The 111,962-nt window shown below is 63.2% G+C and carries 113 protein-coding genes, 2 pseudogenes and 1 riboswitch (1 of these 116 running past the window's edge); of the genes and pseudogenes, 67 read left to right on the top strand and 48 right to left on the bottom strand.

Features of this window, described 5'->3' with window-relative positions; genetic code table 11:
* Together FJ941_RS18990 and FJ941_RS18985 are read right to left on the bottom strand one after the other, a co-directional pair.
* A protein-coding gene (locus tag FJ941_RS18990; RefSeq protein WP_023794606.1) for a substrate-binding domain-containing protein crosses the window boundary here: on the bottom strand, positions 1–247 show its 5' end (the start). The gene continues 689 nt to the left of window position 1, outside the view; only the first 247 of its 936 coding nucleotides appear in the window; it begins with the start codon at positions 245–247; the stop codon falls past the left edge of the window.
* Positions 248–539: 292 nt separating this feature from the next.
* The gene (locus tag FJ941_RS18985) at positions 540–1,697 is read right to left on the bottom strand and encodes a fumarylacetoacetate hydrolase family protein (protein ID WP_140507907.1); all 1,158 of its coding nucleotides are present in this window, start codon (positions 1,695–1,697) and stop codon (positions 540–542) included.
* Between the two features lie 403 nt (positions 1,698–2,100).
* Between FJ941_RS18985 and FJ941_RS18980 the strand changes: the two genes are divergently transcribed.
* Both FJ941_RS18980 and FJ941_RS18975 read left to right on the top strand, forming a co-directional pair.
* The gene (locus FJ941_RS18980; RefSeq protein WP_140507905.1) at positions 2,101–2,454 is read left to right on the top strand and encodes a nuclear transport factor 2 family protein; all 354 of its coding nucleotides are present in this window, start codon (positions 2,101–2,103) and stop codon (positions 2,452–2,454) included.
* A gap of 116 nt (positions 2,455–2,570) precedes the next feature.
* The gene (locus tag FJ941_RS18975; RefSeq protein WP_140507903.1) at positions 2,571–2,924 is read left to right on the top strand and encodes an ArsC family reductase; all 354 of its coding nucleotides are present in this window, start codon (positions 2,571–2,573) and stop codon (positions 2,922–2,924) included.
* A gap of 62 nt (positions 2,925–2,986) precedes the next feature.
* Here the strand turns inward: FJ941_RS18975 and FJ941_RS18970 are convergent, their stop codons facing one another.
* Genes FJ941_RS18970 through FJ941_RS18960 form a run of 3 tightly spaced genes read right to left on the bottom strand, consistent with a single transcriptional unit; the run spans position 2,987 to position 5,612 of the window.
* Positions 2,987–3,343: a DUF488 domain-containing protein gene (locus FJ941_RS18970; RefSeq protein WP_140507901.1), complete on the bottom strand. Its 357-nt coding sequence runs from the start codon at positions 3,341–3,343 to the stop codon at positions 2,987–2,989.
* 14 nt (positions 3,344–3,357) lie between these two features.
* Positions 3,358–4,623 (bottom strand): aminopeptidase, encoded by a 1,266-nt coding sequence (locus tag FJ941_RS18965; protein WP_140507899.1) that lies wholly within the window; start codon positions 4,621–4,623, stop codon positions 3,358–3,360.
* Entirely contained in the window at positions 4,620–5,612 is a 993-nt protein-coding gene (locus FJ941_RS18960; protein WP_140507897.1) for a LysR substrate-binding domain-containing protein, read from the bottom strand. Before FJ941_RS18960 ends, FJ941_RS18965 begins: the two co-directional genes overlap by 4 nt.
* A gap of 95 nt (positions 5,613–5,707) precedes the next feature.
* Between FJ941_RS18960 and FJ941_RS18955 the strand changes: the two genes are divergently transcribed.
* From FJ941_RS18955 to sbmA, 3 genes are all read left to right on the top strand, one after another.
* The gene (locus FJ941_RS18955) at positions 5,708–5,932 is read left to right on the top strand and encodes a propionyl-CoA synthetase (RefSeq protein ID WP_140507895.1); all 225 of its coding nucleotides are present in this window, start codon (positions 5,708–5,710) and stop codon (positions 5,930–5,932) included.
* Between the two features lie 75 nt (positions 5,933–6,007).
* Positions 6,008–7,168 carry a YbfB/YjiJ family MFS transporter gene (locus tag FJ941_RS18950; RefSeq protein ID WP_140507893.1) on the top strand — a complete coding sequence of 387 codons (1,161 nt, stop codon included), beginning with the start codon at positions 6,008–6,010 and terminating at the stop codon, positions 7,166–7,168.
* Positions 7,169–7,282: 114 nt separating this feature from the next.
* Complete coding sequence (gene sbmA, locus FJ941_RS18945; RefSeq protein ID WP_140507891.1) at positions 7,283–8,542, top strand: peptide antibiotic transporter SbmA; 1,260 nt, start codon at positions 7,283–7,285, stop codon at positions 8,540–8,542.
* A gap of 30 nt (positions 8,543–8,572) precedes the next feature.
* Here sbmA and FJ941_RS18940 read toward each other — a convergent pair whose 3' ends face one another.
* The gene (locus FJ941_RS18940; protein WP_140507981.1) at positions 8,573–9,580 is read right to left on the bottom strand and encodes a polysaccharide deacetylase; all 1,008 of its coding nucleotides are present in this window, start codon (positions 9,578–9,580) and stop codon (positions 8,573–8,575) included.
* A 215-nt stretch (positions 9,581–9,795) separates the two neighbouring features.
* Here FJ941_RS18940 and FJ941_RS18935 point away from each other — a divergent pair, with 215 nt between their 5' ends.
* Both FJ941_RS18935 and der read left to right on the top strand, forming a co-directional pair.
* Positions 9,796–10,461: a tetratricopeptide repeat protein gene (locus FJ941_RS18935; RefSeq protein ID WP_140507889.1), complete on the top strand. Its 666-nt coding sequence runs from the start codon at positions 9,796–9,798 to the stop codon at positions 10,459–10,461.
* A gap of 60 nt (positions 10,462–10,521) precedes the next feature.
* Entirely contained in the window at positions 10,522–11,952 is a 1,431-nt protein-coding gene (der, locus tag FJ941_RS18930; protein WP_140507888.1) for a ribosome biogenesis GTPase Der, read from the top strand.
* 18 nt (positions 11,953–11,970) lie between these two features.
* Here the strand turns inward: der and FJ941_RS18925 are convergent, their stop codons facing one another.
* Positions 11,971–12,891 carry a LysR substrate-binding domain-containing protein gene (locus tag FJ941_RS18925; RefSeq protein ID WP_140507886.1) on the bottom strand — a complete coding sequence of 307 codons (921 nt, stop codon included), beginning with the start codon at positions 12,889–12,891 and terminating at the stop codon, positions 11,971–11,973.
* A gap of 116 nt (positions 12,892–13,007) precedes the next feature.
* Between FJ941_RS18925 and FJ941_RS18920 the strand changes: the two genes are divergently transcribed.
* From FJ941_RS18920 to FJ941_RS18890, 7 genes are all read left to right on the top strand, one after another.
* Positions 13,008–14,300, top strand: coding sequence for an MFS transporter (locus FJ941_RS18920; RefSeq protein WP_140507884.1), 1,293 nt, complete (start codon positions 13,008–13,010; stop codon positions 14,298–14,300).
* A 143-nt stretch (positions 14,301–14,443) separates the two neighbouring features.
* Complete coding sequence (locus FJ941_RS18915; protein WP_140507882.1) at positions 14,444–15,625, top strand: cell wall hydrolase; 1,182 nt, start codon at positions 14,444–14,446, stop codon at positions 15,623–15,625.
* 257 nt (positions 15,626–15,882) lie between these two features.
* Complete coding sequence (locus tag FJ941_RS18910; protein ID WP_027142300.1) at positions 15,883–16,284, top strand: AtpZ/AtpI family protein; 402 nt, start codon at positions 15,883–15,885, stop codon at positions 16,282–16,284.
* Positions 16,285–16,341: 57 nt separating this feature from the next.
* On the top strand, positions 16,342–17,100 hold the full coding sequence (locus tag FJ941_RS18905; protein ID WP_027142301.1) for a F0F1 ATP synthase subunit A: 759 nt from the start codon (positions 16,342–16,344) through the stop codon (positions 17,098–17,100).
* 85 nt (positions 17,101–17,185) lie between these two features.
* Complete coding sequence (locus FJ941_RS18900) at positions 17,186–17,410, top strand: F0F1 ATP synthase subunit C (RefSeq protein ID WP_013896722.1); 225 nt, start codon at positions 17,186–17,188, stop codon at positions 17,408–17,410.
* A gap of 62 nt (positions 17,411–17,472) precedes the next feature.
* A complete protein-coding gene (locus FJ941_RS18895; RefSeq protein WP_140507881.1) occupies positions 17,473–18,072 on the top strand; it encodes a F0F1 ATP synthase subunit B in 600 nt (199 codons plus the stop codon).
* 10 nt (positions 18,073–18,082) lie between these two features.
* Positions 18,083–18,574, top strand: coding sequence for a F0F1 ATP synthase subunit B (locus tag FJ941_RS18890; protein WP_140507879.1), 492 nt, complete (start codon positions 18,083–18,085; stop codon positions 18,572–18,574).
* Between the two features lie 118 nt (positions 18,575–18,692).
* Here the strand turns inward: FJ941_RS18890 and FJ941_RS18885 are convergent, their stop codons facing one another.
* Positions 18,693–19,394 (bottom strand): ribonuclease HII, encoded by a 702-nt coding sequence (locus tag FJ941_RS18885; RefSeq protein WP_140507877.1) that lies wholly within the window; start codon positions 19,392–19,394, stop codon positions 18,693–18,695.
* 152 nt (positions 19,395–19,546) lie between these two features.
* Complete coding sequence (locus FJ941_RS18880) at positions 19,547–20,701, bottom strand: PA0069 family radical SAM protein (RefSeq protein WP_140507979.1); 1,155 nt, start codon at positions 20,699–20,701, stop codon at positions 19,547–19,549.
* A 151-nt stretch (positions 20,702–20,852) separates the two neighbouring features.
* Between FJ941_RS18880 and FJ941_RS18875 the strand changes: the two genes are divergently transcribed.
* Entirely contained in the window at positions 20,853–21,380 is a 528-nt protein-coding gene (locus FJ941_RS18875; RefSeq protein WP_140507875.1) for a glycosyltransferase, read from the top strand.
* 31 nt (positions 21,381–21,411) lie between these two features.
* Here the strand turns inward: FJ941_RS18875 and moaB are convergent, their stop codons facing one another.
* The 6 genes from moaB to FJ941_RS18845 all read right to left on the bottom strand — a co-directional run bounded on the left by moaB (position 21,412) and on the right by FJ941_RS18845 (position 25,116).
* Entirely contained in the window at positions 21,412–21,966 is a 555-nt protein-coding gene (moaB, locus tag FJ941_RS18870) for a molybdenum cofactor biosynthesis protein B (RefSeq protein WP_027142307.1), read from the bottom strand.
* Between the two features lies 1 nt (position 21,967).
* On the bottom strand, positions 21,968–22,855 hold the full coding sequence (locus tag FJ941_RS18865) for a 4-(cytidine 5'-diphospho)-2-C-methyl-D-erythritol kinase (protein WP_140507873.1): 888 nt from the start codon (positions 22,853–22,855) through the stop codon (positions 21,968–21,970).
* A 26-nt stretch (positions 22,856–22,881) separates the two neighbouring features.
* The gene (locus FJ941_RS18860) at positions 22,882–23,067 is read right to left on the bottom strand and encodes a membrane protein (RefSeq protein WP_027142309.1); all 186 of its coding nucleotides are present in this window, start codon (positions 23,065–23,067) and stop codon (positions 22,882–22,884) included.
* A gap of 83 nt (positions 23,068–23,150) precedes the next feature.
* Positions 23,151–24,014 (bottom strand): S49 family peptidase, encoded by an 864-nt coding sequence (locus FJ941_RS18855; protein ID WP_140507976.1) that lies wholly within the window; start codon positions 24,012–24,014, stop codon positions 23,151–23,153.
* A gap of 77 nt (positions 24,015–24,091) precedes the next feature.
* Positions 24,092–24,892 (bottom strand): methyltransferase, encoded by an 801-nt coding sequence (locus tag FJ941_RS18850; RefSeq protein ID WP_140507872.1) that lies wholly within the window; start codon positions 24,890–24,892, stop codon positions 24,092–24,094.
* The gene (locus tag FJ941_RS18845; protein ID WP_027142312.1) at positions 24,892–25,116 is read right to left on the bottom strand and encodes a DUF2007 domain-containing protein; all 225 of its coding nucleotides are present in this window, start codon (positions 25,114–25,116) and stop codon (positions 24,892–24,894) included. Before FJ941_RS18845 ends, FJ941_RS18850 begins: the two co-directional genes overlap by 1 nt.
* Positions 25,117–25,304: 188 nt before the next feature.
* Here FJ941_RS18845 and FJ941_RS18840 point away from each other — a divergent pair, with 188 nt between their 5' ends.
* From FJ941_RS18840 to FJ941_RS18820, 5 genes are all read left to right on the top strand, one after another.
* On the top strand, positions 25,305–26,321 hold the full coding sequence (locus tag FJ941_RS18840; protein WP_140507870.1) for a polyprenyl synthetase family protein: 1,017 nt from the start codon (positions 25,305–25,307) through the stop codon (positions 26,319–26,321).
* Between the two features lie 107 nt (positions 26,322–26,428).
* Complete coding sequence (locus FJ941_RS18835) at positions 26,429–27,097, top strand: GntR family transcriptional regulator (RefSeq protein ID WP_140507868.1); 669 nt, start codon at positions 26,429–26,431, stop codon at positions 27,095–27,097.
* A gap of 106 nt (positions 27,098–27,203) precedes the next feature.
* A complete protein-coding gene (locus tag FJ941_RS18830; RefSeq protein WP_140507867.1) occupies positions 27,204–27,797 on the top strand; it encodes a biotin transporter BioY in 594 nt (197 codons plus the stop codon).
* On the top strand, positions 27,794–28,243 hold the full coding sequence (locus FJ941_RS18825) for a DUF1284 domain-containing protein (RefSeq protein ID WP_140507865.1): 450 nt from the start codon (positions 27,794–27,796) through the stop codon (positions 28,241–28,243). Before FJ941_RS18830 ends, FJ941_RS18825 begins: the two co-directional genes overlap by 4 nt.
* Positions 28,244–28,385: 142 nt before the next feature.
* Positions 28,386–30,161, top strand: coding sequence for a tetratricopeptide repeat protein (locus tag FJ941_RS18820; protein WP_140507973.1), 1,776 nt, complete (start codon positions 28,386–28,388; stop codon positions 30,159–30,161).
* A 98-nt stretch (positions 30,162–30,259) separates the two neighbouring features.
* Here the strand turns inward: FJ941_RS18820 and FJ941_RS18815 are convergent, their stop codons facing one another.
* Positions 30,260–30,721, bottom strand: coding sequence for a GNAT family N-acetyltransferase (locus FJ941_RS18815; RefSeq protein ID WP_140507863.1), 462 nt, complete (start codon positions 30,719–30,721; stop codon positions 30,260–30,262).
* A 210-nt stretch (positions 30,722–30,931) separates the two neighbouring features.
* Between FJ941_RS18815 and FJ941_RS18810 the strand changes: the two genes are divergently transcribed.
* The gene (locus FJ941_RS18810; RefSeq protein ID WP_181169875.1) at positions 30,932–31,864 is read left to right on the top strand and encodes a glycine--tRNA ligase subunit alpha; all 933 of its coding nucleotides are present in this window, start codon (positions 30,932–30,934) and stop codon (positions 31,862–31,864) included.
* Positions 31,865–31,867: 3 nt separating this feature from the next.
* Here FJ941_RS18810 and FJ941_RS29030 read toward each other — a convergent pair whose 3' ends face one another.
* Complete coding sequence (locus FJ941_RS29030; protein ID WP_181165842.1) at positions 31,868–32,044, bottom strand: hypothetical protein; 177 nt, start codon at positions 32,042–32,044, stop codon at positions 31,868–31,870.
* Positions 32,045–32,238: 194 nt separating this feature from the next.
* Between FJ941_RS29030 and glyS the strand changes: the two genes are divergently transcribed.
* Entirely contained in the window at positions 32,239–34,635 is a 2,397-nt protein-coding gene (gene glyS, locus FJ941_RS18805) for a glycine--tRNA ligase subunit beta (protein ID WP_140507859.1), read from the top strand.
* Between the two features lie 176 nt (positions 34,636–34,811).
* Positions 34,812–35,096, top strand: coding sequence for an ATPase (locus FJ941_RS18800; RefSeq protein WP_140507857.1), 285 nt, complete (start codon positions 34,812–34,814; stop codon positions 35,094–35,096).
* Between the two features lie 78 nt (positions 35,097–35,174).
* On the opposite strand, the gene FJ941_RS18795 is transcribed toward FJ941_RS18800, so the two are convergent.
* On the bottom strand, positions 35,175–35,561 hold the full coding sequence (locus tag FJ941_RS18795; RefSeq protein ID WP_140507855.1) for a hypothetical protein: 387 nt from the start codon (positions 35,559–35,561) through the stop codon (positions 35,175–35,177).
* Positions 35,562–35,700: 139 nt separating this feature from the next.
* The gene (locus FJ941_RS18790) at positions 35,701–36,147 is read right to left on the bottom strand and encodes a hypothetical protein (RefSeq protein ID WP_246673879.1); all 447 of its coding nucleotides are present in this window, start codon (positions 36,145–36,147) and stop codon (positions 35,701–35,703) included.
* A 166-nt stretch (positions 36,148–36,313) separates the two neighbouring features.
* Here FJ941_RS18790 and FJ941_RS18785 point away from each other — a divergent pair, with 166 nt between their 5' ends.
* The 3 genes from FJ941_RS18785 to FJ941_RS18775 all read left to right on the top strand — a co-directional run bounded on the left by FJ941_RS18785 (position 36,314) and on the right by FJ941_RS18775 (position 39,485).
* Complete coding sequence (locus FJ941_RS18785) at positions 36,314–37,276, top strand: L-threonylcarbamoyladenylate synthase (protein ID WP_181169868.1); 963 nt, start codon at positions 36,314–36,316, stop codon at positions 37,274–37,276.
* Positions 37,277–37,297: 21 nt separating this feature from the next.
* Positions 37,298–38,728 (top strand): FAD-binding oxidoreductase, encoded by a 1,431-nt coding sequence (locus tag FJ941_RS18780; RefSeq protein ID WP_140507850.1) that lies wholly within the window; start codon positions 37,298–37,300, stop codon positions 38,726–38,728.
* Positions 38,729–38,918: 190 nt separating this feature from the next.
* Entirely contained in the window at positions 38,919–39,485 is a 567-nt protein-coding gene (locus FJ941_RS18775) for a DUF6101 family protein (RefSeq protein WP_140507971.1), read from the top strand.
* A 37-nt stretch (positions 39,486–39,522) separates the two neighbouring features.
* Here the strand turns inward: FJ941_RS18775 and ubiA are convergent, their stop codons facing one another.
* Positions 39,523–40,506, bottom strand: coding sequence for a 4-hydroxybenzoate octaprenyltransferase (gene ubiA / locus FJ941_RS18770; protein ID WP_181169872.1), 984 nt, complete (start codon positions 40,504–40,506; stop codon positions 39,523–39,525).
* A 68-nt stretch (positions 40,507–40,574) separates the two neighbouring features.
* A complete protein-coding gene (locus FJ941_RS18765) occupies positions 40,575–41,486 on the bottom strand; it encodes a LysR family transcriptional regulator (RefSeq protein WP_140507846.1) in 912 nt (303 codons plus the stop codon).
* 90 nt (positions 41,487–41,576) lie between these two features.
* Here FJ941_RS18765 and FJ941_RS18760 point away from each other — a divergent pair, with 90 nt between their 5' ends.
* Positions 41,577–42,398, top strand: a complete 822-nt coding sequence (locus tag FJ941_RS18760) for a phytanoyl-CoA dioxygenase family protein (protein WP_140507845.1) — start codon at positions 41,577–41,579, stop codon at positions 42,396–42,398.
* A 164-nt stretch (positions 42,399–42,562) separates the two neighbouring features.
* Entirely contained in the window at positions 42,563–43,840 is a 1,278-nt protein-coding gene (gene purD / locus FJ941_RS18755; protein ID WP_140507843.1) for a phosphoribosylamine--glycine ligase, read from the top strand.
* A gap of 19 nt (positions 43,841–43,859) precedes the next feature.
* On the opposite strand, the gene FJ941_RS18750 is transcribed toward purD, so the two are convergent.
* Both FJ941_RS18750 and FJ941_RS29470 read right to left on the bottom strand, forming a co-directional pair.
* Positions 43,860–44,972: a glycoside hydrolase family 25 protein gene (locus FJ941_RS18750; protein WP_140507841.1), complete on the bottom strand. Its 1,113-nt coding sequence runs from the start codon at positions 44,970–44,972 to the stop codon at positions 43,860–43,862.
* A 384-nt stretch (positions 44,973–45,356) separates the two neighbouring features.
* On the bottom strand, positions 45,357–45,602 hold the full coding sequence (locus tag FJ941_RS29470) for a hypothetical protein (RefSeq protein ID WP_140507840.1): 246 nt from the start codon (positions 45,600–45,602) through the stop codon (positions 45,357–45,359).
* Positions 45,603–45,812: 210 nt separating this feature from the next.
* Between FJ941_RS29470 and FJ941_RS18735 the strand changes: the two genes are divergently transcribed.
* Positions 45,813–47,582: an acyl-CoA dehydrogenase gene (locus FJ941_RS18735; RefSeq protein WP_140507838.1), complete on the top strand. Its 1,770-nt coding sequence runs from the start codon at positions 45,813–45,815 to the stop codon at positions 47,580–47,582.
* 19 nt (positions 47,583–47,601) lie between these two features.
* Positions 47,602–48,354: a crotonase/enoyl-CoA hydratase family protein gene (locus FJ941_RS18730; RefSeq protein WP_140507836.1), complete on the top strand. Its 753-nt coding sequence runs from the start codon at positions 47,602–47,604 to the stop codon at positions 48,352–48,354.
* Between the two features lie 11 nt (positions 48,355–48,365).
* Here FJ941_RS18730 and pdxH read toward each other — a convergent pair whose 3' ends face one another.
* Positions 48,366–48,983, bottom strand: coding sequence for a pyridoxamine 5'-phosphate oxidase (gene pdxH, locus FJ941_RS18725; RefSeq protein WP_140507834.1), 618 nt, complete (start codon positions 48,981–48,983; stop codon positions 48,366–48,368).
* Positions 48,984–49,023: 40 nt separating this feature from the next.
* Between pdxH and FJ941_RS18720 the strand changes: the two genes are divergently transcribed.
* The 4 genes from FJ941_RS18720 (at position 49,024) to FJ941_RS18705 (ending at position 52,081) form a co-directional block, all read left to right on the top strand.
* Complete coding sequence (locus FJ941_RS18720) at positions 49,024–49,485, top strand: RT0821/Lpp0805 family surface protein (protein ID WP_140507832.1); 462 nt, start codon at positions 49,024–49,026, stop codon at positions 49,483–49,485.
* Between the two features lie 100 nt (positions 49,486–49,585).
* Positions 49,586–50,518, top strand: coding sequence for a J domain-containing protein (locus FJ941_RS18715; protein WP_140507830.1), 933 nt, complete (start codon positions 49,586–49,588; stop codon positions 50,516–50,518).
* 104 nt (positions 50,519–50,622) lie between these two features.
* Positions 50,623–51,441, top strand: coding sequence for an enoyl-ACP reductase FabI (gene fabI / locus FJ941_RS18710; RefSeq protein ID WP_140507828.1), 819 nt, complete (start codon positions 50,623–50,625; stop codon positions 51,439–51,441).
* A 52-nt stretch (positions 51,442–51,493) separates the two neighbouring features.
* Entirely contained in the window at positions 51,494–52,081 is a 588-nt protein-coding gene (locus tag FJ941_RS18705; RefSeq protein WP_140507827.1) for a histidine phosphatase family protein, read from the top strand.
* Positions 52,082–52,205: 124 nt separating this feature from the next.
* Here the strand turns inward: FJ941_RS18705 and FJ941_RS18700 are convergent, their stop codons facing one another.
* On the bottom strand, positions 52,206–52,469 hold the full coding sequence (locus FJ941_RS18700; protein ID WP_023783490.1) for a DUF1344 domain-containing protein: 264 nt from the start codon (positions 52,467–52,469) through the stop codon (positions 52,206–52,208).
* Positions 52,470–52,652: 183 nt separating this feature from the next.
* Here FJ941_RS18700 and aroC point away from each other — a divergent pair, with 183 nt between their 5' ends.
* On the top strand, positions 52,653–53,753 hold the full coding sequence (gene aroC, locus FJ941_RS18695; RefSeq protein ID WP_140507825.1) for a chorismate synthase: 1,101 nt from the start codon (positions 52,653–52,655) through the stop codon (positions 53,751–53,753).
* 108 nt (positions 53,754–53,861) lie between these two features.
* Positions 53,862–54,962: a 3,4-dihydroxy-2-butanone-4-phosphate synthase gene (ribB, locus tag FJ941_RS18690; protein WP_140507823.1), complete on the top strand. Its 1,101-nt coding sequence runs from the start codon at positions 53,862–53,864 to the stop codon at positions 54,960–54,962.
* A 19-nt stretch (positions 54,963–54,981) separates the two neighbouring features.
* Here the strand turns inward: ribB and FJ941_RS18685 are convergent, their stop codons facing one another.
* A complete protein-coding gene (locus FJ941_RS18685; protein WP_140507822.1) occupies positions 54,982–56,202 on the bottom strand; it encodes an MFS transporter in 1,221 nt (406 codons plus the stop codon).
* Between the two features lie 119 nt (positions 56,203–56,321).
* Here FJ941_RS18685 and FJ941_RS18680 point away from each other — a divergent pair, with 119 nt between their 5' ends.
* On the top strand, positions 56,322–56,930 hold the full coding sequence (locus tag FJ941_RS18680; protein WP_140507820.1) for a TetR/AcrR family transcriptional regulator: 609 nt from the start codon (positions 56,322–56,324) through the stop codon (positions 56,928–56,930).
* An 87-nt stretch (positions 56,931–57,017) separates the two neighbouring features.
* Positions 57,018–58,001 (top strand): hypothetical protein, encoded by a 984-nt coding sequence (locus FJ941_RS18675; protein WP_246673875.1) that lies wholly within the window; start codon positions 57,018–57,020, stop codon positions 57,999–58,001.
* Positions 58,002–58,165: 164 nt separating this feature from the next.
* On the opposite strand, the pseudogene bluB reads toward FJ941_RS18675, so the two are convergent.
* A pseudogene (gene bluB, locus FJ941_RS29465) lies at positions 58,166–58,675 on the bottom strand (5,6-dimethylbenzimidazole synthase); the annotation flags it as partial.
* Between the two features lie 171 nt (positions 58,676–58,846).
* Positions 58,847–59,029: riboswitch (cobalamin riboswitch) on the bottom strand.
* A 179-nt stretch (positions 59,030–59,208) separates the two neighbouring features.
* Between bluB and FJ941_RS18665 the strand changes: the two are divergent.
* The 6 genes from FJ941_RS18665 (at position 59,209) to FJ941_RS29025 (ending at position 64,165) form a co-directional block, all read left to right on the top strand.
* A complete protein-coding gene (locus FJ941_RS18665) occupies positions 59,209–60,135 on the top strand; it encodes a histone deacetylase family protein (protein ID WP_140507816.1) in 927 nt (308 codons plus the stop codon).
* 3 nt (positions 60,136–60,138) lie between these two features.
* Complete coding sequence (locus FJ941_RS18660) at positions 60,139–60,390, top strand: exodeoxyribonuclease VII small subunit (protein ID WP_015318808.1); 252 nt, start codon at positions 60,139–60,141, stop codon at positions 60,388–60,390.
* 92 nt (positions 60,391–60,482) lie between these two features.
* Positions 60,483–60,749: a DUF2277 domain-containing protein gene (locus tag FJ941_RS18655; RefSeq protein ID WP_140507814.1), complete on the top strand. Its 267-nt coding sequence runs from the start codon at positions 60,483–60,485 to the stop codon at positions 60,747–60,749.
* Positions 60,750–60,789: 40 nt separating this feature from the next.
* Positions 60,790–61,710, top strand: coding sequence for a pirin family protein (locus tag FJ941_RS18650; RefSeq protein WP_140507812.1), 921 nt, complete (start codon positions 60,790–60,792; stop codon positions 61,708–61,710).
* 75 nt (positions 61,711–61,785) lie between these two features.
* The gene (dxs, locus tag FJ941_RS18645; RefSeq protein WP_181169866.1) at positions 61,786–63,723 is read left to right on the top strand and encodes a 1-deoxy-D-xylulose-5-phosphate synthase; all 1,938 of its coding nucleotides are present in this window, start codon (positions 61,786–61,788) and stop codon (positions 63,721–63,723) included.
* Between the two features lie 148 nt (positions 63,724–63,871).
* Complete coding sequence (locus tag FJ941_RS29025; RefSeq protein ID WP_140882931.1) at positions 63,872–64,165, top strand: hypothetical protein; 294 nt, start codon at positions 63,872–63,874, stop codon at positions 64,163–64,165.
* On the opposite strand, the gene FJ941_RS18635 is transcribed toward FJ941_RS29025, so the two are convergent.
* Positions 64,162–64,563 (bottom strand): GFA family protein, encoded by a 402-nt coding sequence (locus FJ941_RS18635; RefSeq protein WP_140507809.1) that lies wholly within the window; start codon positions 64,561–64,563, stop codon positions 64,162–64,164. The two genes, FJ941_RS29025 and FJ941_RS18635, sit on opposite strands and share 4 nt — an antisense overlap.
* A gap of 171 nt (positions 64,564–64,734) precedes the next feature.
* Between FJ941_RS18635 and FJ941_RS18630 the strand changes: the two genes are divergently transcribed.
* The 3 genes from FJ941_RS18630 to FJ941_RS18620 all read left to right on the top strand — a co-directional run bounded on the left by FJ941_RS18630 (position 64,735) and on the right by FJ941_RS18620 (position 69,579).
* Positions 64,735–65,499, top strand: coding sequence for a TlyA family RNA methyltransferase (locus FJ941_RS18630; protein ID WP_140507807.1), 765 nt, complete (start codon positions 64,735–64,737; stop codon positions 65,497–65,499).
* A complete protein-coding gene (locus tag FJ941_RS18625; RefSeq protein ID WP_140507805.1) occupies positions 65,496–66,737 on the top strand; it encodes a class I SAM-dependent RNA methyltransferase in 1,242 nt (413 codons plus the stop codon). The genes FJ941_RS18630 and FJ941_RS18625 overlap by 4 nt, the downstream gene beginning before the upstream one ends.
* A gap of 157 nt (positions 66,738–66,894) precedes the next feature.
* Positions 66,895–69,579, top strand: coding sequence for a caspase domain-containing protein (locus tag FJ941_RS18620; RefSeq protein ID WP_140507803.1), 2,685 nt, complete (start codon positions 66,895–66,897; stop codon positions 69,577–69,579).
* Between the two features lie 145 nt (positions 69,580–69,724).
* Here FJ941_RS18620 and FJ941_RS18615 read toward each other — a convergent pair whose 3' ends face one another.
* The 3 genes from FJ941_RS18615 to FJ941_RS18605 form a co-directional block, all read right to left on the bottom strand.
* Positions 69,725–70,387, bottom strand: coding sequence for a transglutaminase-like cysteine peptidase (locus tag FJ941_RS18615; protein WP_181169864.1), 663 nt, complete (start codon positions 70,385–70,387; stop codon positions 69,725–69,727).
* A gap of 372 nt (positions 70,388–70,759) precedes the next feature.
* Positions 70,760–72,172 (bottom strand): metalloprotease TldD, encoded by a 1,413-nt coding sequence (gene tldD / locus FJ941_RS18610; protein ID WP_140507800.1) that lies wholly within the window; start codon positions 72,170–72,172, stop codon positions 70,760–70,762.
* A 188-nt stretch (positions 72,173–72,360) separates the two neighbouring features.
* Positions 72,361–72,921 carry an invasion associated locus B family protein gene (locus tag FJ941_RS18605; RefSeq protein ID WP_181165837.1) on the bottom strand — a complete coding sequence of 187 codons (561 nt, stop codon included), beginning with the start codon at positions 72,919–72,921 and terminating at the stop codon, positions 72,361–72,363.
* Positions 72,922–73,180: 259 nt separating this feature from the next.
* Between FJ941_RS18605 and coxB the strand changes: the two genes are divergently transcribed.
* The 13 genes and pseudogenes from coxB (at position 73,181) to FJ941_RS18540 (ending at position 83,301) form a co-directional block, all read left to right on the top strand.
* A complete protein-coding gene (coxB, locus tag FJ941_RS18600; RefSeq protein WP_181165836.1) occupies positions 73,181–74,197 on the top strand; it encodes a cytochrome c oxidase subunit II in 1,017 nt (338 codons plus the stop codon).
* 38 nt (positions 74,198–74,235) lie between these two features.
* Positions 74,236–75,888, top strand: a complete 1,653-nt coding sequence (gene ctaD / locus FJ941_RS18595) for a cytochrome c oxidase subunit I (RefSeq protein ID WP_140507797.1) — start codon at positions 74,236–74,238, stop codon at positions 75,886–75,888.
* A 74-nt stretch (positions 75,889–75,962) separates the two neighbouring features.
* A complete protein-coding gene (locus FJ941_RS18590) occupies positions 75,963–76,907 on the top strand; it encodes a heme o synthase (protein ID WP_140507795.1) in 945 nt (314 codons plus the stop codon).
* A complete protein-coding gene (locus FJ941_RS18585) occupies positions 76,904–77,071 on the top strand; it encodes a hypothetical protein (protein WP_210242224.1) in 168 nt (55 codons plus the stop codon). Before FJ941_RS18590 ends, FJ941_RS18585 begins: the two co-directional genes overlap by 4 nt.
* Positions 77,071–77,703: a cytochrome c oxidase assembly protein gene (locus FJ941_RS18580; protein WP_140507791.1), complete on the top strand. Its 633-nt coding sequence runs from the start codon at positions 77,071–77,073 to the stop codon at positions 77,701–77,703. Before FJ941_RS18585 ends, FJ941_RS18580 begins: the two co-directional genes overlap by 1 nt.
* A 1-nt stretch (position 77,704) precedes the next feature.
* On the top strand, positions 77,705–78,586 hold the full coding sequence (locus tag FJ941_RS18575; protein WP_027142360.1) for a cytochrome c oxidase subunit 3: 882 nt from the start codon (positions 77,705–77,707) through the stop codon (positions 78,584–78,586).
* 166 nt (positions 78,587–78,752) lie between these two features.
* Positions 78,753–78,938: pseudogene (locus FJ941_RS18570) on the top strand (L,D-transpeptidase family protein); the annotation flags it as partial.
* Positions 78,939–78,956: 18 nt separating this feature from the next.
* Entirely contained in the window at positions 78,957–79,343 is a 387-nt protein-coding gene (locus tag FJ941_RS18565; RefSeq protein ID WP_027142361.1) for a DUF983 domain-containing protein, read from the top strand.
* Complete coding sequence (locus tag FJ941_RS18560) at positions 79,340–80,095, top strand: SURF1 family protein (protein WP_140507790.1); 756 nt, start codon at positions 79,340–79,342, stop codon at positions 80,093–80,095. Before FJ941_RS18565 ends, FJ941_RS18560 begins: the two co-directional genes overlap by 4 nt.
* Before the next feature lie 70 nt (positions 80,096–80,165).
* Positions 80,166–81,176: a 4-hydroxy-3-methylbut-2-enyl diphosphate reductase gene (ispH, locus tag FJ941_RS18555; RefSeq protein ID WP_140507789.1), complete on the top strand. Its 1,011-nt coding sequence runs from the start codon at positions 80,166–80,168 to the stop codon at positions 81,174–81,176.
* 6 nt (positions 81,177–81,182) lie between these two features.
* On the top strand, positions 81,183–82,145 hold the full coding sequence (locus FJ941_RS18550; RefSeq protein WP_140507787.1) for a homoserine kinase: 963 nt from the start codon (positions 81,183–81,185) through the stop codon (positions 82,143–82,145).
* The gene (rnhA, locus tag FJ941_RS18545) at positions 82,142–82,675 is read left to right on the top strand and encodes a ribonuclease HI (protein ID WP_140507785.1); all 534 of its coding nucleotides are present in this window, start codon (positions 82,142–82,144) and stop codon (positions 82,673–82,675) included. The genes FJ941_RS18550 and rnhA overlap by 4 nt, the downstream gene beginning before the upstream one ends.
* Positions 82,676–82,716: 41 nt before the next feature.
* Complete coding sequence (locus tag FJ941_RS18540) at positions 82,717–83,301, top strand: histidine phosphatase family protein (RefSeq protein ID WP_140507783.1); 585 nt, start codon at positions 82,717–82,719, stop codon at positions 83,299–83,301.
* A 2-nt stretch (positions 83,302–83,303) separates the two neighbouring features.
* Here FJ941_RS18540 and FJ941_RS18535 read toward each other — a convergent pair whose 3' ends face one another.
* From FJ941_RS18535 to FJ941_RS18525, 3 genes are all read right to left on the bottom strand, one after another.
* Positions 83,304–83,780 carry a DUF2938 domain-containing protein gene (locus FJ941_RS18535; RefSeq protein ID WP_140507781.1) on the bottom strand — a complete coding sequence of 159 codons (477 nt, stop codon included), beginning with the start codon at positions 83,778–83,780 and terminating at the stop codon, positions 83,304–83,306.
* Positions 83,781–83,871: 91 nt separating this feature from the next.
* Positions 83,872–84,354 carry a peroxiredoxin gene (locus FJ941_RS18530; RefSeq protein ID WP_015318782.1) on the bottom strand — a complete coding sequence of 161 codons (483 nt, stop codon included), beginning with the start codon at positions 84,352–84,354 and terminating at the stop codon, positions 83,872–83,874.
* Positions 84,355–84,539: 185 nt separating this feature from the next.
* Complete coding sequence (locus tag FJ941_RS18525; protein WP_140507779.1) at positions 84,540–85,346, bottom strand: protein-disulfide reductase DsbD domain-containing protein; 807 nt, start codon at positions 85,344–85,346, stop codon at positions 84,540–84,542.
* 173 nt (positions 85,347–85,519) lie between these two features.
* Here FJ941_RS18525 and FJ941_RS18520 point away from each other — a divergent pair, with 173 nt between their 5' ends.
* Positions 85,520–86,128, top strand: coding sequence for a YqgE/AlgH family protein (locus FJ941_RS18520; protein ID WP_027142370.1), 609 nt, complete (start codon positions 85,520–85,522; stop codon positions 86,126–86,128).
* A gap of 7 nt (positions 86,129–86,135) precedes the next feature.
* On the opposite strand, the gene FJ941_RS18515 is transcribed toward FJ941_RS18520, so the two are convergent.
* The 4 genes from FJ941_RS18515 to thrC are packed head-to-tail and all read right to left on the bottom strand — an operon-like array spanning position 86,136 to position 92,337.
* Positions 86,136–89,024 carry an EAL domain-containing protein gene (locus FJ941_RS18515; RefSeq protein WP_140507778.1) on the bottom strand — a complete coding sequence of 963 codons (2,889 nt, stop codon included), beginning with the start codon at positions 89,022–89,024 and terminating at the stop codon, positions 86,136–86,138.
* Between the two features lie 2 nt (positions 89,025–89,026).
* The gene (locus FJ941_RS18510; RefSeq protein ID WP_027142372.1) at positions 89,027–89,623 is read right to left on the bottom strand and encodes a GNAT family protein; all 597 of its coding nucleotides are present in this window, start codon (positions 89,621–89,623) and stop codon (positions 89,027–89,029) included.
* Between the two features lie 12 nt (positions 89,624–89,635).
* A complete protein-coding gene (locus FJ941_RS18505; RefSeq protein WP_140507776.1) occupies positions 89,636–90,928 on the bottom strand; it encodes a pitrilysin family protein in 1,293 nt (430 codons plus the stop codon).
* A 14-nt stretch (positions 90,929–90,942) separates the two neighbouring features.
* The gene (gene thrC / locus FJ941_RS18500) at positions 90,943–92,337 is read right to left on the bottom strand and encodes a threonine synthase (RefSeq protein WP_140507774.1); all 1,395 of its coding nucleotides are present in this window, start codon (positions 92,335–92,337) and stop codon (positions 90,943–90,945) included.
* A 130-nt stretch (positions 92,338–92,467) separates the two neighbouring features.
* Between thrC and FJ941_RS18495 the strand changes: the two genes are divergently transcribed.
* A complete protein-coding gene (locus FJ941_RS18495) occupies positions 92,468–93,193 on the top strand; it encodes a hypothetical protein (RefSeq protein WP_140507773.1) in 726 nt (241 codons plus the stop codon).
* Between the two features lie 97 nt (positions 93,194–93,290).
* Here FJ941_RS18495 and FJ941_RS18490 read toward each other — a convergent pair whose 3' ends face one another.
* Complete coding sequence (locus FJ941_RS18490) at positions 93,291–94,853, bottom strand: winged helix-turn-helix domain-containing tetratricopeptide repeat protein (RefSeq protein ID WP_140507771.1); 1,563 nt, start codon at positions 94,851–94,853, stop codon at positions 93,291–93,293.
* Between the two features lie 109 nt (positions 94,854–94,962).
* Between FJ941_RS18490 and FJ941_RS18485 the strand changes: the two genes are divergently transcribed.
* Positions 94,963–95,424 carry a cupin domain-containing protein gene (locus FJ941_RS18485; protein ID WP_140507770.1) on the top strand — a complete coding sequence of 154 codons (462 nt, stop codon included), beginning with the start codon at positions 94,963–94,965 and terminating at the stop codon, positions 95,422–95,424.
* Positions 95,425–95,568: 144 nt separating this feature from the next.
* Here FJ941_RS18485 and FJ941_RS18480 read toward each other — a convergent pair whose 3' ends face one another.
* Entirely contained in the window at positions 95,569–96,258 is a 690-nt protein-coding gene (locus tag FJ941_RS18480; RefSeq protein WP_027142378.1) for an HAD family phosphatase, read from the bottom strand.
* Between the two features lie 176 nt (positions 96,259–96,434).
* Between FJ941_RS18480 and FJ941_RS18475 the strand changes: the two genes are divergently transcribed.
* Positions 96,435–97,568, top strand: coding sequence for a site-specific DNA-methyltransferase (locus FJ941_RS18475; RefSeq protein WP_140507768.1), 1,134 nt, complete (start codon positions 96,435–96,437; stop codon positions 97,566–97,568).
* Between the two features lie 77 nt (positions 97,569–97,645).
* On the opposite strand, the gene FJ941_RS18470 is transcribed toward FJ941_RS18475, so the two are convergent.
* Together FJ941_RS18470 and mutY are read right to left on the bottom strand one after the other, a co-directional pair.
* On the bottom strand, positions 97,646–98,257 hold the full coding sequence (locus FJ941_RS18470; protein ID WP_140507767.1) for an HAD family phosphatase: 612 nt from the start codon (positions 98,255–98,257) through the stop codon (positions 97,646–97,648).
* The gene (mutY, locus tag FJ941_RS18465; RefSeq protein ID WP_140507765.1) at positions 98,250–99,389 is read right to left on the bottom strand and encodes an A/G-specific adenine glycosylase; all 1,140 of its coding nucleotides are present in this window, start codon (positions 99,387–99,389) and stop codon (positions 98,250–98,252) included. The genes FJ941_RS18470 and mutY overlap by 8 nt, the downstream gene beginning before the upstream one ends.
* A 53-nt stretch (positions 99,390–99,442) precedes the next feature.
* On the opposite strand from mutY, the gene FJ941_RS18460 reads away from it, so the two are divergent.
* From FJ941_RS18460 to smc, 3 genes are all read left to right on the top strand, one after another.
* Positions 99,443–99,943, top strand: a complete 501-nt coding sequence (locus tag FJ941_RS18460; RefSeq protein WP_027142382.1) for a DUF721 domain-containing protein — start codon at positions 99,443–99,445, stop codon at positions 99,941–99,943.
* Between the two features lie 165 nt (positions 99,944–100,108).
* Positions 100,109–100,852, top strand: coding sequence for a DsbA family protein (locus tag FJ941_RS18455; RefSeq protein ID WP_140507764.1), 744 nt, complete (start codon positions 100,109–100,111; stop codon positions 100,850–100,852).
* A gap of 123 nt (positions 100,853–100,975) precedes the next feature.
* Entirely contained in the window at positions 100,976–104,434 is a 3,459-nt protein-coding gene (gene smc, locus FJ941_RS18450; protein ID WP_140507762.1) for a chromosome segregation protein SMC, read from the top strand.
* A 136-nt stretch (positions 104,435–104,570) separates the two neighbouring features.
* Here smc and FJ941_RS18445 read toward each other — a convergent pair whose 3' ends face one another.
* The 6 genes from FJ941_RS18445 to FJ941_RS18420 form a co-directional block, all read right to left on the bottom strand.
* Positions 104,571–105,326, bottom strand: coding sequence for a GGDEF domain-containing protein (locus FJ941_RS18445; RefSeq protein WP_140507760.1), 756 nt, complete (start codon positions 105,324–105,326; stop codon positions 104,571–104,573).
* A gap of 137 nt (positions 105,327–105,463) precedes the next feature.
* The gene (locus FJ941_RS18440) at positions 105,464–106,126 is read right to left on the bottom strand and encodes a thermonuclease family protein (RefSeq protein ID WP_140507758.1); all 663 of its coding nucleotides are present in this window, start codon (positions 106,124–106,126) and stop codon (positions 105,464–105,466) included.
* Between the two features lie 45 nt (positions 106,127–106,171).
* Positions 106,172–107,371, bottom strand: a complete 1,200-nt coding sequence (locus tag FJ941_RS18435; protein WP_140507756.1) for a penicillin-binding protein activator — start codon at positions 107,369–107,371, stop codon at positions 106,172–106,174.
* Positions 107,372–107,465: 94 nt separating this feature from the next.
* Entirely contained in the window at positions 107,466–108,209 is a 744-nt protein-coding gene (locus FJ941_RS18430) for a transglycosylase SLT domain-containing protein (RefSeq protein ID WP_140507754.1), read from the bottom strand.
* 28 nt (positions 108,210–108,237) lie between these two features.
* Complete coding sequence (locus FJ941_RS18425) at positions 108,238–108,609, bottom strand: hypothetical protein (protein ID WP_140507753.1); 372 nt, start codon at positions 108,607–108,609, stop codon at positions 108,238–108,240.
* Positions 108,610–108,669: 60 nt separating this feature from the next.
* Positions 108,670–111,962: Ig-like domain-containing protein (locus tag FJ941_RS18420; RefSeq protein WP_140507751.1), on the bottom strand; the 3,293-nt coding region annotated here is incomplete at its 5' end.

The raw sequence follows: 111,962 nt of genomic DNA, 5'->3' as shown, positions 1-111,962 counted from the left end.
CCTTGGCCGAGAGGGCGGCTCGCACCGCTTCCTGCTGCGAGGCGACGTCTCCATTGTGGAACGAGGTGTTGACGGTGTTGCCGGTGTCCTTGGCCCATTGCTTGGCGCCGGCGAGGAAGTAGGTCCAGACCGGGTCGGCCGGTCCGCCATGTGAAATCCAGTAGAACGTCTTGGCCTGCGCGGCTGCCGGAATGACCGTCAGCGCGATTAGCAGGCCGTAGAGCACAAGTCTTAATCTCGTCAGCATTTGATTTCCTCCCGGTTGAAGATGATCCGTCCCTTGTTCCGGTTTCAGCCGGATTGCGTCTTTTGCCAGCGCCGCTCGGATACCTAAGAGCATTCCCTTTTTCGACGGATGGCAAGCCTCCATCTGCAGATGTAGTCGGCGCCTGACGGGGCGCCATCAACGACCCCATCAGATCGCATCAGTTGGGATGATTTTTTCCAGGCAGCCGAATGATTGTCGCCGAGGCTCAGCCGGACGGATTGTCCTGGCCAGTTCGGGCGGTCACCTGGGGCGAAAACCTCCGAAGAGCCGGTTAGAGCAGGCCGGCCTTGGCGAGATCGCGCATCAAATGGCTGGCGCCGTAGGTCCAGTGCGGGCAATCGGGCGACAGCCGCACGCGGTTGACCAGCGCGCCGAATTTTTCCGACGAGATGGTGACGATGTCGCCGACCTTGTGCGTGAACCCCTTGCCCTTTTCGCCGCGATCCTTCGACGGCACGAACATCGTGCCGAGATAGAGCGCCAGCCCGTCCGGATACTGGTGGTGCGGCCCCATGGCCGCCGCAACCAGCTCCTCCGGCGAACGGCTGATCTCGGCCATCGAGCTTGCGCCCTCCAGCGAGAATCCATCGTCGCCTTCGACCTTCAGGCGCACGACGGCCTGCTTCACATCGGCGATGGAGAACGTGTCGTCGAACAACCGGATGAAAGGGCCAAGGGAGGCCGAGGCGTTGTTGTCCTTGGCCTTGCCGAGCAGCAGCGCCGAGCGCCCTTCGACGTCGCGCAGATTGACGTCGTTGCCGATGGTTGCGCCGACGATCCTGCCGCTTGAGGCGGCGATCATGGCGATCTCCGGCTCCGGATTGTTCCAGGTCGACACCGGGTGGAGGCCGACATCGGCGCCGAAGCCGACCGAGGCCATGGGCTGGCACTTGGTGAAGATCTCGGCATCGGGCCCAATGCCCACTTCCAGATATTGCGACCAGGCGCCGCGCGAAATCAGCTTGGCCTTGATCTCCATCGCCTCGGGCGAACCGGGCTTGAGCTTCGACAGGTCGTGGCCGATCAGACCGGCAATGTCGGCGCGGATAGCGTCGGCCTTTTCCGCCGAGCCGCGCGCCTGTTCCTCGATCACTCGTTCGAGCAGGCTGACGACGAAAGTGACACCGGATGCCTTGATCGCCTGCAGGTCGACCGGAGACAGCAGAAAGGGTTTTGCCGGATCGCGCATGGCTTCGAAACTGTTGGCCGCGATGTCGTCGAGCAGGCCGACCGGCCTGCCCCTGGCCGAACGCACATGGCCGGCCGGATCGGCCAATTCGCAAACGTCGCGCACCGTGGGCGCCGCGCTCGACGTGATGTCTAAAACCGTGCCGTCGCGCACGACAACCACCATGGGATGCGAGACATCGCCGCTCCTGGCGCGCCCGACAAACAGGCCTTCTGCGGGCAGATGTGTCGGGTTGGTCATGCGGGCGGTCCTCGGTCATCGCTGCGGTTTGCCGGATTGGCGCGGCACTTTCACCGGATTCCTGCCAAAGGTCTATCCCCCTTGGGGTGGTCCACTTGCCGTGTCACATTGCTTCGCGACGAAGTGCGTGTTCCCAGGATACGCGAACGATCAATTGATCCGGTCGGCTGGACTGTACGGGATTTTGTGCTGGTCCACAGTCTTATTCGGAAGCGTGCCTACAGAGTGCACGGGCGTTGGGAACTGAACGGCCAGGACGATGCCCGGCCCGCGATCTAGAGGTTGGTCCTCGTGCCCGCGCTCACCCATCCTGACAGCGCCATGTCAGCTATCGAACGGCCCGGCAATGGTCGGCCAGCAGGCGGTTCCCTATTTGCAATGGGTCTGAACAGGAGGAACACAAATGACGACAGCGGAAATTGCCAAGGATTTCACCGAGCTTCTCAAGCAGGGTGACAATGAAGGCGCTGCCGAGAAGTACAATGCCGACGATATCGCCAGCTACGAAGCCATGGAGGGGCCGATGGCCGTCAGCCACGGCAAAGCGGCTCTCAAGGAGAAGAGCCGGTGGTGGCAAGAGAACAACGAAGTCCATGGCGGCTCGGTCGAGGGTCCCTATGTCAATGGTGACCAGTTCGCGGTGCGCTTCACGTTTGACATAACGCCCAAGGCCACGGGCCAGCGTGTCACCATGGATGAGGTCGGCCTTTACACGGTCAAGAACGGCAAGATCACCGAAGAGCGATTCTACTATTGAGCTACCGGGCCGGAACGATCGGTTCCGGCCCACTTCGCGCCTACGATTTGCTGGCAAAGCGCGAAGGGCGGTTTTAGGCTGTGGGCGGATTCGACTGTCAGCCAGAGGACCACGCTTTGACGATCACCATGTACGGCATCACCACCTGCGACACGATCAGGAAGGCGCGCGTCTGGCTGGAGAGCCATGACGTTCCCTATCGGTTCCACGATTATCGCGCGGAAGGGATCGAGGCAGACAGGCTGAATGGCTGGGTCGGCAAGGTCGGCTGGGAAAAGCTGCTCAACAAGGGCAGCACGACGTTTCGCGAACTGCCGGAAGCGGACAGGCAAGGCCTCGACGAGAAGAAGGCGAAAGCGCTGATGCTGGCCAGGCCGACAATGATCAAGCGGCCAGTGCTGGAAGTCGGCGACGGTATCCTCGTCGGGTTCAAGCCGGATGTTTATGAGGGGGCGGTGGGCGGGAAGTAGAACCGACTCTCACCCCCGCCGCGATCCTTCGCGCCCCCTTCTGTCCCGCCGGCGCCTCGATGTTATGCGTGGGCTCGCAAATACCCCGCCAGCGCCACGGCGTTGTTATGCGCTTCGTCATGGGCGCCATAGAGCAGCGTCACCTTGCCGTCGCCGAGCAGGGCGCGCAGTTGCGCCACCGCCTTTTCATTCGCATCCAGCTCGCCACGATACCGCTTCTGGAATTCCGCCCAGCGCGCCGGCTCATGCCCGAACCATTTGCGCAGTTCGTCACTCGGCGCGATCTCCTTGAGCCACAGCGCCAGCGCCGCATCCTTCTTGGCGACGCCGCGCGGCCATATCCGATCCACCAGCACCCGCTGGCCATCGTCCTTCCCGGGTGCTTCATAGACGCGCTTGACCGCGATATCGAAGGCCATCACACCTCCGCTGGCTAGAGCCCCTGGGCCCACTCGCCCTTGCGCATCACCGGCACGCGGCTGCCATCCCCGGCGACGCCGTCAATGTCGATCTTGTCCGACCCGATCATCCAGTCGATGTGGATGAAGCTCTTGTTGCCGCCGCGCGCCGTGATTTCATCCTGGCTGAGCGACGCGCCGTCGACGAAGCACTTCGAATAGCACTGGCCGAGCGCGATATGGCAGGCGGCGTTTTCATCGAACAGTGTGTTGAAGAACAACAGGCCGCTGGCCGAGATCGGCGAGGAATGCGGCACCAGCGCCACTTCGCCGAGGCGGCGCGCGCCTTCGTCGGTGTCGAGCACTTTCTTCAGGACGTCCTCGCCTTTCGAAGCCTTGGCGTCGACGATCCTGCCTTCCTCGAAGCGCACCGAGATGTCGTCTATCAGCGTGCCCTGGTAGGACAGCGGCTTGGTCGAAGAGACATGGCCCTCGACCCGCCTCGCATGCGGCGTGGTGAAGACCTCCTCCGTCGGGATATTGGGATTGCAGGTGATGCCGTTCTTGGCGGTCGAGGCGCCACCCATCCACTCATGGCCATCCGCCAGCCCGACCGTCAGGTCGGTGCCCGGTCCGGCAAAATGCAGCGAATGGAAGTTATGTTCGTTCAGCCATTTGGTGCGCTCGGCTAACGCTGCGTTGTGCGCCTTCCAGTTGCCGATCGGATCCTCGACGTCGACGCGCGAAGCGGAAAAGATGGCCTCCGCGAGCTTCGCCACGGCGACATCGTCGGGCTCGCCCGGAAACACCTGTTTTGCCCAGGCCAGATCCGGATAGGCGACGATGTTCCAGTTGATGTCGAAGCCGGTGATCTTCTCCAGCGCCGGCTGGTAGGCCATCGAATTGGCCTTGCTGGCGCGCGCCACCTTCGCCGGGTCCTGCGCCGACAGCAGCGACGGATCCTCGCCGCGCACGGCAAGCCTGGCGGCGTTGTTGGAAAAGGCCTTCGCCATGCCTTCATAGAGCCAGCCGGCGGCGCGGTCGAAGCCGGGGTCGGCGCCAAAACGGTAGCGCGCCAGCGTCATCTCGTCATCGTTGAAGATCGGCGTCACCAGCCCCGCGCCGGCCTTGTAGGCATGCTCGACGATGCGCCTGGACAGCGGCAGCGCCGCGATCGACGATGTCAGCACCAGATCCTGTCCGGGCTGCAATTGCAGCCCGACCTTGATTGCGACCTCCGCCAGCCTGTCGAGCTTCACCGGGTCGATCGTTGCGGAAACGCCGCGCGAATGTGTGGTCATGATCCTGCCTGTCGTAGTGGGATGTCTGATTGAACATAGACCGGTGCCGCGGTGCTTTCCACCGCGATCGCGCCGCTTGGCTCCGCGACCGACGATCCGAACTGCGCCATCGTCGCCGCGATCTCTTCCTTGATCCAGATTTTGAAGTCCCGGACCTTGCGGCTCTCGGCTTTGGTGGTGGAGGTCACCAGCCAGTAGCCGAGTCCGCTCTGGGCGCGGATTCCGAACGGTGCCACCAGCCGCCCGTCGGCCAGCGCATCGGCCGTCAGCAATTGCCAGCCCAGCATCACGCCATGGCCGGCGATTGCTGATTCCAGGCACAGCATCGGGTCGGTGAAGCGCGCGCCTTTCTGGAAGGTGACGGGTTGAACGCCGGCGGCCGCGAACCAGCTTTCCCAGTTGATCATCGCCCGCTCGTCGATAATGGCGCAGGTCTGCGCCAGGTCCCCGATCGACGTCAGCTTTCTGGCAATCCCGGGCGCGCAGACCGGGAAGACTTCCTGCGCCAAAAGCAGCTCCGCCTTTCCGCCCGGCCATTTGCCGTCGCCAAGCCGGATGGCGATGTCGACGTCCGAGCGATCGAGATTGGCCAGCCGCACCGAGGCATCGATGCGCAACAGTACGTTGGGATGCCGGTCGAAGTGCCGAGACAGCCGTGGCAGCAGCCATTTGGAGGCAAGGGCCGGTGCCGCCGAAACAACCAATGTGCACTGGCTGGCTTCGTCGGCCAGCGCCACGGCCTGGGCAAGCTCGCGAAATCCAGCGCCAAGGCGGGCCGCGAAGACGGCGCCGAATTCGGTCAGCACGAGGCCGCTCGTCGTGCGCTCGAACAGTGCTTGGCCGAGCTGTTTTTCGGTGCGGCTGATCTGCTGGCTGACGGCGCTGACGGAAACATTGAGTTCGCCGGCGGCGCTCGCGAGCGAGCCGAGACGGGCGACGGTTTCCACGGCGCGAAGGCCGTTGAGATGAACGCGGTTGAGCATGGCCATTTGAGATTTTCTAAACCGATCCGGCCGAAATCTCAATTGAAAGACTCGCCGAAACGGCTGACTTTATTGATGGGAGAACCTCCCGGGAGCCGGAAATGCTGAGGATATTGTCGTCGCTGAAGGTCCTGTTCGCCGCCAGTTCGTCGGATGACACGCGCTGCGATATCAATACGCTGAGGTGGCTGACCGATCCGCTTGCGCATCCGGCACTTGACGCTATGTCGGAGCGCGAGCTCGGTGATGTGCCGTTCCGGCTGACGGCGCGCCGGACCGTGCATGAGACCGTTTCACTGAGCGCCGGTTTCGGCGGGCGCTGCTGAGCGCGATCAGGGCACTGAACTGGCCCAACATAAGGCGGATTGTTTCACCCGCCCGCACATTTATTGTGCACTGCAATGACTTCGCCCCAATCGACAGCGCTGCGTTACGCCTTCGCCGGAATGATCGCCATGGCCGTCGCCATGGGCATCGGCCGCTTCGTCTACACGCCGATCCTGCCCGGCATGATGGAGGAACTGCATCTGTCGCCGGCCGATGCCGGCTGGATCGCCTCGGCCAACTATCTCGGCTACCTCGTCGGCGCGTTGGCGGCGGCGGGCAACTGGGCGCATGGACGCGAGCGTTTGCTGATGCTCGTCGCCCTCGGTGCCAGCGCCATGCTGGCCGCCCTGATGGGGTTGACCGACACCATGGCCGCCTTTCTCGCCATCCGTTTTCTGGCCGGTCTGGCGAGCGCCTTCGTCATGGTGTTCATGGCCAGCATCGTTTTCAGCCATATCGCCGCGGCCGGGCGCGGCGACTTGCAGGCCTGGCATTTCGGCGGCGTTGGCCTCGGCATCGCGATATCGGCGGCGATGATGGCCGTACTGGTCACGGGTCACGCCGGGTGGGCGCAGGGCTGGCTGTGGTCAGGTGCGATTTCGGCTTGCGGCTTCGTCGCCGTGGCGCTGCTGGCGAACCAGGGTCCGCTCACCAATGGCGAAGCCCTCCCTGAACCGGCGCTGCCGAAAGACCGGTCGCTGATGAAGGTGATCGTCGCCTATGGCCTGTTCGGTTTCGGCTATGTGGTGACGGCGACCTTCCTCGTCGCCATTGTCCGGCAAGGCGGCGGCAGCCGCGTCTTCGAGGCCGTGGTGTGGATGGTTGCCGGCCTTGCCGGTTTCCCTTCGGTCTGGCTGTGGCAGAAGATAGCGGCGCGGATCGGGCTCTATGCCGCCTATGCCTTGGGATGCTTCATCGAAGTTGTCGGCGTTACCGCGAGCGTCGCCGCCGGCGGGCGCACGGGGCCGCTGCTTGGCGGCGTGCTGCTCGGCGGCACCTTCATTGCCATCACGGCACTTGGCCTGCAGGCGGCGCGGCAGCAGGCGCCAGGGTCGCCCCGGCGCGTCTTTGCCCTGATGACCGCCTCCTTCGGTCTTGGCCAGATCATCGGCCCGATCGCGGCCGGGCTTCTGGCGCAAGCGTCGGGCGATTTCTTCCTCGCCTCCATCGTCGCCGCGGCTGTCCTGGTCGTCTCCGGCGCCGTCACATGGTCGGCTGCGCCAAAATCGCCATGATTTGCCGTCTTGCTCCGCGCCTGAGATCGGGCAGGCATTTTCTTTCCCCCTAATGTGTGACTTTATGCCCGCCGAACCCACCTGATTTGCGCATAGATCGAGGAATTCGCCACAGTGTTCGTATCCTTCTTCCCGCAGCCGAAGCTCTTCTTCTCTTCGGCCGCCATCTGGAGCCTTGCGGCGATCCTGTTCTGGTTTTTCGGCGGGGAGCAGTTGGGAGGCCTTGTGGGCCTTCCGCCGGCAGCCGCCGATGCGGCGCCCATCATCGGTATCGCCGTGCTGGCGTCGAAACCGTTCATCTGGTTTTATATCTATTTCGCGCTGTGCGTGGCCATCTTCTATGCGTTCTGGAGTTGGTATTCGCCGCATCCATGGCAGCGCTGGTCGATCCTGATGACGGCGGTCATCCTGTTCTTCATCTATTTCAATGTGCAGGTCAGCGTGGCCGTCAACGCCTGGTACGGTCCGTTCTTTGACTATGTACAGGGGTTGATGTCGGGGACCGGAAAGTCGACGAACGCGGAGTTCTATATCGGATTGGCCGACTTCTCATGGTTGGCGCTGGTCGGCATGAACGTGCAGGTGGTCAACGCCTTCATTGTCAGCCACTGGATCTTCCGCTGGCGCACGGCCATGAACAATTACTTTATCGAGAACTGGAGCAGGCTGCGCCATATCGAGGGCGCCTCGCAGCGTATCCAGGAAGATACGATGCGGTTCTCCCAGATCATGGAGGATCTCGGTTCCAGCTTCGTTCAGTCGATCATGACCCTGATCGCCTTCCTGCCGGTCATGATCCAGTTGCAGGCCCATATCAGCGAACTGCCGATCGTCGGCGCGATCCCGCAGCCATTGGTGGTCGCGGCACTTGCCTGGTGCCTGTTCGGCACGATTTCGGTGATGATTGCCGGCATGAAGCTTCCGGGGCTGCAGTTCCGCAACCAACGCGTCGAAGCCGCTTACCGCAAGGAACTGGTCTATGGCGAGGATCATGCGGACAGGGCGCAACCCGCCACCACCACCGAGCTGTTCGCCAATGTCCGGCACAATTATTTCAGGCTCTATTTCCACTACATCTATTTCAACGTCGTCCGGTACACCTACCTGCAGGCCGACAATATTTTCTCGCTGTTGATCCTGGGTCCGTCGCTGGTCGCGCACAAGATAACATTCGGTGCGCTGAACCAGATCTCCAACGCCTTCGGCAAGGTGACGGGTTCGCTGCAATTCCTGCTCACCTCCTGGTCGACCATCGTCGAACTTCAGTCCGTGCACAAACGCCTGCGCGCCTTCGAGGCGACGCTGCTGGGTGAGCCGCTGCCGGATATCGATCAGCGTTATCTCGCAAGGCACGGCGCCGAAGATCCGGCTTGAGGAAGCTCTGACGAAAGACGGGTTGGCGGTTTAACCGCCAACCGAGGCCTGCTTTTGGACGCCATCCTGCCGCGAAAGATAATCGCGAAAACTGATGCATTCGACATCTGATTTGACGCAGACCTCGCCGGCAAAGCGTTCCAGCGCGTTCCAGTAGGCGCCGTCATTCATCAGCGTGAAGTGGAAGCCGAGTTCCAGCGGAATGCGCTTGCCCTGATATTGCGCATCGAACGCGGCGCGAAACGCCTGATAGGTCCGGTCGGCGAACTCCCCGGCCTTGCTCGGCCGCTCGAAGCCGCCGGAATGCCGGACATAGAGATTGTAGTCCATGGCGATCGCCGGCCGCGATGTCGGTCCCTCCGGGATTAGCGGTAGGGAAAAACGGGTGATGCCGCCGACAGTCGGCGGCAGGGCAGGGCCCTTTGAAACGCCGCTGGCGTCGAATTTATAGCCGGCCGCCGGCAGTGCCTCGTAAAGCGCTTTGCCTGTCGACAGATACGGTGCCCGGAAACCCACCACCGCATGCCGCGCGAAATCACGCCAGCCCTCGGGTTCGGGCGCAATGCCGTTGATCGCATAGGCGTTCTCGAGAATGTGCTCGAAGGAGCCGAACTCTTTCAGCCAGTCGGCCTTGGTCCAGTCCTTGCCGTCGAAATGGCCGCAGACGTGGCTGGCGATGTCGTGGCCCTCGTGGGCAGCGAGGCCGATCTGTTCCAGCCGCTCGGCCACTTCCTGCCTGGAAATGGCAAAGCCGATGTTGGATTTGCCCGCGCTCTTGCCCGGCGCGGTATATTGGCCGCGTGTCTCGGGCGACAGGAGGAAGACGCAGGACAGGAAATAAGTAAAATGCGCGCCGGTGCGCTGGGCCAGCGCCCTGCTGCGCTTCCACTGCGAGATGTCGCGCGCGCTGTCGAAGGAGATGATGACGACCTGCTTCGGCCTTGCCGGTTCTGGTGGCGCGGGCGGATCGGCCAGGGCCGCGCCGGCGGTGGCGAACGAGGCAAGCGAGAATGCGACAGCGCGGGACAAACAAGGGATCGGCAAATTTACGGGCTCCGGGTGGTCGGCAAGCCGGCTATCGCGCAAATGTGGCGCCGGTGCGATTGGGGTTTTCGTGGGTTTGCCCCGGGGACAAACATTCGTTTGCCCCGGCAATAGCCGATTTTCCGCTCGAACCCCTTCCATGCCGACAAAATTTCGCTAAAACGCGGGCTCATGAACCGCCCCGGCCCGGGGCAGGAATGGTTTGATTGATGTCCGACGACAGTTTTATCCGCGAAGTCAATGACGAGATGCGTCGCGAACAGGCGCAGAAGCTGTGGGACCGTTTCGGCCCGGCCTTGCTTGTGATTGCCATCCTGGTGGTGCTCGGTACCGCCGCCTTCGTCGGCTATCGCTATTGGGACGAGACACGTGCCAACCGCTCCGGCGACGCCTTCTCGCAGGCGCTGAAGCTCGCCAATGACGGCAAGAACGATGACGCGCTGGCCGCGCTCATTCAGCTGGAGAAGGATGGCTACGGCGCCTATCCGCTGCTCGCCCGCATGCGCGCCGCGACCGTCAAGGCCAACAAGGGCGACGTCGATGCCGCCGTCAAGGATTTCGACGATGTCGCCGCCGACACCGCTATTCCCCAGGGCCTGCGCGACATGGCGCGGCTGAGGGCGGCGCTCCTGCTCGTCGATCACGGCTCCTTCGCCGACGTGTCGAGCCGCGTCGAGGCGCTGAGATCGGACACCAACACGCTGCGCCACAGCGCACGCGAGGCGCTTGGGCTTGCCGCCTGGAAGGAAGGCAAGACCCAGGACGCCCTGAAACTGTTCGACCAGATCGCCTCCGATGACGGCGCCCCGCGCAACACGCGAGAGCGGGCGACCTTGATGTCCGAGCTGATCCGCGGGTCGGGCAGTGCATCGTGACCCCTTGCCAAGGCGCGCAGCGGTTTGGGACCACGACATGCATGGAAGATGTAGGGTCGGATGACATTCAAAGTCGCCATCATAGGCAGACCTAACGTCGGCAAATCGACGCTTTTCAATCGGCTGGTCGGAAGGAAGCTGGCGCTTGTCGACGACACGCCGGGCGTTACCCGTGATCGCCGTGTCCATGCCGCCAAGCTTTACGATCTTCATTTCGATGTCATCGACACAGCGGGCTTCGAGGATGCCGGCGCTTCAACCTTGCCGGGACGCATGCGCGCGCAGACCGAAATCGCCATCCGCGAGGCGGATCTGATCTTCTTCACCATCGACGCCAAGTCCGGCCTGTTGCCGGATGACAGGACCTTTGCCGAGATCGTGCGCAAATCCGGCAAACCGGTTGTGCTGGTCGCCAACAAGGCCGAGGCGCGCGGCGCGCAAGGCGGCATGCTGGAAGCCTGGGAACTCGGGCTTGGCGAGCCGATCCCGGTTTCGGCCGAGCACGGCCAGGGCATGCCCGACCTGCGCGACGCCGTGATCGAAGCGCTTGGCCAGGCGCGCGCCTTCGGTGAAGACGAGGACGGCGAAGACGAAGAAGCCGCCGCCAACGAAGTGCTGATCGGCGAGGACATCGCCGATCCGGATGCAGAGCCGGCCTATGACGACACCAAGCCGATGCGCATCGCCGTCGTTGGCCGTCCTAACGCCGGAAAGTCGACGCTGATCAATGCACTGATCGGCGAGGAGCGGCTGCTGACCGGACCGGAAGCCGGCATCACCCGCGATTCCATCTCCGTCGACTGGGACTGGCGCGGCCGCCGCATAAAACTGTTCGACACGGCCGGCATGCGCCGCAAGGCCAGGATCCACGAGAAGCTGGAAGTGATGTCGGTGCAGGATGGCTTGCGCGCCATCCGCTTCGCCGAGATCGTCATCATCGTGCTCGACGCCACCATTCCCTTCGAGAAGCAGGATCTGCAGATCGCCGACCTGATCATCCGCGAGGGCCGGGCACCGGTGATCGCCTTCAACAAATGGGACCTCATCGACAACCCGCAGGAGCTGTTGGCCGAACTGCGCGAGAAGACCGAGCGGCTGTTGCCGCAGGCGCGCGGCATCCAGGCCGTGCCGGTCTCGGCCGAGACCGGACGCGGTCTCGACAAGCTGATGGATGCGGTGCTGAAGACGCACAAGGTCTGGAACAGCCGTGTTTCGACCGGCAAGCTCAACCGCTGGCTCGAAGCCATCCTGACGCATCATCCGCCGCCCGCCGTTGCCGGGCGCCGGCTGAAGGTCAAATACGTCACCCAGGCCAAGACGCGGCCGCCGGGCTTCGTGGTCCAGTGCTCGCGGCCGGACGCGATGCCGCAAAGCTATGTCCGCTATCTGTCCAACAGCCTGCGCGAAGCCTTCGACATGCCGGGCGTGCCGATCCGCGTCGCGCTGCGCACTTCGGACAACCCCTTCGCTGGCAGGGCGAAGAAGCGCTGAGGCTCGGCTCGGCAACGCTTAAGCTACTTTCAGCAGGTTCTCTTTCGTCTCGGCGCCCTCAGGCAACGCCTCGAACGCCGATTGCAGCAGGATGTCGGCCAGCCGCGCCGCGACCGGATCGAGCTCGGCCTCCTTCTGCTGCAGGTGCAGCGCCATCTTCGGCAGCGGCGGCAGCCCGAGCACTCCGGGCGCGAGCGCCCTGACATTTGCGGGCAGGCCGATATCGGTGCGGATCGTCAGCCCGAGGCCTGCTGCCACCGCCGCCCATATGCCGCCAAGGCTAGGGCTGGAGAACGCCATGCGCCAGGGCCGCCCGGCACGATCCAGCGTCTCGGTCGCCACGGTGCGCAGCAGGCAAGGCGCCTCGAACACAACCAGTTGCAGCGTCTCGTCAGTGTGTGGGCCTGCCTCCATCGGTTTTGCCGGGCCGATCCAGCGCGCCTGCACGTCGGCGACATGCCGGCTGTATGGCAGCTTCGTGCCGTCATGCCAGGCGAGTGCGATGTCGAGATTGCCGGAGAGGATACGCTCGGCCAATTCGTGGCTGCGCCCGATCCGTGCTTCGATCCGAACCTTGGGATGGGCACGGGCGAAGCGACCGAGCACTTCCGGCAACACGCCTTCGCCGAAATCCTCCTGCAGGCCGAGCCGCACCCAGCCCTCCAATTCGACGTCACGGATGGCCAATGCTGCCTCGTCATTGAGCTCGATCAGGCGCCGCGCATAGCCGAGCATCGTCTCGCCGGCTTCGGTCAGTGACAGGCCGCGCCCCGCCTTGCGGAAGATCGGCGTATCGGCCTGCTCCTCCAGTTTCTTCAACTGTGCGCTGACGGCGGAGGTCGAGCGGCCAAGCCGCTCGGCTGCCCTGGCGAAACTTCCCAGTTCCATCCCGGTGATGAAAGTTCTCAGCACGTCAAGATCAAATGTTACACGTCGCATTGGATCGTCCTTGTTTTCAGGATTGTTAATCAAAAACTTCCTGATTTTATGGATGAAGCTATGGCGCTACATCCATCCAGTCAAGGCCGCTCGACCGGCGTCACGGGAATGGAATCATGTCTGCCACCGTCATTCGCAACGATTACCAGCCATCCGGGCGAGGCGCCGCCACCATCCCGGCCGGCCGGACCTTCGGGCCTAATCATCGCTGGAAGGTCCTGGGTATCGGGGTTGCCGCGAACGCCGGTTTCTCGGCCACTTTTTCGGGCATACCGGCCACGGCGGTCGTGCTTCGCCAAGGCTATCACTTGAACAATGCCGAACTCGGCCTGGCGCTCGGCCTTCTCGGGCTGGGGGTTGCGCTCAGCGAACTGCCATGGGGTCTGCTCACCGACCGCTGGGGGGATCGCCGCGTGCTTCTGATCGGGCTTGGCGCGACGGCGGCGTGGCTGCTTGCGATGGCGATGCTCGTGGTGCCGACAAGGGCGGGCATTCCCGATGTCACGCTGCTGGCGGCAAGCCTGCTCGTCACGGGACTGCTGGGCGGCAGTGTCAACGGTTCGAGCGGTCGCGCCATCATGGCCTGGTTCAGCGAGAATGAGCGCGGTTTTGCCATGAGCATCAGGCAGACGGCGGTGCCGCTTGGCGGCGGCCTCGGCGCGCTCGTCCTGCCTTCGCTTGCCCTGGCCTTCGGTTTTGCCGCGGTATTCGGGCTCCTGGCGGCGGCATCCGCTCTCTCCGCCCTGTTCGCCTGGCGTTGGCTGCACGAACCGCCGGCGGCGGGTGGCGGCCACGCCGTTCCGTCTGGCGTGGCCGGTCCGGCACCGTTGCGCAACACAGAGGTCTGGCGCATCTCGACCGCCATCGGCCTGCTCTGTTTTCCGCAAGTGGCGGTCCTCACTTTCGCATCGGTGTTCCTGCACGACTTTGCCGGACTTGGCATGACGGCGATCAGCACCAGCCTCGCCGCAGTACAGGTCGGTGCCATGGTCATGCGCGTCTGGAGCGGCCGCTTCACCGACCGCCACGGCAACCGCCGTCAGTTTCTTCGCTTGTGTAGTGCGCTGAGCGCCCTGGCCTTCGTGATGCTCTGGGTGCTGGTTCTGGCCGTACCCGCAATGCCTGGCAGCCAATCCTTCCTGATCGCTGTCCTGCCCTTGGTGCTCGTCGTCGCCGGCATCTCGGTCTCCGCCTGGCACGGCGTTGCCTATACCGAGCTTGCCACGCTGGCCGGTGCCGGCCATGTCGGAACCGCGCTCAGCCTCGCCAACAGCTTTGTCTTCGTCGGCTTCTTCCTAGTGCCGGTAGCCATTCCGGGGCTGCTGCACCTCTGGTCCTGGCCCGGCGTCTGGCTGTCGGCCGCGGTTTGCGCGCTGATCGCCTGGCCGATCTTGCTGCCGCGGGCCTGAGTTCCCGCCGCAAAACCGCCCGACTTCGAAGCCACGACCTTGAACCGACCGGGAAAACCCGACCGATCCCGTTAACGTCCCATCAAGGTTAATGCATCATTTTGCTCTCCAGTGGGGTCAGTTGCGTTCCTGGAGAGAGTTCCGTGCATCGACGTGTGTTGAAGCGGCTGATGGCCGCCGCCGGTGAGAAACGCAGCCTTGTGTCTCCGTTCATCATCGGTCTCGGTATCTGGATCGGCTTTCCGACCGTCGCCGCCTACCAGGACATGACCAGCCTCGTTTCCGGCCTTGAATCGCCGACCGCGCGCTGGAACTCCTATGTCGAGAAATCCGTCGCCGGTTCGGTCCACGCGGCCGAGATGCCGTTCGCCGAGTCCGACATCACCGGCTCGATCTCGGGTTCCGGCGTTCGCCTTCCCGGAATCGGCTCCGTTTCGTTCCGCGGCAAGGGCGGCAAGGTCAGCGGGTCGCCCGACGAGGATCGCGTCGTGCGCGCCGATAAGAAGGGCCGCATCGTCCAGGTCTCTCCCGTAGCGCCGCCGAAGAACTTCAATGCCGGCTCGATCTTCCAGCGGACCTCCTCGCTGATGCGGCCGAGCATGGACAGCGACCTGAAAATGGCATTCGCCAAGCCTCAGATCAAAGGCAAGGAAATCCAGATCGCCGCGGCCTTCCACGCGCGTGAGGACAGGAAGCCGGATCCCGGCGTGCCGGCCATGCTTGCCGCCCTCGTCAACAACGACCATCCCGATGTGCTGGCGACCGCCTATGCGCAATCCGCGCCGGACTATGCCAAGGCCTCGCCCTTTGAAGCCCTGCTTCAGGACGAGCAGCCCAACAGCGGCCGCTTCATTCCGCCGATGGCCAAGGGCGACCACGCCTGGATCCAGAATCCGCTTCCTGCCGGCGCCTTCTCCAAGCCGGAGCAGAAATGCCTGGCCAACGGCATCTATTTCGAGGCACGCGGCGAAGCCGTGCGCGGCCAGGCCGCCGTCGCCCAGGTGATCCTCAACCGGGTCCGCAATCCCGCCTATCCCAATTCGATCTGCGGCGTCGTCTACCAGAACGACAACTGGTTCAACCGCTGTCAGTTTTCATTCGCTTGCGACGGTAGGAAGAAGCGCATCGACAATCCTGTCGCCTACCAGACCGCACAGGACATCGGCATGGCCGTCACCGCCGGCAAGATCTTCATTCCGGAAGTAGGATCGTCCACCCACTACTATGCCAATTATGTCCATCCCGGCTGGGCGCGCACAATGCAGAAGATGACCAGGATCGGCCTGCATATCTTTTACCGGACCTATGGTGGCGGCTGGAGTTGAGCGGCCCGCCGCCCGCCGTTCTTTTCGCGCGGTCGCACGGTCGATCGGAGAGCCATTGTCTGGGGGATTCGCGCGGCGCATCCCCCTGATCGCCGCGGGCACGATGTCGCACCTTGCTAGTGCATTGATTTCATTGTCTAAAATACACAGCTCGGAAGTTCCGTCCGTGGCTTGACGGGCGCAAACCCTCTAACTATGTTGCCGGCGACTTTAGAAGCGGACGGACGGTGACGGTCTGCCCGGGCAGGGGGGTTGCGATGGCCGAAAAAAAAGGGCCAGACGGAACCGGAGAAACCGGCCGTGGCAAAGAGCATGATCCCGAAATCCGCGACGACGATCTTGAGCGACGTCGGCGTGAACTTGGAGCATCGCTTGCGACAAGGCTGCCGAACCGGCTCGAGGGGAAAGACGACGCGAAACCAGTGACCGGATACGGTCAGGCGATCAAACTATCCAGCGAGTTTATCGCCGGGGTGGTGGTGGGCGCCGGCATCGGCTGGATCATCGACCGTATGGCGGGGACATCGCCGTGGGGTCTGATCGTTTTCCTGCTGCTTGGTTTTGGCGCCGGCGTGCTCAATGTCATGCGTTCGGCTGGCGTTGTGGCGGAATTCGGACAAGGTGCCAAGCCGCGCCATGACCGGGACGACAGCAAATGACCGCCCTTCAGGCGGCAATGGTAATTTAGCCGTACGCGGCATTGACGGGGTTTGAACGTGGCAGCTGACAAGGTCGATCCGATCCACCAGTTCCATATCAACAAGCTGATACCGATCGAGATCGGCGGCTATGACCTGTCTTTCACCAATTCCGCCCTGTTCATGGTCGCCACCGTCGTCGTTGCCGCGGCGTTCCTGTTCCTGACGACGTCGAGCCGCAGCCTGGTTCCAGGCCGACTGCAGTCGGTCTCCGAAATGGCTTACGAATTCGTCGGCAACATGCTGCGCGACGCCGCCGGCACGCAGGGCATGAAGTTCTTCCCCTTCGTGTTCTCGCTGTTCATGTTCGTGCTGGTCGCCAATCTGCTCGGCCTGTTTCCCTATTTCTTCACTGTCACAAGCCACATCATCGTCACCTTCGGCCTCGCGGCCCTGGTGATCGGAACCGTGGTGGTCTACGGCTTCATGAAGCATGGTCTTGGTTTCCTCAAGCTGTTCGTGCCGCATGGCGTGCCGGTGTTCCTGCTGCCGCTGGTGGTGCTGATCGAGGTCATCTCCTTCGTGTCGCGCCCGGTCAGCCTCTCGGTTCGTCTGTTCGCCAACATGCTTGCCGGCCACATCACGCTCAAAGTGTTCTCTGGGTTCGTCGTCAGCCTCTCCGCGCTGGGCGCGGTCGGTGTGGCGGGTTCGATCCTGCCGTTGGCGATGGCGGTGGCGCTGACGGCGCTTGAACTGCTGGTCGCTTTCTTGCAGGCCTACGTCTTTGCCGTGTTGACCTGCATGTATCTCAACGACGCCCTGCATCCCGGGCACTGAGGCCAAGAGTTCCGGCCCAAGAGTTTCCAACATTGGTGCCGGATGAAATCGCAACGGAATTTTCAGATCCAAAGGAGTTGAACAAATGGACGCAGAAGCAGCAAAGTACATCGGCGCCGGCATCGCTTGCCTGGGCATGGGTGGCGCGGGCATTGGCCTGGGCAACATCTTCGGCAGCTACCTCTCGGGCGCGCTGCGCAACCCGTCGGCTGCCGACGGCCAGTTCGGCCGCCTGATTTTCGGCTTCGCCGTGACCGAAGCTCTGGGCATCTTCTCGCTTCTCATCGCGCTGCTGGCCCTGTTCGGCTGAGTACTGAGAAGATTGGACAGGCCAGCCGCGCTAGCGGCGGGCCTGATATCTGGGGATAGTCCATGTTCGTGACATCTGCCTTCGCGCAAGAGTCCGCGCCATCAGCCGACACCAGCCACGCTGCGACCGGAGGCGACACGCATTCCGGCACCAGCGTGCCTGCCGAAGCGCACGGCACGTTTCCGCCATTCAATCCGGAGACGTTTCCGTCGCAGCTTCTGTGGCTGGCGATCACGTTCGGGCTGTTCTACCTCTTCCTGAAGCGGGTCGTGATGCCGCGCGTCGGGGGCATCATCGACGTCCGCAACGACCGCATCAGCCAGGATCTCGACCAGGCAGCCAAGTTGAAGGGCGAGGCAGACGCCGCCGTTGCCGCTTACGAGCAGGAACTGGCTGAAGCCAAGAAGAACGCCAACTCGATCGGCCAGCAGGCCAACGATGCTGCCAAGGCGGAAGCCGAGACCGCGCGCAAGAAGATCGAGGCCGCGCTCGACGCCAAGCTTGGCGAGGCCGAGGCACGCATTGCTTCCATCAAGGCCAACGCCATGAAGGAAGTCGGCAGCATCGCCGAGGACACCGCTTCGGCGATCGTCGAGGCACTGGTTGGCGGCAAGACCAGCAAGGCCGAGATCGCGGCCGCGGTCAAATCCGTGGCCCGGTGAGGAGCGCATCATGGACGCTACATCTCTCGCAACGCTCTGGGCCACGATTGCCCTGATCATCTTCCTGGGCATCGCCGTCTATATCAAGGTGCCCCGCCTGATCGCCAAGGCGCTCGACGCCCGCGCCGCCAGGATCAGCAGTGAACTCGACGAGGCACGTAAGCTGCGCGAAGAAGCCCAGCAACTGCTCGGTCAGTACAAGAAGAAGCGCAAGGAAGCCGAGCAGGAAGCTGCCGACATTGTCGCGGCCGCAAAGCGCGAGGCAGATCTGCTGGCCGCCGATGCCCACAAGAAGACCGAGGATTACGTTGCCAGGCGCACCGCGCTTGCCGAGCAGAAGATCGGCCAGGCCGAACGCGAAGCGATCGGCGAAGTGCGTGCCAGCGCTGTCGACATCGCTGTCGAGGCGGCACGCGCATTGCTCGCCACCAAGGTCGACTCTAAGGTCGGAGCCGACCTGTTCAGGTCCGCGCTGCAGGATGTGAAGGCGAAGCTGAACTGAGCTGAACGACCAATATTGAAGAGCCGCCCGGGCAACCTGGCGGCTTTTCTATGCGGTGCGCCAACGCTGCCAATCTCCCCCGCAACGGGGGAGATCGACCGACACCGCTGCCGTCGTTTTACTCCAGCCCGGCGAAGCTTTCTTCTTCTTCTTCCGTCACCTCGGCGCCGCCCAACCGGAACGGCGCAAACGAGGTGCGGTGCAGCCGAGCGACGGGGCCATGCGCCTCGATCGCCGTACGGTGCCGGACCGTGGCGTAGCCCATATGGACTTCGAAGCCGTAGCGATCGTGATGATTGCCGCAGCGGCACATCATGCGGTCGCGCATGACCTTGGCCACGATCGAGGCCGCGGCGATCGACTGCGAGCGCTGGTCGCCCTTGATCAGCGCGCGCCCTTCGCAGGGCAGTCCCGGCGGCACGTCGCGCCCATCCGCCAGCGCGAGCTTTGCCTGGATGGGCAGCCCGACAAGTGCGCGGCGCATCGCTTCGAGGCTCGCCTTGAGGATGTTGCTGCCATCGATGCCTTCGGCGCTGACCGACGCCATCGAGACGCCGAGCGCGGAGCCAATGATGCGCAGAAACAGCGCTTCGCGCTGCGAGTGGCTAAGCCGCTTGGAATCGTCGAGCCCTTCGGGAATGTTGGCGGGGTCGAGTACCACTGCCGCCGCGACCACCGGCCCGGCCAACGGGCCACGGCCGGCCTCGTCCATCCCTGCGACCGGCCACATGCCATCGGCCATCGCCTTCGTCTCGAAGGAGAAATCGGGTTTCTCGACGATTTCGAAGAGAAGCGGAGAATCAGAACGCGCGCGAGCCATGTTGCGGCGAGGTTCGCATCGGCTCTGATTCTCCGCAAGTCCCTCCGGGTCGGGTGGGGCGCCGGACCGGGAGGGCACCGTCTGCAGGCCGGGGCAGGCCGGACGGATTTTTTTGCCGCGGCGGTAATGAACAGCCGCGCTGTTTTTCGGCTTCAGAGCAGCATCAACTGCTCCTGGTCCTTACCGGCCGCGACGAACTGGTCGGTCCGCAGCGTACGCCGTTCGGCATTGAGACCGAGCCGCTTGGCGGTGATCTCGAAGCGCCGGCCGATCTGCCAGGCATAAGGTCCGGCGCCCTTCATGCGCTTGCCCCACTCCGAATCGTAGTCCTTGCCGTCGCGCATCGAACGGATCAGCGACATGACGTGGCGATAGCGGTCGGGATAGTGGCGCAGCAGCCAGTCTTTGAAAATCGGGCTGACCTCCAGCGGCAGGCGCAGCACCACATAGCCGGCCTCGCGCGCACCGGCATGGTGTGCCGAGTCGAGAATGCGTTCCATCTCCTGGTCGCTCAGGCCCGGAATGATCGGCGCCACCATCACCGAAGCCGGGATACCGGCATCCGAAAGCTGCCTGATCGCTTCCAACCGCTTGGTCGGGGTCGATGCGCGGGGTTCCATCGTCCTGGCCAGCATGCGGTCAAGCGTCGTCACCGACAGCGCCACCTTGGCGAGCCCGCGCTCGGCCATGCGCGACAGAATGTCGATGTCGCGCACCACCAGGGCTGACTTGGTGACGATGCCGACCGGATGACCGCGTGCCTCCAGCACTTCGAGGATTTCGCGCATGATCCGGTACTGCTTCTCGATCGGCTGGTAGGGATCGGTGTTGGTGCCGATGGCGATGGTGCGCGGCTGGTAGCCATCCTTCGACAACTCCTTGTCGAGCAGGCGTGCCGCATCCGGCTTGGCGAACAGCTTGGATTCGAAATCCAGGCCCGGCGACAGGCCCATGAACGAGTGCGTCGGCCGCGCGAAGCAATAGACGCAACCGTGCTCGCAACCGCGATAGGGATTGATCGACCGGTCGAAGGAGATGTCGGGCGATTCGTTGCGGGTGATGATGGTGCGCGGCTTCTCCACCTGCACCTCGGTCTTGAACGGGGGCAACTCCTCCAGCGAACTCCACCCATCGTCGAAGACATGCCGGCTGACAGGTTCGAACCGGCCAGACGGATTGATGCCCGCCGATCGGCCACGGTTGCGGTCCGGACGGACCCGCATGCCACTCTGCTCGATCATCGCGTTGGCCATCTCGGCTCGTCCTGCTCCGAAGGCCGCAATATCGGCGCGCATGATCGGTTCCATCTTCGCCCGCTCCCAGGGACTGTCCATGTTGTGTCGAATCGCTCTGCTCATGAAATTATTCCTATTTTATTGATGAGAACAAATCAAGAACTTTTCTATGGCGCGATGCAAAAACTGGCGTCGGTCAGTGGTTTCCGCTATTCGGCTCACGATGCTCAGTGTTCTCATCGAAACGCATAATGACGAGGAGGGTCTCGCCCGCACGCTGGCGACGCTGATTGGCGGCGCGGTCGAGGGCGTGGTGCGAGAGGTCGTCGTCTGCGACACCGGCTCCACCGACCACACGCATCGTGTCGCCGAGCATGCCGGCTGCCACTATGTGGGGAGCGGCGGCATCGCCGCCGGCATCCGCCAGGCCAAGGGTGACTGGCTGCTGTTTCTCGAACCGGGTGCGAGGCTGGTAGAGGGCTGGATCGACGCGGTCGTCGCCCATACGGCCAGGCAGACCATGGCCGCCCGGTTCGCGCGGGCGCGGGGCAGCCGTACGCCGTTCCTGGCTAGGGTCTTTTCCGCAAACCGTGCTCTCGCCGACGGACTGGTGATCAGCAAGCGGCAGGCGGCATCTCTGTCCAAGACTGCCGGCAGCGCCGAGGCGTTGGCGCGCGGTCTGGCGACTAAGAAGCTCGACGCCGAGATCTGGGTGGCGCCACCGAGGCAGGCGCAGCGCTCTCCCAGTTGATTTTTGCAGCTGCTCTGCGTGGCGTTGCTTTTTAAGGGGCCGATTTGCCGCGCCGCAGATGTTCGTCCAGGCGCGGCATGATCTCGACGAAGTTGCAGGGCATGTGCCGGTAGTCGAGCTGTGCCTTGAGGATGCCGTCCCAGGCATCCTTGCAGGCGCCGGGCGAGCCCGGCAGCACGAAGACGAAAGTGGCGTTGACGACGCCGCCGGTCGCCCGGCTCTGGATCGTCGAGGTGCCGATCTTGTCGTAGGAGATGCGGTGGAAAACTTCCGAAAAGCCATCCATGCGCTTTTCGAAAATCGGCTCCAGCGCCTCGGGTGTCACATCGCGGCCGGTGAAACCGGTTCCACCGGTGGTGATCACGACGTCGATGGCCTTGTCCCGCGACCACGCCAGAACGGTGTCACGGATTTTTTCGCGGTCGTCGGTGACGATATCCCGGCCGGCCAGGATGTGGCCGGCCTCGGTGATGCGATCGGCCAGCGTCTGGCCGGATTTGTCGTTGGCGAGGCTGCGTGTGTCGGAAACCGTCAGCACCGCGATGCGCACCGGAATGAAGGCACGGCTCTCGTCAATCCTGGCCATCTCACTCAGCCTCCGATGCAATGCTGCGTGTTGCCGCGACGAACCAGTCGGGCTGGCGGCTGCGGATCTCGGCCGCCGCGCGCTTGGCGACATTGCCGGTCTCGAACAGGCCGAAGCATGTCGCGCCAGATCCGGACATTCGTGAAAAACCCGATCCGGCCTTATCAAGCCATGAAAGCGCCCTGCCTATGGCGGGCCGCATCGCAAGGGCCGCAGGTTCGAGATCGTTGCGGGTGATCTCCAGCCAGTTGCGCAGGCTGTGAAACTCGATGCTTCGCGGCAGCGGCGGCAGTGGCTCATTGTCGCGCCGGGACAGTGCTGCGAAGATTTCCGCCGTCGAGACCGGCGTGCCCGGATTGACCAGCACCAGACCCAGCGCCGAAAAATCCGGCAGCATCGACAGCTCCTCACCGATGCCGCGCGCCACCAGCGGCTTTGCCGCCAGGCACATCGGCACATCGGCGCCAAGCGAGAGACCGATCCGCGCCAGCTCGGCGCTATCGATGTCCAGCCCCCAGCTGTCGGCCAGCCCGCGCAGCACGGCCGCCGCGTCGCTCGACCCTCCGCCCACGCCGGACGCGACTGGAAGGTTCTTTTCGAGCCTGATGATCACGGGCGGCGTGCTCCGAAGACCGGTGGCCTGCCGTAGCGCGTCGCGTGCCTTGAGCACCAGATTGTCGCCATCGGGCGGAACGTCCGGCGCGTAGCGGCCGGATACGGCGAAGTCGTCGCCTTCAGCCGGCGCGATCTCGATCCTGTCGCCAAAGCGCGTGAACACAGCCAGGCTTTCGATGAGATGATAGCCGTCGGGGCGCCTGCCGGTGACGTGCAGGGCAAGGTTTATCTTGGCGGGTGCTGCCCATGTCCGGACATGCGGACCGGACTCCACAGTCTCGATTGCGAGTGAAATGAGGGTCAGTCCTTGGCCAGCCGGTATTCGCCGGTCTTCGGATCCTTGACCAGCGTTCCCATCGCGCCGTTGGCTGCCTGCTTTTCGGTCCGCCGTACCTTGGCCGTCACGCGCTCAGCCTCGCGCAGGAAGGTGCGGTAGCCGAAATAGGCGGCAATGCCGACGACGGCGAAGAAAATAAGTTGCGGCATGTCAAAACTCCTACCACGCTGGGCCGGTAAGGGCGGCCGGTCGGGTCTTTCGGGCAACCATGCTAGACGCTTTCACGGCTTTTTCAAAGCCCGAAGCGCGCCCACAATGCGCGCTCTTCCGCCGCATCAATGACGCCGCTGGCCGCTGCCGCGGCGATATCGGGCGCTGAAAAGCCCTTGCTCGAGCCGAACAGGCCGAAGCGGCCGAACAGACCGCGCGGCGCCGTTATCAGCTTGAGCTGGGTCTTCGGCCCGAAGCGGGTCTTCAGTACCGTGCGCATGTCGCCGAGCGCATCGACGAGGCCGAGTTCCAAGCCTCTCTTGCCGGTCCAGAACAGTCCGGTGAACAGCTCCGGATCGTCCGCCAGCTTCGTGCCGCGCCGCTCCTTGACCAGATCGATGAAGGTCTCGTGCACTTCGAGCTGCAGCACCTTCAGCCGCTCGACGTCTTCCTTTTTCTCGGGCTTGAACGGATCGAGCACTGCCTTGTTCTGGCCGGCCGTGTGGACACGGCGCTCGATGCCGATCTTCTTCATCAGTTCCGGAAAACCGAACGAGGCCGACACCACGCCGATCGATCCGACGATGGAGGAGGGGTCGGCGAAGACCTCGTCGCCGGCGACAGCGATCATGTAGCCGCCAGACGCCGCGACATCCTCGACGAAGACAAGCACCTTTTTGTTCTTCTCGACCGCAAGGTCACGAATTCGCTTGAAGATCAGCCGCGACTGCACCGGGGAGCCGCCGGGGGAGTTGATCGAGATCGCGACTGCCGGCGCGTCGAAGGAAAACGCCTTTTCGATCAGCCCAGCGGTGGAGGCAAGCGACAGGCTCGGCCGGAACGGACCGCCGCCGGCCATTATGGTGCCGTGCAGCCGGATGACCGGAATGGTGTCGACGGTGGAGCGCCACGACTTCGGCAGCAGACGGTTGAAAAGACGTTTCACGATGAAGTGGTCTCCGGCGATGGTTGCAGGCATGTAGTGATTTCCCGGCCAACGGCAATGTTCAGGCCGCGAACAGCTCAGTCTCCGAACAGCGAGGCGAGCCCGTTGGTTATCATTTCGCTGCGCTCGTCGGGGCCGTTGCCCGATCGCGCGTGAAGCATCAGGGGCGGACGGATGGCGAGCTTTCCCCGCGCCCCAAGCGCCGCCCGCACGATAATGCGGATCGCCGCCGCGTCGGGGCGAGGGTGCACGGCGAGCATCTCGGCTTCACCGAAGCGGCCTGAAATCGCGTCGAGAATGGAGCCGAGCTGTTCGGGGCGGGCGATCACGGCAAGCCCGCCGCGCGGCCTGACAACCGCTGCCGCACTGCGGATCCAGTTTTCGAACAGGCCATCCTCCATGACATGGGCCTCTTTTCGCAGGCGGTCCGATGTGGCGCGGTCCCGTGCGGCGTTGAAAGGCGGATTCATGATGACGAAGTCGAAATCATTGTCGGCAAGGCCGGCGGCGGCCCGGGCCCGGCCCGAAACGGTGACATCGGCGACAAGCACGGCCGCGCGATCGCTGAGATGCGCATTGCCGGGATGGGCAAGCGTGGCCGCCGCGAAGGCAGCCATCTCAGGCGCGCGTTCGACCAGCACAGCCTGGGCGTCCGGACAGCGCGACAGCACTGCCAGACCGGCAGCACCGACGCCGGCCCCGAAATCGGCGAGCCGCCCGCCAAACGAGGATGGCACCGATGCGGCCAGCATCATCGCATCCATTCCGGCGCGATGGCCGCCATGCTTGGGCTGCACGAGCCAGAACCGGCCGCGGTGGAAGGCATCGACCGTATGGGCCGGCATATCCGTGTCAAGGGTGGCTGGCGCGGCGGACATTATTTCTGGCGGATCTCGTTGGCGATGCCGGCGTCGGTCAGGATGCGTCGCGCTGCGTCGGCCTGGTCGGCGTCGACCATGACGCGCCGCGGCAGGATGCCGAGCGAGCCGTCGAGCACGCTCATATTCTGGTCGGCGACGAAGCAGCCGATGCCGGCGTCGCGCATCAGCGATTCGACAAACGAGATGATGACGGCGTCGTTGGTGCGGATTAGCTCTATCATCGCAAGAAACTCGCAGGTTGCAGCATGCATGTAAACGTGCGGCCGCGCTCCCGCATTGCCGACGTTGACAGGTTGTCGCCGCCGCCGCGCCAATTCGCCACTTGCCGTGGCCGTGCCCGCCGCCCTAGAGTCCGTGCCGGGACTAAGGGTGCCGTCGCACGCGTTATACCAAGACGGGAGTGATTGTCGTGGGTGTCGTTCTCAACATCGAAAACGGGAAGCGGGAGCCCGCCTCCATCCAGGATTTGATCGATCTGACGGCGGCCGATATGGGGCGCGTCAACAAACTGATCCTGTCCAAGGCCGGCTCCGACGTCGAGATGATTCCCGAAGTCGCCAACCATCTGATCTCGTCCGGCGGCAAGCGGCTCAGGCCAATGCTGACGCTGGCTGCGGCGCAGATGTTCGGCTATGCCGGCGAGGGCCACGTCAAGCTCGCCACTTCGGTCGAGTTCATGCATACGGCCACGCTTCTGCATGACGACGTTGTCGATGAAAGCGGCATGCGGCGCGGCAAGAAGACCGCCCGCATGATCTGGGGCAACCAGGCCAGTGTGCTGGTCGGTGACTTCCTGCTCGGCCAGGCCTTCCGCATGATGGTCGATGTCGGCTCGCTCGAAGCGCTCGACATCCTGTCGAGCGCCGCCTCGATCATCGCCGAAGGCGAGGTCATGCAGCTTGCCGCCGCCAAGAACCTCGAAACCACCGAGGACGAGCACTTCGCCGTCATCAAGGCGAAGACCGCAGCGCTGTTTTCGGCCGCCGCCGAGGTTGGCCCGGTTATCGCCCAGGCGACCCGCAACGATCGCGCTGCGCTGCGCTCCTACGGAATGAATCTCGGTCTTGCCTTCCAGCTCATCGACGATGCGCTGGACTATGGCGGCACCAGCAAGGATCTCGGCAAGAATGTCGGCGACGATTTCCGCGAGGGCAAGGTGACCTTGCCGGTCATCCTCGCCTACCGGCGCGGCAGCAAGGCCGAACGCACCTTCTGGAAGCGTGCCATCGAGGACAATGTGGTCGACGACGCCGGGCTGGAAAAGGCGATCGGCCTGATGACCCGCCACGGCGCCATTGCCGACACGATCGGGCGCGCCCGCCATTTCGGCGAGATCGCCCGCGACGCCTTGGCGCCTCTGGAAGAGACGCCGCAGAAATCGGCGCTGATCGACGTCATCGATTTCTGCATCAGCCGGGTGAACTGAGGCGACCGGCTTTCGCTGGGCTTCCCGGGGCTGCGCCAGTGAAAAGACGCCTGTGAATTCGACCTGCCGTCTCGACAAGCCGCCTTGCCGCAAATTATCTATAAATCATGGCAAAGGGCACGGACGACACCATAGCGGTGCGCATCAGCAAGGTATTGGCGGATCGCATCATTTCCGGCGCGATCGAGCCGGGGGCGAGGCTGCGGCAGGATCATGTCGCCGAGGAATTCAACACCAGCCATGTTCCCGTGCGCGAGGCCTTCCGCCGCCTCGAGGCGCAGGGGCTCGCCGTTAGCGAGCCGCGCCGTGGCGTGCGCGTGGCGGCCTTCGATCTGGGTGAGGTCAAGGAGGTCGCCGAAATGCGGGCGGCGCTCGAAGTGCTGGCACTGCGCCACGCCGCGCCGCATCTGACCTCGGCCATTCTCGACCAGGCCGAGGAGGCGACCAAGGCCGGCGACAAATCCCGCGATGTCAGGTCGTGGGAGGAGGCCAATCGCGCCTTTCACCGGCTGATCCTGGCGCCATGCGGCATGCCGCGCCTGCTTGCCACCATCGACGACCTGCACGCGGCAAGCGCGCGCTTCCTGTTCGCGGCATGGCGCTCGGAGTGGGAGACGCGCACCGATCAGGACCACCGGGCGATCCTCAGCGCCTTGCGGCAGGGAAATACCGAATCGGCCGCGGCAACACTGGGACGGCATGTCCAATGGATTGGCCGCAAGCCGGTCAGGACAGCGTCCGGCGCCACGCGCGAAGCCTTCGCGATCGTGGGTTAGGGTCCTTTTCCCGAGCCCGGGCTTGCTATCAGTCCAAAAATGTGGATTCGATAATAGATCGAAAGCATAAATTATCTATAATTTTGGATTGACCAAAGGGAAGCCTATGACCCACCTTGCATTCTCGTCCGCCAGACCGTCCTTCAGCCCGCTGCGCCTCCAGCAGCGATCGCTCGGCTGGCAGGCCGGCGCCGTCGTGCTCGGCACGCTCTTCCTTGCGCTCTCCTCCTACATCGAGGTGCCGATGGTGCCTGTTCCCGTGACCATGCAGACCTTCGCGGCAACGCTGATCGGCGCGCTCTATGGCTGGCGACTTGGCGCGGTGACGATCGCCGCTTGGCTGGTCGAAGGTGCTGTCGGCTTCCCGGTCCTGGCCGGCGGCGCTGCCGGCATACAGCATTTCGTCGGCCCGACGGGCGGCTATCTCTTTGCCTTTCCCATCACCGGCGCGCTGGTCGGCTGGTTGGCCGAACGCGGCTGGAACGGCAACAGGGTTTTGCTTGCCTTCGCCGCCATGCTGCTCGGCAACGTCGCCTGCCTGGCTCTCGGTACGGCCTGGCTTGCCGTCATGATCGGCGCCGAGAAGGCCATCACCTTCGGCTTCGTTCCGTTCATCGTCGGCGGGTTGCTGAAGTCGGCGCTTGGCGCCGCGACACTGATGGCGCTCCCGCGCGGCAAGATGAACTTGCCGAAGCCGTGACGATCAGGCTTCGCGCCCATCATCTCCTTTGCCTGCTCACCTATGTGGGCAAGGGATACAGCCCCGCCTTCACCGCCAATTATGACGGGATCGCGGAGCGCCTGAGCCGGGGCGAGGACATCCTCCTCGTCTCCGGCCCGGACGACATCTGCGCCCCGTTGCTTGGCGAGCCGGAACCGCACTGCTTGCGCGACAGCGCGGCGGGGCGGGACCGGCAGGCCGGCGATGACGTGGAAGCGCTGCTGGCTCGGCCGATCCGGGACGGCGTCCGCCTCGATCTCGATGCCGCGACCCTGATGCGGCTGCGGCTAGCGTTTTCGGCCGGCCACGTGCGCAAGGCATGCGGGGGCTGCGAATGGAGCGGGCTGTGCGGCACGGTGGCAAGTGGCGGCTATCGCGATACGCGGTTGCAACGGCCCGTTAAGACGCAAAACTGTCCCTTTTAGCCATGGTTTGTTAATCGGGTGACCCGATTGTGAATTTCGGGCGGATTGAAGCGCGACCCCAAAAAGGCCATGCTTTGCCTGGAAGATCGAGTCTGGGTCGATCCCGCTGACGCGGAGATGGCGCCTGGCTGAAAGGGATATGATGCAGCAAGGACGTGCGCGCTGGCTGACAAGGCTGGCAATTGTGACGGGCATGGCGATCTCGGCTTTGCCGGCCTATGCCAAGCAATCCACCGAACCGGTCAAGATCTCGTCGTTCTCGGGCGCTTATCTGGCTGCCCGGATCGCCGAGGGCGACAACGACCTCGACAGCGCTATCGCGTACTACAAGCAGGCCTTGGCCTTCAATCCGAGCGACACCGCACTGCAGCAGAGCCTGATGCTGTCGTTGATCGCGCAAGGCCGCTTCGACGAATCGCTGGTCTATGCCGACAAGCTCAAGGAAGTGCCCGATGTGGAGCGCTTCTCGCGCCTGGCGCTGGCCGTCGATTCCTTCCACAAGAAGGATTTCACCAAGGCGCAGTACTGGCTCAAGCTGTCGCTGGAATCCGACCTCGACCGGCTGATTTCCGGCGTCATGTCCGGCTGGGCCGAACAAGGTGCCGGTCAGGCCAGCGAAGCGATGGCTTCGATCGACAAGTTGCAGGGGCCGGACTGGTTCGGCCTGTTCAAATCCTTCCACCGCGCCCTGATCGCCGATGCGTCTGGTATGCCCGAAAAGGCCGAGGCGATCTACGCGGCGACGATGCAGGATACCACGGCCGGCGGTGCGGCGCCTGAAACCTGGATGCGCAACGCGCAGGCCTATGCATCGTTCCTGGCCCGCAAGGGTGACAAGGCCAAGGCGATCTCGGTGCTCGACCAGGCAGAAGCGTTCTCGCCGGGCAAGCTGGAAATCGTCGCCTTGCGTGACAGGATCAGCAAGGGCGAGAAGATTGCGCCCTTCGTTTCCGGTCCGTCCGACGGTGCTTCCGAAATTCTGCTCGATCTTGCCACCGCGCTCAACCGTGGCGGCGGCGAGCCATTCGTGCGCCTCTATCTGCAATATGCCTTAGCCCTGAAGCCCGACAGTGACGCGGCCCTCGTGCAGCTCGCCGCCGTCGCCGAACAGCTGAAGGACGGGGAAGGCGCCATCGCGCTCTATCGGCGCATCCCGGACTCTTCGCCGCTGAAGGAGATTTCGGACCTGCAGCTTGGCCTCAATCTTGCCGACCTCGACCGCCATGACGAGGCGATCACGCATCTGAAGGCCTTCGTCGAAGCCCATCCCAATGACATGCGCGCCTATCTGGCGCTTGGCGGAGTCTACTCCTCGAAGGATGATTTCCGCTCCGCCGCAAATCTCTACGACAAGGCCGTCGAGGCGCTGAAGACGCCAACCGCCGCCAACTGGAACATCTTCTATCAGCGCGGTATCGCCTATGAGCGGCTGAAGGAATGGCCGAAGGCCGAGCCGAATTTCCGCAAGGCGCTGGAATTGCAGCCGGATCAGCCGCAGGTGCTGAACTATCTCGGCTATTCCTGGGTCGACATGAACACCAACCTGAAGGAAGGCCTGGAGATGATCCAGAAGGCCGTCGATCTCAGGCCTAGCGACGGCTACATCGTCGATTCCCTGGGTTGGGCCTATTTCCGCCTCGGCCGCTTCGATGACGCCGTGCGCGAGATGGAACGCGCGGTCGCGCTGAAGCCGGAAGATCCGGTTCTGAACGACCATCTCGGCGACGCCTATTGGCGCGTCGGCCGCAAGCTGGAAGCCACCTTCCAGTGGAACCAGGCCCGCGACCTGAAGCCCGATCCCGATGTGCTGGCCACCCTGCAGCAGAAGCTGATGAAGGGCCTGCCGCCGATCGAATCCAACACGGCGCAGGAGACCCCGAAGGTCAAGCCGGAGCCGGTTCCGGCCCCCAAGGGCTGAAAATCGCCTTTTTTGGAATGCGAACGGGGCTCTCAGGGCCCCGTTTTCGTTGATATCCGTTCCGCTCAAAAATGCCTGCCGGCGCGCCGGAAACGTCCTCAGAACATCTTACGATAGACGACGAAGCCCGAGCGTTCGCCGACCGTGTCATAGAGCTTCATTGCCGTGTGATTGGTTTCATGCGTCAGCCAATATACCCGGCCGGAACCGGCCGCCTGGGCGCGCTCGTAGACGCCTTCGATCAGCGCCCGGCCGATGCCTTTGCCGCGCGAGCCCTCGTTGGTGAAAAGGTCCTGCAGATAGCAGTTCGGCGCGATCGCCGTGGTGCTGCGGTGGAACAGGTAATGGACGAGGCCAAGAAGCTGGCCCCCGCTCTCGGCGACCAGCGCATGGACCGGCTCGTAGGCGTCGAAGAAGCGCGACCATGTCATCGCGGTGACGTCGCTTGCCAGCGCCGTCTCGCCCGAACGGCCATAGAACGCATTGTAGCCGTCCCACAGCGGCATCCATCGGTCGAAATCCTGGCGCGTGACGGGGCGGATGGTGATCGGGTTGGACATGGCTGAACCTGCTGTGCTTGAAGCGGACGCTTTGTTGGATCGCGGAGCGTGGCGGCGAGCAATGGGCCAGTCGCACGCAAAGTTTTCAACATCGCCCGGCATGCTCACGACGGCCGGCATCGGACGCGCCTTGCTTGACGCTTCGCCGCCGTGTCTCTAGGACGTGGCCGCAAGCTAGCCTGTGTCGCCGAGGCCACCGTGACGATTGAAATGTCAGCCCATATGCATCCCAGCCGCTCTTTCCAGGGGCTGATCCTGACCTTGCACAATTACTGGGCGGCTTATGGCTGCGTTATCCTGCAGCCCTATGACATGGAGGTCGGGGCCGGCACGTTTCATCCCGCAACGACGCTGCGCGCGCTCGGGCCCAGGCGCTGGAACGCCGCCTATGTCCAACCATCGCGACGTCCGAAGGACGGCCGCTACGGCGAGAACCCCAACCGGCTGCAGCATTACTATCAGTACCAGGTGATCCTGAAGCCCAACCCGCCGAACCTGCAGGAGCTTTACCTCGGCTCGCTTGCGGCGATCGGCGTCGACCCGTTGCTGCACGACATCCGCTTCGTCGAGGACGACTGGGAAAGCCCGACGTTGGGCGCCTGGGGGCTTGGCTGGGAATGCTGGTGTGACGGCATGGAAGTGTCGCAGTTCACCTACTTCCAGCAGGTCTGCGGCATCGAATGCGCGCCGGTCGCGGGCGAACTCACCTACGGCCTGGAGCGCCTGGCCATGTATGTGCAGGGCGTCGACAATGTCTACGACCTCAACTTCAACGGCCGCGAGGGCGCCGACAAGGTCACCTATGGCGATGTGTTCCTGCAGGCCGAGCAGGAATATTCGCGCCACAATTTCGAATACGCCAACACGGCGATGCTGCTCAGGCATTTCGAAGACGCCGAGGCCGAGTGCAAGGCGCTGCTCGAGGCCGGCGCGCCGGCCTTAAACGACAATCTGCCGATGCACGAGATGGTCTTCCCGGCCTACGACCAGTGCATCAAGGCGAGCCATGTCTTCAACCTGCTCGACGCGCGTGGTGTGATCTCGGTCACCGAACGGCAGAGTTACATCCTGCGGGTGCGCAATCTGGCGAAAGCCTGCGGCGAGGCGTTCTTGAAGACGCAAGCCGGTGGCCTGGCGGCCTGAGTCTCAACCGCCGTTGATCATTTCGAGGGAAGCGTTGATCGGCGGCAGGATCTGGCCGCTCGGACCAGCCATCGTCCGCAGCGCCTGCCGCACGCCCGGCATCGAGAAGGCGCCGTGAGCCTGCGCGGCGAAGCAGGCGCTGAGCGCGAGGATCTGAAGAAGTCTGGATGCCGTTTTCATGATCGTTCAGCCAATAGTTCCCTGCCTGAGCGTGGGTCGCTTCAGCGCTGCGTTGGGTTCATGGAAATCTTTGATCCAAGGACGGGCCGGATCGCCTCATCCCGACAGGAGGGTCAAAATTTCCGGAAAGGGTGACAGCGGCCAGCCGAGTTGCTATGCCCCGCGCGGACCATTTTGCCGCGTGAGCCCCAACCATGCCTGACCTGCTTCTAGAACTTCGCTCGGAAGAGATTCCCGCTCGCATGCAGCGCAAGGCGGCGGGTGATCTGAGGAAGATGCTGGCCGACGGTCTGGTCGAGGCGGGGCTGACCTACGAGGCGGCGCGTGAGTATTGGACGCCGCGGCGCCTCACCCTCGATATCCGTGGCCTCAACGCACGCTCGAAGGATATTCACGAGGATATCAAGGGGCCGTCGACATCGGCGCCTGAACAGGCGGTCCAGGGTTTTCTGCGCAAGGCCGGGTTATCTTCTATCACCGAGGCGCATGTCCATTCCGACCCGAAGAAGGGCGACTTCTATGTCGCGCACATTTCGAAGCCGGGCAGGGCGGCCGAAGAGATCATCGCCGGTCTGGTGCCAGATATCATCCGCACTTTCCCCTGGCCGAAATCGATGCGCTGGGGGCCGGCCTCGGCCAAGCCCGGATCACTGCGCTGGGTGCGGCCGCTGCAATCGATCCTGTGCACCTTCGGCCCCGAGACCGAGGAGCCGGTCGTGGTCGATTTCGAGATCGACGGCATTCGCTCGGGCAACATCACCTATGGCCACCGCTTCCATGCGCCGGGCGAAATCACCGTGCGCCGCTTCGACGACTATGTGTCGAAGCTGGAGGCGGCCAAGGTCGTGCTCGATGCAGACCGGCGCAAGGAGATCATCCTCGCCGACGCCCGCAATCTCGCTTTCGCCAATGGGCTCGACCTGGTCGAGGACGAGGGGCTGCTTGAAGAAGTGTCGGGGCTGGTCGAATGGCCTGTCGTGCTGATGGGCGAGTTCGAAGAGGCTTTCCTGGCCATTCCGGCGGAAGTGATCCGGCTGACCATCCGCGCCAACCAGAAATGCTTTGTGACGCGGCCGCAGGGCGAAGGCGAGGCGCTCTCCAGCCGTTTCATTCTCACCGCCAACATCGAAGCCAGTGACGGCGGCAAGGAAATCGCGCACGGCAACGGCAAGGTGGTGCGCGCCCGCCTGTCCGACGCGCTCTATTTCTGGAAGACGGACCAGGGCGATCTGCCTGATCTCGAGCAACTCCGGGCGTCTGCGGAAAAACTCGGCCTCGACCTGAAGAAGCCGCTCGACCAGCGCATGGCTCGCCTCGACCATCTCAATGTCACCTTCCACGCCAAGCTCGGCACGCAGGGCGAGCGGGTGGAGCGGATTGCCCGGCTGGCGCAAGAATTGGCGCCGATCGTCGGCGCCGATCCCGCGCTGGCGCGTCGTGCGGCTGTCCTGGCTAAGGCTGATCTCACCACGGAAGTGGTCGGCGAGTTTCCCGAATTGCAAGGCGCCATTGGCCGCAAATACGCGCTGCTGCAAGGCGAGGACGCTTCGGTCGCAGCGGCGGCGGAAGAGCACTACAAGCCGCAGGGCCCGTCCGATTATGTGCCGAGCGATCCAGTGTCGGTCGCCGTCGCGCTCGCTGACAAGCTGGACACGCTGGTCGGCTTCTGGGCCATCGACGAAAAGCCGACGGGGTCGAAAGATCCTTTTGCGTTGAGAAGGGCGGCGCTGGGGGTGATCAGGATTCTGGTCGAGAACTCTCTGAACGTTGAGCTTACCGACGTCTTCTATGCACAGCGCGATTTCGAAATATCAAAAGAGGCTGATGCGATACGTGGGCGAATTGTCGCCGACGTGTTGTCTTCCCGCGAAGCTGCTGCGGAACACTTGGCTGAGACCGAAATCTTGGCGCATCTGGGGAAAGACGAATACCTGCATCTCTACACGCTCTTAGAGGCTGCAGAGAAGGCCGACCGGATTTCCCCTCTCCAGCAAGCGGATGCTCTCAAGATCGCGGACGCATGCGTCAGCAAATACACGGCCGTTGAATACCAGGCCAACATGTCTTTGTTTGACGATCTTCGGTCGTTCTTCCACGACCGCCTCAAAGTCTACCTCCGCGACCAGGGCGCACGGCACGATCTCATCGATGCCGTCATCACGCCGCAATCCGACGACCTCCTGCAGATCGTGCGCCGCGTCGAGGCGCTTGGCAAATTCCTCGACACCGAGGACGGCAGGAACCTGCTCGCCGGCACCAAGCGTGCCGCCAATATTCTGGCCGCCGAGGAGAAGAAGAAAACGGCCGTCGCAGAAACCGTTGAGCCGGCGTTGTTCCGGCAAGATGCCGAGAAATCGCTGTTTGCGGCGGTGAATCAAGCCGAGAAGCAAGCCGGCGAAGCGATTCAAAACCAAGACTTTTCCGCTGCCCTGCTGGCGCTTAGCGTGTTGCGTGAACCCGTTGATTCATTCTTCGAGCATGTTCTCGTGAATGATGAGGACTTGTCGGTACGTGCCAACCGTCTTGCGCTGCTCGCCCGCATTCGGACCGCTACCGGCCAGGTCGCCGATTTCTCGAAAATCGCCGGCTGAGAAACATGATCCCGAAAAGTGGGCATCGGTTTTCGGACAAGATCATGCAGGGATAAACCCGGCTGTAGGCCCACGAAAAATATCTTCCAGCCGGTCGTTCGAGCCGGCTTACAGTCATATGACGATGACCTCACCGTGGCAAAAGGCGCATGTTCCCCAACCCAACGGAGGCTTCCATGAATTCCGATCACGAAATCGAAGTGACAGAAGAAATCTCGGCGCCCGCCGAGGCGATTGAATCCGCTTCCGAAACCGCCCTCGACCATGCCGCCGCAGCCATGGTCGAAGCCGCGGATCTGTCTGATGAAGACGAGGATGGCGATGACGAAGATGGCGAAGAGTCTGACGAAGACGACGCCGATGACGCTGTGAAGGCCGAAGGCGACGACGCCGAGGGCGAAGAAGAATCCGACGACGGCGAGTCCGACGAAGAAGACGACGACAAGGAAGAAGCGGCCTGATTTCAGGTGACAGGTTTTCTCGAGGAATGGGCGGTGCTTTGGCGCCGTCCTTTTTGTTGTCTTTTCAAACTGATTTGATCAGTTCTCCAGAATGCTGACGCGCACGCTGTTTTCATAGACGTCGACCTGGATCAGCGGCTCGCCGTTGACGATGGCGCGCTTGGTCGAGGAATTCATCGCGCCGGGGCGCTCCAGCATGCGCTGCAGGTCGGCGCGTTGATCGTTGGTCCTGAACCAGGCATCACCCTCGTCGTCGCTGTCGCGGCGATGGAATTTATGCCAGTTGGCGCGGTCCTGCCGCACCATCTGCGCGGCGCCATCCAGCGCATAGCCGTCGCTTGCCTGGTGATCGCGATCGGAAATGCGCGCGACATAGGACCCCAGCATGTCGTCCGCATGAGCCGCGCCGCCAAGCAATGACGCCAGCAGAAGCCCTGCCACTGTAACGGTCTTCGATTTTTTCATGAGCAACCCCTTGCCTTGAACAATGCAATCCCGTCTGCCGAAGCCGCTACGCCGGACGAAATTTGCCTGACAATGGTGCGCAGCGCGCCAGACCGCCGTCAAGCAGCCGAGCATTTGACTGCCCGGTTTGGCGAGGTCGCTATTTGACCTTGCCGGCTCCCGAAGCGGGCTGTCGGGCTGCCGGCCGTGGTGCGGCTGCCGCCGGTGCCGCAGCTTTCCCTTGCACTGCAGGCGCGGGGGCTGCCGAGGCGGTCGCCGTGGCGGGGGCGGTTGCCGCTGCCGGGGTTTTGGCCTGCACTGGTGTCGAGAAGGCGCCGCCGACGACCCCGCCGCGAATGATCATCGGGCTCTGCGGGAAGGCGTGCCTTGCCTCGGCCTTGTCCGGGATTGCCGCCACCTTTTCATCGGTGACGTCAGGCTCGCCGAGCGCAACGGCGGATATCACGTCGCTCGCCTTGCCGTCGGCGGCCTTCAGCGCAAGGATGGACGGCGTCGAGGCAGGCGCGCTGGGAAAGACCAGCGACGAGGCCTGAGCCCCGCCAGCCGTAGCAGCCAGACTGATAGCAAGCGTTCCCCAGATCCGCATAGACACTGAAATAGCTCCCCATTGCCCAGAAGCCGCACGATAGTGCCCGGCGATTGATACCGGCTTTCATGGAAACATAGCATTTTAGGAATTGATGAATTGCCAATGCCCGCTTGCCCCGGCGGCGCTGTCGTACTACGCAGCCGGCATCCGCGAGGTGACGAGAGTGGCTGAAATACTTGCCGTCGGCGAAGCGATGGAACCGGCGCTGGCGCTGCTTGAGGGCGGCGATGTCGTCGCCATTCCGACCGAGACCGTCTACGGGCTGGCCGGCGACGCCACCAACGGCATTGGCGTGGCGCGCATTTTCGAAGCCAAGGGGCGGCCGCGTTTCAATCCGCTGATCGCCCATGTCGCCGACATGGCGATGGCCGAGCGCATTGCCTCGTTCGATCCGCTTTCGAAGAAGCTCGCGCTTGCCTTCTGGCCGGGTCCGCTGACGCTGGTGCTGCCGCAGCGCTCCGGCAACGGCATTCATCCGCTGGTCACCGCCGGGCTCGACACGATCGCCTTGCGCATGCCGAGGGGTTTTGGCGGTGACCTGATCGCCAGGCTTGGCCGACCGCTTGCGGCACCGAGCGCCAATTCATCCGGCAAGATCAGCGCGACGACGGCGCAAGCCGTTGCGGCGGACCTCGGCGCCCGCATCAAGCTGGTGGTCGATGGCGGCGCAACACCGGTCGGGCTGGAATCGACCATCGTCAAGGCCGAAGGCGAGAGATTGCACCTGCTTCGGCCCGGTGGCATTGCCGCAGGGGAAATCGAGGCGGCCATCGGCATCGACCTGCTGCGCGGCGGCGCTGCCGGCGTCGAAGCGCCGGGCATGCTGGCCTCGCACTACGCGCCGGGTGCCGCGGTGCGGCTCAATGCGCGGGCGGTCGGCGACGGCGAAGCGCTGCTCGGCTTTGGCAGCCAGAGAGCGGAAGGCTGGCGCGGCGCAACCGCTTTCCTCAACCTGTCGGTTTCAGGCGACCTGCGTGAAGCGGCAAGCAATCTCTTCGCCTACATGCAGGATCTCGACCGCAGCGGCGCGCGCGCCATCGCGGTCGAGCCGATTCCCTTTGACGGCCTCGGCGAGGCTATAAACGACCGGCTCTCCCGTGCCGCCGCTCCTCGTGACAATGCATAGCCCTCGACGTAGTTTTGCCAGATGACCGAAACTGCAAAGACACTCGATCCCGCTCTCGTCGATCGTTTCGCGGCGATCGTCGGCGACAAATATGCGCTGCGCGACCAGCAGGACATCGCACCTTATCTGATCGAGCGACGCGGCCTCTGGCATGGCGCGACGTCCCTGGTGCTGCGGCCGGGCAGCGTCGACGAGGTCAGCCGGATCATGCGGCTGGCGACAGAGACCGGAACGCCAATCGTGCCGCAAAGCGGCAACACCGGGCTGGTCGGCGCGCAGGTGCCGGACAAATCCGGCCATGAAATCGTCCTGTCGCTGTCACGGCTGAACCGCATCCGCGAGATCGATGTCTTGTCGAACACGGTCACGGTCGAGGCCGGTGTCATCCTGCAGACCTTGCAGGAAGCGGCCGACGCCGCCGACCGGCTGTTCCCGCTCTCGCTCGCCGCGCAAGGCTCCTGCCAGATCGGCGGCAATCTGTCGTCCAATGCCGGCGGCACCGGCGTGCTTGCCTATGGCAATGCGCGCGAACTCTGCCTCGGCGTCGAGGTGGTGCTGCCGACCGGCGAGGTCTTCGACGATTTGCGCAAGCTGAAGAAGGACAATACCGGCTACGACCTGAAGAACCTGTTCGTCGGCGCCGAAGGCACGCTCGGTATCATCACCGCCGCCGTGCTCAAACTGTTTCCGAAGCCGAAGGGGCGCGACGTCGCCTTCGTCGGCCTGTCGTCGCCCGAGGCCGCTCTTTCCCTGTTCAGCCTGGCCATGGACCGCGCCGGGGCAGCGCTCACCGCCTTCGAACTGATCGGCAAGCGGCCATACGATTTCACGCTGGCGCATGCCCCGGGCGTGACGCGGCCGCTGATGGAGGATTGGCCCTGGTATGTGCTGATGCAGGTATCGTCCGGCCGCTCATCGGAGGATTCTCGGGCGCTGATCGAGGACGTGCTTTCCGCGGGCCTCGAGCAGGAATTCGTCGGCGACGCGGTCATCGCCGCCAGCCTCGGGCAGGGCGACGCCTTCTGGGATTTCCGCGAGCTGTTGCCCGAGGCGCAGAAGCCGGAAGGCGCTTCGATCAAGCACGACATTTCAGTGCCGATCGCATCGATACCGCGCTTCATCGCGGAGGCCGCTGGCGCGGTAGCCTCGGTCAGTGCTGGCGCCAGGGTGGTCTGTTTCGGCCATATGGGAGACGGCAACCTCCACTATAACATCTCGCGGCCCGTCGACGGCGACGACGAGGCATTTCTGGCGCTCTATCATGCCATGAACAAGGCCGTGCATGACGTGGTGCGCAGCCTGCATGGTTCGATCTCGGCAGAGCACGGCATCGGTCAGTTGAAGCGCGATGAACTGATCGCCACCGCGCCGCCGACGGCCATCGATCTGATGCGCCGGGTAAAGGCTGCCTTCGATCCGGCCGGCATCATGAATCCTGGTAAGGTTATCTGATCCTTTCAACATCTTGTGGCTGGTGGCATTCCGATAACCATCCCTGAGATCAGCAAAATTTAACCGACTTTCTTAAGCGCGGCGGTAAGGAGCCGGCGCTACTGTTTCCCCATAACGAGGCCGGGAAAACTGGCCCGGAGAGAACCGGACACCGGCTCTCAGGAGACAGACAGGAAGGCGCTCTATGAACGTGAACACTGGATTGAAGCCAGTCTGGGCGGGACGCAACATGCGTCTCGACCCATTCCGCCTGCCGCAGGTAGTGAGCTACGCGACACGCGACGATTACGGCGACGTGACCTTCACCATCGACCAGCGTGGCGCCGTGATCCGCCGCCTGCTCGAGATGAGCGGCCTGCCGGCGATCATTGTGCTGCCCGCCAATGCATTTCGCGGTGTCGCCGCTCGTGCTATGGAGGATCCGGAAGGCAATGTCACGGTGACCCTTGAACTCCTGCACAACGATCCGATGTTGTCGGTGCCGCTGCTGGTGGCTGACGATCTCGAAGACGTCGCCGCCGACTGGCGCGCCTGGGCCGATGCCTACCGCCTGCCGATGCTGTTGATCGAATCCGACGGCGTCGCCCGCACCCTGGAAGAATCGCTCGGCGCCGCCATCAAGACATTGCCGCCGCGGGAGCGCCGCAAGGGCCGCGTTTCCAATATGCGCCGCCCCCGCTTCCTTGCCCGCCGCAGACCCGGTGACCTCGGCCTCAGGCTGGTCATCGGCGGCCAGGAGATCATTGCGCGGGAATAAGCACCTTTACTGTTCCGGATTGCCGACACTGGGGCCGCTACACCAGCGGCTTCAGCGCCACCCACAGCGCGCCGCCGATCAGGCCGAGGAAGATCAGCCAGCCGACCTGGTTGTTCGACCGAAACAGCCGCAGGCACTGGTCTGGATTGTCGATATCCAGAACCGCGATCTGCCGGGCCATGTGGGCGCCGGCGGCGATCAGTCCCGCCAGTGCCACCACCGGGGCCTGTGCCGAGGCGAAGGCGATGGCGAAGCAGATCAGCGTACCGCCATAGAGCCCCGCGAGCCATGCCTTGGTGTTGTCGCCGAACAGCCGCGCCGTCGAACGCACGCCGACAATGGCGTCGTCTTCCTTGTCCTGGTGCGCATAGATCGTGTCGTAGCCGATCACCCACAGGATCGAACCGATATAGAGCATGATGGCGGGACCATCGAGATCACCGAACTCGACCGCCCATCCCATCAGCGCGCCCCAGGAAAAGGCAAAACCGAGAAACAGTTGCGGCCAGTTGGTTATCCGCTTCATGAATGGGTAGACGGCGACGATCGCGAGCGAGCAGACGCCGAGCAGGATGGCGAAGCTGTTGAACTGCAACAGCACCGCCAGGCCGACCAAGGCCTGCAGCACAAGAAACAGCCAGGCCCGCCGGCGCGTGGTCTGGCCGGATGGCAGCGGGCGTGAGCGGGTGCGTTCGACCTGGTTGTCGATGTGCTCGTCGACAATGTCGTTATAGGTGCAGCCGGCGCCACGCATGGCAATGGCGCCAATCAGGAACAGCACGAGATAGAGTGGCGCCGGCAGCAGCGAAAGCAGCGGGTCGCCAGGCCGGGGATAGGCGCTCGCCGCCAGTGCGGCCGACCACCAGCATGGCCACAAAAGCAACTGCCAGCCGATCGGCCTGTCCCACCGTGCAAGCTGTGCATAGGGCCAGATCGCGCGCGGCAGCACGCGGTAGACCCAATGGCGGTTCGGCGCATCGGAGACGCGGCCCTGGGACGCTTTCGACTGGACAGGTTCCATTGGCATGGAGTGGCAGCAGCGGCGGAAACCGTCAAGCGGCAAGCAGGGCAGGAGCGTCCGTCCACCCGTCACGACGTGAAGATGTCGCGTGTGGAAAACCAGACTTTCGCCACCTCGATGAAAGCCAGCGCCGCATTCGACACGCGCTGATGCGTATCGTGGGTGAGGATGATGCGCTGCATGGGCAGCGGATCCGACAGCGGTTTGCAGACGAGGCGCAAGCCGTCATAGCTGTGGTCGCCATGCGGGCGGGTATAGCTGACCGCGACGCCGAAGCCGTTCGCCACCATGCTGCGCTGGAGTTCGAACGAGCTTGTGCGCATGTCGGCGACGGGTGACAGGCCACGGCTGCGGAACAGGTCAAGCATATGCTGCCAGCTATGCGGCTGGTCGGTCGTGATCAGCGGGTAGGCGGCCAGATCCGCCAGGCTGACCTCGGGGCGGTCCGCCAGCGCATGGCCCGCCGACAACAGCGCATGCGGCCGCAGCTCGTGCAGCAGGATGCGGGCGAAATGCGACGGCAGGCCGAGATCATAGCTGAGGCCGAGATCGACGGCGGCGTCCCCCAGGCGTCGCCCGAGCGTCTCGAACGTCTCGTCGCGGACGATGACGGCGACCGCTGGATGGCGTTCGGAGAAGGCGCGGATGAGACCCGGCGCGAAATAGGGCGCCAGATCCTCGAAGCAGCCGAGCACCAGCTCGCCGCCGATCGCCGAGTTGACCTTTCCCAGGCCCAGGAGTTCGTCTGTCTCGGCAAGAACCTGCTTTGCCTTTGCCACGGCAACACGACCGAAGGAGGTCAGCGAGACACCGCTTCCACGCTGGCGCACGAACAGTTTCTGGCCGAAATCCTTTTCGATGGCGTCGATCGCCACCGAAATAGACGGTTGCGAAATGTTGAGCGCCCGGGCCGCGCCCGTGACGCTGCCATGGCGGGCGACGGCGACGAGATAGCGTAGCTGGGTGAGCGTCAGACTCATAGTTCAAACCTATGTGTCAGATGAGAAGTTATTATTTTACTGAATGAGCCGCCGTTGCGATAGTCGCCTCGATCCTGAAAGGAGGACAACATGGCTTCCCAAACCGCTACACCGGCAATGGACACCGAAATCATCGATGCGCAGACAATCGCCGACTACCAGCGCGACGGGGCGGTCTGTGTCCGCGGCGCCTTCAAGGGCTGGGTCGACACGATCGCCGCCGGCATCGAGCGCAACATGCAGAACCGCAGCGCCACGGCGTCCGACATTGCCAATGGCCGCGGCAGCTTTTTCGACGATTACTGCAATTGGGAGCGCATTCCCGAATTCGTCAAGGTGGTGCGCGAATCGCCCGCGGCGCGACTGGCAGCCGCGGTGATGCAGTCGCGTACCGCGCAGTTCTTCCACGATCATGTTCTGGTCAAGGAACCTGGCACGCAGAAGCCGACGCCGTGGCACCAGGACATTCCCTATTATTTCGTCGACGGCCAGCAGACGGTGAGCTTCTGGATCCCTATCGATCCGGTGAAGGAGGCGACGCTGCGTCTGATCGCCGGCTCGCACAAATGGGACAAGATGATCCTGCCGGTACGCTGGCTGGACGACGGCAATTTCTACGCCGCCGAGGGTGATTATCGTCCGGTGCCCGATCCCGACAACGATCCATCGATGAAAGTTATCGAGTGGGAGATGGAGCCGGGCGACGCCATCCTGTTCGACTTCAGGACGGCGCACGGCGCGCGCGGCAACATGACCGCGGCCCGGCGCCGGGCGCTGTCGCTGCGCTGGGTCGGCGACGATGCCCATTATGTAGAGCGGCCGGGCCGCACCTCGCCGCCCTATCACGGTCATGGCATGCAGCCGGGGCAGAAGCTGCGCGAGGATTGGTTCCCGATGGTCCATCAGGGCTGAACGAGAGCCAGAATAGGGGGCGCCGGTGGCCTGCGCCCCCTATTCGGCAGGCATAACGTTCCCGTGTGCAATTCCGATCAATCCACCCTGATGCCTTGACCCGTCGTCCAGAGAGCAATAGCGGGTTGTTCTCTCTATGGGATAGTCGGCATCATGAGGTGGCCATGAACGTTCTTCTTCTCGGCTCCGGCGGCCGCGAACATGCGCTGGCCTGGAAGATCGCCGCTTCACCGCTGCTGACCAAGCTCTACGCGGCTCCCGGCAATCCGGGCATCGGCGCCGAGGCCGAACTGGTGAAGCTCGATATCGCCGATCATTCCGCCGTAGCCGCCTTCTGCCGCGAGAAGAAAATCGATCTCGTCGTGGTCGGTCCGGAGGGGCCGCTGGTCGCCGGTATCGCCGATGATCTGCGCGCCGAAAACATCCGCGTCTTCGGGCCTTCGAAGGCCGCCGCGCGGTTGGAAGGCTCGAAGGGTTTCACCAAGGATCTCTGCGCCCGCTACAACATCCCGACCGCCGCCTATGGCCGGTTCGGCGATCTGGCCTCCGCCAAGGCCTATGTCGAGAAGATGGGTGCGCCGATCGTCATCAAGGCCGATGGGCTCGCAGCCGGCAAGGGTGTCACCGTCGCCATGACGATGGATGAAGCGCAGGCGGCACTCGCTTCATGCTTCGACGGGTCCTTCGGCGCCGCCGGGGCGGAGGTGGTGATCGAGGAATTCATGACCGGCGAGGAGGCGAGTTTCTTCTGCCTCTGCGACGGCACAACGGCGCTTCCCTTCGGCACCGCGCAGGACCACAAGCGCGTCGGCGACGGCGATGTCGGTCCCAACACCGGCGGCATGGGCGCCTATTCGCCGGCCCCGGTGATGACGCCTGACATGATCGAGCGCACCATGCGCGAGATCATCGAGCCGACCATGCGCGGCATGGCCGATCTCGGTGCGCCTTTCGCCGGCATTCTGTTCGCCGGGCTGATGATCACGGAAAACGGGCCGAAGCTGATCGAATACAACACCCGCTTCGGCGATCCTGAATGCCAGGTGTTGATGATGCGGCTGAAGGACGATCTTCTGGTGCTGCTCAATGCCGCCGTCGACGGCCAGCTTGCGCATACCTCCGTGCGCTGGCGCGACGAGGCGGCGCTGACCGTTGTGATGGCGGCGAGGGGCTATCCCGGCACACCGGAGAAAGGCTCCGTCATCCGCGGCGTCGAGGACGCCGCGGGGGAAGGCGTCCAGATTTTCCATGCCGGTACAGCCATCAATGGCGGCGCGCTGGTCGCCAATGGCGGCCGTGTGCTCAACGTCACGGCGACCGGCGCCACCGTTGGCGAGGCGCAGGCGCGGGCCTATGCCGCGCTCAACCGGATCGACTGGCCGGACGGGTTCTGCCGCCGCGACATCGGCTGGCAGGCCGTGGCGCGCGAGCAGGCAGGCTGAAGCTCCGACCGGGTGGCGGCTACCGCTGGCCGCGGTCGAGAGTTGTCGAGGCCGTGCTCAGCGGGTCGGCGGCCGCTGCGAAGGCGGCGTCGAGTTGCTCGGGTGAACGCTGCCCGGCCCGCTTCCAGGCGACATATTGGACAATACCGAAGCCCGGCCGTCGCGGCACCGTCTTCACGACAGGCATGCGGAACCCGTCGCGGAATTTCGACCAGCGCGAACCGAGCACGGCGGCCATTTCCTCGAATGTCGGCGGCGTCGCCACATCGGCATAGATGATGGTCGCTTTGCCGGCCAGAGCGGCTTCCCGCGAGAGCGGCACCGGCACGCTGGCAAGATAATCGGGAGGCACGTCAATCAGGCCGCCGAAAGGCCATTGCTGGCGTAGCGTGACGGCATCCGTGGGCGCCACGTTGACGTCGATGTTGTCGGGCGTGCCGGCAACCCTGTAGGGGCAACGGAAGCGCCCGCAATTGGCCTGCGCCGAAAACTGCCAGAGCGCGTAGCCTTGCCAGTTGCCCATCGGAAAATGCACGTCAATGTCGGGCTTGTAGCGCGCGTACCACAGAGGCAGGCGCGACAGGAGCCGGTATTTGTAGCGGTTGTCGGCGATATATTGTGCGGTCTTGCCATTGGTGTAGAGCACCGGGAAGCGGCCGACGCGCCGATGCACCTGGCGCGCGAACTCCTCGGCGTCCTCGAGCGACATCCATTGCGAGGGATCGTTGCCCTCGAGGTCGAGAGCCATGAGATCATCCGGCGCGGGGTCGGCGAAATCGAGGAAATTGTTGGCCTGCTCGACCGGATTGCCGGGACGGGCGAGATGATAGGCGCCCCATTTCATGCCGAGCGCCTTGGCCACGACCCTGCGTGTCAGGAACAATTCGCGCGTCACCGCGTGGCGTTTCCACAGCGCCTTGCACAGCTTCACGTCGGTGTCGCTGCCGAAACAGAAGTAGGGCGGCGGCATGCCGTCGGACGCCTTGTTGATGAAAGCGACGATGCGTTTGTCGGTGGCAAGCCGGGCCCAGTCGATGGAATTGTACTCGTAGGCATCGACCACCAGGGCACGGTCGGCGCTCTTCCACGGCTCGGAAAAGTCCGAAGCCTTTGCCGCCATCGACAGCGCCATTGTCGCCGCAAGAGCGAGAAGAGCTGTGCGGCGAAGGAAACACGCCGTCCTTTTCAAACAGGGAATCCCCGTTGATCAAAGGCAAATCCTGGACCGCTATGGTTAAGGAAATGCTTCGGGAATGGCCAGAATCGACGCGGTCCTTGGCAGATAGCTGGCAAGCGCGAAATTTACCGGGAATCCACGACCAGCCGTTTGTAAGCATTGGCGGCTGCGCGTAGCGCTTCATTCGGTTCGGGCGGATTCACAATCGCCTACGCCAAGGCGATCTGATCCTCGATTGAGAGGCGCATGACTGCGGCCTCGTCAGGGGAGGGCAGCGCTGACCGGGTCCGCGCAATAACGGCCTGCTTGTTTGGCATCATGTCTCCTCTGGCCCAGCTTTCACCGCTGGCTGAGCGGCTGAAATTCGAACGGGTCCGGCGCGGGCTCTTGCTGCAATGTCCCTTCGGCGGCGCGTTTGCGGTGGTGGGCAAGCGAGCATCGCGGCGAGCACAATATGCCGCGATCCGACCAGTAGGCGGCACCGTTTGCCACGTCGCCGTGATAGTAGGAAAATCCCGCTGCCCGATAGGATAAGCCGCATTCAATACAGCCAATACAGCGATAGGCGTCAGGTCTAGCAAGCATTGGAATGTTCCGGTCGGCTGGTTTTCTGTCGCCGTTCGATCTGATCCGACATCGGTCGAATTTAATATAGGCCGGCCCGATTGCAAAATCCGCGTGACAAATTTTGACGTTTACGTAAAAAGAAATGGGAGACCGCCCAAAGGCGGATGGTTTTGCGGCGGCACTGGCTCTAGGGTCGGCGAGGCCGGTGCATCAGGAGGATCGAGCGGCATGTATCGGGCACCGGTCGAGGATATTGCGTTCACCCTGAAGCACGTCGCCGGCATGAAATCGGCCATCGATGCCGGTGCGTTCGGCGATCTTGGCGAGGATCTGGTCGATGCCGTCCTTGGCGAAGCTGGCCGCTTCGCCACCGAGGAGATGGCACCCCTTTATAAGATCGGCGACGAACAAGGCGCCCTGTTGAAGGACGCGGTCGTCACCACCCCGCCGGGCTGGAAGGAACTCTATCGCCGCTGGATCGAAGGCGGCTGGAACGCGCTCTCCGGGCCGGAAGAGTATGGCGGTCAGGCATTGCCGACCATGCTCGGCGTCGCCGCGCTCGAAATGTGGAATTCGGCCGCCATGGCGTTCGGCATCGGCCCGACGCTGACGATGGGCGCGGTCGAAGCGCTGGACCAGCACGCCTCTGAAGACCTCAAAGCGAAATATCTGGCAAAGCTCGTCTCCGGCGAGTGGATGGGCACGATGAACCTGACCGAGCCGCAGGCCGGATCGGATCTCGCCGCCCTGCGCAGCCGCGCCGAGCCGGCCGGCGACGGCACCTACCGCATCTTCGGCCAGAAGATATTCATCACCTATGGCGAGCACGATTTCACCGACAACATCATCCATCTGGTGCTGGCGCGGCTGCCCGATGCACCGGCCGGAACGCGCGGCATCTCGCTGTTCCTGGTGCCGAAATTCCTGGTCGACGACGATGGCACGCTGGGTGCGCGCAACGACGTCTTCTGTTCCGGCCTCGAGCACAAGCTCGGCATCCATGCCTCGCCGACCTGCACCATGATTTATGGCGATGGTTTCCAGGGTGCCCAACCCGGCGCCATCGGCTGGCTGATCGGCGAGGAGAACAAGGGCCTCGCCTGCATGTTCACCATGATGAACAATGCGCGGCTTTGCGTCGGCATGCAGGGCGTCGCTGTCGCGGAAGCCGCGACCCAGAAAGCGATCGCCTATGCCAATGACCGGCGTCAGGGCAAGGCGGCAAGTTTTGGTGGCACCGGCTTGGCGCCGATCGTCCATCACCCGGACGTGCAGCGCAATCTCCTCACCATGAAGGCGCTGACACAGATCGCCCGCGCGATCAGCTATTCCTGCGCCCACGCCATCGATCTCGCGCGCGTATCGTATGGTGACGAGGCGGCGCATTGGCGCGACCGTGCCACTCTCTTGACGCCGCTCGCCAAGGCCTTTTCCACTGATGTCGGCGTCGAGGTCGCCTCGCTTGGCGTCCAGGTGCATGGCGGCATGGGCTTCATCGAGGAAACGGGTGCGGCAGCCCTCTACCGCGACGCGCGTATCGCGCCGATCTATGAAGGCACCAACGGCATCCAGGCGATCGATCTGGTGATGCGCAAGCTGCCGCTTGGTGGCGGCGAGCACGTGCATGGCTATATCGACGAACTGGCTGGTATTGCCAATGCGGTGCGAACGTCGAACCTCGAAGGGTTTGGCCGCACCGCTGATGCTCTCGATCAGGCGCTCTTCGATTTGACGCAGGCAACGCGCTTCCTGCAGAAATCGTCGGCCGACGGCCGGACGGAGGAGGCGCTGGCGGGTGCGACGCCTTATCTCAGGCTGATCTCGCTGGCCGCCGGCGGCGCCTATCTGGCGCGGGCCGCTCTCGCCGACCAGGGCCGCATCGCGCTTTGCCGCTTCTTCGCCGAAAACCTGCTTGGCGAAGTCGGCGCTTTGAAGGAGCGCGTGATCGGCGGCGCCGAAAGCCTGGCTGCTGCCGGCAAGGCACTGATTTCTGCCTGACCTTCACAAGGAAAAGACCGTGACAGACCACATCCTCGTCGAGCGCCAGGGCGCCATCCAGATCATCCGCATGAACCGCCCGGACAAGAAGAACGCCCTGACGCGCGCCATGTATGCCAAGATGTCGACGGCCCTTGCCGAAGGCGACGCCGATCCGGCGGTCCGCGTTCATGTCTTTCTCGGTGTGCCCGGGGCCTTCTCATCCGGCAACGACCTTGCCGATTTCATGGTTATGGCTACCGGCGGCGATGGTGGCACGGAAGTCTGGGATTTCCTGCTGGCGTTGGCCCGGGTCGAAAAACCCATCGTCTCTGGCGTCGACGGCATCGCGGTCGGCATCGGCACCACGATCAACCTGCATTGCGATTTGACCTTCGCCACGCCACGCACCGTGTTCCGCACGCCCTTCGTCGATCTCGGCCTCGTGCCGGAGGCTGGATCGAGCCTTTTGGCGCCGCGCATCCTGGGTCAGCAAGCTGCGTTTGCGCTGCTTGCCCTCGGCGAAGGCTTCTCGGCCGAGCGCGCGAAGGCCGCTGGAGTGATCTACGAGGTGGTCGAGGAGGGCGCTCTGGAGGCCTCGGTCCTCTCGGCAGCCGGCCAGATCGCGGCCAAGCCCCCGCAGGCTCTCAAGATCGCGCGCGACCTGATGCGCGGCTCACGCGACGATCTGGTTGCCCGCATCGGAGTGGAGAGCGAGCATTTCCGTGAGCGGCTGAAATCCGATGAGGCGCGCGCGGCCCTCACGGCATTCATGACCAGGAAAAAGGGCTGAATCTTACCCTTTCAGGGATAAAGCCTCGTCTTGCTCCAACCACGATCGGCGTCGCGTGAGAAGACCACTCGGTCATGCAGCCGGAACGGCCTGTCGTGCCAGAATTCGATCGTCTTCGGCACGATGCGGAAGCCCGACCAGTGCTTGGGCCGTGGAATCTCGCCGATAGCGTAGCGCGCTGTGTATTCCGCGACGGCCTTTTCCAGGGCAAAGCGGCTTTCCAGCGGCCGCGACTGCTTCGAGGCCCAGGCGCCGATGCGGCTGCCGCGTGGCCGCGTTGCGTAATAGCTGTCGGCCTCGGCGTCGCTGACGATTTCCACCGGACCGCGAATGCGGACCTGGCGGCGCAGCGATTTCCAGTGGAAACACATCGCCGCCTTCATGCTGCCTAGAATCTCCTGGCCCTTGGCGCTCTCGAAATTCGTGTAGAACACAAAGCCGCTTTCATCGAACCCCTTGAGCAGCACCATCCGTACGTCCGGCATGCCCTCGGCATCGACGGTCGCCAGCGCCACGCCGTTGGCATCGTTGATTTCGCTCTTGGTGGCGTCGTCCAGCCATGCGGCAAAGAGACGAAACGGCTCGGCCGCTTCGGTAAAGTCACTGGTTATTAACGCTGTGTCACTCATAGTTTTTCTCAAATTGTCACGAGATCAGGGAGGTTGCCGATTGTCGCGTATCGCGCAAGCTTTTGACAGCAGGCAATGGGGCGTTATCGCTTCAGCCAGCGCGAAAGCGGCGATCGTGGCAATCGCCCTGCCGCTTGCCGGCTGCGGTGCGGGCGGCTTCAGCCTGGACAAAGCCGAAGTCGACCGCTCGATCCTGACCAGCAGCACATCGGCTTCGGCCAAGCCGGCCGATTCGGATCGCGACTCCGACCAGACGACGATCGGCAATGCGGTATCCTCCGCCGACATCGAGCAACTCAGTGGCCAGGCCGTGCCTTGGGCGAATGCCGGCACCGGCTCGCGCGGCTCCATCACGGAACTGGCGGAATTGAAGGACAGCGGCCAGACCTGCCGCCGCTTCAGGGCTTCGCGCGAGAGCTTTGACGGCGTTGCCATGTTCGAGGGCGAACTCTGTCTTGCCAGCGCCGGCGGCTGGCGCATGCAGGGCTTCAAGGCACTCTGATTTTCCGGCCTTGATATGATGCACCGCTACTGGAATTTCTTCCTATGCGAGCGCATATAGGGGGCAAGTATGGACTCACTCCTTTTCCAGGGCAGGAAGCATGCGCGACCCCTATGAGGTGCTGGGCGTTGCAAAGAACGCATCGGCCAAGGACATAAAATCGGCGTACCGGAAACTCGCAAAGAAACATCATCCGGACCAGAATCCGAATGATCCCAAGGCGAAGGACCGTTTTGCCGCGGCCAATCAGGCCTACGAGGTCATCGGCGACGAGAAGAACCGTGCCGCTTTCGATCGTGGCGAGATCGATGCCGACGGCAAGCCGCGTTTCCAGGGTTTTGAAGGTGCAGCCGGCGGCGGTGACCCCTTTGCCGGGTTTCGCCGCCAGCAACAGGGCGCCGGCGGCTCGCGATTCGAGTTCCGCTCGGGCCGCCCCGGTGGCGATCCGTTCGACGGCAACAGCGACATCTTCAGCCAGATTTTCGGCGATGCCTTTTCAGGCGCACGCGGGCCAGGGGCAGGCGACCGCCGCCAGCCGGCGACATCAGCTGACCTGAACGTCACGCTCGACGTCACCATCGAGGAAGCTGCGAACGCCGAAAAGGTCACGGCGATGTTCCCGGACGGCCGCAAGGTGGCGGTCAAGCTGCCGGCCTATGTCGAGGATGGCCAGACCATCCGGTTGAAAGGCCAGGGCGAGCAGGGACCGGGCCAGCCCGGCGACGCACTGGTCAAGATCCACATCCGCCGCCATCCGCGCTACCGCATCGAGGGTCGCGACCTGCACGCCGATCTGCCGGTTTCGCTGGCCGATGCTGTGCTGGGCGCCAAGGTGCCGGTCGAGACGCCGACCGGCAGGCTCGCTGTCAACGTTCCCGCTTGGTCCAGTTCCGACAAGGTCCTGCGGCTCAAGGGCAGGGGCTTGCCGGAGAAGGCCGGCGGCCATGGCGATCTCTATGCCCATGTGCGCATCATGCTGCCGGAAGGCGGCGACAGCGCGCTGGAAACGCTGTTGCGCGGCCAAAAAGGCTGATCAAGAGCTTTTGTCCCCCGAACTGTCCGGTTTGAACGCTTGAAGGGGCTGTGTGCCTGTGCGATAGGCACTCCACAAAGAGAAACCTTGCGGAGAGCGCTGACATGGCGGGTGGACAGGGCCTAATGGCCGGCAAGCGCGGCCTTATTCTTGGCGTCGCCAATAACAGGTCGATCGCCTATGGCATTGCCAAGGCCTGCGTCGATCACGGCGCCGAGATCGCACTGACCTATCAGGGCGAAGCCTTCAAGAAGCGGGTCGAGCCTCTGGCGGCGGAACTGGGCGCCTTTGTCGCCGGCCATTGCGACGTCACCGATTCCGCGAGCTTGGACGAGGTTTTCGCCAATGTCGCCAAGCATTGGGGCAAGCTCGACTTCCTCGTCCATGCCATCGCTTTTTCCGACAAGGACGAGCTGACCGGCCGTTATGTCGAGACGACGCGCGACAATTTCCTGCGCACCATGGACATTTCGGTCTATTCCTTCACCACCATCGCCAAGCGCGCCGAAGCGCTGATGACCGAGGGCGGTTCGCTGCTGACGCTGACCTATTACGGCGCCGAGAAGGTGATGCCGCACTATAACGTCATGGGCGTCGCCAAGGCGGCACTCGAGGCCAGCGTGCGTTACCTCGCGGTTGATCTTGGCGCCAAGAAGATCCGCGTCAACGCGATTTCCGCCGGCCCGATCAAGACGCTTGCCGCCTCCGGCATTGGCGATTTCCGCTACATCCTGAAGTGGAACGAATACAATTCGCCGCTGAAGCAGACAGTCACGCAGGAAGAAGTCGGCGATTCCGGCGTCTATTTCCTGTCCGACCTGTCGCGTGGCGTCACCGGCGAGGTGCACCATGTCGATTCTGGCTATCATGTCGTCGGCATGAAGGCGGTCGACGCGCCGGATATTTCGACGGTCAAGGATTAGTTCTCTCCGCCTATCCTCCGTCCAGGCCCTGGCCCGATCTCCGGAAGAGCTGATGTACCCGCTGGTTTATATCGCGCGCCACGGCCAGACCGCGTGGAACGCCGAGTTCCGGCTTCAGGGCCAGGCCGATACCGATCTCAATGCCCTCGGCCGCGAGCAGGCGACCAGAAACGGCCATCGGCTGGCCGAACTCATCGGCGATCCCAACGAGTTCGACTTCGTCGCCAGCCCAATGAGGCGGACGCGCGAGACGATGGAGCGCATCCGCGCCGCCATGAAGCTCGATCCGCTCGCCTATCGAACCGATATCAGGCTCATTGAAGTCAATTTCGGCGATTGGCAGGGCTTTACCTTTGCCGAGCTCGATACCCGGTCTCCCGGGGCAAGCAGGACGCGTGCACGCGACAAATGGAATTTTCAGCCGCCGGGCGAATGTGCCGAGAGCTATCAGATGCTGCTTGAGCGGGTGAAGCCATGGTTCGACGAGATCGACCGCAAGACGATCTGTGTCACGCATGGCGGTGTCATGCGCGCCCTGTTTCGCTTCGTGCTTGATAGGCCCGAGGACGAGGCCGCGAACCTGGAGATACCGCACGATCGCGTGCTCAAACTCGAAGGCAACAGCCTGGAATGGCTTTAGGACGCCTGGTAAAGGCCAATTCCTAACGCATGTCGCCCAAAGTGACCTCGGTTTTTGGGAAGACGACATGCACAAAAACACGACCTAAAGCGTGTCGCATGAATCCGTTTCGACGCGACGCGCTTTAGTTCGTGTCGCTGTCTCCCGGCAACTGCATGTCGGTGACGACGTTTTCGCCATCGGTCACATCGTAAGCGATGACGATGTCCATGCCTGGCTTCAGCGCGTCGAGATCGGTCTCGGCGTTCAGCTTGTAGGATTTGCCGTCATCAAGCGTCAGCGTCAACGCGTCCTTGTCGACCTTCTTGATCAGGCCTTCGGTCTGGCCGGCAAAGGCGGCGGTGGAAAGCAGCAGCGTGGCGGCAACAGCGCCAATCAGGGTACGCATCATCGTCCTCTTTGGTCATTGCGCCGGCCTGGGTGGCGGCGGATCCTCAACGGCGAATGGAGCAGAGCAGAAACCAACCGAATGTGTCAAAACTAAATCCGCCAGATCACAGTTTGACCACTGTGGAAAACGCCAATAGAAGGCTGGCTTCAGCCGGTTTCGATGCCGGGCAGGGCACTTTCCATGTCTCACAACACGTTTGGCCATCTTTTCCGCGTCACCACCTGGGGCGAGAGCCATGGCGCGGCGCTCGGCTGCGTGGTCGATGGCTGTCCGCCGGGTATCCGTTTCACGCGCGATGAAATCCAGGCCGAACTCGACAAGCGCCGACCCGGCCAATCGCGCTTCGTCACCCAACGCCGCGAGCCGGACGAGGTGAAGATCCTCTCAGGCTTCGTCCTCGACGAGGACGGCGCGACGATGATCACTACCGGTACGCCAGTCTCGATGCTGATCGAGAATGTCGATCAGCGCTCGAAGGACTATGGTGAGATCGCCCGCCAGTTCCGGCCGGGCCATGCCGACTACACCTACGAGGCCAAATACGGGGTACGGGACTATCGCGGTGGCGGCCGCTCTTCCGCACGCGAGACCGTGGCCAGGGTCGCCGCCGGCGCGCTCGCCCGCAAGGTGGTGCCGGGCATGGTCGTGCGCGGCGCGTTGGTGTCGATGGGCGAAAAGTCGATCGACCGAGCCAACTGGAACTGGAATTTCATCGGCGACGCGGAAAATCCGTTCTTCACCCCCGATCCCGCTTCCGTTCCTGTTTTCACGCAATATCTCGACGCCATTCGCAAGGCCGGCTCCTCGGTCGGCGCGGTGATCGAGATCGTCGCTGACGGCGTGCCTCCCGGCCTCGGCGCGCCGATCTACGCCAAGCTCGACCAGGACATTGCCTCCGGCCTGATGTCGATCAACGCCGTCAAGGGCGTCGAGATCGGCAACGGCTTCGAGGCCGCCCGCATCACCGGTGAGCAGAATGCCGACGAGATGCGCATGGGCAATGACGGCGAGCCGGTGTTCCTGTCTAATAATGCCGGCGGCATCCTCGGCGGCATCTCCACCGGCCAGGCGATCGTCGCGCGCTTTGCCGTGAAGCCGACGTCGTCGATCCTGACGCCGCGCAAATCGATCGACAAGGACGGCAACGACGTGGAGGTGATGACCAAGGGTCGCCACGACCCTTGCGTCGGCATCCGCGCCGTGCCGATCGGCGAGGCCATGGTTGCCTGCGCCATCGCCGACCACTATCTGCGGCACCGAGGACAGACAGGAAGGGGATAGGGACTAGGGGACTAAGCTTGGCTGCCACGCCAAAACGGCCAAATTTTCCTTTTCCCTAATCCCGCACTACCCTATTCCCCTACTCCCTGCGAGTGAAACGAGCGCTTTATGCCTTACGACCAGAAGAAAATCGTCGAAGCAATTCGGGCCTTCGAACGCGGCGAGATCGTCGTCGTCATGGACGATGACGGGCGTGAGAACGAGGGCGACCTGATCGTCGCCGCCGTCCACTGCACGCCGGAGAAGATGGCCTTCATCGTGCGCAACACGTCGGGCATCGTCTGTACGCCGATGCCGCGCGAGGAGGCCAAGCGGCTGAACCTCGCGCCGATGGTGGCCGACAATGATTCGGCCCACACGACCGCCTTCACCGTCAGCGTCGACTTCAAGCATGGCACCACGACAGGCATTTCAGCCGACGACCGCACGCTGACCGTTCGCAATCTTGCCAACGGCAATGTCGGCGCCTCCGATTTCGTCCGCCCCGGCCACATCTTTCCGCTCATCGCGCGCGAAGGCGGCGTGTTGATGCGCTCGGGTCACACCGAGGCCGCGGTCGACCTCTGCAGGCTCGCCGGCCTGCCGCCGATCGGCGTGATCTCGGAACTGGTCAATGATGACGGCACCGTCAAGCGCGGCCCGCAGGTCGCGGCCTTCGCCGAGGAGCACGGTCTCAAGCAGGTATCGGTCGCCGACCTCATCGCTTACCGGCAGCGCAAGGAAACGCTGGTCGAGCGCGTCGCCTGTTCCGACATCGAGACGCTGGGTGGCAAGGCGCAGGTCTTCACCTACACGCTGCCCTGGGACACGATGCATCACGTCGCCATCGTCTTCGGCGATATCCGCGACGGCGAGGACGTCCCGGTGCGACTGCATTCGGAGGACGTCGTAACCGATGTGTTCGGCACCAGCCACCGCCTCGACGGCATCATGAAGGCGATGGGCGAGCGCAAGCGCGGTGTCATCGTCTATCTGCGCGAGGGCTCGGTCGGCGTCGCCCACCAGGAGCGCAACCGGCCGGCGCCGGGCGATCGCGAGGACCATGAAGAGGCGCGCCGGCGCGAGAGCGAATGGCGCGAGATCGGCCTTGGTGCGCAGATCCTGAAGGATCTCGGCATTTCCTCCATCAACCTGATCGCCTCGCGCGAACGCCATTATGTCGGTCTCGAAGGGTTTGGCATCCACATCGCCAAGACCGAGATTATCTGAGCTCAAGAAATCCTGGCTGTCACTCGGCCGGGATTGCCGCCTCGCATCCTTCCAACTCGCATTCATGGGTGGCGAGGCTGCGCTGGCCGAGCAGCACCGTAACCAGTGCGATAACGCCTGATGCCACCGAAACCCAGAACCCGTTCTGGGCGCCGAACGCATCCACCACGGCGCCGGCAGCGAACGAACCGAGCGCCATGCCGATGCCGATGCCGGTGGTCACCCAGGTGATGCCTTCGGTCAGCATCGTCTCAGGCACATGCCGTTCGATCAGGCCGAAGGCGGTGATGAAGGTCGGCGAGATCGCCACGCCGCTGATGAAGACAGTCAGCGCGAGCACGGGCACGGTGCTGGCGGTAAGCGGCAGCAGTGTGCCGAGCGCGACCAACGCGACCGCGATGGCGAGCTGGCGCTGCAGCGGTGCCGTCAGATTGAGCGCGCCGATGATGATGCCGAGCACGAAGGAGCCCAGCGCATAGACGCCGATGACGAGACTTGCGGCGCCTGGCTGGCCGAGTTCCTTGGTGATCGCCACCGTGCTCACCTCCGTCGTCGCGAAAGTCGCGCCGATGAAGATCATGGCGAAGGTGATGATTTGAACCGGCCCCAGGCGGATAGCCGAGCCGGTTGAGCCATGGTCCACCGGTCGCACTTGCGGTTCGGTCGAACGCTGCAGAATGAAGGCTATCGAGCCCAGGGCCAGGAACAGCGTGCTGACGAGCACGCCCGCTTCCGGGAATAGCGCGGCGCTGAGACCAACCGACAGCGATGCGCCGGCGATGTAGACCAGTTCGTCGGCCGCCGACTCGAAGGCGAAGGCGGTGTTCATCTCGGGCCGGCCCCGGAAAATCTCGGTCCAGCGCGCGCGTATCATGGCCGGCATGCTTGGCATCGCCGCGGCCAGCAATGCCGACACGAATAGCGTCCCTATCGGCCAGTCCCGATTGGCCGATGCGATCAGGGCCGTGAATGCGAGCACGGAGATGATGGTGGTGGGGACGACAACCCGCGTCTGGCCGAGGCGGTCGACCAACCTCGATATTTGCGGCGCCAGGAAAGCATTGGCCAAGGCGAATGTCGCCGAAACCGCACCCGCCAGCCAGTATTCGCCACGCGTCTGCGACAGCATCGCCACGATGCCGATCGGCGCCATGGCGATCGGCAGGCGCGCCATGAAGCCGGCGGCGGCAAAGCCCCTGGCGCCAGGAGCGCGAAAGATTTCCGAGTAGGGGTTTTGCATGATCCTGTTCCTCGACAAGGGGCGATTCGACAATTACATACGAGACGTATAAGTCTCAAATAGACCATACGTCGCGTATGTCAATTGGCATACGGAGCGTATGTAGATAAGGCCAGAGCATGCACCGACCCCGCAAGGAGATGATCGCCGAGACGCGTGCCAAGCTGATCGCCGCGGCGCGCCAAGCCTTTGGCACCATCGGTTATGCCGAAGCGTCGATGGACGATTTCACCGCATCGGCCGGACTGACGCGCGGCGCCCTCTATCATCACTTCGGCGATAAGAAGGGACTGCTGCAGGCGGTTATCGCGCAAATCGATGCGGAAATGGCCGCGCGGGTGAATGAGGTCGCGTCGAGGGCGCCGACCCGCTGGCAGCATTTCGTCGACGAATGCACGACCTACATCGAAATGGCGCTGGAGCCGGAAATCCAGCGCATCATGTTCCGGGACGGTCCGGCCGTGCTGGGCGATCCGGCACAGTGGTCGAATGCCAATGCCTGCGTCGGTTCAATGACCGATCATCTGACCGCGCTGCAAGAGGAGGGGGTGGTCGTGCCGGGCCTCGATCCCGAGACCGCGGCGCGGCTGATCAACGGGGCGAGCAGCCAGGCCGCACAGCGGATCGCCAACTCGAACGATCCCGAAGCGACGTCGAGGAAGGTGGTGGCAGCGTTCAAGCAATTGCTCGAAGGCCTGCTCGAAAAGCCGGAAGCGCGGCCAAACTGAGCCACCGTGGCGCTCCCGCCACCGCCTGCAATTGACAATAGACGGTTTGGGCGCATCCTCCACAGCCACCTCTGGGGGATTCGGGGCATGTGGGATTTCGATATCGGCAGGTCGGTGTCCATCATGATGCGGACCTGGCCTTTCATCGTCTTTCGCATGATCGTCTATTTCGGCATCACGCTGGCCTATATCATGGCCACCGGCACGGGCGCCTCCGTCGGCTATGGCGTCGGCCATATCTCCACCGATCCCGATGGGCCGCTGTCCTTTGCCATGTGGGGCGGGATTGTTGGCTTCGGCCTCGTCTCGATCGCCGTCTACTGGATCCGCGAATACATCCTCTACGTCGTCAAGGCAGGCCATATCGCTGTCATGGTGCATCTGATCGACGGCCATGACGTACCCGACGGCCAGAACCAGATCGCCTACGCGAAAGAGGTTGTGACCGAGCGTTTTGCCGAAGCGAACATCCTTTTCGTCGTCGACCAGCTGGTCAAGGGCGCCATCCGCGCCATCACCGGCCTGTTGGGCGGCATTGCGGCTTTCCTGCCCATTCCGGGCCTGAGCGGCCTGGTCTCGTTCCTCAACACGGTGATCCGCCTGTCGCTGACCTATGTCGACGAGATCATTCTCGGCTACAACATCCGCATCAATTCGTCCTCACCCTTCGAGACCGCACGGCAAGGCGTCGTGCTCTACGCCCAGAACGGCAAGATCATGGTCAAGAACGCAGTCTGGCTGGCGTTGATCATGTGGGGGGTCTCCTTCGTCATCTTCCTGCTGATGCTGGCTCCGGCGGCCGCCATTCTTTACGTCATGCCCGGACAGCTCGCCGGCTGGGCCTTCGTTCTGGCCATTGTCTTTGCCTGGGCCTTCAAGGCGGCGTTCATCGAACCTTTCGCCATCGCGTGCCTGATGCAGGTCTATTTCAAGACCATCGAGGGCCAGGTGCCCGATGCCGCCTGGGACGCACGGCTGGCCGATGCCTCGTCGAAGTTCCGGGAACTCAAGCGCAAGGCACTCTCCACCTTCGACGGTTCGCGCTGGGGCACGGCCGGCGCGACGCGCTGATCGGCGGGGTTTGCCGGCGCAGCGGCGACGGTGTTGAGGCGGGCCACCGTAGATTTGAGCGAGGCTTCACCCTGGCCGCAAAAAGTCTCGCTCATGATCAGTTCGGGCAGCGGCAGCCGTCGGCCCCAGCCGTGCGTTTCGAGGTCCGGTTTCGGCGCAAACTCCGAGACACGGCCGACGCAGAGATAGGCGATCGGCGTCACGTGGTCGGGGATAGACAGCAGACTTTTCAGCGCTTGCGCCTCGATGATGCTGACCCAGCCGACGCCAACGCCCTCGGCGCGTGCCGCCAGCCAGAAATTCTGTACCGCGCAGACCGTACTGTAGAGATCCATTTCCGGATTGTGCCAACGTCCCAGCGGCGAGCCTTTCGAGCGCTCGTGGTCGCAGGTGATACAGATGTTGAGCGCGCTTTCGCAAATGCCTTCGAGCTTGAGCTTGCGGTAGAGCGCCCGCCGGTCCGCCTCGATTGCCGGCAGTTCCTGTTCGCGCGCGGCAAGGAACAGGTCGCGCACCTTCGACCGTCGCGCGACATCGCGAATGACGATGAAATTCCAAGGCTGCATGAAGCCGACCGATGGCGCGTGATGGGCGGCAAGCAGCAGCCGCGCCAGCACCTCGTCGTCGATCGCTTCCGATGTAAAATGGCTGCGGACGTCGCGTCGCGTGAACATGGCGCGGTAAACCGCGTCGCGCGCGATCTGATCAAATCCATTGGCCGTTGGAGCGGTCATAGCTTCCGGCATCGCTTGTCCCCTTGCGATTGCAGCAGTTCAAATTCCCAGAGCGTACTTTGTGCGTCCAGGAGGGCGCACGTCGTTCTGATGCCATCCGCCTGACCATGCGGATGACGATGCCTGCCAGGCCGGTCTTCTGGCTCGGGATCAACCCGCGTCCGGTGCCTTCCCGTCATCGACAGTGGCACTTACCGGCGCGGTCCCCCTCACAGCGTTGGGCACGCCACGGTATCAAACCGTGTTCCCGATTCTCCCGCCAGAGCATTTGCAGCCAAGTGGAATCACTTGGCGTCGCAGAATGCGGCTAAAACAAACAGACCGGCGGGCACCAGGCAGTGGCGGCGACCTTACGCCGAAGCGCCGGCGACGCCAATGCCCGCAGCGACATGAATGGACGCAGCCGTGATTTTCCCCAGCGATCAAGCCGCAACGCATGGCCATCACGGCGCCGGGGCACTAGATAGGGGGACATGGCCACTCGTCTCTACACGCACCCGATCTTCCTCGAACACATCACCCCGCCAGGTCACCCCGAGCGGCCCGACCGCTTGCGCGCCATCGAGCGCGTGCTCGACGACGAAGCTTTTGCCGCGCTTGACCGCGCCGAGGCACCGCAAGGCGACGAGGCGACCATCCTCTATGCGCATCCCGCCGATTTCGTCGCGCGCGTGCGCGCCGCCATTCCCGCTGAAGGCCTCGCCCGCATCGACGCCGACACCACCGCCAGCCCGAAGAGCTGGCAGGCGGTGATCACCGCGATCGGCGCCGCCAATGCCGCCGTCGACGACGTCTTTGCGGGCCGCGCCGACAATGTCTTCGTCGCCGCCCGGCCGCCTGGCCATCATGCTGAAAAGAACACGGCCATGGGCTTCTGCTTCTTCAACACTGCGGCTATCGCTGCCCGCTATGCGCAGAAGAAGCATGGCGCGGAGCGTGTCGCCGTCGTCGATTGGGACGTGCACCACGGCAACGGCACGCAGGATATTTTCTGGGACGATCCCTCGGTGCTCTATTGCTCGACGCACCAGATGCCGCTCTATCCCGGCACCGGCGCGAAGAACGAGACCGGCGCCGGCAACATCGTCAACGCGCCGCTGGCGCCGCAGACCGGCAGCGAGGTGTTTCGCGATGCTTTCCTGTCGCGCGTGCTGCCGGCACTCGATAATTTCGCCCCCGACCTGATCATCATTTCGGCCGGCTTCGACGCGCACCATCGCGACCCGCTGGCGGAGATCAATCTTACCGAGGACGATTTCGACTGGGCGACCGGCCAACTGATGCAGCGCGCCGCACGCCATAGCGGCAACCGGCTCGTCAGCGTGCTCGAGGGCGGCTACGATCTGCAGGGATTGGCATTTTCGGTCGGCGCCCATGTCGGGCGACTGATGAAAGGATGAATGATGACTGGTGAGATCAACGAAGACGTCAAGGCGATGAGCTTCGAGCAGGCACTCGACGCGCTGGAGAAGATCGTCGATGATCTGGAGCGTGGCGACGTGCCGCTCGACCAGTCGATCCGGATCTACGAACGCGGCGAGGCGCTGAAGGTGCATTGCGACCGGTTACTGAAGGCCGCCGAGGACAAGGTCGAGAAGATCAGGCTGTCGCGCGACGGCAAGCCGGTTGGAACCGAGCCGCTCGACGCGGACTGAGGTCCGGAGCAGGCTTACCGATTTTTGAACACGATCATGATTGAGGATACAACTCGTCCCGATTGAAACGGACAAGAGGAGATACGGAAGCGATGTGCAGAAACATCAAGACCCTGTTCAATTTTGATCCGCCGGCAACCAATGACGAAGTCCGCGGCGCGGCACTCCAGTTTGTCCGCAAGCTCAGTGGAACGACGCGACCGTCGAAACAGAACCAGCATGCGTTCGATCATGCGGTCGAAGCCATCGCGGCATCCGCACGCGAATTGCTTGATTCCCTCGAAACCCACCAGCAGCCGCGCAATCGCGAAGAGGTGGCAGCCAAACTGAGAGCAAAGGCGGCGATCCGGTTCGCCTGACATGTCCAAAGCGGCCACCGAGCGCTGACCAGGAGAGTTCATGAGCTTCTTCCCGGGGAAAGACCCTGAGGCCGGCGATGCCTTCGCCAGCGACCAGATCGAACTGATGGTCATCCCCAACGCCAAGGATATTGGCGGCTTCGAGGTGCGCCGCGCCTTGCCGACCGCCAAGAGAAGGCTGGTAGGGCCGTTCATTTTCTTCGATCGCATGGGCCCCGCGATCATGCGCACCGGCCAGGCGCTCGATGTCCGTCCCCACCCGCATATCGGCCTGTCGACCGTGACCTATCTGTTCGATGGCAAGATCAGGCATCGCGATTCGCTCGGCACCGAAATGGTGATCGAGCCCGGCGACGTGAACCTGATGACTGCGGGCCGCGGCATCGTCCACTCCGAGCGCACGCCGCAGGAATTGCGCGGCGCGCCGATGTCGATCTCCGGCCTGCAGACCTGGCTGGCTCTGCCGGACGGCAAGGAAGAGGTTGCACCGGTGTTCGAGAACACAGCGGCGCTGCGGCTTCCAGAGATCGATGCCGAAGGCGTCAGCGGCCGCGTCGTCATCGGTGACTTCCAAGGATTGCGGTCCCCGGTGCGGGCAGATTCCGACACGCTCTACGCCGATTTGCGGCTGGGGCCCGGTGCCAGCGTCAAAATCCCGGCCGATGCGGAAGAGCGCGCCATCTACACGCTGGAGGGCGAAGTCTCGATTTCGGGCGACGTCTTTCCGGCCGAACGGCTGCTGGTGTTCCGGCCCGGCGACGAGATCGTCATATCGTCGCAAACCGGTGCGCATTTCATGCTGTTCGGCGGCGCCTCGCTCGGTTCGAAGCGCTACATCTGGTGGAATTTCGTCTCTTCGTCGAAGGAGCGCATCGAGCAGGCCAAGCAGGAATGGAAGACCGGCCGCTTCGATATCGTTCCTGGCGATGAGAAAGAGTTCATTCCGCTGCCGGAAGGCTGAGCGGAGCGGTGAGGGGCTGACCGTCCGCGTCACCGACACGCATTTACTTTCGCCGGCCGGCGGCCTATCCCGCCGATGAAAAGAGAGTCTGGGCCCAACGTGAACGCAACGCCGCATACGCCGCTTCTCGACAAGGTTCGCGTCCCGGCCGAGCTGCGCACGCTGGCCGAGAGCGAATTGCCGCAACTGGCGTCCGAGCTGCGCGCCGAACTGGTCGATGCTGTCTCCCACACCGGCGGCCACCTTGGTGCCGGCCTTGGCGTGGTCGAACTGACGGTGGCGCTGCACTATGTCTTCAACACACCCGATGACCGGCTGATCTGGGATGTCGGCCATCAGGCCTATCCGCACAAGATCCTGACCGGACGCCGGGACCGCATCCGCACCTTGCGCCAGGAAGGCGGCCTGTCGGGCTTCACCCGCCGAGCCGAGAGCGAGTATGACCCGTTCGGCGCCGCCCACTCCTCGACGTCCATATCGGCTGGTCTCGGCATGGCCGCCGCCCGCGACCTTTCAGGCGGCCGCAACAATGTCATTTCAGTCATCGGCGATGGCGCAATGTCGGCCGGCATGGCCTATGAGGCGATGAACAATGCCGGCGCGCTCGATGCCCGCCTCATCGTCATCCTCAACGACAACGACATGTCGATTGCGCCGCCGACCGGCGCCATGAGCGCCTATCTGGCGCGCCTGGCTTCCGGCAAGGCCTATATCGGCTTGCGCGACTTTGGCAAGAAACTGACCTCCTATCTCGGCAAGCGGGCCGATCGAGCCATCACCCGCGCGGTCGAGCATGCGCGCGGCTATGTCACCGGCGGCACTTTGTTCGAGGAACTCGGCTTCTATCACATCGGCCCGATCGACGGTCACAATCTGGAGCATCTGATCCCGGTCCTGAAAAATGTCCGCGACAACGGCAAGGGTCCGGTGCTGATCCATGTCGTCACCCAGAAGGGCAAGGGTTATGCGCCGGCGGAAGCGGCCGCCGACAAATACCATGGCGTCAATAAATTCGACGTCATCACCGGCGCGCAGGCCAAGGCGCCGGCCAACGCGCCGGCCTACACCAAGGTGTTCGCCGAAAGCCTGATCCAGGAGGGCCGCGAGGACGATCGCATCGTCGCCGTCACCGCCGCCATGCCGAGCGGCACCGGCCTCGATCTGTTCGGCGAGGTGTTCCCGTCGAGGACCTTCGATGTCGGCATCGCCGAGCAGCATGCGGTGACCTTCGCCGCCGGCCTGGCGACGGAAGGCTATAAGCCGTTCGCGGCGATCTATTCGACGTTCCTGCAGCGCGCCTACGATCAGGTCGTCCATGACGTCGCGATCCAGAAACTACCGGTGCGTTTCCCCATCGATCGCGCCGGCTTTGTCGGCGCCGATGGCGCCACCCATTGCGGCGCGTTCGACACCACCTTCCTGGCAAGCCTGCCCGGCTTTGTCGTGATGGCTGCCGCCGACGAAGCGGAGTTGCGCCACATGGTGCGCACCGCCGCCAGCTATGACGATGGGCCGATCGCCTTCCGCTATCCGCGCGGCAACGGGGTCGGCGTCGACATGCCCGAGCGCGGCTCGGTTCTCGAGATCGGCAAAGGCCGCATCGTCCGGGAAGGCAGCAAGGTTGCCCTGCTGTCCTTCGGCACGCGCTTGCAGGATTGCCTCATCGCCGCCGAGGAACTCGGTGCGGCCGGGCTTTCCACCACCGTTGCCGACGCCCGCTTCGCCAAGCCGCTCGACCAGGATTTGATCCGCCGGCTAGCCCGCTCGCATGAGGTGCTGGTGACGGTGGAGGAGGGCGCTATTGGAGGCTTCGCCAGCCATGTACTGCAGTTCCTTGCCCATGAAGGACTGCTGGAAAATGGCCTGAAGGTACGCCCGCTGGTACTGCCGGACGCCTTCACCGACCACGCCAAGCCGGAGAAGATGTATGCCGACGCCGGCCTCGACGCCGCCGGGATCGTGCGCACTGTTTTCACGGCCCTCGGCCATACGGTCCGCGCCCAGCGCGCCTGAATCAAAACCTGAACAGCTTGGATCAGTTTGCCGGCTTTATTTTGTAACGCGTTGTTAACGCTTCCGTTTGGCGTTTCGCTTACTGTGTCCCTTGGCCGTTTTTCAACGGCACCCTGCTAGACCGGCGTCAGGCAGGGAGACAACAACAATGAAGACGGTTCTGTGCGGCGCGGCCTTCTTGGCCGTGATGGTCTTGCCGGCCGCGGCCGAAGCACCCTATGACCGCAATCTTGAAAAGGCGGCGCTAGGCATTGTTGCCGGCAAGATTGGCGATATTCGCGGCGGCTTTTCCTACAAGCAGGTGCCGCAGCTTGTGGCGCTGCCGGACCCCGCACCTCCGTCCGCTGTTGTGACCGAACATCCACGTGAACAGGCGCCGGGGAACCGGGACGATGGTCTGTCTCCCGCTGTCGAGCGCCAGGTTTTACGGACCATCTTTTAAAACCACATGTCGCGCACACAGCGGCCATCGCGGGGCAGATCGTCGTAAGTGTCGAGGCCATCGAAATGGTCGATCGGCAAGTCGGCGACGGCTTCGGGTGGTGCCAGCCGCACATTGACTGCGATCCGTATTCGGCCAGAATCGCTGGCGCGCAAGCCGCGCCATGCCAGCACGCAGGCGCATATCGGGCAGAACAGGATTTCAAGTGACGGCGTGTCCTTTCCGGCGCGCGTATAGCTGGCCGTCCGCCCTGAAACGCGAATACGTTCGTTGACATAATCATAGGCCCAGAGCGCGCCATAGCGGCGGCAAAGCGTGCAGTTGCAGGCCGTCACCGGGCCGGGATCGCCTTCCAGGGTCCAGCGGGCCGCGCCACAGTGGCAGGTTCCCATCAGCATTCGTCCTCCGTGTCGCGACAACAGTGGTCCTCCTCGACTAATATTCTGCCGGACCCAATGCGATGCGCGCAAGCCGCGGCTTGGCTCGCCGCACCAGCCGCTCTCGCACGACGTCACCTTGTTCGGTGTAATGTTCTTGCCTTCACCGCGGGCTTTCGTCAGAGAAGGCTGATGAATTCGCCTCTGCCAGCCAGCACACGCCAGCGGCTCGACGACCTGCTCGTCCAGCGCGGGCTGTTCGCCAGCCGCTCGCGTGCCCGCGACGCGGTCGAGCGCGGCACGGTGACAGTTGACGGCGCCATTGCCCGCAAGCCCGGTCAGAACGTTTCGCCGCAATGCCTTGTTGTCATCGATGATCCGGCGCAAGGCTATGTCTCGCGCGCGGCGCTCAAACTTATCGGCGGACTGGACCATTTCGGCCTCGACCCCGCTGGCCGCGAAGCCCTCGACATCGGCGCCTCGACAGGCGGGTTCACCCAGGTGTTGCTCGAACGCGGCGCCTCCCATGTCACGGCAATCGATGTCGGGCACGGCCAGACGCATCCTGATGTCGGCGCTGATCCGCGCGTAACCGTGATCGAAGGCCTGAACGCACGCGATCTCACGGCCGCCGATCTTGCCGGTCGCAGTCCGGATTTCATCGTTTCCGACGTCAGTTTCATCTCGCTGAAACTTGCGCTGCCACCGGCACTTGCTCTCGCCAAGTCCGGTGCCGGCGCGGTCTTTCTGGTCAAACCGCAATTCGAGGCGGGCCGCGAGGCGATCGGCAAAGGGGGGCTGTTGAAGGATCCCTTCGATGCGGCCCGCGTCGCGGGCCTGCTGCAGGATTGGCTGGATGCCGTTCCCGGCTGGCGTTCGCTCGGCCTGCATCTGTCGCCGATCGAAGGTGGCGACGGCAATCGCGAATTCCTGCTCGGTGGGGTCAAGGACCGATGAGCGCACGCTTCACAATACGAAAGCTCGGATCGCAGGGCGACGGTATCGCCGAAACCGAAAGCGGCGATCTGTTCATTCCCTTCACGCTGCCGGGCGAGACAGTCACCGCCGCGCGCGAAAGGGATCGTGCGGCGCTGATGTCGGTGCTGGAGGCCTCGCCGCTGCGCATCGAACCCGCCTGCCGCCACTTCACCGAATGCGGCGGTTGTGCCCTCCAGCATCTGGAAGCCGAAGCCTACCGACAGTGGAAGCGTGAAAAGGTGGTGCACGCATTGAAGGGCAAGGGCATCGAGTGCGAAATCGGAGAGTTGGTCGCCTCCGCGCCGCGGTCGCGCCGCCGTGTGGTGCTTGCCGCCCGGCGCACCGAAACAGGCATGTTGCTCGGCTTCAATCGCCATCTGTCGCCGGAGATCATCTCCATATCCGAATGCCCGATCTCACTGCCCGAGATCGTCGCGGCACTCGGCCAGCTGAGGGCGCTGGCCGAATTGATATGCGCCACCACCAAATCGTTCCGGATGGCGGTCACCGTTACGGGTTCCGGCCTCGACATCGCGGTGCATGAGTCCGGCAAGTTAGGCGAACACCAGCGCCGTATCGCCGCCAATTTTGTCATTGCACAGGGCTTTGCCAGACTGTCCATCGATGACGAGATCGTCATTGAGCCAAGGAAGCCGGTCGTCATGTTCGGCAGCGTCGCGGTGGCGCTACCGCCGGGCGCCTTCCTGCAGGCGACCGAGGCAGCCGAACGGACCATGGCCGAGATCGTCGGCGGACATCTGAAGCGTGCAAAAAGGGTCGCCGACCTTTTTGCCGGTTGCGGCAGCTTCGCCTTGCGGTTGGCCGCGACGTCGGAAGTGCACGCGGTCGAAGGCGATGCGGCCGCACTTTCGGCGCTCGACCGGGGATCCCGCTTCGCGACAGGCATCAAGCGGGTGACGGGCGAGCGTCGCGACCTGTTTCGCCGGCCACTGACGTTCAAGGAGTTGAACGCCTTCGACGGCTTGGTCTTCGATCCGCCGCGCGCCGGTGCCGAGGACCAGTCGAAGCAGATCGCCCGCTCGGATGTTCCATTCATTGCCGCGGTGTCCTGCAACCCGGTAACGCTGGCTCGCGACCTGCGCATCCTCATCGACGGCGGCTACACCTTGAAAAGCGTGACGCCGATCGACCAGTTCCTGTGGTCGCCCCATGTCGAAGCGGTCGCGCTGCTGGGGAAGCCGAAGCGGCGGCGGTAGTTCACGACCGCCGGTTCGCACGAAATTTCTGAAGCCTCTGTTCTTTCGACGGAATTGCGCCCTAAAGCCGCCTTTGTGCGGGCTCCTAATTTCGCATCTTTGGGAAACATTTCGGCCTATTCGTCGTTACTAATATGAATCGATGGCGATAGCGGACATGCAGGCGCTTCAGAAATTCATCGGCCTCATCGTTGTTCTTATCTTTTTCGCGGTCAGCTCCGCGACCGGAGCCCTCGCGCAAGGTGAAAAGCGCCTGGGGTTCGTCATCGGCAATGGCGCGTATCAGTCCGGCGAGCTAGCCACCGCCGCCAATGATGCGGGCCTGATCGCGCAGACCTTGCAGGCGGCGGGGTTCGATGTGGTGGGGGCGCGCGATGTCGATCAGGAATCGCTGCGCGGCGCATTGCGTGATTTCCTCGGCAAGGTCTCCGCCGCCGGTCCCGACGCGATTGTCTTCGTCTATCTCGCCGGCCACGGCGTGCAGTTCGAAGGCGAGAATTACTACTTGCCGATCGATGCCCAGATTGCCAGTCCAGCCGACGTGCCGCTTCAGGCGATGCGGCTCTCCGATGTCACCAAGTCGCTGGCCGGATTGCCGACGAAGGTCAACATCGTCGTGCTCGACGCGGCGCGGCCAAATCCCTTCCCGAAGTGGAAAGAGCCGCTGGCCGGCGGCCTTGCGTTGGTCGATCCCGATCCGAACATGCTGATTGCCTTCAACGCCGCTCCCGGAACGGTCGCGCCCGAAGGCAAAGGCCCCTACGGCGCTTATGCTCAGGCGCTGGCCGAGATGATACGCGAGGGCGGATTGTCGCTTGACGACGTGTTCGACCGCACACGACTGCGCGTCAACGAGGTGACGCAAGGTGCGGAAGTGCCGTGGAACGTCTCGAAAATCACCACGCCGTTCGTCTTCTTCGACCGTGCCGCGGACGCGCCCGCACCCAAGGTTTCGGAGGCCGAATCCCGGTCCAATCGGACCAGGGCGATCCGCGACTTCAACGCTCATGACGCCTATGTCGCGGCTCTCGACCGCGACACGATGCGCGGCTACGAGGATTTCCTCGGCGCTTATCCACACGATCCGATGGCCAAGCGCGTGCGCGCCATCATCGCCGCGCGGCGCGAGGCGATGACGTGGCGCGAGACCTGGCTGCAGGACACGCCGGAAGCCTATTGGTCTTATCTGCGGCGCTATCCGCATGGTCCGCATGCTTGGGACGCGCGCCGGCGGCTCGAACATTTCGATGCGGCCCTGGAGCCGCCGGAGGAATTCACCGTCTATGAATATGATTTGCCGCCGCCGCCGGAGGAGGAAATCGTCTACGTCGACAGGCCGGTGCTCTATTTCGACGATCCCGATTTCGACTTCGAACCGCCGCCGCCGATCGCGGTGATCTTCCTGCCGCCGCCGCCGCCGGATTTCGTCGTGCTGGTGGCGCCGCCGCCGCCGGTAGACGTCTTCGTCCTGCCAACGCCGGTGTTCGTGCCGATACCTGCGTTCATCAACCCGCCGCGTCACATCGTGCCGCCGCCGAACGACATCATCTTCAACAACATCCACAACACGACCGTCATCAACAACATCAACACGACGATCAAAAACGAGACCATCAATCACAATGCCCAAGGTGGCCTCACTACAGGCCAGAACACGGCCGGAGGCACGGTTGGGGCCGGCTCGGCTGCACTGGCGGCCAAGGTCGCGCTGCCGCCGCTGCTGAAAAAGAGAGCGGCCATGTCCGGTCAGGCCCCGTCCAGTCAGCAACAGGGTGGCTTGCCGCAGAAGCCTGGCCAGCGTGTGATACAGGGCCAGCAGCCTGGTGCCGCGACTCCGCTGTCGAAGGACTTGTCGACCGGCAAGCTTGAAACCGACCACGCCCTGCCAGGAGCCAACGGTAAAAAGCTGCCGCTCGTCAACGGTAAGCCGGCGCTGAACGGTGAGAATTTGCCCAGCAACAGGTCCAGGCAGCAGCTTGGCAAGCAAGGCATCGTGGGCGGGAACCAAGAGGCGACCGGAAATGCCGGTGCTGCTGTTGCCGGAGAGCAGGGCACGGCTCAGCAGAAGGGCAAGAAGTTCCGCAAGCTGCCGACCGTCAACGGTGCTCCGGCCGAGAACGGGCTGAGTGCCGAGGAGAGGTTCAGGAAAAACAATCCGAACGCCTTCTCCGACCAGAACACCGGCAAACCGAAAAAGCTGACGCGCAGGGACTTGTCCGCCGGCCAGTCCGCTGTCGAATCGAACGATCAGGGCCTGGCCAGTGGAAAGGACAAGGGCAGGAAGTTGCGCAAGGTGCCGACCGTCAACGGTGCGCCGGCCGAAAATCGGCCTGGCGTGCAGGAGCGGCTCAGGAAGAACAATCCGGAGGTGTTCTCCAACCAGGATCAAGGCCCGGCCAGCGGAAACGACAAGAGCAGGAAGTTCCGCAGACTGCCGACCGTCAACGGTGAGCCAACCGACAACGGATCGGGCGTGCAGAAACGGTTCAGGAGGAACAATCCGGCCGTCTTCTCCGACGAGAATCAGGGCTCCGCCAGCAGGAACGACAGGGGCAGGACGTTGCGCCGGCTGCAGAACAGCGAACAGGGCGCCGCCGGCCCGGAGGTTAACGTCCAGCGCAACCTCAGGATCAGGCCGAATGAGAATGCGCAGCGTCAGTTGAGGCCGGAAAGGCCTAACGAGCAGGTGCTCCGGCCGCAGAGATCGGAGCCGAAGCCGGAATTCCGCGCGCAGCCGAGACAGCAGATGCAAGAGCGGCGTCTCCCGCAGGAGCAGCCGCCACAGCAGCTCAAGAAGAAGCCGTCTTGCGGACAGCAGGGCGAACCGGCCTGCAACCAGTAAGCTGTCGCGGCCGGTCACCTTCCCGTTCGCGGGGCGCACATCCCGCCCATGACCTTGCGAGAGAGGGGATCGCTGGTTTGTGGCGCGTCAGCCTGTCAAAGGCGGTTCGCTCCGGCCGCTCAAACTACGAGCTTGGCGGCATCCGTCAGGTTTTTGGCGTGCCGCCTCGCTGGTTGAGCGAAACCCAGATGTTCGGGTTCTGTTGCGATTGGCGTTTCAGGAAATAATAGCCGGTTGCATTCCAGGGACGGATTTCGTCGACCATATTGTCTAGGATGAGATCGCCCTTGTCGGTCTTCACCGTCAGGATGGTGTGACCCTCATTGTTCAGGTCGCGCACCACCGTCATCAGCAGCGCCTGCCGGGGAAATCCCGCCTCCCGAAGAAGCTTGCGCTTGTAGAGCGCGTAGATCTTGCAGTCGCCCTTGCCGTCCACCGGATAGTCCCAGTGGTCCATCGTCGTGCCCCAGTGATCGTAGTTGCTGACGGGCTTGATGGAGCGGTTCGCCTTTTGGTTTATCCGTTTGAGGATGCTCAGGTTCTGCGCTGTCAGCCTGACGCTCGTGGCGGGCAGGGCCGGCACCTTGCACTCTTTCGGCCGGCGATGGCAGAAATCGACCCAGCCATACGGAACGCTGGTGCGTCCCCCGACCGCGACTGAGTTTGCACCGGCCGCAGGTTGCGTCGATGTTCGCTTGAACCATGTCGACTGCGCCGCCGCCGGACTGACACAGAGCGACGAAACACCAACCAACGAAACGACGCCAAAGAGGAAAGAAGAGGTCAGGACGTGAGGGAAACGCAGCACTGCCAACACCACCACAACGAGAAGACTTGCGACAAGCTAATGCGCAAACGCCAATTCGGGCAATTGAACAATTAATAATATCCTAACACGATTGTGTTTCGCATAAGGCAGAGGTTGCCGCGCCGTAGGTTGGCATCAATCGCGAGCATGGCCCTGATGCGCTTCAGCGCGTACACCCGGGTCCATATCCTTCAATGTTTTTGGCCTGCCGGCGTGCTGCAGGATTCCAAACACGTCCTGCGGCCGCGTCGGAGCAAAGGCCGGCAGCGGTTTCAGATGGACGTCCTCTGGCGCGTTCCCGGATTTGGACACGATGGCTGCACGCCCGGAAAATATCGTTGGCGGGCGATGATTCCAGAACGCCCCGACGCCTCAGACCCTCGTGCCGCCGACTGTCATCTGGTTCATCCTCAGATGCGGCTGGCCGACGCCGACGGGTACGCCCTGGCCGGCCTTGCCGCACATGCCGATGCCATTGTCGAGCTTCATGTCGTTGCCGACCATCGTGACGCGGTGCATGGCGTCAGGCCCGTTGCCGATCAGCATGGCGCCCTTGATCGGCTGCGTCACCCTGCCGTTCTCGATCATGTAGGCCTCGGTGCAGCCGAACACGAATTTGCCCGACGTGATGTCGACCTGGCCGCCGCCGAAGGAGACGGCATAGATGCCGTTCTTGACGGAAGCGATGATCTCGTCCGGCTCCATGTCGCCTGAGGTCATGTAGGTGTTGGTCATGCGCGGCATCGGCTGGTGCGCATAGCCTTCACGCCGGCCATTGCCGGTGGCTTTCATGCCCATCAGCCGCGCGTTCTGCCGATCCTGCATGTAGCCGACCAGCTTGCCGTCCTCGATCAAAACGTTGCGGGCCGAAGGCGTGCCTTCGTCGTCGACGGTGAGCGAGCCGCGCCGTTCGGGGATGGTGCCGTCGTCAACGACAGTGACGCCCTTGGCGGCCACCTGCTGCCCCATCAGGCCGGCGAAGGCCGAGGTCTTCTTGCGGTTGAAGTCGCCTTCCAGTCCGTGCCCGACGGCTTCGTGCAGCATCACGCCCGGCCAGCCGCTGGAAAGTACGATGTCGAAAGTGCCGGCCGGTGCCGGGATCGCCTCCAAATTGACCAGCGCCTGCCGGAGCGCCTCCCTGGCGGCGTGCTTCCAGCTATCCTCGATCAGGAAGTCGCCGAACGCCTTGCGTCCACCCATGCCATAGGAGCCGCTCTCCTGGCGGTCGCCGTCGCCGACGACGACCGAGACGTTGACGCGGACCAGCGGCCTGATATCGCGTACCATCTGGCCGTCGGCGCGCACTATCTCGACATGCTGCCAGGATGCGGCGATCGAGGCCGTCACCTGGCGCACGCGTGGATCCTCGGCGCGCAGCCAGGCGTCGATTTCCTGCAGCAGCTTCCCCTTGGCCTCGAAGGAAGGCGAGGGGATCGGGTTCTCGTCGCCATAGAGATGGCGGTTGGTGCGGGCGGGGGCTGCGGCAAGCGTCCCAGAATAGCCACCCTTGACGGTCGACACGGCTTCGGCCGCGCGCAGCAGCGATGCCTCGGACAGGTCGCTGGAATGGGCGTAGCCGCTGGCTTCGCCCGCGACCGCACGCAGGCCAAAGCCCTGGTCGGTGTTGAAATTGGCGGTCTTGAGCCGGCCGTTGTCGAACATCAGCGCTTCGCTTTCGCTGTATTCGAGGAAAAGCTCGCCGTCGTCTGCACCCTTGATGGTATCGGCGACGATCTGCTTGATGCGGTCGTCTGAAATGTCGAATTGGCCGATCAGGCTGTTCATGGCGCGTCCGTCCGTGGGATGATTGCTTTCCCCCGATGTAGGCGTGAAGCCGCGCCCACACAATCGGCAATGAAGATCAGTGCCGACGAATGACATCGTACGGTTGATGCAAGCCATGCTTCTGGGTCGGCAAAAGCCGCGTCCAGGTCTGATTCAGCGTCCAAGTCTTGTTCAGCGCAGGGCCGCGATCAGGGCAGGGCGGCAAAGCCGTCGGCGAAACCCTTGAGGTCGACCGGGATGCCGATGCCTTCCTCAGGCGTCTGGAAGACGATGAACGTTGCCGACGTGCCGGTCTTCAGCGTGTCGAGCAGCGGCTTTTCGAGAATGACCTCGGCGTAGCAGCCGTCCTGGAAGCAGCGCACGAAATAGGCGCGGCCGATGTCCTTGCCGTCGACGTTGAGGCCGAGCCCGTTCGGCAACAGCACGCCGAGCGGCGCCAGCACGCGCAGGATCTCGGCCTTGTTGTCGGCGGTGCGCAGCACGACGACCGAAAGCCCCATCTCCGGACGGTCCTCGGCGACGACGTTCTGCATCATCACGCATTGTTCCGCGGTGGCGCCGGCCGGCGTGTCGCAGATGATCGACCACGCGCCATGCGTCGAGCGCACCGTGCCGCTCGGCTGGGCGGCATTGGCCTGACCGGCGACGAACAGGCCGACCGCGGACAGGACGGCGAGAAACACGGCGTTCGCCAGGGTTCTCGAAAGTCCCGGTCGCGTATGCCTCAGTCTCGAAAGCCAAGAGTTCATGACGGCTCCATTGCGAATCACGGCACTTTAAGCCGCGCCAATACCAAGTAAAGGACGAGACCGCGGCCGGACTGTCCCGAAACAGGCAATACAGCGCTTTTCCCTGCCAAATTCGCCTGAATTACGACGCTTTGCGGGCGCCGCCAGCATAGGGCGGACAGACCGCCGAACATACTCGATTCGCTACCGTGGCCATTGCCCTGGAAGAGCTATGTCAGCTTGCGCGCAAAAATGCCGCACGGTTTCGACCGCTCCTTTCTTGCGGAGGGAAAAAGAGTATGGTTTGAACCAGCTTGAGACTGTCGGGATTCCCGTCCCGGCATTGTTCGTTATTCTCGTTGGCACCGCCGCGAGGAACTGGGAGACGAAGAGGGCGATGAGAAATTTCCTAGCTAGCGCCAGGTTTCTAGCAAGTGCCAAGTTTCTGAGTGCTTGTGCCGCTGCCACGATTTTTGCAGGCACATCCGCCCATGCCGATCAGCCCGTGGAGTGGGAGACCACCTTCCAGGCGCCGGCGACCGACATGATGCGGCAGATCGAGTGGTTCGGAAACTACACGATGTGGTTCATCGTTCCGATCACCATTCTGGTGCTGCTTCTCCTTGCCTACTGCATCGTGAGGTTCCGCGCGAGCGCCAACCCGGTTCCCTCCAACACCAGCCACAACACGCTGATCGAGGTGATCTGGACCGTCGGCCCGGTCGTCGTCCTGCTCTGTCTCGCCATTCCCTCGTTCCAGCTCTTGACCGCGCAATACACTCCGCCGGAAGAGGCCAAGCTGACGGTCAAGGCGACCGGCAACCAGTGGAACTGGGATTACGAATACCAGACCGACAACACGCTCGCCTTCAACTCCGCTATCCTCCAGGACGGTGACCGCGCCGCCGCCGGCAAGGAGGACCGCAAGGCCTATCCGCGCCTGCTCGCTGTCGACAATGAGCTGGTGGTGCCGGTCAACACAATGACCCGCGTGCTCGTCACCGCGACCGATGTGATCCACTCTTTCGCCATGCCGTCCTTCGGTATCAAAATCGACGCCGTTCCGGGGCGCACCAACGAGACCTGGTTCAAGGCGGAGAAGGAAGGCCTGTATTATGGTCAGTGCTCGCAACTCTGCGGCAAGGATCACGCCTTCATGCCGATCGCCATCCGTGTCGTCTCGGATGCGCAATTCAAGACCTGGCTGGCGGCAGCCAAGACCAATCTGCCGGGCGCCAACAAGACGCTCATGGCCGAGGTCGATGGCCAGAACAAGGTAGCGGCCGCCGGCAATTGATGTCGCGGGTTAGCAAGATTTAGGGAACGGAGCGGAACATGGCAGACGCTGCAGCTCACGACGGGCACGACCATAAGCCGTATCATGGCTGGGTGCGGTGGGTTTATTCGACCAACCACAAGGACATCGGTACGCTCTACCTGATCTTTGCGATCATGGCCGGCATCATCGGCGGCGCGCTTTCGGTCGCCATCCGCATGGAGCTGCAGGAGCCTGGTATCCAGATCTTCAGCGGCCTGGCGCAGATGGTCTATGGCATGAACGGTGACGCCGCGATCGACGGCGGCAAGAGCATGTACAATGCCTTCGCAACCGCGCACGCCCTGATTATGATCTTCTTCATGGTCATGCCGGCGCTTATCGGCGGTTTTGCCAACTGGATGGTGCCGATCATGATTGGCGCTCCCGACATGGCGTTCCCGCGCATGAACAACATTTCGTTCTGGCTGCTGCCGCCGGCGTTCATCCTGCTGCTCACCTCGATGTTCGTTCCGAGTGCGCCTGGCGCCTTTGGCGTGGGCGGCGGCTGGACGCTCTATCCGCCGCTGTCGACTTCGGGCCAGCCCGGACCGGCCATGGATCTGGCGATTCTGTCGATCCACATCGCCGGCGCCTCGTCGATCCTCGGCGCCATCAACTTTATCACCACCATCTTCAATATGCGCGCGCCCGGCATGACCCTGCACAAGATGCCGCTGTTTGCATGGTCGGTGCTGATCACCGCATTCCTGCTGCTGTTGTCCTTGCCGGTTCTGGCCGGTGGCATCACCATGCTGCTCACCGACCGCAACTTCGGCACGACGTTCTTCGCGCCTGATGGCGGTGGTGACCCGATCCTGTTCCAGCATCTGTTCTGGTTCTTCGGTCACCCGGAAGTCTACATCCTGATCCTGCCGGGCTTCGGCATTATCAGCCACGTCATCTCGACCTTTTCGCGCAAGCCGGTGTTCGGTTATCTCGGCATGGCTTACGCGATGGTCGCGATCGGCGCCGTCGGCTTCATCGTCTGGGCGCACCACATGTACACGACCGGCCTGTCGCTCGACACGCAGCGCTATTTCGTCTTCGCCACCATGGTCATCGCGGTGCCGACGGGCGTGAAGATCTTCTCCTGGATCGCAACGATGTGGGGCGGGTCGATCTCATTCAAGACGCCGATGCTGTGGGCGCTGGGCTTCATCTTCCTGTTCACCATCGGCGGTGTCACCGGCGTCCAGCTGGCCAATGCCGGCCTCGACCGGTCGCTGCATGACACCTATTTCGTCATTGCCCACTTTCATTACGTGCTGTCGCTGGGCGCGGTGTTCGCCATCTTCGCGGGCTGGTATTACTGGTTTCCGAAGATGACCGGCTACATGTATTCGCCTGTCATCGCCAACACCCACTTCTGGGTCACCTTCGTCGGCGTCAACCTGATCTTCTTCCCGCAGCATTTCCTCGGCCTCGCCGGCATGCCGCGCCGCACCATCGACTATCCCGACGCGTTTGCGGGCTGGAACTATGTGTCGTCCATCGGTTCTTATATCTCGGCCGTCGGCGTCCTGATCTTCCTCTACTGCGTGTTCGAAGCGTTCCAGAAGAAGCGGGTGGCCGGAGCCAACCCATGGGGCGAGGGCGCAACGACTCTCGAATGGCAGCTGCCTTCGCCGCCGCCCTTCCACCAGTGGGAGCAGCTGCCGAAGATCAGGTAAGGCGGCTCCCCTCGAATGCAAAACCGCCGGTCCGCCGGCGGTTTTGGCCAACGGAATAATGGACTTGAGTACGCATGGCCCTAGTCGACAAGACCAGCATTGACGAAGCGGGCTTCCGCATGTCGGAAGCGACGGCGGGCGATTTCTTCGCCCTCCTGAAGCCGCGCGTCATGTCGCTGGTGGTGTTCACCGCCTTTGTCGGGCTAGTCGCGGCACCGGTGACCATCAACCCGCTGCTGGCGGTGATAGCCATCCTGGCTATTGCGATTGGGGCCGGCGCCTCGGGTGCTCTCAACATGTGGTACGACGCCGACATCGATGCGGTGATGACCAGGACCGCCAGCCGCCCAATCCCGTCCGGTCGTATCCAGCCGCACGAGGCGCTCAGCTTCGGCCTGGTCCTTTCGGTCCTGTCGGTGATGACGCTCGGCGTGCTGGTCAACTGGCTGGCCGCGACGCTGCTGGCCTTCACCATCTTCTTCTATGCCGTCGTGTACACGATGTGGCTGAAACGCTCGACGCCGCAGAACATTGTCATCGGCGGTGCCGCGGGCGCCATCCCGCCGGTTATCGGCTGGGCCGCGGCGACCGGATCGGTCAGCCTGGAAAGCATCATCCTGTTCCTGATCATTTTCCTGTGGACGCCGCCGCATTTCTGGGCGCTCGCGCTGTTCAAGTCCGAGGACTATGGCCGCGCCGGCATCCCGATGATGCCGAACGTTGCCGGCCATGCATCGACCCGCCGTCAGATTTTCGCCTACGCAGTGGTGCTGGCCCCGGTCGGCGTGCTGCCCTGGCTGCTCGGCTACACGACGCCATTCTATGGCGTGGCCGCTCTGCTGCTGGGCGTTGGTTTCGTCTGGTATGCCTGGAAAGTGCTTGGCATGGCCGACGACGACCGCGCCATGAAGCCGGCCAAGGCCCTGTTCGCCTATTCGCTGCTCTATCTCTTCGCCATCTTCGCCGCCTATCTGGCCGACTGTGTCGTCGAACGCGCGCTTGCCATGGGTGGGGCATGACTATGGTCGAGAAAGAACTCGAGATGGTCACCTTGACCGATCGCCAGAAGAAGGCCCAGCGCAGCCGTTCCATTGCGATAGGCTTAGCGCTGGCTCTGCTGGTCGTGATTTTCTACATCGCCACGATCGTGAAGTTCGGCCACAATTTGTCGGGCAAGATGTGATGAGCGTCGAGACGCCCAGAAAGACGGCCGGCAAGACCAGCAACCGCGCCGTCGCGGCCGTCTGCCTCGCCTTCTTCACCGGCATGATCGGCATGGCCTATGCAGCCGTGCCGCTCTACAAGATGTTCTGCCAGGCGACCGGTTACGGTGGTACCACGCAGCGTGTCGAGAGGCAGTATGCCGGCCGCGTGCTTGACCGCGAGGTCACCGTCCGCTTCGACGCCAACATTGCCGGCGTGCCTTGGGAGTTCCAGCCGGTCCAGCGCTCGATGACCATGAAGATCGGGCAGACCGTGCAGGCGCACTATCAGGCGACCAACAAGTTCAATCGCCCCGTCACAGGCCGCGCCACCTTCAACGTGCAGCCGGAACTGGCCGGTCCGTACTTCAACAAGGTCGAATGCTTCTGCTTTACCGACACGACGCTGAAGCCCGGCGAGACGCTGGACATGCCGGTCCTGTTCTATGTGGACCCCGACATCGTGAATGTGCCGGAACTGAAGGACATCAAGACAATCACCCTGTCCTATACGATGTTCCCGGTCGAGAAGAACAAGCCGGTCGCCTCCTCGGAGCCGGCCAAGGGCAATAGCAAGACAGTTTCAGATACCGAAGGAAATCTCGGGGGTTGATATGGCAGACGCTCACGCAAAACCACACCATGACTACCATCTCGTCGACCCTAGCCCGTGGCCCTTCGTGGGATCGGTCGGAGCGCTTGTCACCGCTTTTGGCGGTGTCTGCCTCATGGAATACCTGAAGGGCGGCTCCTTCCCGATCTTCGGCTTCAACATCGCCAATCCGTGGCTGTTCTTCATCGGCATCGTGATCGTCCTGTACACCATGTTCGCCTGGTGGTCTGACACGATCAAGGAAGCGCATGAGGGCCACCACACGCGCGTCGTGTCGCTCCACCTGCGCTACGGCATGATCATGTTCATCGCCTCGGAGGTGATGTTCTTCGTCGCCTGGTTCTGGGCCTATTTCGATGCCAGCCTTTTTGCCGGGGAGGTGCAGAACTACGCGCGCCACACGTTTACCGGTGGTGTCTGGCCGCCGAAGGGCATGGAGGTTCTCGATCCCTTCCATCTGCCGCTTTACAACACCGTCATCCTGCTGCTGTCGGGCACCACGGTCACCTGGGCGCATCACTCGCTCCTCCATGGCGACCGCAAGGGGCTGGTCAACGGCCTGGTGCTGACCGTCGGCCTCGGTATGCTGTTCACCATGGTGCAGGCCTACGAGTACATGCACGCGCCGTTCGGCTTCAAGGATTCCATCTACGGCGCCACCTTTTTCATGGCGACCGGCTTCCATGGCTTCCATGTCATCATCGGCACCATCTTCCTGCTGGTCTGCCTGATCCGCGCGATGAAGGGCGACTTCACCCCCAAGCAGCATTTCGGCTTCGAGGCGGCCGCCTGGTACTGGCACTTCGTCGACGTGGTCTGGCTGTTCCTGTTTGCCTCGATCTACGTCTGGGGATCGGTCGGCGCGGTGATCGAAGGTCACTGATCCCGCCTTTGGGATTCGATTTAGGGAGGCGGCCGCGGCGACGTGGCCGCCTTCTTCTTTTCGGTGCTATGATCGCCGATCGATGGAAGATGCGGCTGATCTCGGTAATTTTCGCGTTTATCGTCTTGGCATTCCCGGCTCTTGCCGGTGACAGGGTCGATCTGAGGAGGCACGCAATGTCGATCCCGGCGGCATGATCATGATCCACGGCCAGCCGAACGGCTTCGGCCGGTGGGGCTGGCTGCTTCAATTGGTCGACTGGACCGATGGCTGCATTGGGGTTACGGACTCCGACATGGACGAAATCTGGGCAATGGTGGCCGATGGGACGCCGATCGATATCGGGCAATGACCGTGAATGAAGACAACCATGAGTGAAGATAGGGCGATCTGGCCTCCGATCGATCCGATCTCGGCCGGCCTGCACGGCCGTTGCCCGCGTTGCGGCGAGGGGCGGCTGTTCTCCGGCTTTCTCACCGTCGGCAAGCGTTGCGTCAATTGCGGCCTCGACTATTCCTACGCCGATGCCGGCGACGGGCCGGCGGTCTTCGTCATCCTGATCATCGGCTTCATCATCGTCGGCCTGGCGCTCTGGGTCGAGGTGACGCTGAGCCCGCCGCTCTGGCTGCATCTGCTGATATGGATCCCACTGGCCCTGGTGCTGTGCCTGACGGCGCTCCGGTTGATCAAGGGCGTGCTGCTCACCCTGCAATACCGTAACAAAGCGGCCGAGGGTCGGCTGGACCGCGGCGAATGAGCGAGGCTTCCGTCAACGTCGGCGGCCGTTCGCGGCCGAGATCTGCACTCTTGTTCGCCCTTGGCCTTGTGCTGTTCTTGGTCTTGCTGGCGCTCGGCACATGGCAGGTCCAGCGCCTGCACTGGAAGGAAGGCCTGCTGCAGACCATCGACCAGCGCACGCATTCGGCGCCGCTGCCGCTGGCCGAGGTCGAGAAGGAATTCGCCTCGACCGGCGACGTCGACTACACGCCGGTCACTGTCACCGGCACTTTCCTGCATTCCGGCGAACGGCATTTCTACGCGACCTGGCAAGGGGATGCCGGGTTCAATGTCTACACGCCGCTGGCCCTTGACGATGGCCGTTTCGTTCTGATCAACCGTGGCTTTGTGCCCTACGACCTCAAGGACGCCGCCAAGCGCGCCAAGGGACAGGTGGCGGGCAAGGTCACGGTCACCGGGCTTGCCCGCAACCCGCTTCCGGCAAAGCCCTCCATGATGCTTCCCGACAATAACGTGGCCAAGAACATCTTCTACTGGAAGGACCGCGACGTCATGGCCGCGAGCGCCGGCCTGTCTGCCGGCTTCACGCTGGTGCCGATCTTCATCGATGCCGACAAGACGCCAAATCCAGGCGGCCTGCCGGTCGGAGGCGTCACCATCATCGATCTGCCGAACAGCCATCTGCAATATGCTTTCACCTGGTACGGGCTTGCCGCGGCGCTTGCCGCCGTACTCATCCTACGGCTTCGCCGGCCGGCGAAAGAGGACTGAATACGAGCGATACCCTTGACAGGGCAGGGGTGGGCACCTCATTTCGGCGCTGACGAACCGGCAGGATTTAATGCTTCACACAATCGCCAAGCCTCCTCTGACGATCCGGCTCTGCCAGCCGCGCGGTTTTTGCGCGGGCGTCGACCGTGCCATCCAGATTGTCGTGCTGGCACTGAAGAAATATGGCGCGCCGGTCTATGTCCGCCACGAGATCGTGCACAACCGCTATGTTGTCGAGGGGCTGCAAAGCCTCGGCGCCGTCTTCATCGAGGAACTTTCCGAAATTCCGGCCGAACACCGGCAGTCGCCGGTCGTCTTTTCGGCGCACGGCGTGCCCAAGTCGGTGCCGGCGGACGCGCAGGCGCGCAACCTGTTCTATCTCGACGCAACCTGTCCGCTGGTCTCCAAGGTCCACAAACAGGCGATGCGTCACCAGCGGCTTGGCCGCCACGTTCTGCTGATCGGCCATGCCGGGCACCCCGAGGTGATCGGCACCATGGGGCAGTTGCCGGAAGGCGCGGTAACGCTGATCGAGACCGAAGCCGATGCCGCCCGGCTTGTGCCGGCCGATCCCAAGGCACTCGGTTTCGTCACCCAGACCACGCTCTCGGTCGAGGATACCGCCGGCATCATCCGCGCACTGCAGGAGCGCTTTCCGGACCTTCAGGCGCCGGCGGCGGAATCGATCTGCTACGCCACCACCAACCGCCAGGAGGCGGTCAAGGACACCGCCCCGGGTGCTGACCTCTATCTGATCGTCGGCGCTCCCAATTCCTCGAATTCGCGCCGCCTCGTCGAAGTTGCGGAACGCGCCGGCGCCGCCATGTCGCTTCTCGTGCAGCGCGCCGCTGAAATTCCGTGGAATGAGATCGGCGGCATTTCGACGCTTGGCCTGTCGGCCGGGGCATCGGCGCCGGAGATCATCGTCGACGAGATCATCGACGCGTTCCGCCAGCGTTTCGATGTGACCATCGACCTGGCCATCACGGCCACCGAAACAGAGGATTTTCCGGTCATGCGGGTATTGCGCGATGTCGAACTGACGCCGGCCGACATGGCTTTCGTCAACGGGGCCGCGTGAACGGCCATGGCGGTCTATACAGACGTTGCGGAGGGCGAACTCGGCGCTTTCCTGAAGCACTACCCGGTCGGCGATCTCCTGTCCTACAAGGGCATCGCCGAGGGCACCGAGAATTCGAACTTCCTGCTGCACACCTCCAGCGGCTCCTACATCCTGACGCTCTATGAAAAGCGGGTCGAGAAGAAGGATCTGCCGTTCTTCCTCGGGTTGATGGGGCACCTCGCAAACAAAGGGGTGTCCTGCCCGCTGCCGGTGACCGCGCATGACGGCAGCGTCATCGGCACGCTGGCCGGCCGGCCGGCGGTCATCATCACCTTTCTCGAAGGGCTTTCGCTGCGGCGACCGGCCGCGACGCATTGCGCCGAGGTTGGCAAGGCGCTGGCCGCGCTGCATCTGGCTGGCGCCGATTTTTCCATGAGGCGCCCGAACGCGCTCGCTCTCGATGGCTGGCGCAAGCTTTGGGATGCGTCTCGCGAGCGCGCCGACGAGGTCGAGCCGGGCCTTGCGGCCGAGGTCGATGCCGACTTCGCCGATTTCGAGCAGAACTGGCCCAAGGGCCTTCCCGAGGGCATCATCCATGCCGATCTTTTCCCGGACAATGTCTTTTTCCTGGGCGAGAAGTTATCGGGGCTGATCGATTTCTATTTCGCCTGTGACGATCTCTACGCCTACGATGTCGCCACCTGCCTCAATGCCTGGTGCTTCGAGAAGGATTTTTCCTTCAATCTCACCAAGGGCAAGGCATTGCTTGCCGGTTATCAGAGCGTGCGCCCCCTGAGCGCGGAGGAGAAGGCGGCGCTGCCGATGCTGGCGCGCGGCTCGGCGCTACGCTTCATGCTGACCCGGCTTTACGATTGGCTGACCGTCCCCGATGGCGGCCTGGTGATGAAACGCGATCCGACCGAATACATCAGAAGAATGCGGTTCCATCGGGCGATCAGGTCTCCTTCGGAATATGGATTGGCATGAGCAAGCAGGTTGAAATCTTTACCGATGGCGCCTGTTCAGGCAATCCCGGCCCCGGCGGCTGGGGCGCCATCCTGCGCTTCAACGGCACCACCAAGGAGCTTTTCGGCGGCGAGGCCGAGACCACCAACAACCGCATGGAATTGCTGGCGGCCATTTCAGCGCTGAACGCCTTGAAGGAGCCTTGCACGGTCGAGCTTCATACCGACAGCAAATACGTCATGGACGGCATTTCCAAATGGATCCATGGCTGGAAGAGGAATGGCTGGAAGACCGCCGACAAGAAGCCGGTCAAGAACGGCGAGCTCTGGCAGGCGCTGGACGAGGCCAACCGGCGCCACAAGGTCACCTGGAACTGGGTGAAGGGCCATGCCGGCCATACCGAGAACGAGCGTGCCGACGAACTGGCAAGGGAAGGCATGGCGCCGTTCAAGAAGGGACCTTTCAGGCCGGCGGTGTCGGCACCGAAGCCCGATACCCAGGCAAAGCAGCCGCTGGTCACGAAAGCACGTCGTTCGACCCAGAGCTATTGAGCTTCTGTTCGCGGCGGCTGACCGGCCGGAGAATTTCTGTCATGCCGATCGCCTACTACATCACCCATCCTCAGGTTCAGATCGACGCCACTATTCCGGTACCGGATTGGGGCCTGTCCGACATCGGCCGGGCCAGGGCGCACGCAATGCTGAACCAGCCGTGGATCGCATCGATCGGACATGTGGTGTCGTCGGCCGAACGCAAGGCCATCGAAACCGCCGAAGTGCTCGGGCGGCATCTAAATCTTGCCGTAGAGGTGAGGCAGCGGATGCATGAGAACGACCGGTCGGCGACGGGTTTCCTGCCGCCTCCGGAGTTCGAGGCGGTCGCCGATCAGTTCTTCGCCAATCCGCACGAAAGCATCCGTGGCTGGGAGCGGGCCATCGACGCGCAGCAGCGCATCGTGAGCGAGGTCGAGGCCGTGCTCGATGCCGGCGGCGCCGGCAACATTGCTTTTGTGGGCCATGGAGGCGTGGGAACACTCCTGCTGTTGTCGCTGAGTGGCAGCCAGATCAGCCGCGAAGCGGATCAGCCGGCGGGCGGCGGCAATTATTTTGCTTACAATATCGGTGCGCGCCACGTTATCCATGGATGGCAGCCGATCGACAGGCTGGAACAGCCCTGATTTTAACGGATCAGCAGCGCCGTAACCCAAAGGCCGAGCGCGAACACCGTGTGCGAGACCAGATTGAGGGCGCGGATCTGCATCGGGTTCGGCCGCTTTGAAGCCGCCCAGCCGGCGCCCATGCCTGGCGCCAGCAGGAACCACCCGGCGCCGACGGTGACGATGCCGAGGATGAAGGCCGGCAGGAAGGTCGGGGAGGCCAGCCAGCCTGCGCCCGCCAGCACCACCAGGATAATGCCGTAGACGATGCCGACGAAGTAATGGAAAGCCCAGCCCAGCGCCTTCTCATGGACGTAGGGCGCCGCATCACCGATATCGTCATGAAACACCTTGTCGCCGAGGTGCCAGACCCAGCGCCCGACCGGCCCCCAGTTCGGCCGTGGCTGGCCAAACGCCTTGTGCAGGAAAAAGGCCCAGACGTCCATCAGAACGGTGGCGCCGACGCCGATCGCGATAGCGCGCCAGAAGATATCAAACATCGTTGATCCCCCGAAAATCGGCAGTTCTGGAGCGCAGCCGCATGTCGGGCGAGGCCAGCCGTTGCGGCCTCGCCTGACCGGCCGTCGAAGCTCAGAGCTGGCCGAGAATATGAGCCGCGCCTGACTCATCGACACCGGGTTTGGTCTCGACATTGAGCGCGGTGACCTTGCCGTCGTCGATAATCATCGAAAAACGCTTCGAGCGCAGGCCCATGCCGCCACCGGAGTAGTCCGCGTCAAGACCGACCGCCTTGGCGAAATCGCCATTGCCGTCGGCGAGGAACAGGATCTTGCCTTCGCCGCCGGTGAAGCGCGCCCAGGCGCCCATGACGTGGACGTCGTTGACTGAAACGACTGCGATAGTGTCGACGCCGCGCGCCAGGATCGCATCATGGTTCTCGAGATAGCCGGGCAGATGGTTATTGCTGCAGGTCGGCGTGAAGGCGCCGGGAACGCCGAACAGCACCACTTTCTTGCCCGGAAAAATCTCGGCCGACGTGATCGGCTTCGCGCCGTCGGCTGTCATGGTCTTGAAGGTCGCCTCGGGCAGCTTGTCGCCAACGGAGATGGTCATGAGTTCCTCGCTTGGGGAATGGGAAGGACGCGTGCTTGCCTAGCGAACTCGGTGGCTTCCTGCAACCATCGCGGCAGTAGCTTCAGTACATGTCGCCCAAAGTGCGCAGCGGTCTTGGGCTGACGACATGTACAAGAAGATGACCTTGGAGCGCATCGTACGGATTCGTTTCAATACGACGCGCTTTAAGGGAAAGGCAGCAGCCCTTCGACCGCGCCCGCCGAACTCGTCAGCGTGTAGTGGAGCCCGCCGTCCGTCGGCGTCGTCGAGGGGCGATCGAGGATCGGCACGGTGAAGATCAACTTGCCGTCTTTTTCCGCGCGGGAGGAGGTGCCGAACATATAATCGCGCTCGCCGGCGACGAAGAAATCCGCTGCCTGCGGATCGCCAGGGAAGCTCGCCTCGACAACCAGCGTTTCGTGATCGCCCGGCAGCACCTTGACGCCAAAATCGGGTTTTGCAGGTGCCGGCAATGCCGTGAAACTCGCCTTTACCAATGCCGCGTCGTCGGCATTGTCGGGATCGGAAGCTGGGTCGACGCTCAGCCGTGTCTGCACCGGGATGCAGATGGTTTCACAAATGCCGAGAAAAATGTCGGCATCGATGACGGCCGGCTGGTCCGGCGTCGCCAGCGTGAACGTCACCGGCAGCGAAACCGGATAGTTGTAGCCGGCCCATTTGCCATAACCATCGTCGTGGCGCTGCGGTGCGGGAAACGACAGTGTCGCATCGGCGATATTGGTGCTGGCCGAAATGTCCAGCTGTGGCGGCACACCTGCGTCACCCGGGTCGCGCCAGTAAGTCTTCCAGCCGGGTTTGAGCGCGATATCGAGAACACCCTGGATGCGGCCGGCGTCGTCCGGCTTGCCGCTGGTCACCAGCCGCACCTTGCCGCCCTCGCTGTTGTACCAGGCTGATGAGGAGGCGGTGGCGGGGAGGGCGACCGCCAATCCGATGGCAGTGCCGAGCAACAGGATTTTCAAGCTTTGCATGGCGATGATTTGAGCGTCCCTTCGTGGCCACGCAATGATTTCATGGCCCTTGCCGATATCATATTTGCGTGACCTGCGCGGACAAGCCAAGGCCGGCCCCGCAATGTGGGCTTTGGTCGAATCCGGTACTGCGCATCTTTTCGGCGCCCGGGAAACGCGTTACGCTCCCTGGCATGGATTTGTTGCGCCACAAGAAGACAGCCGCCGGACGCGGCTTTCTCGACGATCAGTTCCTGATTGCCATGCCCGGCATGAAGGACGACCGTTTCACGCGCTCGGTCATCTACATCTGCGCCCACAGCGATGAAGGCGCGATGGGCCTGATCATCAACCAGACGCAGCAGATGCTGTTTCCGGACCTTTTGGTGCAGCTCGGCATCATGAACGAGCTGGAGGCGATTCGCCTTCCGGCGCAGGCGCGCGATTTCGTCGTGCGCAATGGCGGGCCTGTCGACCGCAGCCGGGGCTTCGTCCTGCATTCGGGCGACTACCGCGTGGACTCCTCGCTCACCGTTTCCGACGACATCTGCCTGACCGCGACCGTCGACATATTGCGGGCGATATCGTCAGGGCGAGGGCCGCGCCGCGCGCTGATGGCGCTCGGCTATTCGGGTTGGGGCGCCGGCCAACTGGAAACCGAGATCGCCGAGAATGGCTGGTTGACCTGCCCGGCGACGCCGGAATTGCTGTTCGACGCCGATATCGAGCGCAAATACGATCGCATACTCGCGTCGATCGGCATCGATCTCGCCCATCTCAGCCTGGCCGCCGGACACGCCTGAGATTCTCTCAGGCCTGGGTCAGCGGATACTGCTCCTTCAGTGTCTTCAGCACCTGGTCGCCCGGCATCGGCGCGCCGAACATGAAGCTCTGCACATATTCGCAGCCCATCTGACGCAGCTCCAACGCATCGCGCTCGTCTGATATGCCTTCGGCGACCACCGACAGGCCGAGCTCATGCGCCATGTTGACCATGGATTTGAGCAGCACCGCGCGTTTTGGCGTGCTGTCGTCGACGAAGCTCTTGTCGATCTTGATGGTGTCGAACGGGAACCGCGTCAGATAGGCGAGTGATGAATAGCCGGTGCCGAAATCGTCCAGCGACAGGCCGATGCCGAGCTGCTTCAGCTTGGTCAGTACGTGGGCCGTCTGCTCGGGATTGTCCATGACCAGGGATTCGGTGAGTTCGAGCCGGAAGCAGCGCGGCTTCAAATTGGCGCGCGCGATCACGGAACGCACATCGCTGACGAGGTCGCGGCGGATGAGCTGGCGGCTGGACAGGTTGACCGAGACCGACAGCGGCGCGTCGCCGATCTGCTTTTGCCATCCTGCGAGATCCTCGGCTGCCTGCTGCATGGCAAACAGCCCAAGCTGCACGATCAGCCCGCAGCTTTCGGCGACCGGGATGAAATCGGCCGGCGGGATCATGCCGCGGCGTGGATGGTCCCAGCGCAGCAACGCTTCGAAGCCGGCGACGCTGCCGTCTTCCAGGCGCACGATCGGCTGATAGGCCAGCGTGAATTCGCGCCGTTCGATGGCGCGACGCAGGTCGGATTCGAACTGCAGACGGTCGGTGCCGACTGTGCGGAAAGCCGGCCGGAACGGCTCGATCCTGTCGCCGCCGAAACGCTTGGCCTGATGCATGGCGAGCTCCGCATCCTTGACCATGTCCTCGGCCGAGGTCTGCGCCGAGGTCCAGGTGATCAGGCCGATCGAGGCGGTCAGCACGATCTCGCGCTTGGCAAAGGTGATCGGATTGTTGATCGCATGCTTGATCGCATCGGCCACGCCGGCGATGCGGGCGGGATCCTGCTCGGACAGCAGCATCAGCGCGAACTGGTCGCCGGCGAAGCGCGACAGCGAATCCTTCGGCTTCAACAGCCGGTGCAGGCGCCGCGCTATGGTGAGCAGGATGGTGTCGCCGGCCGAGATGCCGAGCCCATCATTGACCTGCTTGAAGCGGTCGATGTCGATCACGAAGACGGTCGGCCGCACCTTCTCTTCGGTGCGGGCGATCGAGATGATCGCCTCCAGCCGGTTCATGAACAATTCGCGGTTCGGCAGGCCGGTCAGATTGTCGTGCACGGCGTCGTGCAGCAGCCGCTCCTCGGATTTCTTTTGTTCGGTTACGTCGACCATGGTGCCGACGCAGCGGATCACCTCGCCGTCCGACCCGATCACCGGGCGCGCGCGCAGGGCAAACCAGTGATAGTGCCCGTCGGCGCCGCGCAGGCGGAAATTCTGCGCCACCTTGCCGCGGCGATGCTCCAGAACGACGTCGAGCGTCGTGCGGAACGTGTCGCGGTCATCGGCATGCAGCACCGGCAGCCAGTTGCGCGCGGCACCGCCCAGGCTGTTGGGGGCAAGGCCGAGCTGGATGCTGACATCGGGTTTGGTCACCACGCGGTCGCGCAGCACGTCCCAGTCCCACACCGTATCGCCCGACCCGGCGACGGCCAGCGCCTGTCGCTCGAGATCGGAGAACAGCCCCTGATGCAGCGCACCGCCTGCAAAGGCGTGCTGCATGACGGTGAAGCCGATCAGCAGGATGATCAGGATCAGCCCACCGCCGAGCGCCGGCTGGGCGATGTCGTTGTCGAGCATGCCGGTGATCGCCATCCACGATCCGCATAGCCATAACAGCACCATGACCCAACTGGGCACCAGCATGATCGCTCGGTCATAACCACGAATACCGAGGAAGATGATCAGGCCGAGCCCGGTCAGCGCCGTGGCGGCAAACGAGATGCGGGCGATGCCGGCGGCAACCGCCGGATCGACGATGGCGACGCCGGCGATCAGCAGCAGGCCCAGAATCCAGACCAGGGCGCCATAGCTGAAATGGCCATGCCATCGGTTGAGGTTGAGATAAGCGAACAGGAAGACCACGAAGGTCGCCGCCAGCGCCACCTCCGTTCCGGCCCGCCACATTTGCTCGTTGCCGGGCGAAATCTCGATGACCTTGTTGAGGAAGCCGAAATCGACGCAGATATAGGCAAGCACCGCCCACGCAAGGGCCGCCGTCGCCGGGAACATCGACGTGCCCTTGACGACGAACAATATGGTCAGGAACAGCGCCAGAAGGCCTGCGATGCCGATGACGATGCCACGAAACAGCGTGTAGGAATTGACCGAGTCCTTGTAGGATTCCGGATCCCAGAGGTAGACCTGCGGCAGCTTCGGCGAGGCAAGCTCGGCGATGAAGGTGATCACCGTGCCGGGGTTCAGCGTCACCCGGAACACGTCGGCGTCGGGGCTGGTCTGGCGGTCGAGCGCGAAGCCTTCGCTGGGCGTGATGGCCGCGATGCGCGTCGAGCCCAGATCCGGCCAGAAGATGCCGGAATTGACCAGCCGGAAATGCGGCGCGACAATCAGCCTATCGAGCTGCTGGTCGGTGGTGTTGGCGAGCGCGAAAACCGCCCAGTCACCGGTCGAGCGGGCATCGTTGGCCTCGACCTCGATGCGCCGCACGATGCCGTCCGGCCCGGGCGCGGTCGACACCTGGAAGTTCTCACCCTGGTTGCGGTAGATCTCGACAGCGCGCGAAAGGTCGAGCGCGACATCGTCGCGCGCAATCTTGATGGGTTCGACGGCAAAGGCCGATGAAGCGGCGCACAGCGTCAGCATCGTCGCCAGCAGAACGGCGATCAGCGGCCCGTTTCGCAGGAAATTCGTCAAAATCAGTCCTTCGTTCCAGCGCCCGGCGGATCGTCGGCGATCCGGGCGTAGAGGTAGTGGTCCTGCCAGAGGCCGTTGATCCTGAGATAGGATCGCAGAAGTCCTTCGCGCCGGAATCCGGCTTTTTCAAGCACGCGGATCGACCTGATATTGTCGGGAATACAGGCGGCTTCGATCCGGTGCAACCTCAGCGTATCGAAGGCGAAGCGGGCCACCACCTTGACCGCATCGGTCATCAGGCCGCGGCCGCCGAACCGCTCGCCGATCCAGTAGCCGACATGGCCACTTTGCGAGACGCCGTGGCGTATGTTGCCGAGCGTGATGCCGCCCGCGAGCTTGCCGCTCGACTTCTCGAAGATGAAGAAAGCGATCGCGGTTCCCTGCGCATAGTCCTCGCGATAGCGGCTGATGCGCAGGCGCCATGCCGTGCGATCGAGTTCGTCCGGGGTCCAGCGCGGTTCCCATGGCTCCAGGAACGCCCGGCTTTCGCCGCGCACCGTCGACCACTCGCGGTAGTCGTTGGTGAACGGCACGCGCAGCGTGACCAGGTTGCCCTTCAGTGCCGGCAGGTCACGGCGAAAGAAAGGGAGCGCGAACACGGCGCTGGGGACTTAGACCGCGAGCCTGCGGGCCGTGGTCTGCGTGCCCGGAAGCGAATCAAGGATCGCCTCGTATGGCGCCAGCGTACCCACGGGCCCGACAGCGGTAAGCGTCGGCTTGGTCGAGAACATCCGCGACGACAGATCGGTCAGGCGCTCGACCGTCAGCGCCGCTAGCCGCTCCATCAGCTCTTCCTTTGCGATCGGCCTGCCGAAAAGGAGCAGTTGCCGCGCGATCTGCGAGGCGCGGCTGGCCGGGCTTTCGGCGGACATGATCAGCCCGGCGCGATACTGCGCGCGTGCACGGTCGAGCTCTTCCTGCAGGATGCTGTCGCCGACCTTCTGCAACTCGTCGACGATGACGGGCACCAGTTTGGCGATGTCGCTTTGCCCCGTGGCGGCATGGACGCCGAATATGCCCGTGTCGGAAAAGCCCCAGTGAAAGGCATAGACCGAGTAGCAGAGACCGCGTTTCTCGCGAACTTCCTGGAACAGACGCGATGACATGCCGCCGCCGAGAATCATCGACAATACCTGCGATGCGTAGAAATCGCGCACATGGTAGGCGCGGCCCTCGAAGCCCAGCACGATCTGCGCGTCCATCAGGTCGCGGTCCTCGCGGAAATCCCCGCCCACATATTGCGCGTATTGCGGAATGGTGCTGTCGGCTTTGCTGCGGAAACCGCCGAGCCGGTTTTCGACCTCGCGCACGAACTTGTCGTGCTTGATGTCGCCCGCGGCCACGATCACCATCCGCTCGGCGCCATATTGGCGTTCGATGAAATCGTGCAACTGCTTGGAAGTGAAGGATTTTACGGTTTCGGGCGTGCCCAGGATCGAGCGGCCAATGGTCTGGTGGCGGAAGGCCGTCTCGGTGAAACGGTCAAAGACGATGTCATCTGGCGTGTCGTGCGCGGCGCCGATCTCCTGCAGGATGACATGCTGCTCGCGCTCGAGTTCCTGCGGGTCGAATTCGGACTCCTGCAGGATGTCGGACAGGATGTCGACGGCCAGCGGCACATCGTCGGAGAGCACCCTGGCATAGTAGGATGTGGTCTCGACGCTGGTGGCGGCATTGATCTCGCCGCCCACGTCCTCGATTTCCGAGGCGATCTCGAAGGCGCTCCGCCGCTTCGTCCCCTTGAACGCCATGTGCTCGAGCAGATGGGCCATGCCATGCTCTTCTTCGCGTTCATTGCGGGCGCCCGACTTGACCCAGGCACCCAAGGCAACCGATTCGATACTTGGAAGGGTTTCGGTGGCGACTGTCAGGCCGTTCGACAGACGGCTTACCTCAACACCCATATGGCTCGTACTCCTTAACGCGCCGCCCGCGCGCGGCGGCTGACGTAATCTTCCACCATTTTGAGGTCGGATGGAAGTACCGTGTATTTTTCCTCAAATGTCATCAATCCCCCTAGCCATGCGGGCAGGGCGGGCGAGACGCCGCTGGCGGCCTCGACGGCGGCCGGGAATTTCGCCGGATGGGCGGTGCCCAGCACCACCATCGGCACCGCGCCAGCCTTGTCCGCCGCCACGTGCATGGCTGCCGCCGTATGCGGATCGAGCAGGTAGTTGCTGTTTGCCAGCGTCGAGCGAATGGTGGCGGCGACCTCGTCCATGTCAGCGCGGCCGGCATCGAATTCGGACCGCATCCCAGCGATTTCCGCGGCTTCGATGGTGAAGGCGCCCGACTGTTTGAGGCCTGCCATGTAGCGTCGAACGGTCACCGCGTCGCGGTTCGACGCCTCGAACAGCAGGCGTTCGAAATTCGACGAAACCTGGATGTCCATCGACGGCGAGGTGGTCGCAAAGACCCCCTTGGTCCGGTATTCGCCGGTCGCGAAGGTGCGTGCCAATATGTCGTTGTCGTTGGTGGCGATGACCAGCCGTTCGATCGGCAGGCCCATCTTCTTGGCGGCGTAGCCGGCGAAGATATCGCCGAAATTGCCGGTCGGCACCGTGAACGACACCGGCCTGTCCGGCGCGCCGAGCGACAGCGCCGAGGAGAAATAATAGACGATCTGGGCCATGATGCGCGCCCAGTTGATCGAATTGACCCCCGACAGCGACACCCGGTCGCGGAAGCCGTGATCGTTGAACATATCCTTCAGCAGGCCCTGACAATCGTCGAAATTGCCCTCGATCGCCAGCGCATGGACATTTTCAGCCGTCGACGTTGTCATCTGCCGCTGCTGCACCGGCGAGACGCGGCCATGCGGAAAAAGGATGAAGATGTCGGTGCGGCTGCGCCCGGCAAAGGCATCGATGGCCGCGCCGCCGGTATCGCCCGACGTGGCGCCGACGATGGTCGCATGCTGGCCGCGTTCGGCAAGCACATGGTCCATCAACCGGGCAAGCAACTGCATCGCCACGTCCTTGAACGCCAGTGTCGGCCCATGAAAGAGTTCGAGGACAAAAGTGTTGGCGCCGGTCTGCACCAATGGGCAGACAGCCTCATGGCGGAAGGTGGCATAGGCTTCGCGGACGAGGCGCTCGAAGACCGGCGCGGCGATCTCGCCGCCCAGAAATGGCGTCAACACGCGGATGGCGAGGTCGGGATAGGCAAGGCCGCGCATGGCGCGGATGTCGGCTGCCGAGAAGCGCGGCCATTCGCGCGGCACATAGAGCCCGCCATCGCGCGCCAGCCCAGCCAGGATGGCGTCGGAAAATCCAAGCGCGGGCGCTTCCCCGCGGGTACTCACATAATGCATGTCACAGATCCGTTTGCCGCCTGGTTTTTCCGTTCACCACAAGGTGGTTAATTTCTGCACCGGCTCTAGTCGCATTTTTGCCGCGCGGTTGATATACGTCACCATATTTGCGAGAGGGAAGTGCAGTTTCATGGCGTTTCGTATATCAAGTAGTCGCTTTTTGGCGGGTCTTGCGCTCACGGGCTTTATGCTTGCCGCCGCCGGCTGCCAATCAGGCGACAATGGCATCCTGAACCTCGGTTTCGGCAAGAAGGACCCGACGGCGCCTCCGCCGCCACAGGATCCCAAGGTGCTGGCCAGCCAGCTGAACGCCTATTGCCCGAGGGTGACGGTGCGCGATGGCACGGCGTTCTTCAATACCTATGTCAACGAGGTCCAGAAGCTCAAGCCGAAGCTCAAGAAGACCGGCGACGCGGCTGCGGATGCCGCGGCCCAGGCCGCGGCCGATGCCGCTGCTGCTACGCCGCCCGACGATTCGGCGAGGATCATTTATCAGGCGTCGATCAGCGACGTGACCCGCGATTGCAGCCGTGCCGACGGGCAACTGACGATGAAAATCGCGGTCGCCGGCAAGATCGTACCCGGACCGAAGTTCACGCCGGGCACCATCACCATGCCGATCCGCACGGCGGTCATGCATGGCACCGACGTACTTTATTCGCAGATCCACCAGTATCAGGTTCAGGTGACCGATCCCTCGGTCGCCACCCAGTTTGTCTTCACCGATTCCAATGTCGTCGTACCGGCGCCGACGGCCGCGGACTATCAGGCTTATGCCGGTTATGATGAAACCGCGCCCAAGGCAACGACCGACAAGCCGAAGCGCAAGAGGAAGAAAGCCACGGCAACGAACTGAACGAAGCCCAGGCGCTCGCGGCAAGTTTGCCGAGGCGCATCGTCACATGCAGGGGACAACGGCCGCGTCGCTGGCCAACCCCACGCAGTCCGTCGAGTTACTCGGGCAGTCCTGCGCGCCGTAGTGCGCTTCCGAGAGCCTCCGCGAGTGCCGGCGCGCAGTTCACGCCTGCGAACTGGCGGCTGTAGCGAAAGCCAGGCTGAAGCTCGAGCACGCGAGTGGCGGCCACCTTCGCTTCATCCAACCGGTCCAGGTTGGCCAGCGCGGCGGCCAGTTGCACATAAGTGATACTGTGCGCCGGGTTGGCTTGAACGGACTTGTAGGCCGCACGGCAAGCTTCTTCGTAACGACCGCGCAGCAAATGGCTCATTGCTTGAGCGTCAAATGCCGCCCAAGTCCACGAATCGAACGGACTAAGCCGCATACCCTGCTCGCTCCATTCTATCGCGCGCTCAGCTTCGCCGCTCCATCCGAGGATGACGCTGCCAAGAATGTAGGTCAGCGCCGATGACGGGCTGATGGCGAGGGCGGCTTCCAATGCGGCGAATGCAGCGGCGCGATCGTGCGCATCCATTCCGATGGAAAAGCCGGCCCAGGTCAGCGCGAGCGCATCGTCCTGGCCATGGACAATGGCAGACCGGGCGTGCCGGATCGAAGACGCACGGTGGATCTCCTGCAGCCCGGCGCGAAGAAACAGGCAATGGTGGCACATCGAGGCATTGCCATGTGCCAGCGCATAAGTCGGTTCGAGCGCGATAGCGCGGTCAAGAAGCAGCAGCGCTCTGGTCACTTGCCTCGGCATGCCTGAATCGACGTCGGGCTGGGCTTGCAGCACGAGATCGTAGGCATCGAGACTGTCAGGCCGCTTCCGCCTGACACGTTCGATTTCGGCTTTCCGCACGCTGGGCGCAATTGCGCCCACCGCCGACAGCGCGATCTCGTCTTGAAGCGCAAAGATGTCTTCGGAGCTGCGGTCGTAGCGCTCGGCCCATACATGCGCACCGGTCGATGCATCGATCATCTGCCCGGTAACGCGCACATTACCGCCGGCCTTGCGCACACTGCCTTCGAGGACATAGCGAACGCCAAGCTCGCGACCGACCTGCTTCACGTCCACGACGCGACCCTTGTAGGTGAAGGTCGAATTTCGGGCGATGACGAACAACCACTTGATGCGCGCCAGGCCTGTGATGATGTCGTCCACCATTCCATCGGCAAAGTATTCCTGCTGCGGATCGCCGGTCAAGTTGGAGAACGGCAGGACCGCGATGGAAGGCTTTTCAGGCAAAGTCGGTGCCGACGCGGCACGGACGGCGGCCGAAGTATCAGGAACATTCGTGGTGACAGCCGGGCCGACATAGCGATAGCCGCGGCGCGGCAATGTTTCGATCCAGCTCTCGACATTCGCTGTGTCGGCCAGGACGCGACGCAAGGCTGCGATCTGAACCGTCAAATTGTTATCGGCAACCGCCAATCCGCCCCAGCCGGCCTCGATCAGCGCGTCCTTGGATACGGGAACGCCCGCATTCTGGATCAGCAGGCGCAGCAGCGCGACGGCGCGTTGCCCAAGTATGGTCGGCTCACCCCAGCAAAAAAGAATGCCCACCTCCGGATCGAGGCGGAACGGGCCGAACTGGTAGAGGTCGCCCCTTACGGTCATCAGAGTCTTTTAGCAAATTTTTGGGAACGGATTCATGACTTTCCGCCGCGACCGGCCGATCTTGGCCAAATGCTTGTTAAAAGCATGCGCCCAGCCAAAGGAGGGTCATATGAGCGCCAATGCCTTCATCCGCAGGCCCGATGAGAAGAAGGGCGTCATGCTGCGTGGTCATCCCATGGCTTTCCTCGTAACCGGCGAGAATACCAGGCACACCAGCATGTTCGATTGGACGATCCCGCCGCAGTTCGCCACCGGGCGGCATGTGCACCGGGTGCAGGAGGAGACCTTCTACCTGCTCGACGGCGAGTGTGAATGGCATTTCGGCGACGAGACGATCCGCGCGACGCCTGGAACCTTTCTGTTCATCCCGCCGGGGGTGCCGCACAACATCACCAATATCAGCGAGAAACCGGCTCGCGTGCTGATGACCGTTTCTCCGCCTGGCCATGAGCATTATTTCGAAGAGCTCGCCAGCCTCGCGGCGCGGGGGGCGCCGGATCCAAAAGCGCTCGCCGATCTGCGAAATCGCTATGACACTGACCAACTCTCGACTCTGACGACGCGCGCGTAGGCTCGTCACCAAACTTCGATAGCCACTCCGGGTTTTTCTGAGTTCGGACCTTTCTACCGCGAGCCGCCGGACACGCTTCGCGAACGACACCGGCTAAGCGGATGCGCTGGAAAATCTTCGCGAGCAGAGTTTCCGGCAGCCGCCCTAAGCGTCTTCCGACCATTCCGACAGCGCCGCGATCACGCTTTTCAACTCCGCCCAGCGGCGGATCACCGTTTCGGCACCGGCCTCCGTCAGGGCATCGGCATGGCCGGGATAGCTGTGGCTGGCGCCCGTAAAACCGATCACGCGCATGCCGGCGGCCTTGGCTCCGGTGACGCCGTGCACGGAATCCTCGATGACGAAGGTGTTCGCCGGGTTGGCGGCGAGCTTTTCGGCGGCATGCAGGAACACGTCCGGAGCCGGCTTGGTCTTTCCGGTCGGCGTCTCCATCGCCGAGAAGATGCGCCCGGCGAAGAATGGCAGCAGATGCACCTTCTCCAGCATGAACTCGATCCGCTCCGAACGTGAATTGGAGCAGATGCAGCGCTGCGCCGTGACCGAGGCGACCGCTTCGCGCACACCCTCGATGGCACGCACGTCGCTGCGCAGTTTGCGGTCGACCAGTTCCTCGGCGCGATCGATCAGCGACACCTGAAACGGGATTTTGGACTTCTCCTCGATCCGGATCAGGATGTCCTTGAAGGTCAGGCCCGCATAGGTCTCGGCAATCTCCTCCGCCGAGATTTCATATCCGGCCAAGGTGATCAATTCGGCCTCGACCCGCGCGGCGATGATTTCGGAATCGACGAGCACGCCGTCGCAATCGAAGATGACAAGATCTGGCTGGGGCATGGTGATCCGAACGATGGAGGATGGAGGGATGGCCACTCAGGGCTCAAGCGGCGCGGCATACACCAACGGCCGGACCTTCGCAAATCTGGTGGCCATCCGCGCGCCTTCACCGAATATTTACGCTGATCGATAACCATAACGGGGAGTAAACAGTAACGCGTGCCTTGGGTGTAAAAATGTCAGCCGTGCGTCTTCTCGACGAGCTCTCCCACGCTCCCCAGCAGTCCGAATGGCTGGACACCATCCTGAAAGGCGATTGCGTCGCGGCCCTTGACCGCCTGCCGGAAAAGTCGATCGACGTCATCTTTGCCGATCCGCCCTACAATCTGCAGTTGGACGGCGATCTGCACCGTCCCGACCAGTCCAAGGTCGACGCGGTCGATGACGACTGGGACCAGTTCGAGAGTTTTGAGGCCTATGACGCCTTCACCCGCGCCTGGCTGCTGGCAGCGCGCCGCGTGCTGAAGCCCAACGGCACGATCTGGGTCATCGGCTCCTACCACAACATCTTCCGGGTCGGCGCCAAGATGCAGGATCTCGGCTTTTGGATCCTCAATGACGTGGTCTGGCGCAAGACCAACCCGATGCCGAATTTTCGCGGCCGCCGCTTCCAGAACGCGCATGAGACGATGATCTGGGCCTCCCGCGATCAGAAGGGCAAGGGCTATACCTTCAACTATGAAGCGCTGAAGGCGTCGAACGACGATATCCAGATGCGCTCCGACTGGCTGTTCCCGATCTGCACCGGTGGCGAGCGCCTGAAGAACGATAATGGCGACAAGCTGCATCCGACGCAGAAGCCCGAGGCGCTGCTTGCCCGTATCATGATGGCCTCGACCAAGCCGGGTGACGTCGTGCTCGACCCGTTCTTCGGCTCCGGTACGACGGGTGCCGTGGCCAAGCGCCTCGGACGCCACTTCGTCGGCATCGAGCGCGAGCAGGCCTATATCGACGCCGCCAATGAGCGCATCGATGCCGTGCGGCCATTCGACGAAGCGGATCTTACCGTGCTTACCGGCAAACGCGCCGAGCCGCGCGTCGCCTTCGTCAGCCTGATCGACACTGGGCTGGTGACGCCCGGCGCCACGCTCTACGACGCCAAGAAGCGCTGGGCTGCCAAGGTTCGCGCCGATGGCACGGTGGCGATCGGCGACAGCGCCGGCTCGATCCACAAGATCGGCGCCGAGGTGCAGGGGCTGGACGCCTGCAACGGCTGGACCTTCTGGCATTATGAGCGCAGCGGCGGATTGACCCCGATCGACGAACTGCGTCGCATCGCCCGCCTCGGCATGGAACGGGCAGGGGGCTGACCCCTGGGCTGACCCCCTGCCGCTTGCATCATATTCGTTGATTCAAATTCTCAACGTATCGCCGCAAGCGATAGAGATCACGCCTTGATTCCAAAGCGTTCAAGATCTGCCTGAAGCGTACTGGCATCGGTGAACAGCACCGCTTGCCAGCCGGCGGCCTTGGCGCCGTCGACATTTTTCTGGCTGTCGTCGATGAACAGCGTCGCCGACGGCTCGAGGCCGAACGCAGCCACGTGATGGTCGTAAATGCCGCGGTCCGGCTTGATCTTGCCGATCTCGCCCGAGATGGTGACGCCACGCGGGCGATCGAGGAAATCGAAGCGTTCACGCGCTTCTGCCAGCGTGTCGGAGGCAAAGTTGGTCAGCATCGTCACATCGTGGCCGCTGTCGATCAGCCCGAGCATGATGGCGACGCTGTCGTCATAGGCATGCGGAACCATCTCGTGCCAGTGGCGGCGGAAATTGCGGATGTTTTCGGCGTGCTCGGGATGCTCCGCGATCAGCAGCGCTTCGGCCTCTTCCCACGTCCGCCCGCGATCCTGTTCGATGTTCCAGTCATGCGTGCAGACATTGTCGAAGAACCACTTTCGCTCTTCGACATCGGGAATGAGGCGGCTGAACGGAATGTTCGGATCGTAATGGATCAGCACGCGGCCGATGTCGAAAACGATGTGGCGGATTTCAGTCATGGGGCCTCTTTGCACTCAATGGCGACGGCTTTTTCGTCGCGCCGGGTATCGCAGCCTCGATTGCCTTTTTCATGACAGTGGGCAGCGCCTCGCCTGAAATGTCATGGGCCGGCGACCAGAAATACCCTGCCGGTGCATCACCTTTGATGTGAGCGCAAAAGACTTCGAGTTCGAGCGCGAAATGGGTGAAGACATGCGTGATTTTTCCGGCGCGCAGCCAGTTGCCGGGAAAAGGCGCCGCCGCTTGCGTGGTGGCTCCGTCCGCCCGCGCCGTCCAGGCGGTGGTAGGCACTTCCGTCATGCCGCCAAGCAGACCCTTTTCCGGCCGCTTGCGCAAAAGAATGGCGCCGTCCTCACGTGTGGCCACGAAAGCCGCGCCGCGCCGCAGCGGTTTGTCGGCTTTTGGCAGCCGCACCGGGAAATTCTCGGGGTCGCCTGCAATGACGGCGCTGCAGTCCTCGCGCAGCGGGCACAGCATGCAGCGCGGCCGGCGCGGCGTGCAAATCGTCGCGCCGAGATCCATCGTCGCCTGGGCGAAGTCGCCGGGCCTTGTCGCCGGCACCATGCGCTCGACATGGGCTCGTATCTCGGTCTTGGCTTCGCTCAGCGGCGTCGTGACCGAAAACAGCCTTGAGATGACGCGTTCGACATTGCCGTCGACAACGGCCGCGGGACGGTCGAAGGCGATTGCCGTGACGGCAGCCGACGTATAGGCGCCGATCCCCGGCAATTCTCGAAGTTCGGTCTCGGTATCTGGAAAACGGCCGCCGCGTGCCGCCACCAGATCGGCACAGGCTTTGAGATTGCGGGCGCGGGAGTAATAGCCGAGCCCTGCCCAGGTTTTCATCACATCCTCGGTCGGCGCCGCTGCCAGCGCTTCGACGTCGGGCCATTTCTCGACAAAGGTGCGGAAATAGGATTTCACCGCTTCGACGGTGGTCTGCTGCAGCATCACTTCGGACAGCCAGATGCGGTAGGGGTCGGGCCGCACACCGCGTGCATGCTCGCGCGGCGTCACGCGCCACGGCAATTCGCGATGATGCGCGTCGTACCAGGCGAGCAGGCGCGACGCCCTATCGTCTGAGATGGCCATGCTGGTCAGGGCCTTGCGGGTCTGGTCTGCTGGTGCCATTGATCTTGCGTTGGCCTGGCCGGTATCTGCTGAGTCGTGGCTGGAGAACGCACATGGCAGGGAAAAGGCCCTTCGGCAATCCCGTTCCGGTGAGCGACCTCGCCACCGAGATCCTCGACCCGGTGCTGCGCAAGCGGGCAGGCATATCGATCGGTCTTGTCCAGTCCTGGGAAGAGATTGCCGGACCGCGCCTGGCCATCCACTCGCGGCCCGAAAAGATCCAGTGGCCCCGCCGCCTGCACGAAGACGATCCGTTCGAGCCGGCCGTGCTGGTCATCGCCTGCGAAGGCATGGCCGCGCTTCATCTGCAGCATGAGACCGGCGAGATCATCAACCGGGTGAACGCCTTCCTGGGTTTCAGGGCGATAGGCCGGATCAGGATCGTGCAGAAGCCGGTAAGCTCGGGAAGAGCCCGGCCCAAACCTGCCCTCAGGCCACTGAGCGCGGCGGAAAAGGCGAAATTGGCCGATACTGTCGGCTTGATCGAGGATGACGGGCTGCGCGCCTCGCTGGAACGGCTGGGTGCGACCATTCTGGGCGCAAGGAAAGCCTAGTTATAACTGGCAACGGTCATAGGTTTGTCGTTAATCTCTCGCATTCGTGATCACCCTCGTCAGGTTTCGCGATTGGATTGGGGACAGGGATGCCTTAATTCGCGCCAACTCTCGCTTTTTCGTGCCATTGCATTGCAAAATCCAAACCCTTATCAGGTGATTCGTATGAGCCGTACCCCGTTTGGCCAAAGCTTCTCTCGCAGAAACGTCCTGACTTCGCTGGCCGCCATCCCGGCGGTGGCCCTGCTCGCCGCCTGCAGCGATTCCGGCGAACAGGCCAAGGCTGCGGATGTGAAGCCCGCGGACCCTGCGGCGCCCGCAAAGCCGGCCACGCCCGCCGCGGTCCAGGTGCCGGAAGCGCAGGGCACCGTCGACATGACCGAACTGATGAAGCCGGGTGCGCTGCCCGACAAGCAGCTCGGCAAGGATGACGCCAAGGTCACCATCGTCGAATATGCCTCGATGACCTGCCCGCACTGCGCGCATTTCGCCGAGACCACCTTTCCGGATTTGAAGACCAAGTATATCGATACCGGCAAGGCCCGTTACATCCTGCGCGAATTCCCGTTCGATCCGAGCGCCGAAGCAGGTTTCATGCTGGCGCGCTGCGCCAAGGACAACTATTTCCCGATGGTCGATGTCCTGTTCAGGCAGCAGGCGAACTGGGTCGGCGTGTCCAACACAAAGGATGCGCTGCTGCAAATCTCCAAGCTTGCCGGTTTTACACAGGAGTCCTTCGAGGCCTGCTTGACGGACCAGAAACTTCTGGACGATGTGAGATCGGTCCAGAAGCGTGGCGCCAATGAATTCAAGGTCGACTCGACACCGACCTTCTTCATCAACGGTAAGACCTACAAAGGGGCGATGTCGATTGAGGAAATGTCGGCCATCATCGACCCTCTGCTCTGACATCAGCTCAGCGCCGAAGCGGCAGCGCTCCGGCGCTGCTTGCCTCTCTATCTGTTCGCGCGCTATGCGCCCTGTCGCAAAACCTCGGTACAGTTTTGCGGAACCGGTGTATGAGGCGCGTGAATGAAGTTTTCGCGCCTCCGCCTCCTTGGTTTCAAGTCCTTCGTCGAACCTGGCGAGTTCGTCATCGAACGCGGCCTGACCGGCATTGTCGGGCCGAACGGGTGCGGCAAGTCGAATCTCGTCGAGGCGCTGCGCTGGGTGATGGGCGAAAGCTCCTACAAGAACATGCGCGCGTCCGGCATGGACGACGTGATCTTTTCCGGCTCGGGCACGCGCCCCGCCCGCAACACCGCAGAAGTCACGCTGTTCCTCGACAACAGCGACCGCTCGGCTCCATCAGCCTTCAACGATGCCGACGAACTGCAGGTGTCCCGCCGTATCGAGCGCGAGGCCGGCTCGCTCTACCGCATCAACGGCAAGGAAGCGCGCGCCAAGGACGTGCAGCTTCTGTTCGCCGATCAGTCGACCGGCGCGCGCTCGCCCTCGATGGTCGGGCAGGGCCGTATCGGCGAACTGATCCAGGCCAAGCCGCAGGCGCGCCGCGCGCTGCTCGAAGAGGCGGCCGGCATTTCCGGTCTGCACACCCGCCGCCATGAGGCGGAGCTGCGGCTTAAGGCGGCCGAGCAGAACCTCGAACGCCTGGACGATGTCGTCGGCGAACTGGAAAGCCAGATCGAAAGCCTGAAGCGCCAGGCGCGCCAGGCTTCCCGCTTCAAGAACCTGTCGGCCGACATTCGCAAGGCCGAAGCAACGCTCTTGCATCTGCGCTGGACGTTGGCCAAGACGCAGGAAGGCGAGGCGCGTTCGGCACTGGCGACGGCCACGGCGCTCGTCGGCGACCGCGCCGCCACGCAGATGAACGCGGCCAAGGAGCAGGGCATCTCCGCCCATCGCTTGCCCGACCTGCGCGACGCGGAAGCCGCGGCTGCCGCGGCCTTCCAGCGGCTGTCGATCGCCAGGTCGCAGATCGAGGAAGAAGCCGGCCGCATCCGCACCCGTCAGGCCGAACTCGAGCGCCGGTTGCAGCAACTCGACGGTGACATCGCCCGCGAAGAGCGGATGGTGCGCGACAATGCCGACGTACTCGAGCGCCTGCGCGCGGAAGAGGCCGCGCTGAACTCCGAAAACGCCGGCGCCGCGGAGCGAGAGGCCACTACCCGCGCGGAATTCGAACAGGCCGCCTCGACGCTTGCGCAAAGCGAAGCCAAGCTCGCCGCGCTGACCGCCGAGCGCGCCGAGGCCGCCGCCTCGCGCCATCAGATCGAACGGACTTTGCGCGAAACCGCCGAGCGGCGCGATCGCTTCGCCCGTCAGCTCGCCGATGTCGATCGGGAGTTATCGGACATCCTCGCCAAGGTGGCCGGCCTGCCCGATCCGGCCGAGAAACGGATCCTGGTAGAACAGGCGATGGCATTGCTGGAAGAGTCCGAGGCCTCGGTGGCGCAGGCCGAGCAGTCGGTCATCGACGCTCGTGGCGCCGAAAGTGCCGCTCGGCCCCCGCTTCAGGACGCCAGGGCGGAACTGGCTGGGATCGAGACCGAAGCGCGTACGCTGGCCAAGATCCTGAACGCGGCCAGCGGCGATCTCTTCCCTTCCGTGCTGGAGCAGATCAGCGTCGAGCGCGGCTTCGAGACGGCCCTGGGCGCGGCCTTGGGCGAAGACCTGGACGTGCCGCTCGACCGTAGCGCACCGGCGCATTGGGGCGAAAGCGAAATCCAGCCCGGCGACGCCGCGCTTCCGGAAGGGATCAAGAGCCTTGCCAGCGTGGTTCGCGCGCCGGCACAACTTGCCCGCCGCCTGGCGCAGATCGGCATCGTCGAGGCCGCTGACGGGCGCCGGTTGCAGGGGCTTCTGGCTCCCGGCCAGCGCCTGGTCAGCCGCGAGGGCGCGTTGTGGCGCTGGGACGGTCTGACCGCCAGCGCCGATGCACCGACCGCCGCGGCACAAAGACTGGCGCAGAAGAACCGGCTTGCCGAACTCGATGCCGAAGCGGTGCAGGCGACGCTCGTCCTGCGCCAGGCCGAGGAGACGCTGGCACAGGCCGAGCAGACGCTGCGCCAGGCAAGCGAAGCGGAGCGAACCACACGCCAGGCCGGACGCGAAGCCCAGCACCGGCTGGACGCCGCCCGCAATGCGTTGGCCGAGGCCGAAAAGGCCGGCGGTGAACTGTCGAGCCGGCGTGCCGCGCTGGACGAAGCGCGCGCCCGCATCGTCGACAGCCACGAGGAGACATCGGCGGCTTTCGTCGAGGCCGAGATGCTGCTGCAGGACGCGCCGGATCTCGGCGACCTGCAATTGCAGCTCGAACAGTCCTCGGCCAATGTCTCTCGCGACCGCGCCACGCTTGCCGACGCGCGTGCCGTCCATGAGGGGTTGCGGCGCGAAGCCGAGGCCCGCACGCGACGGCTGGACGCCATCGGCGCCGAGCGCAGCAACTGGCTGGTGCGTGCCGAAAACGCCTCGACACAGATCGCCTCGCTCGGCGAACGCAAGGCCGAGGCCGAGGCCGAGCGCGAACGGCTGGCCGATGCGCCCGACGAGATCGACGTCAAGCGCCGTGCGCTGCTGTCGCAACTCACCGAGGCCGAGACCTTGCGCAAGGCGGCCGCCGACCGGCTGCAGGAAGCGGAGAACAGGCAGGCCGAACTGGACAAGGCGGCCACATCAGCCATCCAGTCGCTGGCCGAAGCGCGCGAAACCCGCGCCCGCGCCGAGGAACGGCTGACGGCGGCGGACGAACGCCGGCTGGAGATCGAGGCGCGTATCCAGGAAACGCTGAACACGCCGCCGCATCTGGTCATCCGCCACACCGGCCTGGAAGCCGGCGACCCGATGCCCGAGATGCCCGAGATCGAACGCCAGCTCGACCGGTTGAAGATCGAGCGCGAACGGCTCGGCGCCGTCAATTTGCGCGCCGAGGAAGAGCAGAAGGAGCTTTCCGATCGCCTGGAGGCAATCGTGTCCGAGCGCGAGGACATCATCGAAGCGATCCGCAAGCTCAGGCAAGCAATCCAGAGCCTCAACCGTGAAGGCCGCGAGCGGCTGCTGGCCGCCTTCGATGTGGTGAACAGCCATTTCCAGCGGTTGTTCTCGCATCTGTTCGGTGGCGGCACGGCAGAATTGCAACTGATCGAATCCGAGGATCCGCTGGACGCGGGACTTGAGATCCTGGCCCGCCCGCCCGGCAAGAAGCCGCAGACCATGACGCTGCTGTCGGGCGGCGAGCAGGCGCTGACGGCGATGTCGCTGATCTTTGCCGTGTTCCTGACCAATCCGGCGCCGATCTGCGTGCTCGACGAAGTCGATGCGCCGCTTGACGATCACAACGTCGAGCGCTTTTGCAATCTCATGGACGAGATGGCCAACACCACCGAGACACGTTTCGTCATCATCACCCACAATCCCATCACCATGGCCCGCATGGACCGGCTGTTCGGCGTGACCATGGCCGAGCAGGGCGTCAGCCAGTTGGTCTCCGTCGACTTGCAGGCCGCCGAAGCGATGCGCGAGGCGAGCTGACGCTGCGGGATCTGCGCGTTCGCCCTCAGCCAAGGATCGTAGCGAAGGGATCGCGGGCGGTAAGCCACGCATTCTGGCATCGACTTTCCCGATTATCGCAAAAGTCGCGGCAAAACCGAACAAGTCTTGGAGGGCGTCAGGCTGAAACGGGTTGAATGCGCGACAGTGCAAAACCGCCTTTGCCCGACAGGCTCTCTTCCGCCGGCCGGAACATGTCCTCGAAGTCCAGGTCCTGCTCGAAAACCACGCCTCCGACGGTGACGGCCAGGATCTCCTCGGCGCCTTGAGGGGCAAAATAGACCTGCGAGACACTGGCGCGGATACGCTCGCCAACCGTCCTGGCTTCGGCCTCGCTCGTTCCAGGAAGGAAGACGCCGAACATGGACGCGCCTATGCGGCCGACGACGTCTTGCGAGCGCACGCAAGAGCGGATGGTCGAGGCTATGAGGCGCAAGGCTTCGTCGCCCCAGCTCAGGCCGAAGCGCAGATTGATGGCGTTCAGATGTTCAGGATGAACGACTAGGAAGGCGCCCGATCGCTCGCCAGGTGGCGAAGACCTGATTGCCCGTCTCTCGATCAGCGACGTGAAAACCTTGCCGTTCAGGCAACCGGTCAGCGTATCGAAGGTAGCGGCCCTGTTGAGTTCCCGCCTATAGCGACGGATCTCGGCCAGTTTCAGGCCTATGAACACAAAAAGCGGCAGGCAGATCACCAAAGGCAAAAGCGTTGCGGTGATCATGCCGCGCCCGAAAGGCGTCAGCGTCTCGCTGAACAACAGCAGATAATTCAGGATCAGGGAGACGCACAGGCTGCCGGTGGTTCCAAGGAAAGCCAACCAGGCGACATTCTTCCATTCGTGATGGGCCGGGACATCAGCTGTTGCGTTGCTCATCGTCGATCTCCGTTCGAACGCCAAGCATAAGACCGGCAAGTTACGATTTCGGTCTCGAAGAACAATACAATTTGAGACGTTCGCCAGTTTTCTGAACAGACGATGCGGCCCTTTGTGGCGAATCCGGTTGCTGCCGCCTACGGGGGGCCGAAGATTCCCATCTCCGCCGTCCGGGCTGCTGCTTCGGCCTTGCCATAGATGCCGCTCGGCAAGGCCAGCGCCCAGCCATTCGATACGAGCCAGGCGCCGACATCCTGTTTGCCCAGCCTGCATGTCGCCGCGACAGGGAACCGGTCGACCGTCGGAGGCACGAAACAGCTCAGCGCCCGCCCGCGCATCCAGTTGTTGAAAGCCGCGCGCGCCCGCTGCCCGCAAGGCCAGGCACTCTCGTGAAACAGGCAGACCCTGTCGATCGCAACGCTTTGGGTTCCGCTGATGAACAAATTCCGCCCCATGGAGTCGAAACCGGCCGACGACGTGGCCACCGGATGGTACAGCGGTGTTTCCAGCCAATCCTTGGGCATCGATGGCTTGGGTTGTGGGGCGAGGCCGAGGTCGCCAAGGGGCGAGCGAGGTTCCACCCGCTCCATGTCGGTCCCCTCGATCTGCGGCGGTGCGATGAGATCCTCGGCAATCTTGCGGGCTGAATTGACGATCGATCGAACCGGGTGCTGCGCGACTTCATCGCTGACTTCCGGGGCCGGGTTGGTGACGGTCCGTTCGACAGGAAACAGGGTCGCTGCCCTGATCAGCAGCAGGATGCCGACGAGAAGCTCGAGGCTTGCGACCGCGATCATCATGCGAAGGCGTCCGACTTGTGCCATCAGGCCGCCGCGCCCAATTCGCTAGAAGCTGGACGTCGATTTGGCAACCGGTTTGAGCGCGCCCTTTTCAATCCGGTAAAACGGCATCGAGCGTTCGCTGGATCCATCCGCGCGGAACCTGAACAAGCCGGTCGATCCGCGAAATCCACTCCGGTTCTCGAAAACCTGCCTGTTGAAACCGTTAGGTCCGGCAGCGCTCGCGATCCCCGCGGTCAGGGCAACCATGTCATAGGCATAAGCGACATTGACGTCGGCCTGGTAGTTGAAGGTTGCCTTGAAACGATCCGAGATCGGACCTGTTTCGTGTTGATCGAGCGTCGCGATATAGGCGCCTTCGAAAAGTGGACTGGTCGGGTGCTCCAGCCAGCGGTTCGTGCCAATCACGGAGGTCGATTTTCCAGGAATGCCCTTTGCCTTCAGGGCGATCAGGATTGGCGACGGATTGCTGTCGCCGCTGGCAACGATCACGGCATCGGGAACGTCCACCAGCGAGCCCATGTCCGTCACCGCCTTTGCCGCGCTGTCGGCGCTCGTATACGGTATGGTGATTGCAAGGGCGGCTCCATACACGCTGAGGCTGTTGGCGACCCGCTTCTCCATGATGTCGGCACTCGCGCCCGCCGGCACCAGCAGAACGAACTTCTTGCCGCCCTTGGCCGCGATCGCGCCAGCTCCCGCGGCCGCGCTGTCCGCCTCGCTGAGGCATACCGCATAGACGCCCGGGCCACCGGCAAAATTGTCCGCAAGAGCCAGAACCACCGGCCGGTTTGAGCCCGACAGTTTTGCGACATGCTGCGCCGCCGCCAGTTCGGTCGGACCGATGACCACTTTCGCTCCCGAAGTAATGGCTTTAACCGCCAGTTGCTGGGAGTAGGTCGCGTCTCCCCTTGTGTCCTCGATGGTAAGCGTCAGCAGCGGGTTGCCGAGATCAGTCATGGCGAGCTTGGCGGCGTCCAGCATCTTTCTGCCGTTTTCACCCGCGGATCCGGAGGCGGAGAGGGGCAGCAGCATAGCGACTTGTGTGGGGCCGGTGCCGAGAGACTGCGTTGTCAGGCTTGCATTGGCGACAGCAACGGCAGCCGGCTGATTGGGGGCCTGGATGGCGGCGGGATCGAGCGCGTCGGACACCGCGCCTTTCGATTGGCAGCCGAGCAACGACATAGCCAGCATGGAAGCGACCACCCATGTCCGCGGGCCGTGGACCGGCCGGTCAAATTCCATTTTCTGCTCCCACCCTGTCTGCCGCGCATGGCGACATGTCTTTCCCGATCTCGTCCGCACGATATATCATGGCGGCTCCATTCGACCGAAGTGCTCAGTCACGGAACAGCTCGGCCCTGAGCGCTTTGATGCGTCTGGCCTGCTCCACGGTTCGATAGTCGGCACATCTCATGTAGCGTGGGCCGGGCACGAAAAACCTGCGCACACAGACACGCTTTGCCCCTGTCGGCATGTCTTCCTGCGAAAGGGCGGAAAACCCGAATGTCGCCACAGGCAACGGCCCGGCTACCTCCAGGCCATCCCTTGCCAGTATGGCTCTCGCACGCTCGCAATAGCGAACGGAAAGCGCCGAGAACCGGGTCTCGTTGTGGCCAGCGCGATATTTCATCACGGTCGTGCACAGATCGCCGCCGGCGAGCTTGTTCGCGAGCGCCAGATACTCGACGCCAAACGCGATATTGGTCGCGGGCGCGCTGAGATTCTCGAGCGAACCGCGAAAGCCGAGCATGCGCGCGGTCGCCGGCATGACTTGCATCAGTCCGATTTCTCCAGCACCCCCGCGTGCGTCAGGATCGAAGCCGCTTTCGATCTCGATCACGGCATGCGCCAGTGCCGGTTGAAGACCGTAGATCGATGCCTGACAGGTCGCGAACGCCTTGTAGGTCTCGCGCGACCACTGGGATGCGGCGCTGCAGTGCGTCCGCCGCGTTGCGATGGCTGATGTTGCCTGGTCGACGGAAGACGGCTCGAATTCCCTGGCTGGCGCCGCCGGCACCAGCCAACCGGTCAGCGCAATCGCCCCGGCGATCACGGCGAGCGATGCGCGATCGCCAATCATCGGACCCGCTGGCGCGCTCTCGCTGCGGTCAGTTCATGTACTCGACCATGCGATCGTGAAAACACTCGCACTTGTTGAGCGTGTCTTCGTCCTTATAGTTGGTCTTCAGGTAGCCGTAAGCCATGCCGCAGGCGACCTTGGCTTCCGATGCCCAGACGAAGACCGGCCGGGATGAATGGATCCATTCCGGGCTGTTGGCGACGGCGACCGACTCGTCCATCAGCTTCACGACCTGTTTCGTGAGGTCGACCGTGTTGTCGGTCAGCACGAGATTGGACGTTCCAACGGTGCGGCAATAATCAGCCGTCGGGCCTTCGATGATGTCGGCGGCAAAGCCGGCCGACCCAGCCGTCAACAACAGCGCCGCCGCCGAAGCCAGCAGTCTCGTAACAGTCTTCATGATGAACTCCCCTCCATGATCTGAAGATATACCATAGTCGTTTGGCCACGCACTATGGCCTTAAACCACATTTGCCGTGGTCGTGTGTGTGTTAGCGCCATCGTCATACAGCAGTGTGATCGTGCTGGCCACGGGCGCGACCGCGTTGGTCAGTTGCGCCACGTCGATGAAGTTGGCGCCACCGGCGAGACCATTGGCATCGACACTCAGTGTGTGTGTTGCCGAATCGTAGTTCACGAAGTCGGCAACGTTGCCGGCTCCAGTCTTGAAAAGGGACGTCAGGTCGATCACGTCGCCATCGCCGCCGACGCCGCTATAATCGCTGATGAGATCCTTGATATCTAGATGCTCAAGCTTGAACGTGTCGGCTCCGGTGCCCCCGATGAGCGTATCTTGGCCCGAACCGCCGATCAGCAGATCATTGCCTCCACCGCCGTTAAGCGTGTCGTTGCCTGAGCCCCCGTAAAGCGTGTCGTTTCCGGTGTCGCCAAACAGGGTGTCGATTCCGCGCCCGCCGGCCAGGAGATCGGCCTGTCCCGGAAGGCCGCTAAGGATGTCATTGCCATCTTCGCCGAATAGGGCGGTTTCCGTGATCGTCGTCGTGTGCGTATCGGCGCCGGGCGTTCCTTGCCACGTGCTGGTATCAGGCGAAAGGTGCGCCGTCACCGAGCCCGCGATCAGGTCGCCGTCACCGTCGGTTGCATTGACCGGGATCGAGATATCGAACGGCGTGACGGCGTTCGCGGTCGTATAGGTGACCGGGCCTAGTTTGAAGTCATTCGAGCCATTGTTGGCCGAAATCTCGATCGCGCTGAACGGGTCGGAGTTTGCAACCACCGTAAAAGTGTCGCCTTGCGCCAAACCGGTGATGGTCCAAGTTCCATGCACGGCGTCATAAGCTGTAGTCGGAGCTGCTCCACCGGAACCGTTAATCACCGTGATCAGGCTGCCAAATGCTGTGCTTTCGCCAGATCCATCGCCTATGTAGGAAGCATCGTTGTCAGCATTGACCGGGCGTATCGTTATCGAAACCAGGCCAGGCCCAGATACATTGCCAATCTGCTGGCTGTAGCTCGCTACCTCGTAGTGGCCGGTATAGGAAGTCCCGGCAATGGTGCCATTGGTTGTCGCGCTGCTAACGAAATCGAAGCGGATCTCCTCGCCAGGTCCGATGCTGTTTCCGCCATCGACGCCCCAACTGCCCGTGCTCGTATTGACGAAATTAGGACTATTGCCGGTCGCGAGCAGGTCACTGGTTGAGTTTGCCGAGTCCAGAACAATTGCCTGATTGTTGCCGCCGCTAGGCGAGAAGTTCGCCGTATTGAACTGGTTGCCGGCAAACATGGTCGCTGCCTGCGTGTAGGTCCAGGTGTCGGTCGTGGGATCCAAGGTCGCCGTGAAGGCGAGGTCGCTGCCGTTCGCGGCCGAGGTTCGTCCCTCTACCGTGTGCGTATCCACGACGTGGAAGAAGACCTGCTCGCCATTCAGGAAGATGTTTGCGCTGCCTGATGTGACGGCCGCGCCCTCGTTCACGTTGAACACCACGTTGCCAACGCCGTCGGCGCCGGCACTTGCGGCGAAGTTGATGCTTTCCGTTAGTACAGTATGCGGGACGTTTTCGACGAAGATGCCGTCAGGATTGAACGGCAGCGGAGCGTCATCGAGAACCGTCAGGTTGACCGCGCCGGAAACGTGATCGCCGCTGGTGTCGGTTGCCACCACCTGGAGGCCGTTGATGGTGATGTTGCCGGAGCCCGCAGCATGCTGGAGCTGATCGGTCAACGTTGCGGTCACCACCGGAGTGAGTGAACTATTGGCGCCTGCGGTTGTATTCGACAAGGCCAGATAGACGAATGCGCCAAGGTCCACGCTGCCAACCGTCTGGATTAAGTGTCCGACCAGTTCCCCGCCGACCAAACTCCAGGACAGGGTGTAACCGGAAGCCAGGCCCGAAACCGTCGGTGCCACCCAGTTTGAAGCGTCGGTCGGGTTGGCGAAGGCAACGGAAATCGCTTCGCCTGATGAGGTGAAGGTGATCCCGCTGTTTGCCTGCGCCGTCTCGCCACGGCTGCCTGGGTTGGTGCCGGTCACGACACCAGCATCAAGATCCGCCGGCAACGAGGCATCCTTCGTCGTGTCGAGCGCGGCCTCGTTCAATATGAGCGAGGCGGTGCCGCCGCCTGACGGGACCGTATTGGTCTGGACATTCAGCGTTACCGTTGCCGTCGACGTGTCGCCGTCGCCGTCCTTGATCGTGTAGGTGAACGAGTCCGATCCAACGTAGACGCCCGTTGGCGTATAGGTGAACGTTCCATCATTGTTGTAGACCACCGTGCCGTGGGCGCCGTTTGTGGTGACTGTGACCTGGCCTGGCGTTGGAGCATTGTCCGTATCGACGCCATCGGCGCCAAACTTGTCGTTGGCGAGCAGGCCGGTGAGAACCGTGGGGCCCGTAACCGTCAACGCCCAGGTATCATTGACCGCCACCGGCACGTCATCGTCGATGGAGACAGTGAAGGTGGTGGTTGCGGTGCTGTTGTCGGCGTCGGTCACGGTGGCGGTGACGGTGAAGCCGAGATTGTCCTCGAAGGCGGTTTCCACCGCGCCGGTGGAGGGGTCGTCGTGAACCGGATGCGCGACCGGCTGGTTGAGGGCCGCGGTGTAGTCGGCGCCGGTTGCCGTGATGTTGCTCAGCGTGATGGTGAACACCACGTCCGCGGCGCTGCTGCCATAGCCGGTCAGCGTGTGGGTGGCGGCATCCCAGCTGGTCGAGACCGCTGTCCCGTCGAGCTTGGTCAATCCGGTGCTGGCAACCGACAGCGCGACCGAGCTCAAGGCATCGGCGCCCAGCGTGTAGGAGATATGGCCGCCCAGCACCTGGGCATCGTCGCCCGCGGCCGAGTCGTTGTTGCCGGTGGCAAGGTTGTCCTCGTCCACGACGAGGTTCGCCGAGGCCGCCACATTCGTGATGCCGCTGTCGGAGACCCCGAACGTCACCTGCCTGGTGACGGTGTCGCCGTCCTTGTCGCTCACCGTGTAGCTGAAGGTCTCGGTCACCGTCGTGGCGCTCGTCACGCTGGCCGGTGCGCTGTAGATCAGGTGGCCGGCGCCGTCGATCGACAATGTTCCGCCCGTCGTGCCCTGATTGGTGAAGGCCAGGCCCTGCAGTGTTCCCTGCAGGCCGTCGGCGCCCGCGCCGATGCCCAGCAGCGTCACCGCATTGCCAATGTCGTGCGCGCCGGTGCCCTCGGCGAAGGTCGCTCCCGTATAGTTCTGCGCCACCGGCACGTCATCGTCGATGGAGACAGTGAAGGTGGTGGTTGCGGTGCTGTTGTCGGCGTCGGTCACGGTGG

Source organism: Mesorhizobium sp. B2-3-13, from assembly GCF_006442195.1.
In the GTDB taxonomy this organism is placed as follows: Bacteria; Pseudomonadota; Alphaproteobacteria; order Rhizobiales; family Rhizobiaceae; genus Mesorhizobium; species Mesorhizobium salmacidum.
Note: the sequence above shows the minus strand (reverse complement) of the source record. Positions and strands in the feature narration are given on the sequence as shown.

Excerpts from the sequence above, each read along its gene's own strand:
- FJ941_RS18985 (WP_140507907.1), bottom strand. The coding sequence starts at position 1,697 with ATGACCAACCCGACACATCTGCCCGCAGAAGGCCTGTTTGTCGGGCGC.
- FJ941_RS18980 (WP_140507905.1), top strand. The coding sequence starts at position 2,101 with ATGACGACAGCGGAAATTGCCAAGGATTTCACCGAGCTTCTCAAGCAG.
- FJ941_RS18970 (WP_140507901.1), bottom strand. The coding sequence starts at position 3,343 with ATGGCCTTCGATATCGCGGTCAAGCGCGTCTATGAAGCACCCGGGAAG.
- FJ941_RS18965 (WP_140507899.1), bottom strand. The coding sequence starts at position 4,623 with ATGACCACACATTCGCGCGGCGTTTCCGCAACGATCGACCCGGTGAAG.
- FJ941_RS18960 (WP_140507897.1), bottom strand. The coding sequence starts at position 5,612 with ATGGCCATGCTCAACCGCGTTCATCTCAACGGCCTTCGCGCCGTGGAA.
- FJ941_RS18955 (WP_140507895.1), top strand. The coding sequence starts at position 5,708 with ATGCTGAGGATATTGTCGTCGCTGAAGGTCCTGTTCGCCGCCAGTTCG.
- FJ941_RS18950 (WP_140507893.1), top strand. The coding sequence starts at position 6,008 with ATGACTTCGCCCCAATCGACAGCGCTGCGTTACGCCTTCGCCGGAATG.
- FJ941_RS18935 (WP_140507889.1), top strand. The coding sequence starts at position 9,796 with ATGTCCGACGACAGTTTTATCCGCGAAGTCAATGACGAGATGCGTCGC.
- der (WP_140507888.1), top strand. The coding sequence starts at position 10,522 with ATGACATTCAAAGTCGCCATCATAGGCAGACCTAACGTCGGCAAATCG.
- FJ941_RS18925 (WP_140507886.1), bottom strand. The coding sequence starts at position 12,891 with ATGCGACGTGTAACATTTGATCTTGACGTGCTGAGAACTTTCATCACC.
- FJ941_RS18920 (WP_140507884.1), top strand. The coding sequence starts at position 13,008 with ATGTCTGCCACCGTCATTCGCAACGATTACCAGCCATCCGGGCGAGGC.
- FJ941_RS18910 (WP_027142300.1), top strand. The coding sequence starts at position 15,883 with ATGGCCGAAAAAAAAGGGCCAGACGGAACCGGAGAAACCGGCCGTGGC.
- FJ941_RS18900 (WP_013896722.1), top strand. The coding sequence starts at position 17,186 with ATGGACGCAGAAGCAGCAAAGTACATCGGCGCCGGCATCGCTTGCCTG.
- FJ941_RS18895 (WP_140507881.1), top strand. The coding sequence starts at position 17,473 with ATGTTCGTGACATCTGCCTTCGCGCAAGAGTCCGCGCCATCAGCCGAC.
- FJ941_RS18890 (WP_140507879.1), top strand. The coding sequence starts at position 18,083 with ATGGACGCTACATCTCTCGCAACGCTCTGGGCCACGATTGCCCTGATC.
- FJ941_RS18885 (WP_140507877.1), bottom strand. The coding sequence starts at position 19,394 with ATGGCTCGCGCGCGTTCTGATTCTCCGCTTCTCTTCGAAATCGTCGAG.
- FJ941_RS18880 (WP_140507979.1), bottom strand. The coding sequence starts at position 20,701 with ATGGAACCGATCATGCGCGCCGATATTGCGGCCTTCGGAGCAGGACGA.
- FJ941_RS18875 (WP_140507875.1), top strand. The coding sequence starts at position 20,853 with ATGCTCAGTGTTCTCATCGAAACGCATAATGACGAGGAGGGTCTCGCC.
- moaB (WP_027142307.1), bottom strand. The coding sequence starts at position 21,966 with ATGGCCAGGATTGACGAGAGCCGTGCCTTCATTCCGGTGCGCATCGCG.
- FJ941_RS18860 (WP_027142309.1), bottom strand. The coding sequence starts at position 23,067 with ATGCCGCAACTTATTTTCTTCGCCGTCGTCGGCATTGCCGCCTATTTC.
- FJ941_RS18850 (WP_140507872.1), bottom strand. The coding sequence starts at position 24,892 with ATGTCCGCCGCGCCAGCCACCCTTGACACGGATATGCCGGCCCATACG.
- FJ941_RS18845 (WP_027142312.1), bottom strand. The coding sequence starts at position 25,116 with ATGATAGAGCTAATCCGCACCAACGACGCCGTCATCATCTCGTTTGTC.
- FJ941_RS18835 (WP_140507868.1), top strand. The coding sequence starts at position 26,429 with ATGGCAAAGGGCACGGACGACACCATAGCGGTGCGCATCAGCAAGGTA.
- FJ941_RS18830 (WP_140507867.1), top strand. The coding sequence starts at position 27,204 with ATGACCCACCTTGCATTCTCGTCCGCCAGACCGTCCTTCAGCCCGCTG.
- FJ941_RS18820 (WP_140507973.1), top strand. The coding sequence starts at position 28,386 with ATGCAGCAAGGACGTGCGCGCTGGCTGACAAGGCTGGCAATTGTGACG.
- FJ941_RS18815 (WP_140507863.1), bottom strand. The coding sequence starts at position 30,721 with ATGTCCAACCCGATCACCATCCGCCCCGTCACGCGCCAGGATTTCGAC.
- FJ941_RS18810 (WP_181169875.1), top strand. The coding sequence starts at position 30,932 with ATGTCAGCCCATATGCATCCCAGCCGCTCTTTCCAGGGGCTGATCCTG.
- FJ941_RS29030 (WP_181165842.1), bottom strand. The coding sequence starts at position 32,044 with ATGAAAACGGCATCCAGACTTCTTCAGATCCTCGCGCTCAGCGCCTGC.
- glyS (WP_140507859.1), top strand. The coding sequence starts at position 32,239 with ATGCCTGACCTGCTTCTAGAACTTCGCTCGGAAGAGATTCCCGCTCGC.
- FJ941_RS18800 (WP_140507857.1), top strand. The coding sequence starts at position 34,812 with ATGAATTCCGATCACGAAATCGAAGTGACAGAAGAAATCTCGGCGCCC.
- FJ941_RS18795 (WP_140507855.1), bottom strand. The coding sequence starts at position 35,561 with ATGAAAAAATCGAAGACCGTTACAGTGGCAGGGCTTCTGCTGGCGTCA.
- FJ941_RS18790 (WP_246673879.1), bottom strand. The coding sequence starts at position 36,147 with ATGCGGATCTGGGGAACGCTTGCTATCAGTCTGGCTGCTACGGCTGGC.
- FJ941_RS18780 (WP_140507850.1), top strand. The coding sequence starts at position 37,298 with ATGACCGAAACTGCAAAGACACTCGATCCCGCTCTCGTCGATCGTTTC.
- ubiA (WP_181169872.1), bottom strand. The coding sequence starts at position 40,506 with ATGGAACCTGTCCAGTCGAAAGCGTCCCAGGGCCGCGTCTCCGATGCG.
- FJ941_RS18765 (WP_140507846.1), bottom strand. The coding sequence starts at position 41,486 with ATGAGTCTGACGCTCACCCAGCTACGCTATCTCGTCGCCGTCGCCCGC.
- FJ941_RS18760 (WP_140507845.1), top strand. The coding sequence starts at position 41,577 with ATGGCTTCCCAAACCGCTACACCGGCAATGGACACCGAAATCATCGAT.
- purD (WP_140507843.1), top strand. The coding sequence starts at position 42,563 with ATGAACGTTCTTCTTCTCGGCTCCGGCGGCCGCGAACATGCGCTGGCC.
- FJ941_RS18750 (WP_140507841.1), bottom strand. The coding sequence starts at position 44,972 with ATGGCGCTGTCGATGGCGGCAAAGGCTTCGGACTTTTCCGAGCCGTGG.
- FJ941_RS29470 (WP_140507840.1), bottom strand. The coding sequence starts at position 45,602 with ATGCTTGCTAGACCTGACGCCTATCGCTGTATTGGCTGTATTGAATGC.
- FJ941_RS18735 (WP_140507838.1), top strand. The coding sequence starts at position 45,813 with ATGTATCGGGCACCGGTCGAGGATATTGCGTTCACCCTGAAGCACGTC.
- pdxH (WP_140507834.1), bottom strand. The coding sequence starts at position 48,983 with ATGAGTGACACAGCGTTAATAACCAGTGACTTTACCGAAGCGGCCGAG.
- FJ941_RS18715 (WP_140507830.1), top strand. The coding sequence starts at position 49,586 with ATGCGCGACCCCTATGAGGTGCTGGGCGTTGCAAAGAACGCATCGGCC.
- fabI (WP_140507828.1), top strand. The coding sequence starts at position 50,623 with ATGGCGGGTGGACAGGGCCTAATGGCCGGCAAGCGCGGCCTTATTCTT.
- FJ941_RS18705 (WP_140507827.1), top strand. The coding sequence starts at position 51,494 with ATGTACCCGCTGGTTTATATCGCGCGCCACGGCCAGACCGCGTGGAAC.
- FJ941_RS18700 (WP_023783490.1), bottom strand. The coding sequence starts at position 52,469 with ATGCGTACCCTGATTGGCGCTGTTGCCGCCACGCTGCTGCTTTCCACC.
- aroC (WP_140507825.1), top strand. The coding sequence starts at position 52,653 with ATGTCTCACAACACGTTTGGCCATCTTTTCCGCGTCACCACCTGGGGC.
- ribB (WP_140507823.1), top strand. The coding sequence starts at position 53,862 with ATGCCTTACGACCAGAAGAAAATCGTCGAAGCAATTCGGGCCTTCGAA.
- FJ941_RS18685 (WP_140507822.1), bottom strand. The coding sequence starts at position 56,202 with ATGCAAAACCCCTACTCGGAAATCTTTCGCGCTCCTGGCGCCAGGGGC.
- FJ941_RS18680 (WP_140507820.1), top strand. The coding sequence starts at position 56,322 with ATGCACCGACCCCGCAAGGAGATGATCGCCGAGACGCGTGCCAAGCTG.
- FJ941_RS18675 (WP_246673875.1), top strand. The coding sequence starts at position 57,018 with ATGTGGGATTTCGATATCGGCAGGTCGGTGTCCATCATGATGCGGACC.
- FJ941_RS18665 (WP_140507816.1), top strand. The coding sequence starts at position 59,209 with ATGGCCACTCGTCTCTACACGCACCCGATCTTCCTCGAACACATCACC.
- FJ941_RS18660 (WP_015318808.1), top strand. The coding sequence starts at position 60,139 with ATGACTGGTGAGATCAACGAAGACGTCAAGGCGATGAGCTTCGAGCAG.
- FJ941_RS18655 (WP_140507814.1), top strand. The coding sequence starts at position 60,483 with ATGTGCAGAAACATCAAGACCCTGTTCAATTTTGATCCGCCGGCAACC.
- FJ941_RS18650 (WP_140507812.1), top strand. The coding sequence starts at position 60,790 with ATGAGCTTCTTCCCGGGGAAAGACCCTGAGGCCGGCGATGCCTTCGCC.
- dxs (WP_181169866.1), top strand. The coding sequence starts at position 61,786 with ATGAAAAGAGAGTCTGGGCCCAACGTGAACGCAACGCCGCATACGCCG.
- FJ941_RS29025 (WP_140882931.1), top strand. The coding sequence starts at position 63,872 with ATGAAGACGGTTCTGTGCGGCGCGGCCTTCTTGGCCGTGATGGTCTTG.
- FJ941_RS18635 (WP_140507809.1), bottom strand. The coding sequence starts at position 64,563 with ATGCTGATGGGAACCTGCCACTGTGGCGCGGCCCGCTGGACCCTGGAA.
- FJ941_RS18630 (WP_140507807.1), top strand. The coding sequence starts at position 64,735 with ATGAATTCGCCTCTGCCAGCCAGCACACGCCAGCGGCTCGACGACCTG.
- FJ941_RS18625 (WP_140507805.1), top strand. The coding sequence starts at position 65,496 with ATGAGCGCACGCTTCACAATACGAAAGCTCGGATCGCAGGGCGACGGT.
- FJ941_RS18620 (WP_140507803.1), top strand. The coding sequence starts at position 66,895 with ATGCAGGCGCTTCAGAAATTCATCGGCCTCATCGTTGTTCTTATCTTT.
- tldD (WP_140507800.1), bottom strand. The coding sequence starts at position 72,172 with ATGAACAGCCTGATCGGCCAATTCGACATTTCAGACGACCGCATCAAG.
- FJ941_RS18605 (WP_181165837.1), bottom strand. The coding sequence starts at position 72,921 with ATGAACTCTTGGCTTTCGAGACTGAGGCATACGCGACCGGGACTTTCG.
- ctaD (WP_140507797.1), top strand. The coding sequence starts at position 74,236 with ATGGCAGACGCTGCAGCTCACGACGGGCACGACCATAAGCCGTATCAT.
- FJ941_RS18590 (WP_140507795.1), top strand. The coding sequence starts at position 75,963 with ATGGCCCTAGTCGACAAGACCAGCATTGACGAAGCGGGCTTCCGCATG.
- FJ941_RS18585 (WP_210242224.1), top strand. The coding sequence starts at position 76,904 with ATGACTATGGTCGAGAAAGAACTCGAGATGGTCACCTTGACCGATCGC.
- FJ941_RS18580 (WP_140507791.1), top strand. The coding sequence starts at position 77,071 with ATGAGCGTCGAGACGCCCAGAAAGACGGCCGGCAAGACCAGCAACCGC.
- FJ941_RS18575 (WP_027142360.1), top strand. The coding sequence starts at position 77,705 with ATGGCAGACGCTCACGCAAAACCACACCATGACTACCATCTCGTCGAC.
- FJ941_RS18565 (WP_027142361.1), top strand. The coding sequence starts at position 78,957 with ATGAGTGAAGATAGGGCGATCTGGCCTCCGATCGATCCGATCTCGGCC.
- FJ941_RS18560 (WP_140507790.1), top strand. The coding sequence starts at position 79,340 with ATGAGCGAGGCTTCCGTCAACGTCGGCGGCCGTTCGCGGCCGAGATCT.
- ispH (WP_140507789.1), top strand. The coding sequence starts at position 80,166 with ATGCTTCACACAATCGCCAAGCCTCCTCTGACGATCCGGCTCTGCCAG.
- FJ941_RS18550 (WP_140507787.1), top strand. The coding sequence starts at position 81,183 with ATGGCGGTCTATACAGACGTTGCGGAGGGCGAACTCGGCGCTTTCCTG.
- rnhA (WP_140507785.1), top strand. The coding sequence starts at position 82,142 with ATGAGCAAGCAGGTTGAAATCTTTACCGATGGCGCCTGTTCAGGCAAT.
- FJ941_RS18540 (WP_140507783.1), top strand. The coding sequence starts at position 82,717 with ATGCCGATCGCCTACTACATCACCCATCCTCAGGTTCAGATCGACGCC.
- FJ941_RS18535 (WP_140507781.1), bottom strand. The coding sequence starts at position 83,780 with ATGTTTGATATCTTCTGGCGCGCTATCGCGATCGGCGTCGGCGCCACC.
- FJ941_RS18530 (WP_015318782.1), bottom strand. The coding sequence starts at position 84,354 with ATGACCATCTCCGTTGGCGACAAGCTGCCCGAGGCGACCTTCAAGACC.
- FJ941_RS18525 (WP_140507779.1), bottom strand. The coding sequence starts at position 85,346 with ATGCAAAGCTTGAAAATCCTGTTGCTCGGCACTGCCATCGGATTGGCG.
- FJ941_RS18520 (WP_027142370.1), top strand. The coding sequence starts at position 85,520 with ATGGATTTGTTGCGCCACAAGAAGACAGCCGCCGGACGCGGCTTTCTC.
- FJ941_RS18505 (WP_140507776.1), bottom strand. The coding sequence starts at position 90,928 with ATGGGTGTTGAGGTAAGCCGTCTGTCGAACGGCCTGACAGTCGCCACC.
- thrC (WP_140507774.1), bottom strand. The coding sequence starts at position 92,337 with ATGCATTATGTGAGTACCCGCGGGGAAGCGCCCGCGCTTGGATTTTCC.
- FJ941_RS18495 (WP_140507773.1), top strand. The coding sequence starts at position 92,468 with ATGGCGTTTCGTATATCAAGTAGTCGCTTTTTGGCGGGTCTTGCGCTC.
- FJ941_RS18490 (WP_140507771.1), bottom strand. The coding sequence starts at position 94,853 with ATGACCGTAAGGGGCGACCTCTACCAGTTCGGCCCGTTCCGCCTCGAT.
- FJ941_RS18485 (WP_140507770.1), top strand. The coding sequence starts at position 94,963 with ATGAGCGCCAATGCCTTCATCCGCAGGCCCGATGAGAAGAAGGGCGTC.
- FJ941_RS18480 (WP_027142378.1), bottom strand. The coding sequence starts at position 96,258 with ATGCCCCAGCCAGATCTTGTCATCTTCGATTGCGACGGCGTGCTCGTC.
- FJ941_RS18475 (WP_140507768.1), top strand. The coding sequence starts at position 96,435 with ATGTCAGCCGTGCGTCTTCTCGACGAGCTCTCCCACGCTCCCCAGCAG.
- FJ941_RS18470 (WP_140507767.1), bottom strand. The coding sequence starts at position 98,257 with ATGACTGAAATCCGCCACATCGTTTTCGACATCGGCCGCGTGCTGATC.
- mutY (WP_140507765.1), bottom strand. The coding sequence starts at position 99,389 with ATGGCACCAGCAGACCAGACCCGCAAGGCCCTGACCAGCATGGCCATC.
- FJ941_RS18460 (WP_027142382.1), top strand. The coding sequence starts at position 99,443 with ATGGCAGGGAAAAGGCCCTTCGGCAATCCCGTTCCGGTGAGCGACCTC.
- FJ941_RS18455 (WP_140507764.1), top strand. The coding sequence starts at position 100,109 with ATGAGCCGTACCCCGTTTGGCCAAAGCTTCTCTCGCAGAAACGTCCTG.
- smc (WP_140507762.1), top strand. The coding sequence starts at position 100,976 with ATGAAGTTTTCGCGCCTCCGCCTCCTTGGTTTCAAGTCCTTCGTCGAA.
- FJ941_RS18445 (WP_140507760.1), bottom strand. The coding sequence starts at position 105,326 with ATGAGCAACGCAACAGCTGATGTCCCGGCCCATCACGAATGGAAGAAT.
- FJ941_RS18440 (WP_140507758.1), bottom strand. The coding sequence starts at position 106,126 with ATGATGATCGCGGTCGCAAGCCTCGAGCTTCTCGTCGGCATCCTGCTG.
- FJ941_RS18435 (WP_140507756.1), bottom strand. The coding sequence starts at position 107,371 with ATGGAATTTGACCGGCCGGTCCACGGCCCGCGGACATGGGTGGTCGCT.
- FJ941_RS18430 (WP_140507754.1), bottom strand. The coding sequence starts at position 108,209 with ATGATTGGCGATCGCGCATCGCTCGCCGTGATCGCCGGGGCGATTGCG.
- FJ941_RS18425 (WP_140507753.1), bottom strand. The coding sequence starts at position 108,609 with ATGAAGACTGTTACGAGACTGCTGGCTTCGGCGGCGGCGCTGTTGTTG.